This is a genomic window from Agrobacterium sp. lyk4-40-TYG-31, assembly GCF_030209855.1.
GTDB lineage: Bacteria > Pseudomonadota > Alphaproteobacteria > Rhizobiales > Rhizobiaceae > Agrobacterium > Agrobacterium vaccinii.
This window is the reverse complement of sequence record NZ_JARVRE010000001.1, coordinates 1-111682: the sequence shown is the minus strand read 5'-3', so window position 1 is coordinate 111682 and position 111682 is coordinate 1. Positions and strand designations below refer to the sequence as shown.

The window sequence follows — 111682 nt, the reverse complement described above, 5'->3', positions numbered from 1 at the left end:
ACCTGATATTCCCGAAGCAGTTTTTCCGACGCAAGCCACGGTTGGTAAGCGGGTAGCACCAGCTTTTCCGGTCCGCTCGCACTGCCTGAGCCGAACATATCGTGCTGACCGCTGAGACGGCGGCCCTGCGCGAGTTGAGCGTAACCGATGATGCGATCCAGCCCGCCGATCAGTTCGGCGCGGTCCTTACCAAAGCAATCGAAAGCACCGGCATTGACGAGGCTTTCCAGAACGCGGCGATTGATCTGCTTGGGATCGATCCGCAGGCAGAAGTCTTCAAGGCTGGTAAACGGTGTGTCGCCGCGCACGTCCACGATATGGTCGACCGCCCCCTCGCCCACGCCTTTCAGCGCAGCGAGCGAGTAATAGATGCGGTTTTCGCCCGGCTCGAAACGCCGGTGCGATGTCTGCACCGAGGGCGCGACAATCTCGATGCCGAGGCGACCCGCGTCCTGTCTGAAATCATTGACCTTTTCGGTGTTGGCCATATCCAGCGTCATGGAGGCCGCGAGGAACTCCACCGGGAAATGGGCCTTCATGTAGGCCGTCTGATAAGACACGATGGCGTAGGCAGCTGCGTGGGATTTGTTGAAGCCATAGTTCGCGAACTTGGCCAACAGGTCGAAGATGGTATTGGACTGCGCCTTCGAAACGTCGTTGCGCATCGCGCCTTCGACGAAACGCTCGCGCTGCTGGTCCATCTCCTCCTTGATCTTCTTACCCATGGCGCGGCGCAGAAGATCGGCTTCACCCAGCGAATAACCCGAGAGAACCTGGGCAATCTGCATCACCTGTTCCTGATAGACGATAACGCCCTGCGTTTCCTTGAGAAGATAATCGATGGTCGGATGGATCGACTCGATCTCTTCCTCGCCATGCTTGCGGGCATTGTAAACAGGGATGTTTTCCATCGGGCCGGGGCGATACAGCGCCACGAGCGCAATGATGTCCTCGATGCAGTCGGGGCGCATGCCGATGAGCGCCTTGCGCATGCCGGCACTTTCCACCTGGAACACGCCGATGGTTTCGCCGCGCGCCAGCATCTCGTAGGTCTTTTCGTCTTCCAGCGGAATCGCCGCCAGATCGACGGTTACGCCGCGCTTTGCAACGAAATCCACCGCCACCTTCAAAACAGTGAGTGTTTTCAGACCCAAAAAGTCGAATTTGACAAGACCGGCGCTTTCCACCCACTTCATGTTGAACTGGGTGACCGGCATATCGGAACGCGGATCGCGATACATTGGCACGAGCTTGGACAGCGGCCGGTCACCGATCACGATACCGGCGGCGTGGGTCGATGCGTGGCGATAGAGGCCTTCAATCTTCTGGGCGATATCCAGCAGGCGGGCAACGACGGGTTCCTTGTCGGCCTCTTCCTGAAAACGCGGCTCTTCCTCGATCGCCTTGGACAAGGGCGTCGGGTTGGCGGGATTGTTGGGCACCAGCTTGCAGATACGGTCCACCTGGCCATAGGGCATTTCCAGCACGCGGCCAACGTCACGCAGGGCGGCGCGCGCCTGCAAGGAACCGAAGGTGATGATCTGCGCCACCTGTTCGCGCCCGTATTTCTGCTGAACGTAGCGAATGACCTCTTCGCGCCTGTCTTGGCAGAAGTCGATATCGAAGTCGGGCATCGACACGCGTTCGGGGTTGAGGAAGCGCTCGAACAGCAGCGAGAAACGTAGCGGATCGACATCGGTGATGGTTAGCGCATAGGCGACGAGCGAGCCTGCACCCGAACCACGACCGGGACCGACAGGAATATCCTGGTTTTTCGCCCACTTGATGAAGTCGGCAACGATGAGGAAGTAGCCCGGGAATTTCATGCGCTCGATGACGCCGAGCTCGAAATCCAGCCGATCGCGGTATTCCTGCTCTGTATATCCCGGCGCCATGCCGAGTGCGGAAAGACGTTGCTCCAGACCTTCGACCGCCTGACGGCGCAGTTCTGCACCTTCCGCACGGTCCGCTTCTTCGGGGTCTTCGCTGGCACCGGTAAAGCGGGGAAGGATCGGCCCGCGCTTTTTCAGCACATAGGAGCAGCGCTGCGCAATCTCGATGGTGTTGTCCAGCGCCTCGGGAATATCCGCAAAGAGCGCCATCATCTCCTGACGGCTCTTGAGATAATGATCCGGTGTCAGGCGAAAGCGGGTGTCATCGGAAACGATGGCATTGTGGGCAACCGCCATCAGCGCGTCGTGCGCATCGTAGTCGTCACGTGACGGGAAAAACGCCTCGTTGGTGGCGACCAGCGGGATGTCGTGCTCATAGGCAAGCGCAATCATGCGCCGTTCATGCGCCCGGTCGAAATGACCTTGCCGCTGCAATTCGATATAGAGGCGGTCGCCGAACAAGTCCTTCAACGCCAGAAGCCTTCGGGTTGCCTGCGCGGCGTGGCCAGCCTTCAACGCCATGTCCACTGGGCCGCCGGATGCGCCCGTCAGAACGATGAGGCCGGAATTATCGCCCTCGTCCAGCCATGACTTGGGCACGTTGACGGAATGACCCGTGCCTTCGCCGTCCAGATAGGCGCGACTGATCAGATCGACCAGACGCTCATAACCAGCGGCATTGGAGGCGAGCACAACGACGGCAGGAGATTTGGCGAGGTTGTTCTGCCCGCGCTTGTCATCGGTTGCATCCTGCATATCAATGGAAATCTGGCAGCCAATGATAGGCTGCAAACCTTCATCGCGAGCCTTTTCCGAGAACTCGAGCGCGACGAACAGATTGTTGGTATCGGTGATGGCGATGGCTGGCTGGCCGTCCGAGACGGCCTTTGCCATGATCTTCTTCAAGGGCAATGCGCCCTCAAGCAAGGAGTAAGCGGAATGGACCCGCAGATGGACGAAGCCGGGTGTCTGTGCACCACTACCAGCCGTTTCGCTGGTCACTGAAATCTCGCCCATATCGTCAAATCCCGTCATTCTGAGTCATCGGGATTTTCGGCTTTTCCGAAGGCAGAGTCTACCGCCTTTGGTTTGATTTACACGTCATTTCCGGTTGAAACGACGATGCGGCATCACATGGAAGTGAGGATTACCGAGAAGCTGGTGAGGAAGAGTGCGATGGAAGCGAAGGCTGCGATGTCACGGATGATGTCGGTCATTTGTCTCTCCATACTTGTTATGTTCTAATTTTGTTCTCATTTCGTTTCATTGTCAACGGCTTTTTTGTCACTCTCAGCTTGTCAACGCAGGCAGAGTCGTGGCGGTTCCGTCCTCGATTCGGGGCAAGCGCTTGAGTCAAAAACGAAAAACCCCGCGCAACAGGTGTTGCGCGGGGTTTTATGAAACGTATCTCGTCTATGGGCGGTGCGAATTAGAACTCGACGATCTTGCCTTCGCTGAGCGTCACGCGGCGGTCCATGCGGCCCGCGAGTTCGTGGTTGTGGGTAGCGATCAGTGCAGCCAGACCGGACTGGCGGACCAGCGCTTCCAGCGCGCCAAAAACATAGGATGCCGTCTCTGGATCGAGGTTGCCGGTGGGCTCATCCGCCAAAAGCAGAAGCGGCGCGTTGGCAACGGCGCGGGCGATGGCCACACGCTGTTGCTCACCACCGGAGAGTTCCGACGGGCGGTGATCGCCGCGATGCCCAATGCGCATGTAATCGAGAAGCGCACTGGCGCGTTCCTTGGCTTCGGAATGCGGAAGCCCGGAAATGAGCTGCGGCATCATGATGTTTTCAAGCGCGGTGAATTCCGGTAGCAGATGGTGGAACTGGTAGACAAAGCCGATATCGCTGCGGCGGATGGCCGTGCGTTCTTCATCGGAAAGATCGCCACAGGATCGTCCGTTGACGAAAACTTCGCCTGCATCCGGGTGTTCCAGAAGGCCAGCCAGATGCAGAAGTGTCGATTTGCCGGTGCCCGAGGGTGCCACGAGCGCAACGATCTCGCCGCTTTTCAATTCAAGATCGGCATTCTTGAGAATGGAGAGGCTGGTCTCACCCTGCCCATAAGTCCGTTCCACGCCGGAAAGCTTTAACGCTATTTTCTGTGCCATGGTGTGAAGCAGTCCTTATTCGTAACGCAGGGCTTGGACTGGATCGAGCTTGGACGCCCGCCATGCCGGGAAGATCGTCGCCAGGAACGACAATGTCAGCGCCATTATGACGACGGTCATGGTTTCGCTCAGCTGCATTTCCGCCGGAAGCTGGCTGAGGAAATAGAGCTGCGGATCGAACAGAACCGTGCCCGATATCCACGAGAAGAACTGGCGGATGGATTCGACATTGAGACAGACGAGAACGCCAAGCCCGACGCCTGCAAATGTGCCGACGATGCCGATGGCAGCGCCCGTCATGAAGAATATGCGCATGATGGAGCCGGAGCTTGCGCCCATGGTGCGCAGAATGGCGATATCGCTGCCCTTGTCCTTCACCAGCATGATGAGGCCGGAAATGATGTTAAGCGCGGCTACCAGCACGATCAGCGTCAGGATCATGAACATGACGTTGCGCTCCACCTGAAGGGCGGAAAAGAACGTCTGATTTCGTTGTCGCCAGTCGGTGATATAAATCTGCCTCCCGGCTGCCGTCTCTACCAACGGCCTGATGCCATCGACATTGTCAGGGTGGGTGACGAAGAGCTCAATGGACTGAACAATGCCTTCGGCATTGAAATAAAGCTGCGCTTCTGACAGCGGCATATAGATCATCGACGCGTCATATTCCGACATGCCGATCTCGAAGACGCCGGAGATCGTATAGGATTTGACGCGCGGATTGACGCCCATCGGCGTCACGTCCCCCTCCGGTGATATCAGCGTAATCTGGTCGCCAGCGGTCACACCGAGCTGAGACGCAAGGCGCGAACCGACGAGAACGCCCTGCCCCGACATATAGCCGACGAGATCGCCGACCTTGATATTGCCGGAGACTTCCTTGATCTTTTCGATGTCTTCGGAGCGCACGCCGCGCACCAGCGCGCCACTGCCCGCACCACCGCGACCGGAGGCGAGCGTCTGCCCCTCGACCAGTGGCAGCGCCATAGTAACGCCGGGAACGGCGGCAAATTTCTTGGCGAGATCGTCATAGTCCTTCAACGGTGCATCGATGGGCTGGACGATCATGTGGCCGTTGATGCCGAGAATACGGGAAATCAGCTCGGTGCGGAAGCCGTTCATGACCGCCATGACGATGATGAGCGTTGCGACGCCCAGCATGATGCCAACGAAGGAAAACCCCGCGATGACGGAAATGAACGCTTCCTTGCGGCGCGAGCGCAGGTAGCGCCAGGCCACCATGCGTTCGAAGGCCGAAAATGGACGGGCGGCCCCACCCTTCACGGATGAGCCTGCACCGCTATCAGCCTCGGCTTTTGCCATGTCTTCTCCTTGTCGGCTTTTCAGCCAAGCACCCTGTTCATTGCAGCTTCGATGGTCACGGTTTCGCGCGCACCGGTCTTGCGATTCTTGACCTCAACCTCACCGGCAGCAACGCTACGCGGCCCGACGATGATCTGCATCGGCACACCGATAAGGTCCGCCGTCGCGAATTTCTGGCCTGCGCGGTCATCTGTGTCGTCGTAGAGCACATCCTTGCCAGCGTTGGTCAGCGAGTAATACAGCTTTTCACAAGCGGCATCACAGGCAGCATCGCCAGCCTTCATGTTGATGATGACGACATCGAATGGAGCAACCGATTCTGGCCAGATGATTCCGTTCTCGTCATGCGATGCTTCAATGATGGCGGGAACAAGGCGTGTGGGACCAATGCCATAGGAACCCATGTGGACAAGGTGTTCCTTGCCATCGGGACCCTGAACCTTGGCACCCATCGGCTCGGAATATTTCGTACCGAAATAGAAGATGTGACCGACTTCGATACCGCGCGCCGACAGACGTTCGCCTTCGGGGATCGCGTTGAAAGCGGCTTCGTCATGCATTTCGGATGTGGCGGCGTAATCGGTCGTCCATTCGTTGAAGATGCCCTGGAGACCATCAACGTCGTCGAAATTCGTGTCGTCGGATGGAATACCGCGATCGAGGAAGCTCTTGTGGCAGAAGACTTCGGATTCGCCGGTGTCGGCCAGAATGATGAATTCGTGGCTGTGATTGCCACCGATAGGGCCGGTATCGGCGCGCATGGGAATGGCACGCAGACCAAGGCGCGAGAAGGTGCGCAGGTACGCGGTGAACATCTTGTTATAGGAATGGATCGCGTCTTCCTTGGTCAGATCGAAGGAATAGGCATCCTTCATCAGGAATTCGCGCGAGCGCATGGTGCCGAAACGGGGGCGAACCTCGTCACGGAACTTGAGCTGGATATGATACAGGTTCAGCGGCAGGCTCTTGTAGGACTTCACATAGGACCGGAAGATGTCGGTGATCATCTCTTCATTGGTCGGTCCATAGAGCATCGCACGGTCCTGACGGTCCTTGATGCGCAGCATTTCCTTGCCGTAGTCTTCGTAGCGACCGCTTTCCTGCCACAGGTCAGCGCTCTGGAGCGTCGGCATCAGAAGCTCGATGGCACCGGAACGGTCCTGCTCTTCGCGGACGATCTTGTTGACCTTGTCCAAGACGCGCTTGCCCAGCGGCAGCCAGGAGTAAATGCCTTGGCTCTGCTGACGGACCATGCCTGCACGCAGCATAAGGCGGTGCGAGACGATTTCCGCTTCCTTGGGATTTTCCTTGAGGATGGGCAAAAAGTAACGGCTAAGGCGCATAGTCATTTCCATCTTGTGACGACGCCCATGATTTATCTGGGAATCGCCGGAATAACGGGATAATTGCGCCGTACATAGCGGTTTCCTCGACAGAAGGAAACCCGCTGCCCTGTGCGTAACGCGCCATTCGAGCGATTCCATTTCACCGTGTAATCGCGGTAGCTAAAATACGCTTTTACCCCTTAATCTTCGTAGGACCATTTACCTTCATGGCTGTTTTGCGACAATTTTATGAGACGACATTCGCCCCTGAACGGTTACAGGAGGAATAATTTTGCCCGCACAGTGCGACATATCGCATCAAGAGGAATTTTTTGCCGACTGTAACAAAAATGCAAAAAATCTGATGACAATGCTGAACCAATGGGCTAGTTTCAGCTCACAAAACAGGCAGGAAGTTTAAATTCATGCCGATTTCGCGGTCAGTCTTGGGAGGATGAGATCTTAGGCGCGTTCATTCGCTGCCCCGGCAACGGTTACAGATCACGCGAAACTAAAAAACAAGGCTGAAAAGCCTTGTTTTTTTTTGGCTTTTTCAAATGACACTAAAATTATCGAATAGATTACGGCAAAACTGCGTCTGTCAATCAGCGCCGATTAGCCATGCCGCTGTATGCCGCCTCTTCATGACAGTCGGATGACAGAAATCAGTCGTAAACGGGGATAATGCGTGGCAGGTCGTCCATGCTGAAGCCAAAATACCAGGTGCCAGCGTACCAGAGGCCGCAAATGGCAAGGGAAATGACCGTCGTCATCAACACGATCTGACCACCTTTGAAACGGGTCGGTGCGCTGGCCACCGTTCCGAGCGCTACATCGCCATCCTCAGACTGCGTGCGAAGGCCAATCGGCAACACGATGAACAGGACCGTCCACCAGACGATGAAAAAAACGGCGAATGTCGAAAGCCACTGCATGCACTAAACCTCCCGTTACAAATTGCTTCTTCTTAATTCCTGTACTCGTCATAGGAATGAGGGACACCAAATAGCCGAGCAAGCCCGTGTTACATCACGCCTGTTCCAGCTCAATCAAAGTCCCACAGAAATCTTTCGGGTGGAGAAACAGAACCGGTTTGCCATGCGCACCGATCTTCGGTTTCCCCTCGCCCAGCACGCGCGCGCCATCGGCCTTGAGGCGATCCCGCGCGGCGATGATGTCAGTGACCTCATAACAGATGTGGTGCATGCCGCCGGACGGGTTCTTTTCGAGGAACGCCGCAATGGGAGAGTTTTCGCCCAGCGGCGCCAAGAGCTCCACCTTGGTATTCGGTAACTCTACGAAAACGACGGTCACGCCGTGTTCCGGCAAAGCCTGAGGCTGGGAAACAGCGGTACCCAGCGTATCGCGGTATGTGGCGACTGCAGCGGCCAGATCCGGCACGGCAATCGCGATGTGGTTGATGCGACCCAGCATGGCCTCTCCTCCCGAGACAGCTTACACCTTGGTGACGAAAACCGTCACGATCGGCTTCTTGCCCCAGACCTGATTGGCTGTGGCGCGCACGGCGCGGCGGATGGATTCCCGAACGATGTTCAAATCCTTGCGGCGCGCACGCGGAATGCTTTCGACGGCACCCAGCACGGCGTCATAGAGCGTGTCTTCCATGGCTTCGCCTTCGTCATCGAACTCCGGCAGGCCGAAAGCAACGACGTCAGGATCGCCCTGAAAATCGAAGCGGCTGTCGAGCAGAACATTGATCGAGACGTGACCGGCAAAGGATAGCTTGCGGCGGTCGCCGATGCCCATTTCTTCGAAATCGCCCAGCAGACGGCCATCCTTGAAGATGCGGCCATGCGGCGCATCATCGATGACCTCGGCAGGACCGGGTGCCAGACGCAGAATATTGCCGTTGCGGACCTTGGGAACCTGCCCAATGCCAGCCTGTTCGGCCAATTCCTTCTGCGCCACCAGATGCGCGGCTTCACCATGCACCGGCACCAGAATTTGTGGCTTTACCCACTCATACATCTGTAGAAGCTCGTTGCGGCGGGGATGACCCGAGACGTGAACCAGCGCTTCATTATCCGTGACGATGTGAACGCCCTGCTCGATCAGGCCATTCTTGATATCCTGAATGGCTTTTTCATTGCCTGGAATGGCGCGCGACGAGAAGACGACCGTATCGCCCGAAGCAAGGGCCACGTTGCGCATTTCGTCTCGCGACAGTTTGGCGAGTGCTGCCCGCGATTCGCCCTGCGATCCGGTGAGGATGACGACGACCTTGTTGCGGGGAATGTAACCGAATTCATCTTCGGCAAGGAATGGCTTGATGCCTTCCATGATGCCGAGATCCTGCGAGACATTGACCACGCGCTTGAGCGAGGAGCCGAGCAGTAGCACTTCGCGGCCTGCGCGTTCAGCCGCCTGGGCGATGGACCTGATACGCCCGACATTGGAGGAGAAGGTGGTGATCGCTACGCGTCCCTCGGCATTTTCGATGATCTGGCGCAGACCTTCCGACACCTGCTCTTCGGATGGCGAAACGCCGTCGCGCAGCGCATTGGTGCTATCGCACATCATTGCCAGAACACCCTCTTCGCCAACGGCGCGGAAGCGTGCTTCATCGGTGAAGGGTCCGAGCGACGGTGCGTGGTCGATCTTCCAGTCGCCCGTGTGAACGGCGTTGCCGAGCGGGGTGCGGATGACGAGCGACATGGGCTCAGGGATCGAGTGGTTGACGCCGATGGCCTCGATCTCGAACGGGCCGACATTAATGCGGTCACCTGCCTTGAACGGCGTGATCGGGATTTCGGCACGCGTGCCTTCGTAATTGCGCTTGGCTTCCAGCATGCCGGCGGTGAAGCCGGACGCGTAAACCGGAACCTTGAGGCTTGGCCACAGATCGTTCAGCGCGCCGTAATGGTCTTCATGCGCGTGGGTGATGATGATGGCCTTGAGGTTTCCGCGCTGCGCTTCAATGAAGCTGATATCCGGTAGTACGAGATCAATGCCGGGCAGATCGAGACCTGCGAAGGTTACGCCGCAATCGACCATGATCCACTGGCGCTTGGTCGCCGGGCCGTAGCCGTAAAGCGCCAGGTTCATGCCGATTTCACCGACGCCACCAAGCGGCAGGAATACGAATTCGTCTTTTGTTGTCATTACTGTTTTTGTCCAATCATGCCTCGCCTCGCCACGTCTAACGACGCATGCGAGTGAGGCGAAAAGCATCGTTTTCATCAAACGCGGCGGTACGGCCGATGCGGGGCCGAGCGGGCGTCCTGCATTTACCGAGCAGCAGGAATGCTCCAGATCACAATGTCGAACCTCGGCGCTCACGCACCGTGCAGTTCAACCGAAAAATACGTCGCCAGCAGCGATGGCGCGTGTGGGACCACCATCTTCCTCCAGCAGCAGGAAACCCTTATCATCAATTCCGGCGAAACGCCCATGGATAGAACGATCCGGCAAATTGACGGTGATTGGCTCGCCGATGCCGCATGCCGCCGCACGCCACAGGCGCATGACATCCGCCACGCCCTGCCCGCGATTCCACATCTGAAGAATATGCGCGACTTCGCGAAAGAGGTGGGCGAAAAGCTCGTCGGGGCCGCAGGCTGCGCCATGTTCGCCAAGACGTGTCACCGGGTAAGCCGGATTGTCGGGCATATGGGCGATGTTGATGCCGATGCCGATGACGAGCGCCGTGCGCCCATCCGGCAGAGTTTCCGCTTCCATCAAAATGCCGCAGGTCTTCTTGCGTCCGATGAGAATGTCGTTTGGCCACTTGATTTCGAGCGGCGCGCCACCGGCAGGTAGCACAGCCCCCACAGCGCGATAAACCGCAAGCGCAAAGGCCAGCGGCAGCGAGCCGATATGCTCCATGGATGCAGGGTCGATCAGAAGAAGAGAGGCGTAGAGATTGCCGGGTTCAGACACCCAAGGCCTGCCGCGACGGCCACGGCCACCGGTCTGCCTTACGGCTGTCACCCAGAGATTACCGCTATCGCCTGCCCGCGCGCGGGCGAAGCATTCCACATTGGTCGATGTCGTCTCGGCCAAGGCTTCGTGCCGGAAGTCATCGACTGACACCCGGCCCGTTTTCATGCGCGTATCGCTCAAAAGAACGTCTTTGCTGCGACGGTGACCGCATTGCCCAGCACACCGCCGAAGAGGATGAAGCCGAGAACGAAGAGGCCTGACAGCGCGTAAACGATCCGCAATTCACCAGCGGCCTTTTCAAACCCACCCTTGGCTTCATCGAACCACATGACCTTGACGATCCGCAGGTAGTAGTAGGCACCGACAACCGAGGCGATCACGCCGATGACGGCGAGCGGGTAGAGATGTGCTTCGATGGCGGCCAGGAAGACGTAATACTTGCCGAAGAAGCCAGCCAGCGGCGGAATACCCGCCAGCGAGAACATCATGATCGTCATGACGATGGCCATGAACGGATTGGTGGAGGCAAGACCAGCCAGATCGTCCACGTCTTCGACATTGCCGACATCCTTGCGACGCATGGCGAGAATGCAGGCGAAGGTGCCGAGCGTCATGCCCATGTAAACGGCCATGTAAAGCAGCACGCCTGCAACGCCGGACTGGCTACCTGCGGCGAGACCGACAAGTGCATAGCCCATGTGGCTGATGGACGAATAGGCCATCAGGCGCTTGATGTTGCGCTGGCCGATGGCCGCGAAAGCACCGAGCAGCATAGAGGCAATCGAGATGAAGACGACGATCTGCTGCCAATCGGCAAAAACCGGCTGGAACGCATCGACGACGATACGAACGAAGATCGCCATCGCGCCGACCTTCGGAGCTGCGGCCAGGAATGCCGTAACGGTCGTTGGTGCACCTTCGTAAACGTCAGGCGTCCACATGTGGAACGGAACGGCGGAAATTTTGAAGGCCAGACCAGCGAGCACGAAGACCAGACCGAAAACGAGGCCGAGCGAGCGTGTTTCGGACGACAGAACTGCTGCGATTTCGGTAAAGCCGGTGTTGCCGGTGAAGCCGTAAACCAGCGACATGCCGTAAAGCAGCATGCCCGACGACAGAGCGCCCAGAACGAAATATTTCAGACCGGCTTCCGTGGAACGTAGGCTTTCGCGGTTGATTGCGCAGATAACGTAGAGCGCCAGCGACTGGAGTTCCAGCGCCATGTAAAGCGAGATCAGGTTGTTGGCCGAGATCATCAGGAGAATGCCGAGTGTTGCGAGAACCAGCAATACCGGGAATTCAAAACGACCGATTGGCTCCACACGGCTGTGGCCGACTGACATGATCATGGCGACGATGGCACCGATGAGCGCCAGCACCTTCATGAAGTTGCCGAAGGCGTCGGCGACGTAAACGCCACCGAAGGCAACGCCCGTTGCCGGTGCAAAGATGATCCACAGACCGACGACGACCAAGAGCGCTACGGCAAGACCCGTAACCGTATTGGTCGACTTGTCCCCGGAGAAGACCCCAATCATGAGCAGCACCAGAGCGCCGACCGCAAGGATCAGCTCGGGCGTCGCGATGCGCAGACTGGCAAAAAGAATTTCAGCGGTCATGTCCTACGGGTCCTGTCGTCAGTTCAGAGAAAGCGCAACATTCTGCGCTGCCTGCAATGCGGCCGTATAATTATTGATCAAAAGGTCCACCGACGCTGCCGTAGCATCGAAAACCGGTGCCGGATAGACGCCGAAGAAAATCGTCAGTGCTACCAGCGGATAGAGAATGACCTTTTCGCGCGTCGAAAGGTCGAGCATGGATTTCAGGCTTTCCTTTTCCAGCGCACCGAAGATGACGCGGCGATAGAGCCACAGCGCATAGGAGGCGGAAAGGATGACGCCCGTTGCCGCAAACAGCGCAACCCAGGTGTTGGCGCGGAACACACCGATGATCGTCAGGAATTCACCGACGAAACCGGATGTGCCGGGCAGACCGACATTGGCCATGGTGAAGACCATGAAGGCCACGGCATATTTCGGCATGTTGTTGACGAGGCCGCCATAGGCGGAAATCTCGCGGGTGTGCAGACGATCATAAACGACGCCGACGCAAAGGAAGAGCGCGCCGGAGACGATGCCGTGCGACAGCATCTGGAAGATGGCACCCTGCACGCCCTGAACATTGGCGGCGAAGATACCCATCGTCACGTAACCCATATGGGCGACCGACGAGTAAGCGATCAGCTTCTTGATGTCGTCCTGCATCATCGCGACCAGCGAGGTGTAGATAATGGCGATGACGGACAGCGTGAAAACGAAGGGTGCGAAATAGTCGGACGCAATCGGGAACATCGACAGCGAGAAGCGGATGAAACCGTAGCCGCCGAGCTTCAGCATGACACCGGCCAGGATGACCGAACCGGCGGTCGGTGCATGAACGTGGGCGTCCGGCAACCAGGTGTGAACAGGCCACATCGGCATCTTCACTGCAAAGGCTGCAAAGCAAGCGAGCCAGAGCCATGTCTGCATGCCAGCCGGGAAGCCGTGCTTCAGCAACTCTGTCATATCCGTCGTGCCAGCCTGCCAGTACATCGCCATGATGGCGAGCATGGTCAGAACAGAGCCGAGCAGCGTGTAAAGGAAGAACTTGTAGGATGCGTAGACGCGATCCTTGCCGCCCCACACGCCGATGATGATGAACATCGGAATGAGCGTCGCTTCGAAGAAGACGTAGAAGAGAACCGTATCGAGCGCGACGAACACGCCGACCATGACGACTTCGAGCAGCAGGAAGGCGATCATGTATTCCTTGATGCGCTTTTCGATGGCGTTCCAGCTGGCCAGAACGCAGAAAGGCATCAGGAATGTCGTCAGGATGACGAACAGCATGGAGATGCCGTCGACGCCGAGATGGTAGGCGGCGATATCACCGAACCAGGCGTGTTTTTCGACCATCTGGAAGCCGGGGTTCGAATTGTCAAAACCGATCCACACGAAAAGCGAGACGATGAAGGTAAAGACCGTCGTCAGCAGCGATACGTTGAGAACGTTGCGGCGACCGAACGGACCGTTCGCATTTGTCAGAAGCAAGAGCACCACGCCGACGAGCGGCAGGAAGGTGACCGTTGAAAGAATAGGCCAATCGGTCATTACAGGGCACTCCCGAGCATCATCCAGGTGACAAGCCCGGCAATACCGATCAGCATCGCAAAGGCATAATGGTAGAGGTAACCGGATTGCAGACGAACGACGCGGTTGGTCACATCAGCCACGCGCGCAGCAATACCGTTGGGTCCGTAGTGGTCGATGACGGCCACGTCGCCCTTTTTCCACAGGAAGCGGCCAAGCGCCTTTGCGGAGCGAACAAAGAGGAAGTCGTAGAGTTCGTCGAAGTACCACTTGTTGAGCAGGAACTGGTAGAGGCCACGATGGGTCTCGGCCAGACGCTTCGGCGTCTCAGGCGACTTAATGTAGAAGTACCATGCGGTGACGAAACCAAGAGCCATGGCAATGAACGGGCTCCACTTCACCCACAATGGAACGTGGTGGAACTCTTCGAGGATTTCGTTGGATGGAAGCGTAAACAGTGCCCCCTTCCAGAATTCCGCATATTCTTCACCGAAGAAATGGCCTTCGAACACGACACCAGCCAGCACAGCACCGACGGTGAGTACGAACAGCGGGATCAGCATGACCATCGGCGATTCATGGACGTGGTGCATGACATCTGCGGAAGCGCGCGGCTTGCCGAAGAAGGTCATGAAGGCCAGACGCCAGGAATAGAAGCTGGTGAACAGGGCCGCGATGACCAGAAGCGTGAAGGCGAAACCGGCGACCGCATTGTGCGACGCATAGGCGGATTCGATGATCACATCCTTGGAGAAGAAGCCGGCAAAGCCGAACATCGTGCCGGGAATACCAACGCCTGTCAGCGCCAGCGTACCAACCGTCATCGTCCAGAAGGTGATGGGGATGTGCTTGCGCAGGCCGCCCATGTGACGCATGTCCTGCTCGCCATCCACAGCGTGAATGACAGAACCGGCACAAAGGAACAACAGCGCCTTGAAGAAGGCATGCGTGAACAGGTGGAACACGGCCGCACCATAAGCGCCAACGCCGAGCGCCACGAACATATAGCCGAGCTGCGAACAGGTCGAGTAAGCGATGACGCGCTTGATATCGTTCTGCACCAGACCAACGGTCGCGGCGAAGAAGGCGGTGATCGCGCCGATCAGCGTGACGAAAGTCAAGGCGTCCGGCGACAGTTCGAAAATCGGCGACATGCGGGCGACGAGGAACACGCCAGCGGTGACCATGGTCGCGGCGTGGATGAGCGCCGACACAGGTGTCGGGCCTTCCATCGCGTCCGGCAGCCAGGTGTGCAGCAGGAACTGCGCCGATTTACCCATGGAGCCCATGAACAACAGCAGGCAGACGCCGGTCAGCGCATGCGCCTTGTCCAACTGCATGCCGAACAGGTTGATGACGACATCGGTGGATGCTGCGCCATCGGCAGGCAGGTAGGTGCCAGCGGCTGCAAAGATCGTTTCGAAATTGACCGAGCCGAACAACACGAACAGACCGGAAATGCCGAGGATGAAGCCGAAGTCACCAACGCGGTTGACGATGAAGGCCTTCATGGCGGCGGCAGAGGCGGATGGCTTCTTGTACCAGAAGCCGATCAGCAGATAGGACGCCAGACCGACGCCTTCCCAGCCGAAGAACATCTGCAACAGGTTGTCGGATGTGACCAGCATGAGCATGGCGAAAGTGAAGAGCGACAGGTAGGCAAAGAAGCGCGGACGATGCGGATCGTGGTGCATGTACCCGATGGAGTACAGGTGAACCAGCGTGGATACGGTATTGACGACCACGAACATGACTGCTGTCAGCGTATCGATCCGGAAGGCCCATTCGACATCGATGCCGCCGGACTGGATCCAGCGCAGCACGGTGACCTTGATGACTTCGCCGGGCTCGTGGCTGAGAAGCGCAACGTTGATGAAGACGATCCACGACAGGATCGCGACGATGATCATCAGGCCGGTGGTGACATATTCCGAGGCTTTGGCACCGATGGAGCGACCGAAAAGGCCAGCGATCAGGAAGCCGATCAGCGGAAGAAAGACGATAGCTTTGTAGATCATAGCCTTATCAGCCCTTCATCATATTGACGTCTTCCACGGCAATCGATCCGCGGTTGCGATAGAAGACAACGAGTATTGCAAGACCGATGGCAGCTTCCGCAGCCGCGACGGTCAGAATGAACAAAGCGAAGACCTGGCCGACGATATCGTTGAGGAACGACGAAAACGCCACCATGTTGAGGTTGACCGCAAGCAGGATAAGCTCGATCGACATGAGGATGACGATGACGTTCTTGCGGTTGAGAAAGATACCGAAGATGCCGATCGTGAAGAGGACCGCGCTGACCGTGAGGTAATGGGAAAGACCGATTTCCATAATATGATTTTCCTTGGATCCGTTCGCGCCTTAGATGCCCTGACCCGGCTTGACCTTGACCGTCGTGACGGCAGTCTTCGGGTCGCGGCCAACCTGCGTGGCAATGTCCTGTCGCTTGATATCGGTGCGGTGACGCAGCGTCAGCACGATGGCGCCGATCATGGCCACCAGCAGAACCAGACCTGCAAGCTGGAAGAAGTAGACGTAGTTCGTGTAGAGAACGTCACCGAGTGCAGCCGTATTGGCGCGCTCCAGCGGGTTCGGGATCGGCATGGTAATCGATTTGGCCGCCTGCGGGTTGAGCACGCTGCCGCCGACGACGATGATGAGTTCTGCCGCCAGAATGATGCCGATCAGCGCGCCGATAGGCGCATATTGCAGAACGCCCGAACGCAATTCAGCGAAGTCTACATCCAGCATCATGACGACGAAGAGGAACAGCACCGCCACAGCGCCGACATAAACCACCAGCAGGATCATGGCGAGGAACTCAGCGCCCGTCAGCAGGAAGAGAGCGGCTGCGTTGAAAAAGGTCAGGATGAGGAACAACACCGAATGAACGGGGTTCTTCGAAGCGATGACCATGAACGCAGACGCCACGGCGACGAAAGCGAAGATGTAAAAGAATACAGCGTGCAGACCCATGTTGGTGCCTTTTTGTCCTCACCGGACAAACGCGACCCTGAAGCCGCATGCCCGTTTCGTTCCCGCCAGCGATAACCGACGGGCATTGACTGTTTACCCTCTCCGAAGCAGCGCTCCGAAGAAACCATGCTGCCTTAACGGTAAGGCGCATCCAGAGCAAGGTTGCGAGCGATTTCACGTTCCCAACGGTCGCCATTATCGAGAAGACGCTGCTTGTCGAAATACAGCTCCTCGCGGGTTTCCGTCGCAAATTCGAAGTTTGGACCCTCAACGATGGCATCGACAGGGCATGCTTCCTGGCAGAAGCCGCAATAGATGCACTTTACCATGTCGATATCGTAACGAACCGTGCGGCGCGTGCCATCGTTGCGGCGCGGGCCGGCTTCGATGGTGATGGCCTGGGCAGGACAGATCGCCTCGCACAGCTTGCAGGCGATGCAGCGTTCTTCACCGTTTGGATAGCGGCGAAGCGCATGCTCACCACGGAAGCGCGGGCTGACCGGACCCTTTTCGAAGGGATAGTTCACCGTTGCCTTCTGTTTGAAGAAGTGACGCATCGTCAGGAAGAAGGCGCCAACGAATTCCTTGAGGAACAGTGAATTGACGGCTTGTGAAAGACTGGCCATCTCAACCTCCAAATCTGCAAGCGAGGACTGCGAACATCTTATGCCCCCGCCGTCAGCTTGAGTACGAATGCAACAATCACGACCATGGCGAGCGAGAGCGGAAGAAAGACCTTCCAGCCGAGACGCATCAACTGGTCATAGCGGTAACGTGGAACGAATGCCTTCACCAGACCGAACATGAAGAACACCATGCCGCCCTTCAGGATGAACCAGATGATACCCGGTACCCAATTCAGGAACCAGACATCCACGATGGGAAGCCAGCCGCCCAGGAACAGGATGGTCGTCAGGCAGCACATCAAAACGATGGCAGCATATTCGCCCAACATGAACATCATGTACGGGGTGGAGCCATACTCCACCATGTGACCGGCCACAAGTTCCGATTCCGCTTCCGGCAGATCGAAAGGAGGACGATTGGTTTCGGCCAGCGCCGATATGAAGAAGATGATGAACATCGGGAAGAGCGGCAACCAGTGCCAGTCCAGGAACGATGCTGGCAGGCCAAGCGACGTACCGATGCCCGAATGCTGCGCATTGACGATATCCGTCAGGTTCAACGAACCGACGCAGAGCAGAACGGTAACGATGACGAGGCCGATGGAAACTTCGTAAGACACCATCTGCGCGGCGGAACGAAGCGCGCCGAGGAATGGATACTTCGAGTTCGAAGCCCAGCCCCCCATGATGATACCGTAGACTTCAAGCGACGAGATCGCGAAGATGTAGAGAATGCCGACATTGATGTTGGCGATGACCCAGCCCTGATTGAACGGGATCACGGCGTAGGTTGCCAGAGCCAGTGTCACGGCAACCAGAGGAGCCAGCAGGAAGACTGCCTTGTTGGCACCGGATGGGATGACCGGCTCTTTCAGAATGAATTTCAGAAGGTCGGCAAACGACTGGAAGAGGCCGAAGGGACCAACGACGTTGGGACCACGGCGCAGCTGAACGGCTGCCCAGATCTTACGGTCGGCAAGCAGAAGGAAGGCGATCGACACCAGCAACAAAACGAGAAGAAGCAGGGACTGGCCGACAATAATCAGCGCTGGCCAGACATAGCTCCAGAAAAACGATTCCATAGTCCCCTACCCTTACTCTGCCGCAGCCTTGAAGTTGTTGCGGGCCAATGCGGAACATTCGGCCATCACGGCGGACGCTCTCGCAATCGGGTTCGTCAAATAAAAATCCTTAACCGGCGAGGCAAAGCCTGCCTTGTTGAGGGTGCCAGTCTGTGTGGCGAGCGTTTCGATCGCTGCCACGTCAGACACGGCAATCTCGTCAGCATCGGCAAAATGCGGATGCGCGATGTAAAGCTGGGCACGCAGTGCAGAGAGCGAGTCGAACGGCAGCTTGTGGCCGAGAACATCCGACAGCGCACGCAGGATCGCCCAATCTTCACGGGCCTCGCCCGGTGCGAAACCGGCGCGATTGCCCATCTGGACGCGTCCCTCGGTGTTGACCCAGATACCGGACTTTTCGGTATAGGCTGCACCCGGCAGGATGACATCGGCAGCCATTGCACCGGCGTCACCATGCGAACCGATATAGACGGTCAGCTTCGCAGACTTTGCCGACAAATCGATTTCGTCTGCACCGAGCAGGAAGAGAACGTCCGAAGATGCGGCGATGGAAGCGGCAGTGGCCGACTTGTCCGCTGGGACAAAGCCGATATCCAGACCACCGACGCGGGCAGCAGCCGTGTGCAGAACAGAGAAACCGTTCCACTCAGCCGAAACGACGCCAACGGAAACTGCCAGCTTCGCAGCCGCAGCCAACACAGCCGCACCGTCTTCGCGCGACAGAGCGCCCTGCCCGACGATGATCATCGGGTTCTTCGCAGTCTTCAGCTTTTCGATGAAGCTGTGAGAACCGGACGCCAGATCGGACAGCGTGTCCGTGCCGGAACCGAGATATTCGTATTCATAACGCAACTCGCTCGCTTCACCGATAACAGCGATCGGGAAGCCGCCACGGCGCCAGCGCTTGCGAATACGTGCGTTGAGCACGGAAGCTTCGTAGCGCGGGTTGGAGCCAATGATCAGCAGCGCGTCGGCATGTTCGATGCCTTCGATGGTGGCGTTGAACAGGTAGCTCGCGCGACCGAGCGATGGATCAAGCGCTGCGCCATCCTGACGGCAATCGACGTTTGTCGAACCCAGCGATGCGAGCAGTGACTTCAATGCGAACATTTCTTCGACGGAGGCCAGATCGCCAGCGATAGCGCCGACCTTCTCACCCGAGGTCGAGGCAACAGCAGCCTTGATAGCGCCAAAAGCGTCGCCCCAAGTTGCGGGCTGCAAGCGGCCGTCCTTGCGGACGTATGGCTTGTCGAGGCGCTGGGTCTTGAGACCATCCCAGATGAAGCGGCTCTTGTCGGAAATCCACTCTTCGTTGATGGCTTCGTTTACGCGCGGCATGACGCGCATGACTTCGCGGCCACGGGTATCGACGCGGATGGCAGAACCGAGCGCATCCATCACGTCGATGGTTTCGGTCTTGCCGAGTTCCCATGGACGGGCGGTGAAGGCAAAAGGCTTGGAGGTCAGCGCACCAACCGGGCAGAGGTCAACGACGTTGCCCTGAAGCTCCGATGTCATCGCCTGCTCGAGGTAGGTCGTGATTTCGGCATCTTCACCGCGACCGATCAGGCCGAGTTCGGAAATGCCCGCCACTTCCGTGGTGAAGCGAACGCAACGCGTGCAGTGAATGCAGCGGTTCATGACCGTCTTGACGAGCGGTCCAATGTACTTGTCTTCCACGGCGCGCTTGTTTTCAGAATAGCGCGAGCCCGGAATACCGAAGGCCATCGCCTGGTCCTGAAGGTCGCATTCGCCACCCTGGTCACAGATGGGACAATCGAGCGGGTGGTTGATGAGCAGGAATTCCATCACGCCTTCGCGGGCCTTCTTGACCATTGGCGTGTTGGTGAAAACTTCCGGCAATTCGCCATTGGGGCCACCGCGAATATCGCGAACGCCCATGGCGCAGGATGCGGCAGGCTTAGGCGGTCCACCCTTTACCTCGATGAGACACATGCGGCAGTTACCCGCAACCGACAAACGCTCATGGAAACAAAAGCGCGGAACTTCGGCACCGGCTTCCTCGCACGCCTGCAACAGCGTGAAATGATCCGGAACTTCGATCTCTTTACCGTCAACCTTGAGCTTTGTCATGGTCCTACTTACGTCCTGTTGCCTGTCCATCGCGCATGATCATGCGGTCAAGGACAAATCCTGATGGCATCCGGCTTAGACTCAAAAAGTGCCGAATGCTTTAACGATGTAAGGGACCGGTACACCCGATCCCCGCCCCTCGCAACACCCTTCGGGCGTTACTTTGGCCGGTGTTACTCGGCAGCCTCAAGCACAGCGCCATCATCCATGGCTCTGTAGGTATATTCATCGATCCGCTTTTCGATTTCCGGGCGGAAATTGCGGATCAGCGCCTGAACCGGCCATGCCGCAGCGTCACCCAGCGCACAGATGGTGTGGCCTTCGATCTGCTTGGTCACCTCGAACAGCATATCGATTTCGCGCTTCTGCGCGTTGCCCTTGACCATGCGCTCCAGCACGCGCCACATCCAGCCCGTGCCTTCACGGCATGGCGTGCACTGGCCGCAGCTCTCGTGCTTGAAGAAGGCCGCGATGCGGGCGATGGCCTTGATGACGTCGGTGGACTTGTCCATGACGATCATGCCGCCGGTGCCGAAGGAAGACTTCACTTCGCGCATGCCGTCGAAATCCATGATGGCGTCCTTCATGTCCTCACCGCGAACGATGGGGCAGGATGCGCCGCCTGGGATAACGCCGAGAAGATTGTCCCAGCCGCCACGAATGCCGCCACAGTGACGCTCGATCAGTTCCTTGAACGACAGACCCAGCGCGTCTTCGAATGTGCAGGGGCGCTCGACATGGCCCGAGACCATGAACAGCTTGGTGCCGACATTGTTCGGACGACCGATGGAGGAGAACCACGATGCGCCGCGACGCAGGATGGTCGGTGCAACGGCGATGGATTCGACGTTGTTGACCGTCGTCGGGCAACCATAGAGACCCATATTGGCCGGGAATGGAGGCTTGAGGCGCGGCTGGCCCTTCTTGCCTTCCAGGCTTTCGAGAAGCGCCGTCTCCTCGCCGCAGATGTAGGCACCTGCGCCGTGGTGAACGTAAACGTCGAAATCCCAGCCGTTCTTGTTGTTCGTACCCAGCAGACCGGCGTCATAGCATTCGTCGATTGCCGCCTGAAGCGCTTCACGTTCGCGCATATATTCGCCGCGAACATAGATGTAGGCCGTGTGTGCACCCATGGCGAAACCGGCGATCACGCAGCCTTCTATCAGCGTATGCGGATCGTGGCGCAGGATTTCGCGGTCCTTGCAGGTGCCGGGCTCGGATTCATCGGCGTTGACGACGAGGTAATGTGGACGGCCATCGCTTTCCTTCGGCATGAAGGACCATTTGAGGCCAGTCGGGAAGCCAGCACCACCACGACCACGAAGGCCGGATGCCTTCATTTCGTTGATGATCCAGTCACGACCCTTTTCGATGATCTGCTTTGTGCCATCCCAATGACCGCGCGCAAGCACACCCTTCAACGAGGTGTCCTTGAGGCCGTAGAGATTGGTAAAGATGCGATCCTGATCTTTTAACATGCTTGACCTCTTTACCGCGGCTTCTTGCCGAAGACCTTGATGTATTCGGCTTCGCCACCCTTGGCGAGAGCCTCGGCCTGACGTACCCAATCATCGCGATCGATACGACCCTTGAAATTCAGATAACCGTCTACCCACTCACGCTCTTCTGCGGACCAACCGGCAATCTGCATATAGGTGAAGATGCCGAGTTCGTTCAGCGTCGCTTCATTCTTCGGGCCGACGCCGGAAATAAGCTTGAGATCATCGGCCTTTGCGGGCCGTTCAATCTTGGCGGGACGGTTCTTGTCTTCCAGCGATGGCTTGGCAGACGTTTTCGTCTCTCCCGACCCTTCTTTGGCAGCGTCCTTGGCGTTGCTTTCGGACGCCTTGGGATCGGTGACCGGTGTCTTCAACTTCGCATCCGACTCCGCTGCCGTCGTCTTCGGCTTTGCAGCTTCAGACGGTGCAGCCGCGGCTTCCGGCGCTGCGGGCGCCTCTGCTGGCTTGTCGAGATTGGAACGGTCAGGCTTCGTCTCTTCCGTCAACGTCGTCAGCGGACCGATCGGAGCCGACAAATGACGGTCGATCTGCGGGCCTGGCTTGACGGTGTCGCCCTTGCCGGCTTCGAATGTGTCGATGATCTCTTCCAGACGCTCGGGCGTCAGGTCTTCATAGGCATCCTTGAAGATGATGACCATCGGCGCGTTGACGCAGGCGCCCTGACATTCCACCTCTTCCCACGACAGCGTACCGCTCTCATTGGGGGTCAGCGGGTCATGATGGATTTTGTGGCGGCAGACGTCCATCAGCGCTTCTGAACCGCGCAACATGCAGGGCGTGGTGCCGCAGACCTGAATATGCGCTCTGGTGCCGACAGGCTTGAGCTGGAACTGCGTATAGAACGTCGCAACTTCAAGCACGCGGATATAGGCCATATCCAGCATGTCGGCGATCTTTTCGATACAGGCGCGGGTGACCCAGCCGTCCTGCTCCTGGGCGCGCATCAACAGCGGAATGACCGCAGATTGCTGGCGTCCTGCAGGATACTTCTGGATCGTTTTTTCCGCCCATGCGGTATTGTCCGCGTTAAACGCGAAACCCGTGGGCTGGAACTGATCTTCGGCTAGTCGACGAACGGACATACTTCCTCACGCCTCATCAATTGAGCGACTCGCACCGCGATTTCGTCACCGTGACGAATTCGCAGGCATAGGCCGCTTTGTCTTTTTGCATGAACACAATGAATTTTCCGCCATTGGGAAGCGAGGACTTGATCTCGTATCCCTGTGACAGAAGTTGCTTGACAGATGATGAACCGCCGCCTGCCTGCGAAGACACGCCGTTATCCGCCGTCTGGGCGAAAACGGGTGCAGTCGCGGCAACAAGAGCCGATATGGCCAGCGGCAAACGCATCAGCGGTCGACCTCCCCGAACACGATGTCCAGAGAGCCGAGAACAGCCGTCACGTCGGCAAGCTGGTGTCCCTTGCAAAGGAAGTCCATGGCTTGCAGATGTGCGTAACCCGGCGCGCGGATCTTGCAGCGGTAAGGCTTGTTCGAACCATCTGCGACCACATAGACCCCGAACTCGCCCTTCGGCGCTTCGACGGCTGCGTACACTTCGCCAGCCGGTACGTGATAACCTTCAGTGTAGAGCTTGAAGTGGTGGATCAGCGCTTCCATCGAACGCTTCATCTCGCCACGCTTTGGCGGAACGACCTTGCCATCGAGCGACGACACGGCACCGACGCGGTGCTTGCCCTGCAAGAGCTCGACGCACTGCTTCATGATCTTGATCGATTCGCGCATTTCCTGCATGCGGATCAGATAGCGATCATAGCAGTCGCCGTTCTTGCCGACGGGAATGTCGAATTCGAGATCGGAATAGCACTCGTAAGGCTGCGCGCGGCGCAAATCCCAGGCAGCACCCGAACCGCGAACCATGACGCCGGTAAAGCCCCATGCGAACGCATCTTCCAGCGAGACAACGCCAATATCGACGTTACGCTGCTTATAGATACGGTTGTCGGTCAACAGACCTTCAACGTTGTCGAGGAAGGTGATGAATGGATCGCACCACTTGCCGATATCATCGACCAGCTCAGGCGGCAGGTCCTGATGGACCCCACCCGGGCGGAAATAGGCAGCATGCAAACGGGCGCCCGAAGCACGCTCGTAGAACACCATGAGCTTTTCACGCTCTTCGAAGCCCCAGACCGGTGGCGTCATTGCGCCCACGTCCATAGCCTGCGTGGTCACGTTCATGATGTGCGAGAGAATGCGACCGACTTCCGAGAACAGAACGCGTATCAACTGACCACGCATCGGAATCTCGAGGCCGAGAAGCTTCTCAACGGCAAGCGAGAAAGCATGCTCCTGGTTCATCGGCGCAACGTAATCGAGGCGGTCGAAATAGGGAAGCGCCTGAAGATAGGTCTTGGTCTCGATCAGCTTTTCGGTGCCGCGGTGCAACAGGCCGATATGCGGATCGACGCGCTCGACGATTTCACCGTCGAGTTCGAGCACGAGACGCAACACGCCGTGCGCGGACGGGTGTTCCGGGCCGAAGTTGATCGTAAAATTGCGAACGTTATGTTCAGTCATCAGTGTTGCTCCGCCGACGTAATCATGGCGATGAATTCGGGGCCAGTCATGTTCTTCGTGACCTCGGCGAACGAATAGTTTGTCGGCTTTTCGTCTATGAAGATTTGCGATGCGAAACGGAAGCTCGACGGGTCTTCGAAGGACTGCACGGAAACGGCATGGTGCGCGCCATCTTTCGAGCGCCACATAACCGTACTGCCGCACGTGGTGCAAAAGCAACGCTCACCCCATTCGGAAGACGAATAAACGCCCAGTTTTGCGTCATTTTCGAGCGTCACCGCCGCGCACTCGACGGCAAGGAACACCCCGCCCGTCCAGCGACGGCACATGGAGCAATGGCATGCGCCGACTTCGCGGGCACCGATCGTCGCTGAAAAGCGCACGGCGCCGCAAAGACATTGCCCCTGCTCTATGGCGGCAGCTTCGCTCATGGCTTGGCCTTTTCGTCACCGGGAAGAACGTAATCCGTTCCTTCCCAAGGGGAGAGAAAGTCGAAATTACGGAATTCCTGCTTCAGCTCGACCGGCTCGTAGAGAACGCGCTTCAGCACGTCATCGTAACGCACTTCCACAAAGCCCGTGACCGGGAAATCCTTGCGCAGCGGATGGCCTTCAAAACCGTAGTCGGTCAGAATGCGGCGCAGGTCAGAATGGCCTTCGAATGGAATGCCATACATATCCCATGCTTCGCGCTCGAACCATTCCGCACCGAGGAAAACGGAGGTAGCTGAAGGTACCGCTTCGTCTTCCGCCACCTGAAGCTTGATGCGAACACGCAGGTTCTGGCGGGGCGACAGCAGATGATAAACCACGTCGAAACGCTTTTCACGGCTCGGCCAGTCCACACCGCAGATATCGATGATGTTGACGAGACCGCACTGCACGTCGTCACGCAGGAACGTCAACAGCGCGATGACGTTCTCAGGTGTGGTGTTCAGCGTCAGCTCGTCATAGGCAATGACCGCAGATTCCAGCAGGGAACCGCGCACTTCCTGCACGTAGGCCGAGAGATCGTTGAGAGCTTCGCTCATTTGTTAGTCCTCTGCCCTTAACGCTCGATCGTACCGGTACGGCGGATTTTCTTCTGCAGCAGAAGCACGCCATAAAGCAGCGCTTCTGCCGTGGGGGGACAGCCCGGCACGTAGATATCGACAGGAACCACACGGTCGCAACCGCGCACGACGGCGTAAGAATAATGGTAGTAACCGCCGCCATTGGCGCACGAACCCATCGAGATGACGTAGCGTGGCTCCGGCATCTGGTCATAGACCTTGCGAAGCGCTGGCGCCATCTTGTTGGTCAGCGTACCGGCAACGATCATCACGTCCGACTGGCGCGGCGACGCGCGCGGAGCAACGCCGAAGCGCTCCATATCGTAACGCGGGCCGGAGGCCTGCATCAGACCTTCAACGGCGCAGCAGGCCAAGCCGAACTGCATCCACATCAAGGAGCCTGTGCGAGCCCAGGTGATCAGCTCGTCCGTGGACGTGACCAGAAAACCCTTGTCGGCAAGCTCATCGTTGATTTCAGTGAAATAGCCATCGTCGCTACCGACTGGCTTGCCAGTCGATGGATCGATAATGCCCTTGGGCTGCGGTGCGACAAGCGTGTCGTTTTGAACTACGCCCATTCCAGTGCCCCCTTCTTCCATTCATAGATAAAGCCGATGGTGAGAACACCGAGGAACACCATCATGGACCAGAAACCGAACCAGCCAATCTCACCGAAGGACACAGCCCACGGAAACAGGAATGCGACTTCGAGGTCAAAGATGATGAACAGAATCGACACCAGATAAAAGCGAATGTCGAACTTCATGCGCGCGTCATCAAAAGCATTGAAGCCGCACTCGAAAGCCGAGAGCTTTTCCGGGTCGGGGTTCTTGTAGGCAACGGCGAACGGCGCAATCAACAGCGCCAGACCGATGACAAGCGCGATACCAATGAAGATTGCGATCGGAATGTAGGAACTGAGGAGTTCAGTCATTGTCTCTTCCTTACCCGACCGAACGTCGAGCATATCCCTTTTGGATGAGAATCCATAGGGTCGAAATTATGTTGCAACGCCGCAGTGGTTATCCCAGCCACGCTCTCTCTGCAAGAGATTAAGTGCCAATTCGAGTCAATCGTGACTTCGGGACGCTACCATTATATGCGAGCACCTCGTCGAACGCCGAGACTTTTGGTGCTAAGATATTCAAATATATGGATAATCAAACACGATGTCGCACGACCAAATTGTCGCAGATTTTTGAGCTTCAAAATGATCGCAGCTTGGCAAAAACGATGTAAAAAATATGAGTTGAAAACACAAGAAATCACTCGAACTGAAACGATACCGAAGATGGCTTAGGGGGTATGTTTTGCAGCGAAGATGAAGCCCGAGAACACAATCTGTGGACTTGTTAAAAACGATGTCTTGGAGATTTTTACGCAACAAATGCGATTTAAAAGAAGGACATTCACTTCTGCTATCAGAAGAAAATGGCGCGAGTGACGGGGCTCGAACCCGCGACCTCCGGCGTGACAGGCCGGCACTCTAACCAACTGAGCTACACCCGCGCATTATGTCGGACTGTTGGAAGTCCGTAGATCTCGAGGAAGGAATGGCGCGAGTGACGGGGCTCGAACCCGCGACCTCCGGCGTGACAGGCCGGCACTCTAACCAACTGAGCTACACCCGCACATTCCCAAAAAGACTGGCCGAAACCCGCCTCACGAACTCGCCTCGGCTGTTCGTTGAGCGGCTAACTAAGGCGTTCGCGGTGGGGTGTCAAGCAGCTTTCACGACAAAAGAATAAGCTTTGTCATTTTGATTTCACAAACCGCCAGGAAGGCCCGGTTTCCCGGCAGTTTTGATGTTTCCATTTTTTCGCCCACCGACAAAACGATTTATCCACAGCCATTGGGGAGTGGAAACGGAGCTGTTGGTGGGCTCGTAGGTACACATGAATCGACTCGTAAGTCGCATTTGGATTCGTGCTCATGAAGCGATCGAAGCTTTAACGAAAGGAGGCCCCTGGAGTGAAGCAAAAGTTCGGTCCCGGCGCGGCGTTAGCATCCACGCTGCCAGTAAGGCTGTGGACAACACAGAGAGAACCATACGCCCCTAAGCGCTCAAGCCCCTTCCCTTCAAGGCTTCTGGTGTCTTAGCGATGAGGAAAGACCAATAGCTGCGGTCACAAAAATCGAAAAAAACAAAAAAACTTCACAAAAGCTCTTGCGGTTTTTTTCCGATACCAATACATCACGGCCACCGACGCGGCAGACACGATCTGCAAGACGCGAAGGGCGATTAGCTCAGTTGGTAGAGCGCCTCGTTTACACCGAGGATGTCGGGAGTTCGAGTCTCTCATCGCCCACCATTTCACCTTTAGTCAAAGACATTGAGTGTAACGCGAAGCAGCAATCGAGCTTGCGCTAGCCGTACTTCCCTCTTCCCTTAAAAATAACGCGGCATCTCCTCCTCCATCATCACGCCGTCACCCATTGTAATACGCAATGTATCGAGTGCTTCTGGCGCGGCTTCTATGCGTGCATGGCGACCGGTCGTGGCCAGCACGGTTAGGCCGGGCGTGTTGGATAGGATGGTCCGCCAGTTTGCTGGTGGCGTCGCATCGTGGCGGAACGTTATGCGGTAGATTTTTCGCGATTCGCTCATATCGTCCTCCCAGAGAAGGTGAAGTATCGCACGAAGTGGCTCCATTCGACATCATTGGAGATCGAATGGAGCAGTCTTAGTCCCGTTTCTGCCTTTGTTGCCGTTATTGCGCGCGGCTGAGGCCGTTGCCCTGGTATTGCGGCGGGAGGCCGATGGTCAGCGCGCTTTGTTCAAGAATAGCGCGTGCATATTTGGCGCGGGCGGAGGTTCGTTGCAGGCTGGTGTATATCGCGTCTCGCGAGAGCATGACCGCGAGAGCGCCCGTGGTCACAGGTGTAGCCATGGATGTACCCGACATGTCGGCGTAAGGTGCGGCATCCTCGTCTGTGGCCGGGACGGTGGAGATGACGGCTGAGCCACCGGCGGTGATGGCGATCTGTGGCCCGAAATTGGAATAGGTGGGCAAAAACAAGCCATTTCTTGCGTAATGATCTGCCTGAGGCGGTGTGGTGAGATTGGCGAGATTATAGACGGGGTATGTCCCCGGTCTCGTTACCGCCGACACCGCCACCGATAGTGGATAGCTAGCAGGCGCCAGAACCGGCTGACCGAAATTATTCCCGGCTGCGCAAATACAGAGCGCGCCGCGCCCGTAGGCTGCGAGAACGGCATCATATTCGATGGCGGATGGAGTGCCGCCCAGGCTAAGATTGATCAGATCCACCTCATGGGCATTGACCATTGCATCGATGGCGGCGGCAATGTCGCCCTGGTTCGCCCCCCTGCCCGGCGCGAAAACCCTTGCGGTAAAAACATCCGCACCCGGCGCGAGCCCCGCATATTCGCGGCTGTCTGCGGGAGGACGCGCACCGATGAGGCCCGACACATGCGTTCCATGCCAGATGACATCGGTGGTAGCGTCAGCCCCCGGCTGAAAACCGCCGTCGATGAACGCACCGGCAGCAACGATGTGATCGAGATATGGATGGGGACCCAGGCCGGAATCGATGACGCCGACGCGAATGCCCGCGCCCGCCTGCGGATCGAATGCAGTGATTCCCGCAAGCTGATGCCACCAGCCCAGCGGGCCTGCCGTCGGCAGCGGATCGAGATTGACGGTGCTTCCCGAAACGGGGCGGACAACCATGCCCGACCAAACCGCCCCATGTGGCGAAATCTGCGCGGAAACTGGAAACCATTGGGTCGCGTCGAACTGACAGGATGCCAGACCGTGCGAGTCCGTCGTGACCATGATGCTACTGCTGGAGGGGTGAGCGCCCGGCGTGAGAGCTGTCAGGCCTAATTCCACCTGCGCATTAAAGAGCGGCGCACCTGATGATGTCACGTTGAGCGTAAAAGGAAGCGGGCCTGCCGCTGTGTTGCTCGCCGACTGGACAGAGGGCGGTGCAGATGTGGGTAAAGGCGTGCCCCAAGGGGCAAGTCGCAATGATGCTGGCCAGCGCGGCGCTTCGCGCTCTACAATCGTATCGGGTGAAAGGTCGCGCGTCTTTGCCAGCAACTCGTTCTCATCCGCGTTTACGACAAGAACGCGTCGTACATCGTCCCTCTCCACACCATTGTCGCTGACGATATCCATTCCGCCACCGAGAGAGCGCGTCAAACGGTCGCTGAAATTGGCCCTGGCAGAGCGGCGGGCGCGTCCATCGCGGTACTGTGCCATGCGGTGCGAAATGATGAAGCGACCGGATGGACGCTCCGGCTCGGCTGGGCTCTCATCGTTGATATCAGTTGTATCGGATGTCATGGCTCTCTTCTCCTAAAGCGGGAGGTCAATACTTCGGAAAGGCCGGATTTGCTGGGAAGTGATCGTATCGCTTACACACGCAATCCGACTGTAAATTTCCAATTACTCGTTATAAATGTATTTTTTAATTGCACAACTTTAAAAAGTGCAATAGAAATTTTCTCGTCAAAGGCGAGTAAGGAGTACGCCAAGCAATTACCGGTGGTTGCTCTCGGCAGGCTGCGCTCTCCAGACATGTCACAGAGCTCCCTTCAACAAAAAATCGGGATTTGATCGATGACCTACACCTCTTTCGGCTGCCAGCCAGCAGCCGCGCAGACTATCGTCGGCCCCACGGCCTATTGGCATTGCCCGCCAACAAGCCTTCTTGGTTGCCAGACCGCGGTGCAGTATTGCCAACCGCCAGCTGATCAGAACCAACAGGGACCGTACGGCCCGACGGCTTACCTGCATTGCCCACAGACAAGCATGCCTGGTTGCCAGACTGCGGTCCAACATTGCCAGCCTCCAGCTGGTCAGGGACAGCAGACGCCGATTGGGCAGACAGCATACCTGCATTGCCCGCAGACAAGAATGCCTGGTTGCCAGACTGCGGTTCAGCATTGCCAGCCTCCTGCTCATCAAGGGCAGCAGACGCCTGTCGGTCCAACGGCATACTTTCATTGCCAGCCGACCAATATTCCGGGCTGCCACACGTCTACGAATCCGTTCCCGCAACTCACCGTCATGCCACCGCAGCCAGCTGGCGATATGCAGCAGCAACAGCAGAGCATAACGCTGACGCCAGTGTGCCAGATTACGCTCACGCCGATTTGCTCCACCGGTATCCCGTTTGTTTGCTATGGTGGCGCGGCTAATCAGCAGGCGCCAGCCCCGCAGCAGCAGCAGAGCATTACTCTGACGCCAGTGTGCCAGATTACGCTCACACCGATTTGCTCCACCGGCATCCCGATTGTTTGCAGTGGTGGTGCGGCTAATCAGCAGGCGGCAGCGCCTCAAAAGCAGCAGGAACAGGGCATCACGCTCACACCAGTGTGCCAGATCACCAACATCACGCCGATTTGCCCGACGACAGGTGTTCCCATCATCTGCAATGGTGCAGCTGCGTATCAGCAGGCGCCAGCCCCGCAGCAGCAGCAGAGTATTACTCTGACGCCAGTGTGCCAGATTACGCTCACACCGATTTGCTCCACAGGCATCCCGATTGTTTGCAGTGGTGGTGCGGCAATTCAGCAGGCGGCAGCGCCTCAGCAACAACAACAGCAGAGCATCACACTGACGCCGGTGTGCCAGATCACCAACATCACGCCGATTTGCCCGCAGACGGGTGTTCCCATCATCTGCAATGGCGCAGCGGCGGCTGCACAGGCAACGGTGACACCGCCGACATCCATCGGCTGCGGTACTCTGGCCACTGTTTGCAACCCGACGCACATTCATTGCACGGGCCAGTAAGAGGAATGTCTGACGTATGTCATCAACAGGTGACATGAGTTCAACCCATCGGCCGCTCGCGGCCGATGGGACTATTTCGAGCCAGCACTGCGGCTCGGTTTCAGCGGCTTCCTTGGAAGCACATCAATCCGGCCTTGGGGAAAACGATGTATCTGACCAGCGGCACACTCGTGCCTTATCTCATGGATCGACGCGTACTTTCGGCAGCTGAGCTTCTCGATGACGACATTACCATTGTCGAGGCTGGGCGTCGCAATAGAAACTTCAAGGTTTTGCGCCGGGATGGAACCGGCTTTTTCGTCAAGCAAATTCCCCTTGCTGCAGCCGAAACGATGCAGTCGGTACAGCGCGAGGCAACGCTCTACGCACTGGCAGACAGCGGTGTTTCGACTGCGGACCTTAAAGCGCTCATGCCGCAGATTCGCCATTACGATAAGACCCGGCATTTGCTGGCGGTCGATCTTGTGCCGAATTCGCAAAGCCTTACTTTTTATCAAATGCGGGTTTCAGCGGTTGCTGGCGCGATGGAGGACATTGCGACACAACTGGGCACCGTGCTGTCGACCTGCCACGGCCACGCGACCGACATTCTGAGCACTGCTGCGAAACAGGGTGTGTTCCCAGTGCAGCCACCATGGATACTGAGCTTTTCCGATTTTGGCGAAACGATGATGCCGAACATGAGCGGCGGTGCAAAGGGTGTTCTGGCGGCGGTTCGCCAGGAGCCGGGATTAAAAGAGCATATGGCGCTGCTGAAAGCCGAATGGCAGCGCGGCTGTCTCATTCATGGCGATCTGAAATGGGAAAACTTCCTCGTTTCTCAGCCGGATGAAAACGCCAAGGCGAGTGTTCAACTGATCGACTGGGAACTGGCGGACCTTGGCGATGCCGCGTGGGACGTGGCGTGCGTGCTCGCAAGTTTCGTGCAACCCGTCATCGTCGGGCGTTTTTCCGCGCAGGGACAATTCCTTGGCCCAGCACCGGCGGAAGACATCGCCCGTGCACAGGCATGCTGCAAAGCGTTCTGGACCGCCTACACCGCAGCATTTTCACTGACAGCGCAACAGCAGGCGCAAGCGAAAGACCGATGCGCCCGTTTCGCAGCGGCGCGGCTCGTTCTCACGGCTTATGAAATCGCGCAGGCGACACCAGAGATTTCGGCCTCGGCGGCTCTCGCCATCCGCACGGCAACCAGCATTTTCAACGATCCGCGCAGTGCCGTGCAGCAACTGTTCGGCCTCGCAGACCCCGGAGCATGATGATGAACGCCATTGATCGAACATTCGTCGCAACCCGCACACAGCCTGTCACCCTGCCAACGCAATTGCAGTCATCGCTGGCTGACATTCTCGGCGCGGTCAAAATCATCAATCTGGGGCAGTTCAGGATCGGCAACCGACCTGTGGTGACGCTCCCGCCCGCCGCACCGTCGGAACCACCAAAGCCTGTGACGACCCGGCTTTCGGAGGCCCTGTGGCCAGCGCTTTACGATGCGGCCTATGCGCGGCCCTTTACTCCAGACCCGCCCGCTCCGCAGAACACGGCAACAGATATTGACCTTCTATCGCAGCTTCGCGCTGCGTTCCCGGAGGGCTCGCGATGGTCCCAGCAGTGGCAGGTCTACAAGACGGATGCGAGTGGTGCTGTCCATGTGCGCAAGGGCGATTGCTGTCGCCACGTTCTTCCTGGTGCCTTCACTCTTGCTTCGCCTGGCCCCGTGCAGGTCAACACCAATGTCTCGATCCTGCTGCCGCTGGCGTCATCACAGGTTCAGTCGGCCTTTTACCACATCACCGGGCACGCGCCGCATTGCGATCATGACGATGCCGCGCTGGCGCGGCTTTATCTCAACACCAGACCAGAAACGGTCGTGTCTTTGATGGCGCTGTTGGCGGGGCTTTTGAATGGTTACGTTGTGCCGTTTCGCGCGAAAACACTGCTGGCCCCCTCCACTTACGACCGCACGGACAGCACCGTGTTTTACCTTGCGCGCAGGCACCTGCCGTTTGTGCTGGCGCTGCTGCGCGACGCGTTTGCAGAGACGGCACCGGATCTTGGAACAGACGTCCCCCTGTTTTCGAAATCACTGACCGGTGGCGTGGGTGGGGCGGATGATCCCGGCTATGGCATGAGCTTCGGACAGGTCCGCACCATGCTGATGGCCGACGCGATCGTGCGCGCCTGGGCAGCAGGCAGTCAATCGGTGGAAACGCGTTTGGACTATCTCGAAAAGCGCTGTGCAGAAGCAGGACTTTCGCTGACCGCACCGCATCTGAGCGCCGGAAACACCGACCTTTACACCTATCCCGCCTGAAAGGAATTCTGGAGATGAGCGTGATGACAGTTCCGGATACCAGCAACGCACGGAGCCAGCATGGTTTTCTCGACGCTGCGAACCGCATTGGCACGCAACTGTGCCGTGACGCTTTGTGGAATGAGGACCGCTGCACGTGGATGGGCTGGGCCATGACCATTGCTGACGGCAGCGCCACGACCGCCTATCGCACGGCAACGACGTCGCTTTATGACGGGGTTGCCGGTATTGCCCTTTTTCTGGCACGCTTGGCGGTTCACGCACCGTCGCGGCGCCTTAACGCAACAATCGAAGGTGCAATTCGCCAAGTACAGGCGCGATTGCCAGATTTCGCCGAACCATCGCAACGCAGCTTCTACGCCGGCAGTCTGGGTACGGCCTATATGTTGTGTGAAGCAGGTAGCGCCCTAGACAGGCTTGAATGGGTCGAACAGGGGCTGGCGCTGGCCGAACATGACGCGGACCTGCCCTTTGCGGACGACGCGCTGGATGTGATTGCGGGTTGCGCCAGCGCAGTGCCTGCTTTGCTGCATCTGGGCAAACGGTATTCGCGCCCCGAATTGACAGCGGCGGCAGTGAGCCACGCCGAGCGATTGCTGACCGCGGGGGTGTTGGATGCACAGGGCCTGTCATGGCCATCGCTCATGCCAAAACATCACAACCTCCTCGGTTACGCCCATGGTGTTTCCGGCATGGCGATGGCGCTTTTGGAGGCGCATTCGGTGGAAGGTAACGAAGCGTTGCTGCACGGTGCGCAGGAAGCATTGCGATACGAAAGAAGCTGGTTCGATGCCGCGAGCCAGGGGTGGCCCGATTTTCGCGTGGATACGATCACGGCTGGCGCTGCAACCCTCGCACCCCGCTGCAATTGCACGTGGTGCGCAGGCTCTGTCGGCATCGGGCTGACCCGATTGCGCCTCATGGAACTGATGCCGGATGACGAAGTCGCAGCGGGCGAGGTGAATGTGGCGCTTCAGGACGCGTCGCGCTTGCTGACATCTGGGGTTTCACTGCAAGCCATGGATCTGTGCCTGTGCCATGGACTGACTGGAATCGCGGACTTCGTGTTGTCTGCTGGCGTTCAACTGAATCGTGACGATGTCGCGGTTCATGCCGATCAGGTCGGTCACTTCATCATCGAGAATTTTCTGGACGCGGAGTTACCGCTGCCCTGCGGGGTGCAGCAAAGGGGCGAAGCGCCGGGGCTGCTGCTGGGCAAGGCAGGCATCGGCTACTTCTTTCTGCGGCTGATGGAGCGGCAAACATTGTCGTCGATGCTGCTTTTGAAGCCCTGACGCGGATGCGTGCTGGATGCGGAAAGGTCGAGCAAGCGGAGTAACGTCTTATTAACGATCTTTCCGACTTGTTGTGCAAATGTACTATGTCGGGACATGGGGTGCGCGGCCGCCCCATGATTTTACCCGTTAGATTCAATATTTCTCAATAATTGGTCACTCATAATCATCCCGTCGACTTCATGATGAAGCCGCTTTGCTATGGGATGAACCATGTTTGCGAACTCAATCGTCACGCTGGCGCTGATTGCGCTGCCGATCTACTTCTTTTTCCGCTGGGTACAATACGACTCAGAGAACCAGGATAAGCCGAAGTAGCATCGTACCCCGGCAATTCCCTCCCCCTTGAAGCCCGCTATCAACCATCCGCCGGATGTCCAAGCTTGGTGAAAGCACCACCTTGATAGATATGGGCTGGATCTTTCGGGTCCTCTTTTCCGGCTTCGCTCAGCACCTCGGCGCGCCACTTCGCCGAGTTGTCCTGCGGCTTCCAACCCAGGAAGGCCGCGCCGCCATTGTCCCACCAGCTATCGTCGTTGTTCGATGCGCCGTAAACCACGGCATTGCCGAGCCTTGGCGCCTCGAAACCACGCACGCATAGCGACACGAAGTCACCAGCGCTCAGCCACGTCGCCAGCATGCGCGTGGTCTGCGGCTTTGGGGTCAGCGAACCGATGCGCACCGACAGTGTTTCCTGCCCGAATTTGTCGAAATAGAAGCTGGCCAGATTTTCACCGAAGCATTTTGACACGCCATAGAGCGAATCGGGACGCATGAGCGAGTTGCCGTCCAGCCTCTCGTCGCGGCGGTGATAACCAATCGTATGATTAGAGCTGGCAAAGATGATACGCGGCTGGCCATTGTGCCGCGCCGCTTCATAGAGGTTATAGACACCCTCGATGTTGCCCTTGAGGATCAGTTCGAACGGCTTCTCCACCGAAATGCCGCCGAGATGGATGATGCCATCCACACCGGACACGGCCTTGTCCACCTCGGCCCGGTTGGAAAGATCGCATTGTACGAAACTTTCATGTGCCGCCAGATCGGTGATCTCGACCATGTCGGATAGCACGACCGTTTCGGTAATGTCCTTCAGCAGCGGACGGATCGCGTTGCCTACGCCACCTGCGGCACCCGTCAATAACAGTGTCTTCAGCATGTTTCCTCCTCGATTCTCCCGGATCTCCCCGGCGCTATTCGGCCTGTGGTCATACGTAAATTCCTCTGTTATCTTATGTCTACGCTAGGCGGCGGGCGATATTCAAGACCCTCATGTTGCGGTCAGCTTGGATGTGTCTCTAAAGGCGCATCATGCCGGTCTGTACCAGGTATCTTTGGGACCAAAACCATCAATCAAATTTTCCAACTTGTATTATAAGTTATTGACACAGGTCATATCTCGAATATTATCAGCCTCAACAAACAATCGGAGACTCGAATTTCATGGCTATGGACCCACAGGAACTTAAAGTCGCACTTGGTGCGGGCCTGCTCTCTTTCCCTGTCACGCCTTTCACCCAAGACGGCGAATTCAACGAAAAGCCTTATCTCGACCACGTCAGCTGGCTGTCCGGCTTTGATGCGACGGTGCTTTTCGCCGCCGGTGGCACGGGTGAGTTTTTCTCGCTGGCGCCCGAAGAAGTAGGCACTGTGGTTAAGGCTGCGAAGTCCGCTGCGGGTTCCGTGCCCATCGTTTCTGGCTGCGGTTACGGCACTAAGATCGCCATCCAGATCGCGCAGAGTGCGGAAAAAGCCGGTGCCGATGGCATTCTGTTGCTGCCGCATTACCTGATGGATGCATCGCAGGCAGGCCTCTACGCCCACATCAAGGCTGTCTGTGATTCCGTTTCCATCGGTGTCATGGTCTATAACCGCGACAATTCCATTCTGACCGCTGAAACGCTGCAGAAACTTTGCGATAGCTGCCCCAACCTCGTTGGCTTCAAGGATGGATCCGGGGATATCGGCCTCGTGCGCAAGATCACCGCGACGCTTGGCGAGCGCCTGACCTATCTCGGCGGCATGCCGACGGCTGAGCTTTTTGCCGATGCCTATCTTGGAGCGGGCGTGACAACCTATTCTTCCGCCGTCTTCAACTTCGTGCCAGCGCTGGCGCAGGAGTTCTACAAGGCTCTGCGCGCAGGCGACAGAGCAACGACGGACCGCATTCTCATCGACTTTTTCTACCCCTTCATGGACATCCGTAACCGCCAGAAGGGCTACGCCGTTTCTGCCATCAAGGCCGGTGTCCGTCTCATGGGCTTCGATGCAGGCCCGGTTCGGGCGCCACTGACAGACCTCACGGCGGAAGAAGTGGGAATGCTTGAAGCGTTGATCGGACCTTACAAGCCATGAAAATAGAATCGGTTCGCACTCATCTGCTGGATTACAAGCTGGGCCATGCCTTCGAAAGCGCTTCCATGCGCTTCGAGCGGCGTATTCACTGCCTTGTGGAAATTATTTGCGATGATGGCACCGTGGGCTGGGGCGAATGCCTCGGCCCGGCCAAGCCGAATGCTGCTGTCGTTGCCGCTTACACGCCGCACCTGATTGGCAAAGACCCGCTGGATATCGAAATCATCTGGCATCAGCTTTACAATTTGCTGCGCGATCAGGGCCAACGCGGTCTAACCGTGACGGCACTGAGCGGCATCGACATTGCGCTTTGGGATATCAAGGGTAAGCGATTCGGCACCTCCGTCTCACGTCTGCTGGGCGGTCGCTTCCGTGAAAGCGTCAAGGCCTATGCAACGGGCTCCTTCCGTAAGGATGGTGTGGATGCCGTTTCCGATGTGGCAGCAGAGGTTGCGGGCTACGCAAAACAGGGCTTCCATGCCGTCAAGATCAAGATCGGCTTCGATGTGGCGGAAGACATCGCCGTCATCCGTGCTGCACGCGAAGCAGTCGGTCCCGATGTCCGCATCATGATCGACGCCAATCACGGTTACGACGCATTGGAGGCCATCGAGGTCGGCAAGGCGCTGGCCCCTCTCGGCATAGATTGGTTTGAGGAACCGGTGGTGCCGGAACAACTGGAGGCCTATCAGGCGGTGCGAACCGGTCAACCCATCCCTGTTGCCGGTGGTGAAACCTGGCACGGCCGTTACGGCATGCGCGCGCCGCTGGAGAACAGAGTAGTCGATATTCTCCAGCCGGACCTTGCCGGTGCTGGTGGATTTTCGGAAACGAAACGCATCGTCGATCTCGCAAGCCTCTATGGCGTGCGCGTCGTTCCGCATGTCTGGGGCACGGGTGTTGCCATCGCAGCCGCGTTGCAATTGATGGCATCACTGACACCGGACCCTGCCCGCCGCAACCCGCGTCCGCCGATTCTGGAATTCGACCGCACGGAGAACCCGTACCGCCAGGCCGTTCTCACCAGCCCGCTGGATCACGTGGAAGGCGTCGTGCAGATACCGGATGGCCCGGGTCTCGGGATCGAGATCAACCGGGATGCGCTGGAAAAGTATGCTTTGAAGGACTAACGAGAGGCCGGGTGTTGCCGCACCCGGCACCTGACACGACCCTTCCAAGGGGCCTTACGCGTTTTCTGGCTGGTTAAAAGTCTTTTTGAGCCAAATGCAGGCGTGGCCGACCGGAAAGTCCTCGATTCGTCCAAAATCCTCATAGCCGATCCGACGATAAAATTCCGGTGCCTGGAAACTGAACGTAGACACGTAAGCGCCAAGGCATTTACGTTGCTGCGCGGCGTCCTCTGCCTTCTTCATGAGTTTCGCGCCGACGCCCTGCCCCCGCACCTCGGATGAAACCCACAGCCAGTCGATAAAAAGCCAGGCATAGGTTGAACGCCCTTTCAGGCCGCCGATCAGGCTTCCATTGGGGTCCCGTGCCATAACCCATAAATCCTGCGGATTGTCCGGCCCGGCTTTTGCAAAATTGAATATGTCCAGCCCTTCATCGATGAGGCGCTGGTCTTGCTCATGGGGCTGGCTTTCTATCTCAATTCGTATTGGCAAATATTCTGTCCCTCAAGTTTCTTCCGGTTCAGGTCAGCTCTCGCAATCCACTGGGTGCGTCGATGAGGGCCCGGTAGCGGATTGACGGACGTTGAACAATCATCGGTGGATGATAGACGCCCAGTTCGCGGTAAAGGGTCCCGATGCCGGCGGGGTCAGGATGCTCAAGTGTGAAAGAGCTAAGTCGCGCGCCTAGATCGGGAATTAAGGCCACATAGGCGGTGTCTCCTCGATGGTCGATCACTGAGGGAGCGACGCCGTCCAAAGGGAGTGCACCATCCCTGGGAATGGCGAAGTCGAAAGTCGGATCGTCATCCGGCAGCGAGACCTTTTCTCCCAGAATTGCGCCATGCCGTGCTACGACAGGATCGATCGCATTCGTATTGGCAACCCATCCTCGCAAACGGCGCCCTTCATTCCAGTCTGCTCTGACTTTCTCCTGACTGTCGAGACCGAACCAGCGCGCACGACCAGGCGTTTTGCCAACCGGATCAAGAGCCACGATCTCGAGATAGACGGAATTTCCCAGCTGAAGGCGATGATTGTGGGTGCCCATATATTCATGGTTCGTCCCGAACGGCACCCGGATGCCGAGACAATTTTCGACATGCGAAACCCCTTCGCTCAAGGTCGGGGCGATGACTGTAAGGTGGTCAAGCTTCAGCATGCGTGAATTCCAATACATCTGTTGCAAATATAGACGGCGCGGCAGTGGCTGCCAAAATGTGTGGTGACAATATGTCCCTCAATAAAAACGCCCGCAACCTGTCGATTGCGAGCGCTTCAATATCAATGCTAACTTCTCATGTCGTCCTGACGCCGAGATATCAATATCCCGGCCATCCACCTCGCGCTTAATGCGTACCCTTGATATCGACCGGGAAGAACAAAGTCTCACCGGACGAATCGTCAACGCCATCATTGTCGGTCACAGCGAACGCCTTGCCGGATTTGTCGAAGGCGAAGCCTTCCAGCTTGTCGACGATGTAACCGTTTGTTTGGGATTTCAGGTCCGGCAGGAAATCGTGCACTTCGGTCTTTTTGACGAGCGGCAGTTCACCACCGATCTTGCCGGGTTTAAGGTCGGCAATGGCAACGCTGTAGAGCTTCTTGAACTTGGCTTTGTCGCCGATCTGGTTGTCCCGCTCGACGATATAGACGTTGTCGCCGTGCGCGGTTATTTCGGACAGGCCGACCCAGCCGTCATCGGTCTTATCAAGCGGATAGTGCACGGCACCCCACTCCTTGGACTTCAGATTGTAGGAGACGAGCTTGACCTTGCCCTTTTCAGCCTTGCCCCATTCGCGCTGAACGGCCATCCAAAGCGTCGCATCATCGCCCTTGCCGATCATCGTCACGCCTTCGAAACCGAAGCGGGTTTCGCCTTCCAGCAATTCTTTTGGGAGAGCAATCTCGGCTTTGATCTCGCCTTTGGCATTGATGTTGTAAAGCGCGTGCGGAACGAGCTTTTCGCTGTTGCCTTCGGATGCGACCCAGAAGCCCCCCTTACCGTCCAACGTGATGCCTTCCATGTCGAGCTTCTGCGCTGCCAGACCGTCACGCTTCACCAGCAAAACGCTGGTGATCACAGCGGGCTTCTTCGTGGCGTCGATGGTGTAGATCGACGGCTGGTTACCGTAGACCGAGTCGGAGATCCCATAGAGAATACCGTCCTTTTCCGCATCCGCCGTCAGGCCGGATAGAGCGCCCCAGCCAATCGGCGCGCCATCGACGGTGGCAGAGATGAGCTGCGGATAAGCCGCCTGCCCTTCCGCACGCTCATAAATCATCACATGCGAGCGGGCGCCGCCATCCTCGACCAGATCAGCCTCGTTGGCTGTCACCAGCAGGTTGCGCGAGGGAATGGCGACCGCACCTTCCGGCGAAATGCCAGATGGCAGGATTTGCGTCAGCTGCGGCTCGCCGCCGGTATCTTTGTAGACGCCAACGACGGATGCGCGCTCGGCCAGAACGAAGAAATATTTGTCATTGCCGAACGTCGCGGTCTCAAGACCTTCAGGCTCGATGCCCTTCGCTTTTGAGCGCTTTTCCGGGTAGTGACCGAGGGCTGCGACGGCATGTTCGAAGGACGAATTGGCTTCATAGAGAAGCTTGCCGGTCTTGTCGAAAATGGTGAAGCCCCGCGAACCGCCCTGCCAGTCACCCTCGTTGGCGATGACGATGCGGTCATTGTCCAGCCATTTCAACGCGTCCGGCTCGCGCTTGCGCGCATCCTGGCTGTCTGTGAATTTCAACTGGCCATCGGTCTTGGTGTCGATGCCCTTCAGATCAACCGTACCGGCGGAAAAGTGGCTGGTCACTTTTCCGCTTTTGCCGTCGATGATGACGATATGGTTGTTTTCCTGAAGCGTCAGCGCAATCTCGCCATTGGCATTGATGGAAACGAATTCCGGCTCTGGATCTTCAGGGGAGATTTCGGCAAGGCCGGTGACATCGATTTTCTTCAGCGTCGAGCAATCCGGTGCACCATTTTTCAGGCCGATCGTAACGAGGAAACCGGCAGGCATTTGCGGAAGCGCGCCGTCATTGACCTCTTCGTCGCGCTCGTTTTCGATGGCAATCGCTACGAAGCTCTTATCAGGAGAAATAGCAACCGAGTCCGGCTGACCGCCAAGGTCGCAACTGGCTTCGATCGTGCGGGTGGCGATATCGACCGTCACCAGCTTGCCGGATGGCTTGACGTAGCTCTCGGAAGTGTTGACGCCAGCAAGAACCTTGGAGCCCGACACGGCAACCGATGTCGGTTCGCCATCCATCATCAGCGCGCCAAGCGCCTTCGGTGCCTTGGCATCCTTTATGTCGATGAACCCGATGCCACCAAGCGGGCTGTCGGAGTAGACAAGCGTGTTGCCATCTTCACTGGCCGTGACGATTTCCGCCGAGGTTATCGTTTTCTGGTCCTTGTCAGCGGGCAGATTGAGAGCGACCGGAAAGGATGCGATGCGGTTAAAGACCTGCTCGGCAGCTGCTGGAAAGGCGGCGGAGGCAAACAGGGCAGCGGTAAGCGCGGCACTGGAAAAGCGAAATGTCATGGTGTCCCCTTCATGGCATTGAAAAATGCATGAGGGCTTTTGCGACATGGACGTGACAGGCGCATGACAATCAGAAAGCGCTAAAGCATATGAGCCGTATTGTAACCGATGTTCGATAGCAGGAACTCACCTGAAAACAAAAAGCCCGGCAGAGCCGGGCTTTTAGCATTTCAGTGGCGTCATTTCGCTCAATTGAGCAAAGAGCCAAAATCGTTCCTGGTATACCTGAACACCGTTGCCACGCCGTAGGCGCAGACAGCTCCCGAAAACTTAGGAGTTAACAGCGTCCTTCAGGCCCTTGCCTGCAGAGAACTTTGGAACGTTGCGAGCCGGAATATCGACTTCTGCACCCGTGGATGGGTTACGGCCCTTGGAGGCTTCGCGGCGGCTTACGGTGAAGCTGCCGAAGCCAGCGAGACGAATGTCGCCACCGGCCTTCAGTTCGCCCTGGACGGTTTCGAATACTGCGTCGACGGCAGAAGCGGCATCAGCCTTAGTAAGACCAGCCTTTTCGGCAACTGCAGAAACGAGCTCGTTCTTGTTCATGTTTCCACCCCTTTCAATGGTTTGAAACGACTCAAATTGGATTGGCGCAGAATACTTATCTATTCGCGTACCGCCACCCAAAAGCGCTGGAATGGCCTGAAAAACAAGGGGTCTAGCAATCTTTTCACAAAAAAGGCTGGCATTTCTGCCAGCCTTTCAACGTTTTTGTGCTAAATTAGCACCAGACCTGTCAGTCACATCTCAATGTGCGATTGTCTGGCCGCCATCGTCCACACCTTCAACGGTCGCAATCAACGGCGTCTCGATGCTACCATCCCATTCGATTGGGTCAGGCATGCGGACCAGCGCATGTTTCAGCACCTCTCCCATGAGCGAAACCGGGATGATTTCCATCTCGTTTTTCACGTTATCGGGAATGTCGGCGAGGTCTTTCGCGTTCTCTTCGGGGATCAGCACCTTCTTGATGCCGCCACGAAGCGCCGCAAGCAACTTCTCCTTCAAACCGCCAATCGGCAGAACGCGACCACGAAGGGTGATTTCACCCGTCATCGCAACATTCTTATCGACAGCAATACCGGTCATGATCGACACGATTGCTGTTGCCATGGCAACACCGGCAGATGGACCATCCTTCGGTGTCGCGCCTTCTGGCACGTGAACATGGATATCAGACTTGTCGAAACGTGGAGGCTCGATGCCGAAATCAACTGCACGCGAGCGGACATAGGATGCCGCCGCCGAAATCGATTCCTTCATCACTTCCTTCAGGTTACCGGTCACGGTCATACGACCCTTGCCCGGCATCATGACGCCTTCGATGGTGAGCAACTCGCCGCCCACCTCGGTCCATGCAAGACCGGTGACGACGCCGACCTGATCTTCACGCTCGGCTTCGCCGTGGCGGAAGCGCGGCACACCCAGATAGTCCTGAATGTTGGCGGCGGTGACAGCAACGGATGTCGACTTGCCTTTGATGATCTCGGTCACAGCCTTACGCGCCAGTTTCATCAATTCGCGCTCAAAGTTACGAACGCCTGCTTCACGGGTGTATTGCTGGCTGATGGCCATCAGGGCATCGTCGCTGACGGAGAACTCCTCCGGGCGCAACGCATGCTCCTTGATGGCTTTCGGCAGCAGGTGACGCTTGGCGATTTCCCGCTTTTCGTCTTCCGTGTAACCGGCGATACGGATGACTTCCATACGGTCCATCAACGGGCCAGGAATGTTCAGCGTATTGGCCGTGGTCACGAACATGACGTCCGACAGGTCATATTCCACTTCGAGATAGTGGTCCATGAATGTGGAGTTCTGTTCTGGATCCAGCACCTCGAGCAGAGCGGACGATGGATCACCACGGAAATCCTGGCCCATCTTGTCGATTTCATCGAGCAGGAAGAGCGGGTTGGACTTCTTGGCTTTCTTCATCGACTGAACGATTTTGCCAGGCATGGAGCCGATGTAAGTCCGGCGGTGACCGCGGATTTCCGCCTCATCGCGAACGCCACCCAGCGCCATGCGGACATATTCGCGACCGGTAGCCTTTGCGATGGACTTGGCAAGCGACGTCTTACCAACGCCTGGAGGACCTACGAGGCACAGGATCGGGCCGCGAATCTTCGTCGCGCGGGCCTGAACGGCCAGATACTCGACGATGCGTTCCTTGACCTTGTCGAGACCGAAGTGGTCAAGCTCAAGAACGGATTCGGCAGCGTTCAGATCGGTCTTGATCTTGGACTTCTTGCCCCATGGCAGACCAATCAGCCAGTCAAGATAGTTGCGAACAACCGTCGATTCGGCAGACATCGGGCTCATCTGACGCAGCTTCTTCATTTCGGCATCCGCCTTCTCGCGGGCCTCCTTGGAAAGCTTCGTTTTGGAGATGCGCTCTTCTAGTTCAGCCATCTCGTCGCGGCCATCCTCGCCGTCGCCGAGCTCCTTCTGGATCGCCTTCATCTGCTCGTTCAGGTAATATTCGCGCTGGGTCTTCTCCATCTGGCGCTTGACGCGCGAGCGGATACGCTTCTCGACCTGAAGAACGGAAATCTCGCCTTCCATGAAGCCGAGTGCCTTTTCAAGGCGCTGCTTCACGCTCACGGTCTCAAGCATTTCCTGCTTTTCAACGATCTTAATGGACAGATGCGATGCGACCGTATCGGCGAGCTTGGAATAGTCGTCGATCTGACCGGCAGCGCCGACGACCTCAGGCGAAATCTTCTTGTTGAGCTTTACATAGCTCTCGAATTCGGAAACGACCGAGCGCGACAGCGCCTCGATTTCGACGGGGTCTTCGTCTGGTTCACCCAGCGATACGGCAGTCGCTTCGTAGAAATCTTCACGATCGGTGTATTCTTCGATCTTGGCGCGGCCCTTGCCTTCGACCAGGACCTTCACGGTGCCATCCGGCAGCTTCAGCAATTGCAGGACGTTTGCAATGGTGCCGACGCGGTGGATGGCAGAGGTATCCGGGTCGTCATCACTAGCATTGATCTGAGTCACAAGCATGATCTGCTTGTCGGAGCCCATGACCTCTTCCAGAGCACGGATGGATTTTTCCCGGCCGACGAACAGCGGAACGATCATATGCGGGAAAACGACAATGTCGCGCAGAGGAAGTACGGGATATGTACCACCAGATGCAGCAGACGTAATGTTCGTCATATCATTTCCTTTCAATGGTCCCCTTGGGAGGGACGCCTGCCGGACTTTCTTGGGAGTTTCCGGCATATTCTTTGTCGTGACTGAAAGTGGAGTTCGCCACTGTCATTTTCAAGTCACAAGAGCATATACCCTGCCCCACCGGGCCGGATAAAATCCTGAAACGCAATACATCACTCTGCGCTCCCGCCTTCCCGATCATCCTTCCGCCAGTACGATCAGGGAAAACAGCCGACGTTCAAAAAAACGTCATACAGCGCTGCAAATCACTTCTAAAACTTTAGCAGCAAAGCGCAATGCGCTCCAAACGCAAAATGGAACCACAACGGGATAATGCGTCCTTTCCCGTGCATAATACGCAAAAAGGCCCACCAGAGGCAGGCCTTTCGCTATTTCTGTTATCGATGATGGATCAGGCCGAAACGTTGGCCTTCTCGTCCTGACGATCAGCATATATGTAGAGCGGACGCGCAGCACCGCTGACTACGTCGTCGGAAATGACGACTTCACGCACACCTTCCAGGGTCGGCAATTCGAACATGGTATCGAGCAGGATTTTCTCCATGATCGAACGCAGTCCGCGTGCGCCTGTCTTGCGGGTGATCGCCTTGCGAGCGATCTCACGCAGCGCGTCGCCCTGGAATGTCAATTCCACGTCTTCCATCTCGAACAGGCGTTGATACTGCTTGATCAGCGCGTTCTTCGGCTCCGACAGAATCTGGATCAGTGCGTCTTCGTCCAAATCTTCGAGCGTTGCCAGAACCGGCAGACGACCGATGAATTCGGGGATGAGGCCGAACTTGACGAGATCTTCCGGCTCCAGTTCACGCAGCACTTCGCCAACGCGACGATCGTCTTCCGCCTTCACCGTTGCGCCAAAACCGATCGAGGTCTTTTCGCCACGGGCAGAAATGATCTTGTCGAGACCGGCAAATGCGCCGCCGCAGATGAACAGGATGTTGGTCGTATCCACCTGCAGGAATTCCTGCTGCGGATGCTTGCGGCCACCCTGTGGAGGAACGGAAGCGACCGTGCCTTCCATGATCTTCAACAGCGCCTGCTGAACGCCCTCGCCCGACACGTCGCGTGTGATCGAAGGATTGTCCGACTTGCGGGAAATCTTGTCCACTTCGTCGATATAGACGATGCCACGCTGGGCGCGTTCAACGTTGTAATCGGCGGACTGGAGCAGCTTGAGAATGATGTTTTCAACATCCTCACCCACGTAACCGGCTTCGGTCAGCGTCGTTGCGTCAGCCATTGTGAAGGGCACATCGATGATACGGGCCAAGGTCTGGGCAAGATAGGTCTTGCCGCAACCGGTCGGGCCGACCAGCATGATGTTGGATTTCGCCAGTTCGATATCACCGTTCTTCGACGAATTCGCGAGGCGCTTGTAATGGTTGTGAACAGCCACGGACAGGATTTTCTTCGCCTGCTTCTGGCCGATGACATATTCATCGAGAATCTTGATGATGTCCTGCGGAGTGGGCACACCCTCGCGCGACTTTACCATCGAGGTCTTGTTCTCCTCGCGGATGATGTCCATGCACAATTCGACGCATTCATCACAAATGAATACTGTCGGCCCGGCAATGAGTTTCCGGACTTCGTGCTGGCTCTTGCCGCAGAATGAACAATAGAGTGTATTCTTAGAGTCGCCGCCGTTGCTGCCGCTGACTTTGCTCATATCTCTTTCCTTCCAGCACGCCGCAATTTCGCAATGCGAAACGCGGTCAACTTACCGTCTGCGGACCGGTCGCTTCCTATAAGCATCCATGTCCGCTTCGTTCCCGGGGTACTAACCGCATCAGGCTTTTGACCTGATAGACGGCGGCAACGAATTCCCCTTCAAATTCCAGGGCCTTCGCCCGGTTATTCGGTCTGACACCCTTCTCAACCCCAAATCTGGCTAAGTCAGGTTTATCTCAAGCTATGTCATAAAAATTCAACACAGCCTTAATAACTACTATTACCGCTTTATTTTTCCGTTGAAACCCCGAATTTCACTTCGGAGCTTCAAAGCCTGCGCGGAACAACAGCAATTTAGCTTGCGGTCGCGCCTTCGATTTCCTGACGCGATGTCAGAATCTTGTCGACGACACCCCAGTCCTTCGCCTCATCCGCATCCATGAAATGGTCACGGTCGAGCGTATTTTCAACTTCTTCGAGCGTCCGGCCCGTATGCTTCACATAGACGTCATTGAGGCGGCGCTTCATCTTGATGATGTCGCGGGCGTGGCGCTCGATGTCGGAAGCCTGGCCCTGGAAACCGCCGGATGGCTGGTGAACCATGATGCGCGCGTTGGGCGTGCAGAAGCGCATGCCCTTTTCACCGGCCGCCAGAAGCAGCGAACCCATGGACGCGGCCTGACCAACGCACAGCGTGGACACGGCAGGACGGATGAACTGCATCGTATCGTAAATCGCCATACCGGCGGTCACGACACCACCCGGTGAATTGATGTAAAGCGCGATTTCCTTCTTCGGGTTTTCCGATTCCAGGAACAGCAGCTGTGCGCAAACGAGCGATGCCATGTGGTCTTCGACCGGACCGGTCAGGAAGATGATCCGCTCTTTGAGAAGACGCGAATAGATATCGTAGGACCGCTCGCCGCGATTGGTCTGTTCCACGACCATCGGCACCAGAGCCATGGCGGTATCAACTGGATTTGTCATGTCCGTCCTTTGTAAACTCTTAACCGGCGAGCATTCGCAGCCGGAATCAATTCTATTCGTCTACTCTCTACATAGAGTGTGATTGCCCGGTTCTTCAAGACTGAGGTGACGGATATCCTTAATGTCGCACCGGCAAATGATGATGTCGCCATACAGGTCCGCAGGAAATGACACCACCGACATTCCTACGCGCAATGACGTCATCAACGATGAAACGCAAAGTTGGTCAACCAAAGGTTAAACACGTTGAAATAATTCATTCGTCACCTCTCGTAACGTCAAGTAGAAACGACTTGTTAGGTATTGAGGCAGATAGTGCTGCCGAGGCGATTTTACACCACCCCAGCGTGGCTGAAGGTATTTACCTGGAATTCATTTAAGATGCGGAATGGGCGCGTACTTTCTGAGTACGCAGCGCACCGATCCGCGCAACACTGAGACGGATGGGGTTTGGTCTGTGTTAGACGCCAAGACGGGTATGCTACTTTGGTCCATGGAGACCTTAACGCTTTCGGCGGTTCTGGCCGTTCTGTGGCTGCATCAACCGGCCAAGAAGCACCACCTTTGCTTCGGCATAGGTTTCGCCCTTGTGGGCATCGGTGCCATTCTTGTGGCCCTGCGTGGCGTGATACCTGACTTTATATCCATCCAGTTCGGCAACATATCTGCGCTGGCGGGCTTCAGCTTCTGGCTGGCGGGTCTCTTGTTGCTTGAAGGCCGCAAGATCGAAGGCTGGGTGGCCATTCCGCCTCTGGTCTGGATTGCCTTCATGTTCGTTCCGCCTGTTCGTGACACCACGAGCGCGCGGATCATTCTTTACCACGTCTGCGCCGGAATCGGATACTTCATGCTGGCGGGCGTGTTGCTGACATCGAAAGAGTTCATTTCGAAAACCCGAAAAGTTCTGGCGACGGCACTTATCGTCCAATCCTTCGCAGGCGCCGTGGCCGCTTCGCTTGTTATTCCCTACAATCTGGCGACGGGTCAGATCATACCCCTGACGGGCCCGATAGCCGTCGTCGGCGCATTCGGCTTCACGGTGCTGATGATGCTCAGCGTCAAGATGTTCACGGAAGATGCAGAGCGCCGCCTCCAATACCTGGCGATGACCGATCACCTGACGGGAACACTCAACCGCCGTGGGCTAGTGCAAGCTTTCGATGCCATGAAGGCGCGTTTCTCCAGCACGTCGCGGCATATCGGCTTCATTCTTTTCGATATCGACCACTTCAAAAAGATCAATGACGAATATGGTCATCAGTGCGGTGACGATGTTCTGGTGAAGTTCTGCTCCCAGGCCGGGATGATTGCCGATGGGCAAGGCGTGGTGATCCGCATGGGCGGCGAGGAGTTCGGCTGTCTGATCGAAACGGATGACCCTGCCAAGGTTGCCATTCTCGCCGAAGCCATCCGTATCCACTTCAGCCGGCTGGAAATGTTTGCCGATGCACAACGCTTCTCCGCCACCGTCAGTGCTGGCGTTTTCTGCCAGAGAGTGCCGGACGCTGATCTCAACGCCATGTTGACGATGTCGGACCGCGCGCTTTACGGCGCAAAGAAAGAGGGGCGTAATCGCACTGTCGTTCGCGAGGGCTCGATCAACATCGTCATTCCCGCCAACGACCGTGACGAAGACCCCTGCGACAACAATGCAGACAGGCAGGTTGCCGCCCTCACCCGCATCGCAAACATCGCCAATCGCTAATGGCGACTTGACCTTCGGGCGCTTGCTCTCCCATCATGGGCGCAAGCAACGGAGGGTTCGCCATGCATCTCGGCTTCGTCACCAGCCTATTGATATCTGCCACACTGGTCACCGGCACCGCGCATGCCCAACAGGCGTCCGACACACTCGCGCCGGAACGCGCGACGGGAACGACCACCGCAAAGCGCGTCGAAACCAAAGACTTCATGGTGGCCGCCGCCAACCCGCTGGCAGCGGAGGCGGGCCGCAAGGTGATCGCCGATGGTGGCAACGCGATCGACGCCATGGTGGCGGTTCAGACCGTTCTAGGGCTGGTCGAGCCGCAAAGCTCTGGTCTGGGTGGCGGCAGCTTTCTCGTCTACTACGACGCCGCACAAAAGAAGCTGACCACCTTCGATGGGCGCGAGACCGCGCCGATGGAAGCAACGCCGAAACTCTTTCTAGATGAGAGCGGTCAGCCGCTGAAATTCATGGACGCGGTGGTGGGCGGTCGCTCTGTCGGCACGCCGGGCACGGTGCGATTGCTATCGGATGTTCACAAGAAATACGGCAAGCTGTCCTGGGCGGATCTGCTCAAACCCGCGGAAACGCTCGCCTCCGACGGCTTTACCGTATCGCCACGCCTTGCTTCTCTCATTGCGTCAGAGGGAGACCGGCTGAAAAGGTTCGAGGGCGCGCGCAACTATTTCTACAATGCATCCGGCGCGCCGCTCAAGGCAGGCGCCGTTCTCAAAAATCCAGCCTATGCGGAAACTCTAAAGACCATCGCCACCAAGGGTGCGGATGCGTTTTACAGCGGCCCCATTGCCGAGGCCATCGTCAAGACGGTCCGCGAGGCCACCGGCAATCCCGGCGTTCTGTCGCTGGCCGATCTCTCCAATTATCGCACGAAGGAGCGTGACCCGGTCTGTGCCAGCTACCGGGCGCTGGATATTTGCGGCATGGGACCACCCTCCTCCGGTGCTGTCGCTGTCGGCCAAATCCTCGGCACCATCGAGAACTTCGATATCAAGGCGCTCGGGGCCGACAATGTCGAGAGCTGGCGTCTGATCGGCGATGCGCAGCGCCTCGCTTTTGCGGACCGCGAACGCTATCTGGCAGACCCGGATTTCATGCCACTCCCCATCAAGGGACTGTTGCGCAAGGATTATCTGGCCACCCGCGCCGCCCTTCTGGACGGCGACAAGGCTCTAGCAGCCGACGCCGTGAAGGCAGGCGAGCCGGAGTGGGATCACGCCCTATTGTTCGGTCGCGGCGCGGCGTTGGAAATGCCATCGACCAGCCACTTCGTGATCGTCGACAAACAGGGCAACGTGCTTTCCATGACGACGACAATCGAGAGCGGCTTCGGCTCGCGGCTCATGACCAACGGCTTCCTGCTCAACAACGAACTCACGGACTTCTCATTCAAGACGCATGATGGCAGCCTGCCCGTCGCCAACCGTGTGGAGCCGGGCAAAAGACCGCGCTCCTCCATGGCACCGACCATCGTCATGAAGGACGGAAAGCCGCTGCTGGCCATCGGCTCGCCCGGCGGCAGTCAGATAATCGGCTATGTTGCGCAGGCTCTGGTGGCCTATATCGATTGGGGTATGCCGGTGGAGCAGATCGTGGCGCAGCCGCACCTCATCAATCGCTTCGGAACCTACGACATCGAAGCCGGAACAACTGCGGAAAAATTCGCCGAACCGCTGAAGGCAATGGGCTACGAGGTGAAACCCGGCGAGATGAATTCCGGCCTGCATGCGATAGAAATCACCGGCAGCGGACTGGTCGGCAGTGCCGACCCGAGGCGCGAAGGTGTGGCCTTGGGGGAATAGAACCGCTTTCGCACCGCACCGCCTTGGGCTAAAGATCGGGCATGACAACATTGCCCGATTTCCTCCGCATCTCGCCCGGCACCCGCTCGGTTTCGCTCGACGCCCGTCACCCCGCTTTCTACAGCGCGCCAAACGCTGCCTACGCGGCGCTGCACGCACATTGTCCCACCTTCTTCTGGGAGGAGCAGAAGCAATGGTTCTTTACCGGTTATGACCACGTGAACGCCCTGCTGCGCGACAGGCGCTTCGGACGGCAAATTCTCCACATTGCCAGCCGCGATGAATTGGGACTGCCGGAGCCCGCGGAACACACCAGACACTTCGATGCGGCAGAGCGCCACTCCCTGCTGGAAATCGAGCCACCTGAGCACACGCGGCTGCGCACGCTGGTGAACCGCGCCTTCGTGTCGCGCCACGTCGAAAAGATGAAGCCGGAAATCGAGGAGCTCGCCAACAGGCTGATCGACCGCTTCGAGAAGGACGGCAAGACGGAGCTGCTATCGTCATTCGCCGACATCATTCCCGTGACGATGATCGCGCGGATGATCGGCATTCCCGAGGAGATGGGCCCGCAACTGCTGAAGTGGTCTCATGCCTATGTCGGCATGTACATGTTCAAGCGCACCCGCGACGATGAGCTGGCCGCAGATATAGCCGCCCGGGAGTTCGCTGATTATATCCGCACTGTCATTGCGCAACGTCGCGCCGAGCCGAAGGACGATCTACTGAGCCACATGATCCACACGGAGCATAAGGGCCAGCTTCTTACAGACGATGAGTTGATCTCAACCACGATCGTGCTTCTCAACGCCGGGCACGAAGCAACCGTGCACCAGATCGGCAATTCCGTTAATGTCATCCTCAAGAGCGGTCTTGACCCCGCCACGCTCTTTACGGATGAAAAGACGACCGAAAGAACCATCGAGGAAACGCTGCGCATCGGCGCGCCGGTCCACATCTTTCAACGCTGGGCACTGGAGCCGGTCGAGGTCGATGGCGTCCAGTTCCAACGCGGCGACAAGCTCAGCCTGATCCTGGCCGCAGCCAATCTGGACCCGCAGAAATTCACCGATCCCCTCACCTTCAAACCGGATCGCGCCGAAGCCACCAACCTCTCTTTCGGCGCAGGCATCCACTTCTGCATCGGCGCACCGCTCGCAAGGCTGGAACTGAACATCGTGTTGCCCCTGCTGTTCAAGCGACTGCCCAACCTACGCCTAGCGAGCCCGCCGAAGGTGAAGGATGTCTATCATTTCCATGGGTTGGAGAGGCTGGATTTGGTGTGGTGACACGGGCTTTTTTCCAAGCGCCTGATGCTGTATGGTAAGCACAGTCAACCGGAGCAAACACTTGGCAACGAAGGCGAAAGACAATCGACATAGCGAGACTGAGCAATCGCTTGGCCTGTTGCGTGACGAGTTGTCTCAGCTCGGCCAGGACCTACAAGCGCTCTTTGAGCGTGAAGTCAAAACCGCCGCCAAGCCAGCGTTCAAGCAGAACCGAACGCCCGGGCGCTTCAAGGGTCGTCTTGTGGTTGGAAAACAGTTCTTCGAACCTCTTACCGACGATGAGCTCAAGGCATTCTCGGCTGAATGAAATATTTGCTCGATACCCACGCGTTACTTTGGTGGTTGAGTGACGACCCGCAATTGTCGCAAGAGGCACGGGCCATCATCGCTAATCCGCAAAATGAGATTTACGTTAGTGCTGCGTCGGCATGGGAGATAGCGACCAAATTCTCGAAAGGCCACCTGCCCCACGGCGTCTCTCCTGTTACCTGACTTCTCAGGCGTGCTACACCAAGAAGGCTTTTCTGAACTTATGATCAACAGTGCGCACATGGTGCGCAGTGCCATCCTACCTGGCGAGCACCGCGACCCTTTCGACCGCATTCTTGCCGCTCAAGCAATCATCGAAAACATGGCACTCATTTCACTAGATGGGAAAATACCGTCGCTTGGCGTGATGACGCGCTGGTGACGCGGACTACAGCCTGACCACATAATCCTTGCGAGTCGTTTCAACCACTTCCCAGCTTCCCTTAAAGCCGGGTCTGAGAATAAGGCGATCACCGGGTCTCAGGTGGATTGGGTCTGCACCGTCTTCGGTAAGGACGGAATAGCCTTCGAGAATATTGAAATATTCCCACTCGTCATATTCGACACGCCACTTTCCGGGCGTCGATTGCCAGATGCCCGCATAGAGACCGCCTGATGCTTCTTCGAGGTTCCAAGTCGTGAACTCGGGATTGCCCGAGATGAGACGGTCAGGTGCAGGCGCCCCCTTTTCCGGCTGGATGGTGGCGAGGTCGCCCTCTGACTTGAAGTTGAGACTATGCGTCATGAGCGACCTTCCTTTTTTGATCAGACCTTTGCGAGCGCCTGCTCGAGGTCTGCGATGATGTCCTTTACGTCTTCGATGCCGACGGACAGACGCACGACGTCCGGTCCGGCACCTGCCGCCGTCTGCTGCTCTGGCGTCAGCTGGGCATGGGTGGTGGAGGCCGGATGGATGACGAGCGAGCGTGTGTCACCAATGTTGGCGACGTGCGAGAACAGTTGCAGACCTTCGACGATGGCCTTGCCTGCCGCATAACCGCCCTTCACACCGAAAGTAAAGACAGACCCTGCCCCCTTTGGCGAATAACGCTGTTGCAGCGTGTGATTGTCGCTGTCCTCAAGACCGGCATAATTGACCCAGCCGACTTTTGGATGTGCGTTCAACCATTTGGCCACGGCAAGAGCGTTGTCCGAATGGCGTTGAACACGCAAGGCCAGCGTCTCGATGCCAGTGAGAATCAGAAACGCGTTGAACGGCGCGATGGATGGGCCAAGGTCTCGCAAGCCAAGGACACGGGTTGCAATGGCAAAAGCGAAGTTGCCGAATGTCTGGTGCAGAACGACGCCGGAATATTCTGGTCGCGGCTTGGACAATGCCGGGAATTTGTCGCTGGCCGACCAGTCGAAGGTGCCGCCATCGATGATGATTCCACCCATGGAGTTGCCATGGCCGCCGAGGAACTTGGTGAGCGAATGCACGACGATATCGGCACCATGTTCGATTGGGCGCAGCAGATAAGGGCTAGCCATGGTGTTATCCACGATCAGCGGCAGGCCGTGCTTGTGGGCAACCTGCGCAATCGCTGCGATATCGACGAAAGTGCCACCAGGGTTGGCCAGGCTCTCGATGAAGATCGCCTTGGTGCGCTCATCGATCTGAGTTTCGAAACTGCCGGGATTTGCCGCATCCGCCCACCGCACCTGCCAGCCGAAATTCTGGAAAGAATGGCCGAACTGGTTGATGGAGCCGCCGTAAAGCTGGCGGGCCGCCACGAAATTATCGCCAGATTGCAGGAGCGTGTGGAACACGAGCAACTGCGCTGCGTGGCCAGACGCAACGGCCAAAGCCGCCGTGCCGCCTTCGAGGGCTGCGACACGCTCTTCCAGCACCGCTTGCGTCGGGTTCATGATGCGGGTGTAGATGTTGCCGAATTCCTTCAGCCCGAATAGCGCAGCAGCGTGATCGGAATCACGGAATTCATAGGCCGTCGTCTGGTAGATCGGCGTGGCGCGTGCGCCTGTCGTTGGGTCTGGCTCGGCGCCGGCGTGAATTGCCAGTGTCGAAAAGCCCGGATTATTCTCTGACATGTGTCCCTCCGATTTATGTTTTTCCTGCCTTGAGAGCAGAGGGATAATAACGCCCTCAAGGCGAATGATAAGTGCGACTTATGCTAACTATGATGCGATATTGAGACGCGGATACTCAATTGCGGGGCATCGGTCCATCACCACTTCTATGCCATAGGCCTCGGCCTTTGCCGCCGCATCATCGTGGCGAACGGAAAGTTGCCCCCAGATAAACTTGGGTCGGGGCGACAGCAAGATGACCTCCTCCACGATGGCTGGCAAAAACTCCGCTGCTCTGAACACATCGACCATGTCGATCGGCTCCGGAATGTCTGCCAGCTTGGCATAGACCTGCCTGCCTAGAATATCCTTGCCCTCTTGCCCCGGATTGACGGGAAACACCGAGTAGCCCTTCGACAACAGGAAATTCATCACGCCGTTGCTGGGCCGCGCCGGATTGGGTGACGCGCCCACCAACGCGATGGTTTTGACATCCTTCAGAACGCGGCGGATGTAGTCGTCATCATAGACATCGTGGTTCATCGTTTCCTCCAAATATCTGCATTCTCAGTTTTTTGCCGCCCACCATAGTGGTTGAGAAAAGTGTTTTCACAAAGCCCTGTAACTTTACGAAAATCGGCACAACCATAATGTTTGCGCTAACCTTTTTCCCAATCACCAATCGTACTTTTTTTGTACCGTATCTGTTCACTGGCATTTTAGAAACTACTCATAGTTACATTAGAAAAATATGTTGCACGACTGAACTGTTTAATCCTCAATCGTTATTTGATGAAAATACGCCACTTCAAACCAAAATATGGCCTCAGAACGCCGGATTTTTTCATTGACCGGCGGTTCAATCGTTTCATTTTTCGCCCACATCATCAAAACTCTTAATTTTGATCTTCCAGGCCAAAACCCAGAAAACATTCTAGAGTTGCATCGCGACACTTATCGCCTGGGCTTTGAGCCGGTGGCTGGCTGACATTATCTTTCATACCCCGGTGCAACTCGCCGCATGAAAGCATAGGGTTCGATCAAACGAGAAACATTGCGAGTCGCCCGTGTCGATTGATGTATTGCTGTTGGTTTTGCTGGGGGCATTGTTGCATGCTGGCTGGAATGCGCTGGTCAAATCCGGCGTGGACAAAGCACTGGACGCGAGCCTGATTGCCGCCGGCGCCGCGGCCTGTTGCATTCCGCTTCTGCCCTTTCTTCCCCTTCCCGGCACCGTAGCCCTGCCGTTTCTCGTTATCTCCGCCCTATTGCAGTTCGCCTATTTCCGGCTGGTTGCTGCGGCCTATACGGTGGGTGATATTGGTCTGGTCTATCCCATCATGCGCGGTGTCGCTCCGCTGATCGTCGCTGCCAGCAGCAATCTCTTTCTGGGCGAAACGCTGAGCCTTGCTGCTCTCGCGGGCATCGCAATCATCTCCGCTGGCATTCTCACCCTCGCCTTCGAGGCGCGGCATGGCGGTCGCCACCCGATTTTGCTGGCGCTGATCAACGCGGTCGTTATCGCTGGCTACACATTTGTCGATGGGGTCGGCGCGCGGCTTTCATCAAGCCCGATTTCCTACACATTGTGGATGTCCCTTTTGCCACCGATCCTGTTGTTTGGTTGGGCATTCCATCAGCGGGGCTGGGCACCTGTCGTCAATCATGTGCGCGGCAACTGGTGGCGGGGACTGGCCGGTGGTGCGGGATCGATCCTCTCCTATGGCTTAGCGCTCTGGGCGATGACGAAAGCACCCGTCGCAGTGGTCGCAGCCCTGCGGGAAACGTCTATTCTTTTCGCCATCCTCATCTCCGTCGTCATCCTGAAAGAAAGGGCTAGTGTCTGGCGCTATATCGCAGGCGCAATCATCGCGTTGGGTGTTTTGACCATGAGACTGGGCTGAGTCAGACGTTTTTATTGTGGTATCATAGAACCACATTACCAAACCATTGATTTTAAAAGCCAATTTTTGCGGCGCTAGAAAACAGTAACATTGACGGAATTTTCCACACCGCCTATAAGCGCCGCAGACAGAATTTCCCTGGAAATACGGTCATTACGGCTGCGCCTATGTGCTCAGCCTCAAGCAACAAAAAACGCCCGCATGCTCAGCTTGAGTGTGACGGGTCCTAGAGAAAGTTAAAAGAATGTCTACTTTCGTTCAGAAGCCTGCTGAGGTGGAGAAGAAGTGGGTCATCATCGACGCCGAAGGCCTCGTTGTTGGTCGCCTCGCCACTGTTGTTGCAACCCGCCTGCGCGGCAAGCACAAGGCAACGTACACACCGCACGTTGACGATGGCGACAACGTCATCATCATCAACGCTGAAAAGTGCGTTTTCACCGGCAAGAAGTATTCCGACAAGAAGTACTACTGGCACACTGGTTACCCAGGTGGCATCAAGGAACGTACCGTTCGCCAGATCATCGAAGGCCGCTTCCCGGAGCGCGTTCTCGAAAAGGCAATCGAGCGTATGATTCCCCGTGGTCCTCTTGGCCGTCGCCAGATGAAGAACCTCCGCGTTTACGCCGGTTCCAACCATCCGCATGAAGCACAGCAGCCAGTCGTTCTCGACGTGGCACAGCTGAACAGCAAGAACGTAAGGAGCGCCTGATAATGGCCGATCTTTCCTCCCTGAAAGACCTCGCCCCTGCATCGGAAGCTTCTGCTCCCGTGCATGTCCGCAAGGTTGACACCCTCGGCCGTTCCTACGCGACCGGCAAGCGCAAGAACGCCGTAGCCCGCGTATGGGTCAAGGCTGGTTCCGGCAAGATCATCATCAACGGTCGCGACTTCTCGGCATACTTCGCCCGTCCCGTCCTGCAGATGATCCTTCAGCAGCCGCTCGTTGCAGCAGCTCGCGCTGGCCAGTTCGACATCATCGCAACTGTTGCAGGCGGCGGTCTTTCCGGCCAGGCCGGTGCAGTTCGCCACGGTCTCTCCAAGGCCCTCACCTACTTCGAACCGGGCCTGCGCCCAGCTCTGAAGAAGGGTGGCTTCCTGACCCGCGACAGCCGTGTTGTTGAACGTAAGAAGTACGGTAAGGCCAAGGCTCGCCGTTCCTTCCAGTTCTCCAAGCGTTAATTCGCAACGGAATCCGAATACGAAAAGGCGGGGCTTCGGCTCCGCCTTTTTTGTTGTCCATTCATCGAAAGTCAGTCTCAGCTTAGCTAGGTGATGTCTCCGTGATCATCCGGCAGATGCACACCACCGCCATTGCAGGGGCAACAGTTGCATTGTATATGCATGGCCTGCGTGCTGGGCGGCCTACGAAAGCGGGCTGACAGATTGATTCAAGCGCTTTGCAAACTGATTCCGCATATTCCCTCAACCCATTGAAAGTTCAGGACAAGGACATGACAGCAAAAATCTTCATCGACGGCGAACACGGTACCACAGGCTTGCAGATCCGCACCCGCCTTGCCGACCGCCGCGATATCGAACTGCTGTCCATTCCCGAGGCAGAACGTCGCAATGCGGCCATGCGGGAAGATATGCTCAACAATGCGGACATCTCGATCCTATGCCTGCCGGATGATGCCTCCAAGGAGGCCGTGACCATGGTGTACGGCAACAATAAGGTCCGCATCATCGATACCTCGACGGCATATCGGGTTCATCAGGACTGGGCCTATGGCTTTGCCGAGATGGACAAGGCGCAGGCTGAGAAAGTGCGTTCCGCCCGGTTCGTTGCCAATCCCGGCTGCTATCCCACCGGTGCCATCGGCCTCATTCGCCCTTTGCGCGTAGCTGGCATTCTGCCGGATGGCTATCCGGTCAGCGTCAACGCTGTGTCCGGTTATACCGGCGGAGGCAAGCAGATGATTGCGCAGATGGAAGACCAGAGCCGCGACGACGCCATCAGTGCCAATAATTTTCTCTACGGCCTGACACTGAAGCACAAGCATGTGCCGGAAATGAAAATCCACGGCCAGCTCGACCGCTCGCCCCTGTTCTCGCCTTCCGTTGGACGGTTCCCGCAGGGCATGATCGTTCAGGTGCCGCTGTTCTTGGCTGATTTGAAGGAAGGCACGAGCGTCGAGACCATCCACGCCGCTCTGGTCGCACATTACGCCGGCCAGGACATCGTGCAGGTCGTGTCCCTTGAGGAAAGCCGCTCGCTGAGCCGTATCGACGCCGAAGAACTGGTCAACCAGGACATAATGAAGCTCTTCTTGTTCGGCAGCGACGAACAGATCAATCTCGTTGCCGTGCTCGACAATCTCGGCAAGGGTGCATCGGGCGCTGCGGTCCAGAACATGGAACTCATGCTTTCGGCATGATTGAAAATCTGCCCGAAAGCATTCCAGTTGAACTTGCAAGGCGGTGGAGCATATCCTCCGCCTTTCTCATTGCTGACACCGCCAGCAGCGTCGTCTTTCGCGTAACGCTGGAGAGTGGCGCGACGGCGATCCTGAAGTCACTGAAGCCGCGTGGCATGGGTGAACTGCCCGGCATGGCATTTCTGGATTGGCGAAACGGCGTAGGCGCCGTGCGCATGCTGAAACGAGAGGGAACCGTTTGTCTGCTCGAAGACGCGGGCCACGTTACTCTTCGAGACTATCGCCTCATGAACGGCGAAGCAGCATCGAATGCCGTCATCGCCGATGTCATACAGAGGCTACACTCACAGCAGCAGCGAGACATCCCGCAAGGCCTCACCCGACTCGACCAGCATTTCCAAGCACTCTTTGCACGGGTGAAGGTCGAGCAAGACATTCGTCTTGAAGAACCGCTACGCTTTTGTGCAGAGGTGGCTCGCGTGCTGCTGGACAAACAACAGAATGTCCGGCCTCTACACGGAGACCTTCACCACGAAAACATCATGTCCGGCAGCGCACGCGAATGGCTCGCTATAGACCCGCAAGGACTGCTCGGTGATCCAGCCTATGATGTTGCGAATGTCTTTGGAAATCCGATAGGCGCTTTCCATGACATCGTTGATCCCCAGAGGATCAACGACTTGAGAGAGCAGTTCGCCAGGGCACTGGACTGTTCGGTGGAAAAAATCCTGAACTACGCCATTGCGCATGCAGGCCTGTCGATTTGCTGGTCGCTGGAGGATGGAATACCATTTGAAGACAGCGAGAACGCTTGCGAGCGCCTCGCTTTCATCAACGTCGCGAGATCGTTACATTAGGTTTCAGTTGGAGGCGATCTCATCTCGCCTCACGATTTTCAGTTGTTTGCGCTTGCCTTCACGTCCACAGGATACTCCCCCACAAATCCGCGCCAGTGGGCAATCGCGAATGCCAGGACCAGTAGCGCCATGCCTTGGTGTGCCAACGCCACGTGGATATCGACATGCATCAGCAGCGTGGTGATGCCGAGCCCGGCCTGAATGCAGACCAGCACGAAGAACAGCACGGAGCGGCGAGCATGTGGGCTGTTAGGCAATTTGCGGCAGAGGTAGACCATGTTCCACAGCGTTGCAGCAAACAGCACGTAGGCACCGAGGCGGTGGATGAATTGGACGGTCTTCGGGTTTTCGAAGACGTTGATCCACCAGGGGCTTTGAATGAAAAGGTCGCCGGGCACAAGAGATCCATCCATCAACGGCCATGTATTGTAGGAAAGCCCGGCATTCAGGCCTGCGACCAGTGCGCCAAGATAAATCTGGAAAAGACAGAGACAGGCCAACAAGGCGGCGAAACCCCTGCCCTGCCGTTCGTTCGACGCCTGCGGGGAATGAAGCGAAAGGCCGCGCAAAATCCACATGCATCCCGCAAAGATCAGGCAGGCGATGGTTAGATGGGTGGCGAGGCGATATTGCGAAACATCTGTGCGGTTGACGAGACCGGAAGAAACCATCCACCAGCCGACGAACCCCTGAAAACCACCCAGCGCCAGCAGGCCCACCAGCGGTAGCTTCAGGCGCTTTTCGACCCGGCCCGTCAGCCAGAAGTAGGCCAGCGGCAGCGCGAAGATCAGGCCGATTGCGCGGGCCAGCAGCCGATGCGCCCATTCCCACCAGAAGATGGTCTTGAACTCGCCCAGCGACATGCCCTTGTTGATTTCCTGATATTGCGGAATGCGCTTGTATAGCTGAAATTCCTCTTCCCACTCGGCCACGGAAAGCGGCGGAATGGCGCCGTGGATGGGCTTCCATTCGGTTATGGAAAGTCCTGATTCCGTCAGGCGCGTGGCGCCGCCGACGAGAACGAGACAGAACAGCGTGAACAGAACGACCCGCAACCAGATACGCAGAAGACGACGGTCTTTTTCTCGGCTCTTCAGCGCTCGCTGTTCGACAGAGGTTTCAGCGTTGGCCACCGTGTTCGCCTGCATTCTTGACACTCCACAAGTCTTTTCGATGGTTTGCAACAACGCACCGTGCAAAACAAGCCCTCATACCCGTCCGCGCCGCCAATAAGCTTTGCGGCATTGGGTCGCGGCTGTATAAGCGTCGAGAGTTTCAAGGGAGCGAAAACGGCATGCCACAGCGCCTCAGATCATTTATCGGCACCATCGTCATCATAGCGCTGGTGCTCGCCTATGCGGTGATCGCGACGAGCTTTGCATCGGCGATGCTGGCGAAACAACCGTGGTGGGTGCATCTCGGCTATTTCGTGGTTTCGGGCGTGCTTTGGATCTTACCGGCCATGCTCATCATCAAATGGATGGCTGGCCCCAAACAGCAGAAGTGATTCTTAATCCGTCGCGTGTTCGGCAGTATCCGGCGACCCCATGATGACGACTTCGGCATATCCGAGAGCTTTAAGCTGATCGAGTGTCGTCTCGACCAATGGACTGTCCGCACCCGGTCGTGAAACCACGATTTCGGCGTCGACATATTTCAGCAGTTTCGTAACGCCATCGACATCCGCAGCACCGAACTCGAGAAGCACGGTGTCATAGGTATCGGCCAGAGCGTGCAGAACCATCGTCAACCGCTCGATGACACGGACGGTGTGCTGTGGCTGAGCATTGCCGTGGGGCACGATGTGTGCATTGGACAACCGGTCGTGGTGAATCGTTTCCCCAAAAGCGGTTTCACCAAAAAGAAGATCGGAAACGCCTGGAAGCCCCGGCTCCTGCGACATCAGCCGGGTTGGACAGCCGGATGCGGTCATATCCACCAGAACGACGGAACGGCCGAGTTCGGCGATGGATCTCGCCAGCATGACGCTTGCCGTCGAGCCATCATCACCGCTTGGCGAAAACAAGCCGACAGTCGGCTTTGCGCCGCGCATGGAGAGAAAATCCGCGGCACCGTTGACCGAAACAGTGAAGCGCTCCTGCGTGGCTTCGTCGAAATCATCGGCGTGGTTGGCATTTTTGGTCACGAGATTTCTCTTTTTCGAAGGGCAGCGTCATCAGAGGCATTGGCCCAGACAATAGGAGTTTCCGGTAACACAAGCGTTAAAGCTTCTCGCCCTGCCCTGCTAAATCCTATTAAAGCAACAGGGAAAATTCTTTTCTTTACCCGGCATTAACCATACGCAACCGATAACTGCGTGAAGAAATTCTCTGGAGCATGATTGCGGATGACATTCGCTGCCCCACGCCTGATACCCGCACTTGTCGTAGCTTTGGCCGCGATGCTCGCAGGCTGTTCAGCGTACAAACCGGCACCACGCGCTTTTAACGAAGCAGCCCTCGCGCCCTATCGGCTGGATAGCGGCGATCGATTGCGGGTGAATGTATTCGACCAGACCAATCTGACAAACACTTATACAGTGGATCAGGCAGGCTATGTCGCCTTCCCGCTCGTCGGTCAGATTTCAGCGCGCGGCAAGACCGTCTCTCAGCTCGAATCGGGAATCGCACAAAAGCTTCGGCAGGGCTTCCTCAAGAACCCTGACGTGACTATCGAGATCGATCGCTATCGTCCCGTCTTCGTCATGGGCGAAGTCGGCAGGCCTGGCCAGTATTCCTATGTTCCGGGCATGACCGCGCAGAATGCGATTGCCGTTGCAGGTGGCTTCACCTCCCGCGCCAATCAGAGCGATGTGGATATCACCCGCAAGATCAACGCCAATGTCATGACTGGCAGAATCATCATATCCGGCCCCGTCATTGCCGGTGACACGATCTATGTTCGTGAACGCTTCTTCTAGGTCGTCTTCACCCTGCTCATCGGCACCGGCCCTTCAATCCAAAAGGATTTGACATCTCAGTTTGCGGCCCTGGAAACGACGTTGCCACCGAAGCGACCGTTTCCAACAGGCTCACAGTTGCGGGTAAACAGGTATTGCGTATCCCGCGCCCCATTTTCGCGAATGACCCCAAAAACGGCCATAGCGCGCCAAAACAACGATTGTTAGTTTTAGAAAACGCATATATACACCGAATGATGGTACAAAAAACCGGCACTAAAAGCCCTATACTCTAAGCGTTTCTTAGTGAGTTTTTTGTACTCTCCCGCCATTCGAGACTGCGGAAAGACGGTATGAGCAAGGCTGGAGGAGACAGCACCCCGATCGACCTGGATGCCTTGCGCAAGAAACTTGCCCGCAATGCAGACGGCGGCAGCGCAAAACAGCGCGAACCGGTTACGCTCAACCCGCTGGCGCTACAGGTGGCGAACCAGCTGCGCGCCACAAGCCATTCACCCAACATCGTCATAGGCCAGCTTAGGCTGTTCGATTTCGTTATCCTCACGGTTATCGGTATTCTCATCAACGCGCTGGAGGCCCCGGAAGCGTTCGGCTCTCGCGTTGCGCTGATTGCAATCTGTGTCTGGAACGGCGTGTTCTGCTCCATTTTGCTGCAAACGGCGGATGCCTATCAGCTTCCACTGCTGCGGCGCGCCATGCAGACCATGCCACGCATTCAGGCTTCGCTGCTTGCGTCGTTTGCGCTAACCATCTTGCTAACTGCCGCTCTTCTGCCTGCCGAACACTACTCGTGGCAGATGCTGGGGCTGTGGTATGGCGCAAGTGCGGTGTTTCTGCTGGTGGAGCGTATCATTGTCGGCCTGATGATTCGCCACTGGGGCAGAAACGGGGTGATGGAACGCCGTGCCGTTATCGTCGGCGGCGGTCAGGCGGCGAAGGATCTCATCCGTTCGCTGGAAAACCATGACAACGACATCCGCATCTGCGGCATATTCGATGATCGCAAGAGCGCACGCTCGCCTGATGTTGTGGCTGGCTACCCCAAACTCGGTACTTTCGCGGAACTGGTGGAGTTTGCCCGCCTGACGAAGCTCGACATGCTCATCATTTCCATTCCCATGAGCGCGGAAGCGCGGATATTGGAGCTCATTCGCCAGCTCTGGGTGCTGCCAGTCGATATTCGGATTGCTGCCCACGCCAACAAGCTGCGCTTTCGTCCGCGCTCCTATTCGCACATCGGCACCGTGCCGATGCTTGATGTCATGGACAAACCTCTGCGCGACTGGGACTCGGTTGCCAAGCGCGCATTCGACGTCATATTCAGCATCGTGTGCATCGCCATCCTGTGGCCTCTCATGCTGGGCGCCGCTATTGCGGTAAAGTCCACCTCGAAGGGACCGATCCTTTTCAAGCAGAAACGGCATGGCTTCAACAACGAGACGATCAACGTGTGGAAGTTCCGCTCCATGTTTACGGAGATGAGCGATCCCACCGCAAAGAAAGCCGTGACCAAGAACGACCCACGCGTGACACCGGTCGGCAGGTTCCTTCGCAAATCATCCATCGATGAGCTGCCGCAATTGTTCAACGTGCTCGCTGGCGACCTTTCGCTTGTCGGCCCTCGCCCGCATGCGGTGCACGCGCAGACCGGCGATCTCAAATACACCGAGGTCGTGGAGCATTATTTTGCACGTCATAAGGTTAAACCTGGCGTGACCGGCTGGGCGCAAATCAACGGCTGGCGCGGCGAAATCGACCATGGCGACAAGATAAAGAACCGCACCGCCCACGATCTATACTACATCGAGAACTGGTCCCTCTGGCTCGATCTTAAAATTCTTGTCCTGACGCCCATTCGACTTCTGAAATCCGAGAACGCTTATTGAGCCGTTACGGAACCTCTTTTAATTTCATGCGTTTGCGCCCTGCAAAATTGTTGCACAGGGGTATTACATGACGCGGACAAACAATCTTTATCTCATCATCGGCGCGCTGATTATTGCAGTGGCTGGCCTTGGCATTTACGTCTGGCACGAAGAGAGCAAGCCCAAGGGCATTGAGATGAACATTGGGCCCAACGGCGTTTCCGTCCAGGAAAATTGATCGCCACCAGCTTCGCGCAGGTTGAAGAACCTAGACCGGTTTGTGTCAGTTTTTTAACACGACAAAAACCGGTCTTTTCATGAGAAGAGGCTTTGAGAATGCTCACTTCAAGGAAGTGATGGCTGTGTCGCAGATGCATGCGGCAGGCTGAAAATCAGGAAATAGTCAGTGATGGCTTCGGGACTCGTATCGTATGTACAGCTTCTGTCCACCGAACTCGCACTCAAGGCCATAGAGCAGCAACAGGAGCGCTCCGTCGCTCTGCTGCCCACAGAGATCGATCAGCAATGCGACTCCACCATTGCAAGCGCTGTCGATGTGCCTGCGCCAATGTCTTCGGCGCCCCTCATCTCGCTTGTTCCCGAGACACCGGAATCTGACGACGATATCACAGGCGCACCATTCATGCGCAGCCTCAAAGCGTGGATCGGCGAGCTATCGGCAGATCATGCAAGCGTCAACCAAGGCAATGCCATGGCACAGTCTCTGACATCAGGAACCTTGAAAATCCACGACCCAGTAGAAGGCGTCGCCATCACGGCCTGGGATGTGTCTGGCGAGCGCCCGCACACCATTCAGCGCGACGAAATCAATGCAGTGGGCTGGAGCCAGTTCCTGAAACAACGCGTGAAGCGCGGCGAAGCTGGTTACGCCAAAGATGCAGACGGCAACTACATGGATGTGATTTCGGGACAGAGCGCTTACTTCGGCGCGGTGGGCAGCAAGTTCTATTATCTCACTTGGCCAAAGATGAACGCCGAGGTGTGACATCAAGAAATGGGAGACCCGCCGCTGTCCCACCCAGCATATGGCGGGTCTCTACCGTTTACCCCTCCAGTCAGGGCAACTGAAGAAAACCACGAGAACCGTAATATGGCAAGATCGTGGCAGCGATTTTGCATAATAATTATTCACGCCGCCTCATAAGGTGCAAATAGTCGTCGACACACGCAAAACGGCGCAGCTACTGGGACCTATCAACACCCTTCGCCGGTGTTTTTGAAGCAATCTCGATTTTCCACTTGCGCATGATCGGCCATCTATATAAACGCCTGTCCTGTGTCGGAGCGTAGCGCAGCCCGGTAGCGCACTTGACTGGGGGTCAAGGGGTCGTGGGTTCGAATCCCGCCGCTCCGACCATTAATTCAAAGACTTGAGGCCTCCCCACCCTCAAGCAGTTTACAGAATTTCATTCAGTTTACAGTTGATGTTCCTGACACGGGTCTCCAGCCGGTTTCGAATGACCTCGACCGAATACCAATCCAGATATACCAGAAGCGGGAGCTGCTTCGCTCATCAGATCACATGTTCGTTCGTATCGACCATGCTCGTGATGGCACGCGCATCTTCGATTTTTTCCCAGCTTTTATCCATGGCGTAGGCCGCAGACAGGTAGGGAATGCCGAGGTGGCCGAAGCGGATGGAGAGTTGATGTTCAGCGGTGTCTTCGTCCAGTCCCGCAACGCGGTTCACGTAGATTGCGGAAGCGAGGCCTGTGCGGTCTGAGCCGGACTTGCAGTGGATGAGGATAGGCTTGGGCGCATCGCGCATGATCTGGATGAGCTGCGCCACTCGCCCCAAGCCGAGCTCTTTATAAGCAGACATCCCGAAATCAACGTGCTGGACGCCGAGTTGCTCAGCCACTGCCACTTCTTCCCGGTACCAGGATGAGCCGTTATTTGCACCGCGCAGGTTGATGATGGTCTTTATGCCATTTGCCTTGACGTAGTCTGCCAGACGCGTGTCCGAAAGCTGGCTGGAGCGATAGAGTTGGCCGGCAATGACCTCATGGGAGTTGCCTGAAAGCTGAAGCACCCCGATATACGCCAGGAACACCAACGGCGTGAGTGCGATTGGTAGAACACCCCGAAACAAAATCCTGCGCATCATCATTTTTCCTGTTTGTCTGGCAGGAGAGATGATCGCGAATACTGACACTAAGCTGAATGATGCCCTTAGCGATGAGGACGCCTAGATCAAGCCTTGTCACCGCACGAGGACATAGGTGGCGTAGACGGCAATCAGCGAGCCCGCCGTAACGGCTGCGATCACACCAAGGCGTTTTTCGATGAAGTCACGGATGGGTTCGCCATAGCGCTGGAGCAACCCGGCGAGGATGAAAAAGCGGGCGGCCCGGGTGACGACAGCAGATAGAATAAAGAGGCCGAGACTGATGTTTGCGGCACCGGAGAGAATGGTGACAACTTTGATGGGCGGAAGATGCGCGAGGCCCGAGGTGACGAGAAGCAGCAAAATCGTCTCGTAGTCCACGGAAGCTTTCATCTGCTCGAAACTATCCAGCTTTCCATAGAACTCCAGCACAGGTCGCGCGACGCTTTCGAAGGCGTAATGCCCGAGATACCAGCCGCCTATGCCGCCCAGCACAGACGCAATCGTTGCGACCAAAGCATAGAACATCGCACGCTTCGGCCTTGCCAGAACCATGGGTATGAACAGCACGTCAGCGGGAACGACGAACACCGAGCTTTCCACGAACGCGACGATTGCCAGCCACCACACCGCAGTTTTCCGCGCCGCCAGCGCCATTGTCCATGCGTATAGCCTCTTGAGCATACCTTACCCCTTCAAACGCCGTTGCGACTGTGCTGACGGCTTATGACAAATCTTGCAAGGCATTATTGAGGCGATGACGGTGACCATGTTTCGCAGCGCAGCATGATCTATGCGCAACATTCCCAGTGGACGAAGAAACAATATGTTGCAGCGCAACTACAAAATACATTTATACTGGTAAATTATTGAAATCGGAGTAAAATCATCAGCGGGACGAATGGAGGAGGAAATAACCATGGACTATGTAGGCTTCGTTACTTCACTGAACCCTTTTATCATTGGCATTCTCGTACTCGTGCTCCTTGCTGGCGCATACAGCTCGTGGGTATCTCACTAGCAGCCAACTAACTGCACATACCAATAGCTGCGCCAAAGAGTTGCGTTTGCCATAGGCACGCCATTTCTTGAATGTTATCTATCCCGCATCGAAATCGTTCCGGGATAGAGCATGACGCAGAAATATACGTTTACAGATACATCCGAGAGCCTCAGCACAGTTTTGGAAAGGCTGATCGGTAATCTGACTGGCAAAACGATCACTCTGCGTGAGTTGATGGAAGCGATTGGTGAGCAGGGTCTCCTGCTGATGTGCGCCATCGCTTGCCTGCCTTTCCTGATACCCGTGTCGATACCGGGTGTGAGCACGATTTTTGGCGCGGCTATCGTGATGATCAGTCTTGCGATCACTCTCAACCGCCTGCCATGGCTACCAAGACGTATCCTCGACAAGGAAATGGAAACAGCGCGCCTCACACCTGCCTTGCAGAAGGGTGTGAACATCGTGTCGAAGCTGGACCGCTTCATGCGCCCTCGCCTGCCCGCGCTGACCGCAGGTGCCGTTATGGCGCGCATCAATGGTCTTGCCATCATGGCCTCTGGAATACTGCTGATGATGCCGCTGGGTTTCGTGCCTTTTTCCAACACACTACCCGGCGTGGCTATCCTGCTGTTTTCAGCGGGCATGATCCAGCGCGACGGCGCGACCGTGCTGGGAGGCTACGCTTTCCTCATCCTGACCACCATTTACTTCGCAGCCCTCGGTTATGGTGCTTTCTGGGCAGGACAAGGCATCAGCAACTCGCTTACGGGCGCGTAATGCCTCCGCGGCGCGCCTGACGGGCGCGCTGCCGCCTCGCCCACCAGATTGCCAAGCGCCTGCGCTTGCGCCGCACATAGGGCAGATCCTGCGACAGGATGAGAAGCCCCAGCGGCACCATCCAGAATCCAAGGATGGGCAAGAAGCCAAGTATGCCACCGACGATGAGCAAAACGCCGATAATGATACGCCCGACTCGCGATTGCGGCATCGGCATGCTCCATTTTCCCAAATGAAGGCGCCCCGTTTGGGGGTGAAGACCGAACGTCATTTGGAAACTTCCCTCTGAGGAACAGTTGCTGAAAACTTTTTTAGAGCCAACATTCCCGGAAAAGTGGGGACTTCGGTGGATAAAACAAGAGGATTTCATTTTTTTTGAAAAAAGCGCTTGGCAAATCGGAAAAGCATTTGTATTACCCCGCTCACACCGCGCCAAGCAGCGCACGTTCCCTGGTAGCTCAGCGGTAGAGCATTCGACTGTTAATCGACAGGTCGCCGGTTCGAATCCGGCCCGGGGAGCCATTTTTACCAATATGGTTGAGTGGTACGCTGCAAATAAAGCACAATAAAATTAGTTAGTTATTTGGTGGCGCGACGGTAGATTTCAGTGCCAACATACTCCGCATATCGTGTTTCTTGCTACATTTTGGCCAAATTCCGGCCTACAGCAAGCGGGGTATCATGGGATCAGAAGACCTATCTAGGTACGTGGTGAAAGATCCCGCAACCGGCATCTATTGGTACTATCGACGCGTGCCGACCGAAGTCGCGCACCTCGACAAGCGGGTGCATGTCAAGAAGAGCCTGAAGACCAAGAATCACAAAGATGCGCTCGACAGAGCAGAAACTCTGCATAGGGCATCTGAGGATTATTGGCGGGCGCTACTCGATGGAAGGAACGCAGTCGAAGCGATCGAGGAGTACCAGGCTGCGGTGAAAGCTGCACAGAGCATTGGCTTCACATACCGGCCAGCACCACAAGCGGCACTGCTTGACTTGGTCGAGTTGGAGCGGCGACTGAGTGTGGCAGAGCAACACTTCGATACGTCGGCGACAATCGTGGATGCGGCACTCGGAACAGCGAGTGAACCCAAACCCCGAGTGAGTGACATCTGGAAGCTCTACCTTCAGCACAATGAAGCCAGCCTTACCGGCATGTCACCCAACCAGATGCGAAAGCACAAGATTTCGCACGAGCGTGCCATCCGATATTTCAACGATCTCATCGGCGATCGCGAGCTGCACAGCATCGATCGTGCCGACACGATTAGGTTTCACGATTGGTGGATGCGCAAGATTAAAGATGAAAAGCTGAAGGCCTACAGCGCCAACCGCAGCTTTACGGATATCGCCGGCATGCTTGCTGTCATGGATGACGGACTTCACACGCAGTTTCATAAGGAGTGGGAGAATATCTGGATCAAAGAGACGAATGCGACCAAACTCGACAAGCGACTGCCCTTCCCTCCTGCATGGATACAAGAAAAGATCCTCGCACAAAGCGCGCTGGACGGTCTCAACGATGAAGAAAAGGCGATCATCCATACTATGATTGAGACGGGGATGCGGCTGGGTGAACTGCCCCCATTTCGACCGGACAGTCGGCATAAGCAGAAAGGCTCAAGCACAGGCTTGGGTATTCGTCTCGCCTTCATTATCGACGCCTTCGACCGCGAGATCATCGCTTGGACGGCGGTTGCCAATGCAGGCATCTCCGGCTCAGACGTACGCGACATGATGTTGGAGGCGGTCGAGAAACGCTTCCATGCAATCCGAGCCCCGCATGCTATCGAGCATCTCTTTGACAATGGCTCGGCTTATACCACGCGGGACACGAGGCTGTTTGCGCAAGCACTCAATCTGACGCCCTGCTTCACGCCGGTCGCCAGCCCGCAGTCGAACGGCATGTCGGAAGCCTTCGTCAAAACGTTGAAGCGGGACTATATTCGGATATCAGCTCTACCGGACGCCCAAACAGCGCTCCGGCTCATCGACGGATGGATCGAGGACTACAACGAAATCCATCCCCATTCCGCGCTCAAGATGGCTTCCCCTCGGCAGTTCATCAGGGCGAAATCAATCTAGCCGACTTGTCCGGTTAAATGGGGTGCACTCCACTGGGCGAGGTTTGTAACCTACGGCCTCAGGATATTCACCTGTACGACGAGATCCCGCACGTCGAGGTCGAGGAGCGCGACGATCGCAGAAACAAGACGGATTCTTCGATTAGACGCATTCCCATCGTCGGCATTGCGCTCGAGGCGATGAAGCGACATCCGTAGGGCTTTCCGCTCTACCAGGACAAGGCCGATACAGCGTCGGTAAACATAAACTTGGCACTTTCAGCGTCACTCTATGTGGCACATAGGGATGTCGAAAAATCCTGTCGCCGGGGCCATTCAAAACCTTAGTTTTGGATCCAACATGTTATTAGAGTGCCTAAGCAAATATGTCCAATTGACAACTTGAGCCGCTCTAAGCCATTAACGCCTGATTGAATCCGAGCAAGTGCTTTTGAGGGCAGACGAAGATGAAAGCGGTTATTCTGGCAGGGGGACTGGGGACCCGAATTTCGGAAGAAACGCATCTTCGACCAAAACCAATGATTGAGATTGGTGGTCAGCCGATCCTTTGGCATATTATGAAGCTTTACTCCGCACATGGGGTAAACGACTTCATCATCTGTTGTGGCTACAAAGGCTACGTAATTAAAGAATATTTTGCGAATTACTTTCTACACATGTCGGATGTAACATTTGACATGTCGCACAACGAGATGCAGGTCCATCGTCGCAATGCAGAACCTTGGAAGGTAACATTGATAGACACCGGCGAAGCCACGATGACCGGCGGTCGCCTGAGACGGGTTCGCGAATATCTGCAAGGCGAGGATAGCTTCTGCTTCACATATGGCGATGGACTGAGCGACGTCAATATTAGCGAAGTCATCAAATTCCACACCGAGCATGGCAAAATGGCCACGGTTACCGCGGTACATCCACCCGGCCGATATGGCGCGCTGGAGCGATCTGGAAATCAGGTCATTGGGTTCGTAGAAAAGCCGCGTGGCGATGGCGGCCTCATCAATGGTGGTTTTTTTGTACTTTCTCCAAAATGCCTCGACTTCATCGAAGGCGACAGCATGCCTTGGGAGGGCAAGCCGATGATGAGCCTCGCATCGCAGGGCGAAATGATGGCGTACGAACATGATGGCTTTTGGCAACCCATGGACACGCTACGTGAGAAAAACCTTTTAGAAGATCTTTGGGCGACCGATAAAGCTCCCTGGAAGATTTGGTGATGGCAGGCGGTGCAAAACCCAATCATAACTTCTGGCGCGACAAAAATGTCTTCCTGACCGGACATACTGGGTTTAAAGGTGCCTGGTTAAGCCTTTGGCTTGCACGGATGGGCGCAAAAGTGACGGGAGTGTCTCTGGCCCCAACCGGCGAGCCTAGCCTTTTCTCGCTCGCAAACTCCCCCATCGAAGCAAATTATTTCGAGGACATCAGGAACGGCGAAAAGCTTTCCGAGATCACTCGAAGCGCATCTCCAGACATCATTCTCCACCTTGCCGCGCAGGCGCTGGTACGCCCTGGCTATGAAGACCCGATAAAAACGTTTGCCACAAATGTGCTTGGCACAGCCAACCTGCTCGAAGCAAGTCGCTCAGTCCCGACTACCCGCGTCATTGTCGCGGTGACCACAGATAAGGTCTACCAAAACCTCGAACATTCCTTCCCCTACCGGGAAACGGACCAGCTAGGGGGGCACGATCCGTACAGTGCCAGCAAGGCGGCTTGCGAGATCGTGGTTTCCAGCTATCGTGACAGTTTTCTGCGCAGCAACGGAGTTGCGGTGGCAACGGCCCGCGCCGGGAATGTGATTGGCGGCGGCGACTGGTCTGCCGATCGGCTTTTACCGGATGCGGTTCGGGCTTGGCAGTCCGATATCCCACTCCACGTGCGACGGCCTGAGGCGAATCGGCCTTGGCAGCACGTTCTTGAACCACTTTCCGCATATTTGGTTCTCGCGGAACGTCTCTGGGACAATTCAAATCTTGCTGACAGCTACAATTTCGGGCCCGTGAGCCATGAAGCCGCCCCCGTGCGACAAGTGATTGAGATTGCCCAGACCGCATATGGCCGAGGCGAAGTGATTTACGGTGATGGGACTGAAGGACCGCATGAGGCGGGGTGGTTGGCGCTCGAAACAGCCAAGGCCCGCCATACTCTTGATATTGTGCCAAGATGGCATCTTTCCGAGGCTGTTACGCGTACCATGCGATGGTATAAGGCACACCATGATGGCGCGAATGCCCGCACTCTTTGTGAAGCCGAAATTGCTGAATATGAGGATCCAGCGTGAGCCGCTTTACCGACAGCGAACTGTCACTGGCTGGCCTGAAGCTTGTTGAGCGCCAGAACTTTGGCGATCACCGCGGCTTCCTTTCACGCATTTTTTGCGCCGAGGAACTGGCAAATGCTGGTTGGACGAAGCCAGTTGCGCAGATCAACCTTACAAGGACGACGCAGCAAGGGACCGTGCGCGGTATGCATTTCCAGCATCCACCTTATTCGGAAATGAAGCTTGTAAACTGTGTGCGCGGCGCAGTCCTTGATGTGGCGGTTGACCTTCGAGCCAACTCGCCGACATTCTTGAAATGGCACGCGGAAGAGCTATCAGCCGATAACCGCCGTTCGCTTCTTATCCCCGAAGGTTTCGCCCACGGGTTCCAAACTCTGACAGATGATTGTGAAATTCTCTATTTTCATTCAGCACCCTATGTGCCGAACTCAGAAGGTGCCCTCAACGCGCTGGATCCAGCACTGAAGGTCCGCTGGCCGCTGGCTATTACGGAAATGTCCGAGCGGGATCGCCTCCACCCACACCTGACCGAAAAATTTACGGGACTGACATTATGAAATGCCGCCATTGCGACAGCACGCTTCGCTGCGATTTTCTGGACTTGGGCTTTGCGCCGCCATCCAATGCCTATCTCTCGGCAGAAGCACTTTCGGCCCCAGAGCTTTATTTTCCTTTGAGACTGAAAGTTTGTGAAGAGTGCTGGCTGGTGCAAACGGAGGATTACGCCTCAGCGAAATCACTCTTCAGCTCCGACTACGCCTATTTTTCCAGCGCCTCCAAGGGTTGGCTTGCTCACGCAAAACGCTATGTCGAGATGATAACGGAACGGCTAGACCTCAACAAAGACAGCATGGTCATCGAGATTGCCTCGAATGATGGCTACCTCCTGAAAAATTTCCTTGCCGCTGGTATTCCCTGCCTCGGCGTCGAGCCCACCCATAGCACGGCAGATGCAGCCGAAGCGCTCGGTATTCCGGTCGCACGAGAATTCTTTGGCGAATTTTTCGCCAGCTCGCTCGTTGACCAAGGTAAGAGCGCCGATCTCATTCTCGGCAATAATGTCTATGCACACGTCCCCGATATCAACGATTTCACCCGCGGCATGAAGCTGGCGCTCAACGCAGGGGGAACGATTACGTTGGAGTTCCCGCACGTGATGCGACTGATTGAGCAAAACCAGTTCGACACGGTCTATCACGAGCATTTCTCTTATCTCTCGCTGTTTACCGTTACGAAGATTTTCGAAGGCGCGGGTCTGAGGGTTTTTGACGTTGAAGAACTGCCTACCCACGGCGGCAGCCTGCGCGTCTATGGCTGCCACGATGGAGACGAGCGAGATACATCTACCGCCGTTCACGCGGTGCTGACAGAGGAAGCACGCCAAGGCTTGCGCGGCGTAGAGGTCTATAGAACGTTTCAGAAAAAAGCTGAAAAAGTTAAAGACGACGTACTAGCTTTTCTTTTGAAGGCGAAAGAAGACGGAAAAACGGTTGCCGCTTATGGAGCCGCAGCAAAGGGCAATACACTTTTGAATTTCGCTGGCGTCAAACCAGATTTATTGCCTTTCGTCTGTGATGCGGTAGTCTCGAAGCAAAACAAATTCATGCCAGGAAGCCACATTCCGATACACCATCCAGATGAATTGATGAAAAATCGACCGGATTACGTGATGATCTTGCCTTGGAATATTGCAGCTGAAGTAAGAGAGCAGTTGGCAGTGCTGGCAGAGAACGGGACGAAGTTTGTCACTGCGGTGCCAGTACTCTCAGTTCAATAAACGAGGAAATACATTATGTATCGGTTTGTTTGCGACACATACAAAAACCGCCAAATGACTGCGAAAATATCAGTTTTCCGTTTAGCGGCCCGTCAACGGCAAAATTATTATTTTCTAGAAGAAACGTTCGCAGGGCTGTCAGCGGATCGTTCCCTTTATAATAAGTGCTAGATCGACTTATCCTGTCGTCGTCATCAAGTCTACCGAGAATGGTATTGGTGACGACGAGGTAACACCCTTCTGAGACGAGCGATGAATAGAGGCGGCATTCTTCAAGTACGTGCTCATATGAGTGATTGCTATCTAAAACCACCATCACACGTGAGTCAGAAGGGATTGAGGATGCTACAATATTGTAGATATCTGAATCGAGTGAATGCCCCTCCACCAGTTGGATTTTCGTCGAAAGCGGATGATCCTCAATAGTTTTCCTGTTGTGCGCGCGTATATCAATATCTACACCAATGACCTTGGATTGGGCGTCTCCCAAGGCAGCGAGTATTGATGCCATAAAGATAACTGAGCCACCGCGCGCCACTCCGACATCAACAATCACATCTGGTCGAGTTGCCCAAATTGCTTCCTGTGTCACAATTATATCCGGCGGAAGCTGGATAATCGGCACTCCCATCCAAGTCCATAAATAAGAGTAATCGTACTTATTCAACTGCTTAAACAGACGCACCGACTCTGCTTCAATTTTTTTGTCTTCGCCTAGACGCGAAGATAACTCCAGCATCCTGTCCCGGAATTGTTGACGATCATCTTTGGCCATCGTAATTCAACCCTCAAATTCAAGGAATAGTTCTATGTCGGTGAATAGCAGATCAGTTGTGGCATGCGCAGATGGCGTGGTTGGAAAAATTCTAATTGAATGGATTTCCATCAATTTTCCGAACGCTCTTTCTCTGGTTGTCACGATCTCCGAGAACGAGATATTTCAATATTGTAAAGCGAAAGAAATAAACGTCGAAGCCTTGGCTGGACGCCCTCTTGGATCATCTATTCAAGAAAAATTACGAACTCAAATAGACATCGGCTTGTTGCTTTGGTGGCCTTCTATAATAACCGCATCTGACATTAATGTTGCAAAAGAGGGTTTCATCAACACGCATCCAAGTCTCCTCCCTTTTCACCGAGGAAAGAACCCAAACTTCTGGGCTCTCAAGGCTGGAGAACCATTTGGAGTGTCGCTTCACTTTCTTGGCCAAGGAATTGACGATGGAGATGTGGTCGCTCAGAAAGAAATTCTCTATGATTGGACTGATAATGCCGAAACGCTATATCGTAAGAGCCAAGAGGAAATCGTGAATCTTTTTCAAAAGATTTTCCCTTTTATTACAGAGGGATCTGTGACGCGGCATCATCAAAACCTTGAAGAGGGCAACTTTCACTACGCCAAAGAGATGGTTGAGGCTAGCCATCTCGATTTGGACAATATTCAATCAATCAGAGACACTCTAAATATCCTGAGAGCGAGAACCTTCTCAGGATATCCTTCTTGCTGGTTTCATGACGAAAAAGGTAATGAATACGAGGTTCGCGTATCCATAAATAGACGTCCTCATCGATAGAAAACGACTGCCGTCCCACTGGCAAGGGGACGGCACTGACAACAGATATTATATCGCTTTACGAACGCAATAGCCGCCAGGCGAGGAAGAAAGAACCAGTTTGCCATTCAGAACTGGGTCAACTTCAAACAAATCGCTTTCAGCCATGAAATCCTTAAGCGCCTGCAACGGCTCGTTGCCTTGGAGCCAGACTTTAGAGCGCTTTCTAAAGGCTTGTTCCGGGGTTAGATGACCAATGACGGTGTCAGCAACTACTAGATAGCAACCTTCAGTGACCAGTTCGCCATAGGCACGGCATTCCGCGAGCACATGGTCGCGGGAATGATCACTATCGAGGACAACCATCACTCTCGCACCGACTGGAATTTCGGCTTTTACAGCGGCAAGAGTCTCGGCATCCACAGAGCCGCCTTGGATCATAGTGATATGGCGAGACAGAGGGTGAGTCTCGATAGACTCCCGATTGTGAGGGCGGATATCGATGTCAACACCAATCACCTTGCCATCGGTCTTGCCCATTGCAGCAAAGAGCGACGCCATGAAGATAAGAGAGCCGCCACGAGCAACACCGGTTTCAATGATAACGTCTGGCTTGGTGTTCCAAATGACTTCCTGAGTAGCCATGATATCGGCAGGCGCTTGAATGATCGGCAACCCCATCCAAGACCACTGATAGAAGTAATCATATTTGTCGAGAGTGATCAAAGTATCGAGTGATTGCCGAAACGCGGCTTCGTCTTTTCCTAAGGCAAGAGACATTTGCCGTCTGTGCTCTTCGAATTCGAGGCGATCATCCTTTATGGTCATGTGATATCAAAGTCCTATCTTATGAAAAGTTGAGAGTTCATTTAGTTTTTTGCGGAAAGCGACCGGGATGGACGATCAACGCTGGAGATGAGTTCAAGTAGCGTACTCGCTACGCGGTCAATATCGTCGGCGGTCATATCATGATAGCTAGGAAGATTAATAGCGCGCTTGGGAATGCTCCACGCGTTCACATTACCAGCACGGCCTAATTCGCCTTGTTCTTCGAACATCGGCAGACCCGAAAGTGGGTGGAAGAAAACCCTCGCATCAATGTCTGCATCATGAAAGACCTTTTGCAGATGTTCAGAGGTAACGCCCCACTCTTCGGAAAATACCACCGTCGGCATCCAAGCGCCGTTGATGGTGTTATCGTACTCGGGATTCAATGTTACGCCGCCAATACCAGCAAGTTTCGACTTGTAGGCGTTTAGTATCTGACGCTTTCGCTCCACCAGTTCATCGATCCGCTCGATTTGGCCACAACCGATCGCGGCCTGTACGTTTGACATCTTGTATTTGAAACCTAGCAAGTCTGGCCAAAATTGCTTGGTCTGACCGCGCGCCCTTCCATGATTGCTCAGCGTCAAAACTTTTTCATAGAGATCGGCATCGTTGGTTACAAACATACCGCCCTCTCCTGTCGTCAAGGTCTTAGTGCCGTGAAAAGAAAAAGTTCCAAATTTGCCCATTGATCCGGCGCGCCGACCGCTGATAGCTGAGCCTATTGCCTCCGCCGCATCCTCAATGACGGGGATGTTATGATTTTCGCCAATCGCGAGCAGAGCATCCATATTGCAGACATTGCCATATATGTGAGTGGCGATGATGGCCTTGGTACGCGGTGTTATTTGCTTTTCGACGTGTGCGGGGTCTATGCACCAAGTGTCGGGCAGTATATCGACGAAAATCGGCTTTGCGCCCAGATGAACGATTGGTGCAACCGTCGCAATCCAGTTTGTGTCTGCAAGTATTACCTCATCACCCTCACCGATACCGAGTGCCGCCAGGCCCATATGCATAGCGCCAGTGCAGCTCGATGTCGCAATTAAATATTCTGCGTTGAGATACTCTCCGAACTTCCGTTCGAAGCGATGGATATAGTCATAGCATTTGGGGCCCCACCCAGTATCAACTGCATCCGCAGCATAAAGCTTTTCGAGCTCTGTAATCGAGGGTTTGGTGTAGAAAATCCTGGTCATAGTGGGCGAGTTTCTGGTCTTTGAGATAAGTGGGGATACGAGTGACAAAGTTTGCAGATCTTACAGTGATTTCGACTGGATATTGATAGTCTTCGTTAACTTCAAGTCAAAGCGTCTGCTTGTAAGGCAGACACTAGTTTGGCGATTGACCTTGCATGCGCGCAATAAGCCTACGGACCTTACGTCCATATTTCATACGTAAGGCAGCGAGTGGATAAAGCAAAAAATAGCCAGCACGAAATGAGAACGAGCCAAGAGTTAGGAACTGACGTACCATCGTGCGTTCGGACATAGGAGCCCGCTTTTCTTTCGCTGCACCTGCAGGACGCGGTGGTGCCGCTCTTTTGAAGAGACGTGTGGGACCGCCAAAAATAATGGGTGTACGCTCTAAGCAATCAGTCAGCATCATCACGTCGCCTGGAACGCCATAGTCTGAAAAAACCCTAAGGCTTTCCGTCGTAATCGCATCTCTCGGAAATATACCATAGATGATATTTGCCTTTCCAAGGTTTGCGGGTTCAACAGCATAGGCGAGTTTTCTCCACCAAGCTGGACCGTCGTACTGCATTTCCCGCCTGTTGGCTTGATGCCCCATATCCTGCCCCTCATGGGTCACCATCTGCAAGTGTCCGAAAACGATTGCGTGCCGAGTGCTCGCTACAGGCACGAGAACAGACAGAAAGTCTGGATCAATCCAGTCGTCATGAGCCATCCACTTAAAGAGGGGAGCGTTCGCCTGTTCATAAACAAAACGAAAATTATTCGGCGCTCCGATATTTTCTGTCTGCCTAAAGTACTTTATTCTGCTGTCTCGGCTTACAAACTCGTGACATATCTGTTGTGTCTCATCTGTTGATGCATTGTCAGAAATAATGATTTCATAATCGCTGAAAGTCTGGTTCAAAATGGAATCCAAAGCAGACTTAATATTACGCGCACCATTATAAACAGGCAGACCAATACTTATTTGTGGCATCGCGAACTCCATGATCGCCTCTACGCTTGTAAGGTCTTTATGACAGAGACCGTTTTCGAATCAAACAAAGATTTCAAAGACCAGAAGTTATACCATCAGGGACAGCCGAACCCGAGTTCAGCACGGGCTAAGAACCTAAGAAAAGCATAAAGTTACGTTTGGATGAGATAGAGAGCATGCAACACCGCGCCACATTTTGCGCCGAGCATCCGTCTCTTGCGCAGACACGGCTGATCAGCCGTCAGCACCGGTGCCTGGCAACATGATCGTTCGCGATGGCACGATGCTGAACTTGATCGCCGGCGATGTCACCCGAATAGGACCGATAAAATTTTGCAACGGGTTGCAGATGTAGTCCAAGGTGACGCTGTATTCCGCAGGGCCAAATGCAACGGCTGGCGGTACAGTGATGGTGCGGCGATAGGTTTCCCGTCCAGCCATAAGCCGCAGACCCGTCATGAACTGCGGAATAGAGTGACACTCATTGGCCGGGTCCTGAAGCCAACCTTTCGTCACAAGGGGGCAGATGCGGGGCGGAATACGGAGAATTCTATTTTGAGCGCACCACCCTAGGATTGTGTCATGGATTTTGACTGGACCTATATTCAGCAGAATTGGGACTGGGCGGGCCATATGCTGGAAGCCGTGATCATGGCTGGCGTAGTAACGGTTCTCGCGCACTTCATGTTGAATTGGCGGGATGCTGGCCTTGTTGGCCTTGCCTTCGCTGCGGGCCATTTCCATGGGCGGGAAAAACGGGACTATGAGGTCTCCGTCCATATGCCGCCGCCTCACATCGAGGGCTATTATTTCTGGAATTGGTCGTGGGATCAGGCGACGGATTTTTGGCCGACGGCACTTTTGTGCGTCGGCCTCATTATTTGGTGTACTAGAAAGCGTTAGAGCGTTGCGCCTGATGTCAGCGAGACTGGCCTGAGCCTTTTTTCTTGGCTGCGCCACCCGTCACCGTGGATGATGTGGCAGATACCGGGTCGCTGGCAGGGAAGCTATCTTCCAGCCCTTCTTCCAAATCCGTCTTGGCACCGTCTTGAGCCGCTTCTGCTTGTTCGTCACTGAAGGACTGAGCTGCGGGCGACTTCTCGCTGCTGCCGGTAGCTGAGCCATCCTCTATGTCGGTATTCAGCTCATGCTCGGCTTCCGCCCAATGGCGGTCGTGCTGGCCTTCCTGACGACCTTCACTTTCCCACTTTTCGTAGGCCTTTTTGCGGATTTCAGCTTCGCGGTCAGTTGTCATGTGGATTCTCCCATCAGGTTTGTCGGGGAGAAAACAACAGGCAACTTATTTTGTTCCTGCAAAAGGCAAGAATGCAAAAGGGAACTTCGCGGCAACGCCGCTCGTTAACTTGGTCAACGAAGGAGTTGCACCATGGAAGAGAAACACTCGAAGCCGCTGGATATCGATGACAAGGATGTCGCGGATTTTCACACCGAACGGGAGTTGAAAGGTACGCCCGACGAAATCGATCCCGATGAGGCCATTAACCTCAGAGCGCGTAGACAGGCAGCACGCCAGCACGAAGACGCGTTCATCGTAGCCACGGATTTGGAAGATGATGATCAGCGTGATGCCGCTCCCGGTACACGAGAGCAGCCATAAGCTTCTAAGGCTACTTAGCGGCGAACCGAGACGATCGATTTGCGGCTGAAGTTCGAGACCTGGACGCGACCGGACTGATTACCGCCCAGGATTTGGGCGGTATTTTTATTGAGGCTCTTCAGAATACCGGCGTGGTAGCTCTTACCAGCTCTTACCACCACTACGTCACCTGGCTTTGCATTGCCCGTGGGAACGGCATATCCGAACGAGCTCCACGATTTGGCAAAGCCCGAGGACTTGGGTGGCTGACGACCGGACTTTTCGGCGACGACGCTGAGGAAGTGCCCGCACCATGGGGTTTTACGTGGATTGACACCAAGGATGGCCTTGAGGGTTTTGTTGTTCTTACCCTCGTGAAGGCCGGAATATCTCTCAGCTTGATTGAGCATGCCAGCAGACACAGGTGCAGTGAAAGCCGCACAGATCGCAGCGGCCAGAACGTACGCAGTTACTTTCAAAATCTCGCCCTTTGGAAGCACACGTGACTTCGCTCCTGCCCCGTCAGAAGTCCCGTGCGCATATTCAGAGTAAAGCAGCGGAAGCCGACAAGATATGTCTGGCTCACCGCTGGCGAGGTTTGATCTATTCCTGCAATTTAGCGACAATTTGACGAGATATAGGCGAAAATTGGAACGTTATTTCGCAACCTGCCTCACAATGGCTTCAAGGATTAAGATTTATCCGCATCCATCGAAATTCATGCTCAGAACATAGAAAAAGCCATCCACCCCTATCAGGCGGATGGCTTTCATATTCGCGGTTTAAAAAAATCAGGAGGCGAGCTTGTGGGTTTCCACGAGGCAATGCGCGTCTCTGCTTGCCTCGATGAATGCGATGCGAGCGATCTCTCCGCCGACGCTGCCCATCAAGGAGGCGCGGCATAGCCGCAACGCCTGCTCGTAAACCTTGCCATGACGGCTGGGCCATTCATGTTGAAGAAAATCGAAAGCCTCGTAAGCGCCGGTGAATGTTCGGGGTGCGCCATTTTCCAGGGAAATAACCACCGGGCTTTCCCATTTGACGTCGTTCAGCATCATTGATTGGACTTCCATACTCAATTAACCCGCCTCTAACGTTGGACCCGCCATATGGTTCCGCGCTAAATGGTTTCCAAGAGACAAAAATTCACCGGTTGAAAACCATGTTATGACGAGGCGCTATCATACGCCGGTTCAGGGAACAAAGCTCTTCAACAATCATTCAATCCCCAGTGAACCGGGTGCCCTATGACAGCAAAAAAAGAACCAGTAATTTTGTGGTTTCGCAAAGACTTACGTCTCGCCGACAACCGCGCCCTGCTCGCCGCAAAAGACCGTGGCGGCCCTGTCATCCCGGTCTATATTGCTCACGAAAACCCTTTGCTGACAGGGGCTTTGGGCGCTGCTCAAGAGTGGTGGCTGCACCACTCGCTGGAGGCACTTGCGCGTACTTTGGAACAGGCAGAAAGCAAGCTGATCTTGCGGCGTGGGAACGCTGAATCCGTGCTAAAATCGCTGCTGAAAGAGACCGGCGCGACGGCTATTTTCTGGAATCGACGCTACGAACCGCATGGCGTTGCAGTCGACAGCGAGATCAAGAAACGGTTTCGCGATGATGGGTTCGAAGTCGAAAGCTTTGCCGGATATCTTTTACATGAACCCTCCAAACTGAAAACGAAAAGCGGTGGCCCCTACCGCGTCTACACGCCGTTCTGGCGCGCCTTCGAAGGCGGTGACGAGCCAACGGAACCGGCAGCGGCACCTAAGACATTGCCGTCTCCGTCCAGCTGGCCAAAATCCGACACGCTCGACAATTGGAAGCTGCTACCCTCCAAACCGGACTGGGCAAAGGATTTCTCAGACGTCTGGACGCCGGGTGAAGCTGGTGCTGCCGAGAACCTGAAAACCTTCATAGAAGACGCGCTGAAAGGTTATGAAGAGGGTCGAGACTTCCCCGCAAAGCCTGCCACCTCCATGTTGTCGCCACATTTGACCATGGGTGAAATTTCGCCTGCACAGGTGTGGGACGCGACCCGTGGTCTGCCGCGTAACATCGCCTCCAATGATCTCAGTCGCTTTCGCAAGGAAATCGTCTGGCGTGAATTCTGCTACCACCTGCTTTTTCATTTCCCCGAACTGGACGAGAAGAACTGGAACAGCAGTTTCGATGCCTTCGAATGGCATGCCGACAGCGCCAAATTCACGGCCTGGACAAAGGGCATGACGGGTTATCCTATTGTCGATGCGGGCATGCGCCAGCTTTGGAAGCATGGCGTGATGCATAACCGCGTGCGCATGATCACGGCGTCGTTCCTCATCAAGCACCTGCTGATCGACTGGCGAATGGGCGAGAAGTGGTTTCGTGACACCCTCGTTGATGCCGATCCAGCCTCCAACCCCGCCAACTGGCAATGGGTGGCGGGATCAGGTGCGGACGCCTCTCCGTTTTTCCGTATCTTCAACCCGATCCTGCAGGGCGAGAAATTCGATCCCGATGGCGGCTATGTTAAAACCTTCGTGCCGGAACTCGAAAATCTCGACAAAAAATTCATCCACAAGCCGTTCGACGCGCCGAAGGAAGTTTTGAAAAAAGCCGGGATCGAGCTGGGCAAGACATACCCAAAGCCACTCGTTGATCACAACGAGGCAAGACAAAGAGCGCTGGCGGCTTATTCTGACATGAAGAAAGGCGACTAAAATCGGCTAACGGCAAGATTTTGCGCCTGAACGCTATTCACCAGAACATATTTTCTTGTCACAAGGCTCTTTGGCAGGGAGATAACTGCATCTCAATCGCTGACTGGACGAGAAGGCCCCGACATGACCATTCATACCTCTGTGCTTACTGCTATCGGCAACACGCCGCTCATTCGCCTGAACGCAGCGTCACAGGCGACAGGATGCGAGATTCTCGGTAAAGCCGAATTCATGAACCCCGGCCAGTCGGTCAAGGACCGCGCCGCGCTCTACATCATTCGCGACGCGGAACGCCGTGGGCAGTTGCGGCCCGGCGGCACGATCGTAGAGGGCACTGCTGGCAACACAGGCATCGGCCTTTCGCTTGTCGCCAACGCGCTGGGTTACAAGACAGTCATCGTCATTCCCGAAACGCAGAGCCAGGAAAAGAAGGACGCGCTGAAGCTTCTCGGTGCGCAACTGATTGAAGTGCCAGCGGCCCCCTACTCCAACCCGAACAATTACGTGAAGGTCTCCGGTCGCTTGGCCAAGCAGCTTGCCGCAACAGACCCCAACGGTGCGGTCTGGGCAAACCAGTTCGACAACATCGCCAACCGTCAAGCTCACATCGAAACCACCGCGCCGGAAATCTGGGACCAGACGGATGGCCGCGTAGATGGATTCGTCTGCGCTGTTGGTTCGGGCGGCACATTGGCGGGCGTTGCGGATGGCCTTCGCGACTTCAATCCCGATATCAAGATCGGACTGGCGGACCCGGATGGCGCCGCCTTGTTCGAGTTTTACAAGAACGGTGCCCTGAAATCCGAAGGCAGCTCCATTACCGAGGGCATTGGACAGGGGCGTATCACGGCCAATCTGGAGGGTTTCGAACCGGATTTCGCCTACCGCATTTCGGATGCGGAAGCCCTGCCGGTGCTGTACGATCTGGTGACGACAGAAGGACTTTGCCTCGGCGGCTCCTCGGGAATCAATGTTGCCGGTGCAATTCGACTTGCCCGCGACCTCGGTCCGGGGCATACAATCGTTACCATTCTTTGTGACTACGGTAACCGTTACCAGTCGAAGCTTTTCAACCCGGACTTCCTGCGGTCCAAGGGACTTCCCCTGCCCCTGTGGCTGACTGAAAAGCGCGAGATACCGGTGCCGTACGAAACCGTCTGAGGTCTGCGCCCATATGTCTGTGAATGCCCTGTTTCGTGATGATTTTTATCTTTCCACATGCGAAGCGGTGGTAACAGCAGTCCATGAAGATGGCGGCATAGAGCTGGATCAGACCTGCTTTTATGCCACATCCGGCGGCCAGCCCGGCGATACCGGGCATATGCTGCGCGCCGATGGCTCGCGGATCGATCTCGGCCTGACACGGCACGGCATCGAGAAAAGCGTGATCATCCATAGTCCCATCGAAGGTCAGCCATCTCCAGACATCGGGGAAAAGGTGACGCTCCATGTCGATTGGCCGCGCCGCTACAAGCTTATGCGCATGCACACCGCCTGCCATCTGCTTTCCGTTGTCTGCTCTTGGCCGATCACCGGTGCTGCCGTGGGTGAGGAGGAATCCCGCGTCGATTTCGACATGTCCGAGACAATCGACAAGGACGAGGTCACTGCAAAGCTGATGGCTTTGGTCGAGGAGGATCACCCGGTATTTCTGAAATGGATTACCGACGAGGAACTTGCTGCCAATCCCGACATCGTCAAATCCAAGAACGTGCGCCCTCCAGTGGGGCTAGGCCGCGTCAGCCTCGTTTGCATCGGAGACAACTCTTCCGTTGACAGCCAGCCCTGCGGCGGCACTCATGTGGCCAAGACGCAGGAAGTGGGCGATATTCACATCGCCAAGATCGAAAAGAAGGGCAAGGAGAATCGCCGCTTCCGAATCCGTTTCGGCAAGCCCGGCCTTTCCGCCTGATTTTTTAGGAGACACATCGTGACCACGGATAAAAGCCGTTTCGTCGTTTCGGCGGATTGGGTCGAGCAACAGCTTGGCACCCCAGACTTCAAACTCGTCGATGCCTCCTGGTATCTGCCTGCGCATAAGCGCAATGGCAAAGAGGAATTTCTGGCAGGCCACCTGCCCGGCGCCGTGTTTTTCGATCAGGATGTGATCGCAGACCACAGCACGGGCCTGCCGCACTCCCTGCCCTCGCCGCAGGTCTTCGCTCAGGAAGTCGGCAATCTTGGCATCGATGCTGGTGCCACGATCGTTGTGTATGATGGTCCCGGCTTTTTCTCCGCACCGCGCGTCTGGTGGATGCTGCGCATCATGGGTGCCGAAAAGGTCTACGTACTGGACGGTGGTCTGGATGGATGGAAGGCGGCAGACAAACCGCTGGAAACCGGCGTTCCGAACATCGAACCAGAAACCTTCGAAGTTCATTTCAATCCCAAACGCATCACCTCATTTGCGGCCATGCGCGCCGTCGTTGACGATGGTGAGGAGCAGATTGCCGATGCACGCGGCGCAGGACGCTTCACCGGTGACGAAGCCGAGCCCCGCGCCGGTATGCGTTCCGGCCATATGCCCGGTGCTCGCAACCTGCCCGCCACGGCATTTGCCGAAAACGGGCACTTCAAGGACCTCCCGACCATCCGCCGCATGTTTACCGAAGCTGGAATAGACCTGACACAGCCGGTCATCACCAGCTGTGGTTCGGGCGTCACCGCGGCGGTCATCACTCTGGCACTGGAATCACTCGGCCATTTCGATAATTCGCTTTACGATGGCTCGTGGTCGGAATGGGGCTCCAAAGAGGACACTCCGATCGTGACCGGACCAGCCGAGCCAATCGTCGTAAAAGACGTCGGCCCGCTCAAAGCCCATGTCACGCAGTTGGAGATGACAGCGCCACCGAAGGTCAGCCTGCCGGTGCCGGTCAACATCCAGACGGCGATCATGCGCACGACGGACATTCCGCTGCATTTCTACCGCTATCTCTATTGGCGCGTTGGCAAACGCTGGCACTGGCAAAAGCGCATGCGCATGAGCGACGCCGAGCTTTCCGTAACGCTGCGGGATCCGGCCAATTCGGTCACGGTGCTCTATCTCAACGGCGCGCCCGCCGGTTTCTTCGAACTCAATCGCATCAATACGGATGTGACCGAGTTGTCCTATTTCGGGCTGATGGAAGAAGCGATCGGTGCAGGCGTCGGCAAATGGTTTCTGTTGCAGGCGCTTTACGCGGCTTGGCAGGACAACCCTAAAAAGATCACCGTTTCCACCAACACGCTGGATCACCCGCGTGCGCTACAACTCTACCAGATGATGGGCTTTTCCCCCGTCAGCACGTCCGAGGCCTGGGTCGAGCCGCTGACGGATAGCGAGTATCTGGAGATTTCGCGGCGGGGGTAAGCGCGTCTCGCACGCCCCTCATGCTGAGGTACTTTGCCCATCGGGCAAAGCCTCGAAGCACCCATCTGAGCTGTGACCCGCAGTCCTCGCCCTTCCAGGCTCCTGCAGAGCACCTCAGGATGAGGACTGCTACCGCCGCTACGCACAATCACGCGTTGGGCGGAGATGCATCCGAGCCTAAAGCTCCTGCCCCAAATTCACAGCGGTCGGAATTTCCTGGGCAGGATCACTTTCCTTCTCGCTGCCACCGCTGGCCAGATGCGCGGCGATCAGTTCACCGTGAAATCTGGCCATTTCGTAGCAATAGGTGATTTCGCGCTTTTCCGCTGACCAGTAGACGTCAGGGCGACCGCAGGTGCGGGCCGTCAGCTTTACATCACCCTTGAGTTTGTAACCGTTGAAGCTGCGGGCAATCAGGTCCAGAATTTTTGATTCCTTGACGATGGTGGCGTAGATATCCAGAAACGGATCGCGAACAGGTTCGTACCGGGCCGTGAATTTGGTGGCACCAGCCTTCGCCACGAACGGCTTCAACGCATCATTCCACCGCTCAACAGTCTGTGGATAGGCTGCTTCGCAAGCCTTCCAATCGTTCTTTGGCAGGCCCATCATATCAGCCAGATCACCGTATCCGCCTGCATCTTTGCCTACCATCAGGCAAGCCATCTGGCGGTCGCGCGTAGTATTGGGAACGAGCGTGGAGTATACCGGGGCTGCATGGTCTGGCAGGGCCTGTGAAGAGCGTGCCAGATACCAGCTGTCGGTCGCATTGACGATTGCCGTATCGAGCCATTCCTCATTGGCTTCCAGCATCATGGTGCCTGCCAGTTGGTCTGCGGAGTTTGCACCCGCATCGGCCTCGGGCAGCGCCAGATCGGAGATCAGCATTTTTGCTGCTTCGTGATAGAGGCCGAAAATCGCATTACCGATGACGAAATTCACCGTCTGCTGCAACTGGTCATCCGAAAGACCGTCTAGCGCGGGCGCGTTTTGCGCATGGGCAGCAGGTGAAAGAAACGAAAACACGGTGACCAGAGAAGCGGTCATCAACCTGCGCAGCATGGACATGAACTTTCCAAAAAGAGGACGTTCGATTGATTGCCACACTCAACGGCACAAGCAATGGGGTGGTCGCCTCCAGACGCAAGAAACGGGTGGATACACGCATGTTTGAAGAGCATAGCGACAAACAAGCAACGCTCAAGGAGACGCTATGACCAAGATCATTTTCACCGCCATGAATGCCGATGAGGCAGACGAACTTCGCCGCGGCAAATTGGACGCTAACGGCCAGAAACCGGAGCTTTCCATCGCTGCGGGAAGCTTTCCCTGCCGGGTCTGCCTCGGGCAGATCAAGGACGGCGAAGCCATGCTGTTGCTGGCCTATCGACCATTTCCAAGCCTGCAACCCTTCGCTGAGACTGGCCCGATTTTCATCCACGCCGAATCATGCAGTGCCTATGAAGCGCAGGAAATCCTGCCGCCCATGCTCGAAAGCCCTGACTATATCGTGCGCGGCTACAGCCATGCCGACCGCATCGTCTATGGCACCGGCGCCGTGACGCCGACCGAAGGAATCACCGAGCGAGCCAGGGAATTGCTGGCGAATGACGATATCGCCTATGTGCATGTCCGGTCCGCGCGCAACAATTGCTACCAGTGCCGGATCGACCGGGCGTGAAACGTCATTCCACCCAATTTTATCGAATATTCTAAACGGCCATCAAACCTTCTGTGCGATTTTGACACAAAGACAAAACAGGGGGCTGACACGATGACCGGCAGTATGAGCATGCAAAATCGCGGTGCGGGCCGCAGCAAGACCCGCATCTACGGTACGGTTCAATATTTCAACCAGACAGTCAAAGGCCGCGTAGTCGATCTCTCGGCCACCGGCATGGCGTTGGAACTCGAAGGGGCCTTCGCAGCCGCAAAAGGCAGCCGCGTGAAGGTACAAAGCGAGGATCTGGGTTTCATCGAAGGTACGGTTCAATGGCAGCATGCCAACCGGCTGGGTCTGCAATTACAGCTTTCCACCAACACGCTGGCACAGCTTTCCTCTTACTTTCGTTTCTTCCATGAAGAGGTGAAGCCGACGCTGGCGGGATGAGGCGATTTTACCGGATGGTTCAAAAATCCGGGGTAAGTCATATGCCTGTCATTTTGATGATGGACTCCTTGGGAATTCGTCTTAGGCTGCACCTTTTCCATGCAGCCTGAATTCCATCGAGGAGTTTCCATGTCTTCGCTTATCGGCCTTCATCCCATCACGCGCCGCTCGCTGCTGAGCGGCATTGCGGCATCTTCCGCCTTCGTCATGCTGCACCCGTTTGCGGCGCGCGCACAGGGCAATCAGGCGCATCTGCGCATCATGGAAACGACCGACATCCACGTCCACGTTTTCCCTTATGATTATTACGCCGATAAGCCGAACGACACGCTGGGCCTCGCCCGCACCGCCTCCATCATCGACAGCATTCGCGCAGAAGCCGGCAACTCCATGCTGGTGGATAACGGCGACTTCCTTCAGGGCAACCCGCTGGGCGACTACATCGCCTATGAGCGTGGCATGAAGGCCGGTGACAAGCACCCGGTCATCAACGCCATGAACGTGCTGGGCTATGATTGCGGCACGCTTGGCAACCACGAGTTCAATTACGGCCTCGACTTCATGTTCAACACGCTGGGCGGTGCTGGCTTTCCTTACGTCTGCGCCAATTTGACCAAGGGACAGCTGGCGTCCAATCCAAAGCAGGACGACCTCTTCTTCAAGCCTTTCGTCATCCTCGACAAGCAGATCAAGGACGGTTCTGGCGCAACCAGCACCGTCAAGGTCGGCATCATCGGCTTCGTGCCGCCGCAGATCATGATGTGGGATGCGAAGAACCTCGAAGGCAAAGCGCAGACGCGCGACATCGTGGATGCTGCCAAGGCTTGGGTGCCCGTCATGAAAGAACAGGGCGCCGATATCATCATCGCGCTTTCGCACTCCGGTATCGAAGGCAAAGGCCAGAGCGACCGCATGGAAAACGCCTCGCTGTATCTGGCTGGCGTCAAGGATATCGATGCTATCTTTACCGGCCACCAGCATCTCGTCTTCCCCGGCCCCAAGACCTGGGAAGGCATTGAGGGCGCCGATCCGGTCAAGGGCACGCTGATGGGCAAGCCTGCCGTCATGGCCGGTTTCTGGGGCTCGCATATGGGCCTCATTGATCTGCTGCTGGAAAAGGATGGCAAGAGCTGGAAGATCGTGGACTTCACCAGTGAAGCACGCCCGATCTATCACCGCGACGACAATCGCAAGATCGTGGCCGACGTCAAGGACAAGCCGGAGGTCATCGCCGCCGTCAAAACCGACCACGAAGCCACCCTCGCCTACGTCCGTCGCCCAGTCGGCAAGACATCCGCGCCGCTCTACTCCTACTTCGCGCTGGTGGCCGACGATCCATCCGTGCAGATCGTGTCCAATGCGCAGACCTGGTACATCAAGGACATGTTGAAGGAAGGCCAGTACAAGGACCTCCCCGTGCTTTCAGCGGCAGCTCCCTTCAAGGCTGGTGGCCGTGGCGGCTCGGATTACTACACCGATGTCCCCGCCGGTGACATTGCCATCAAGAACGTCGCCGACCTCTACCTCTATCCTAACACCGTGCAGGCCGTGCTGATCACCGGCGCGCAGGTCAAGGACTGGCTGGAAATGTCGGCGGGCATGTTCAAGACGGTGGAAGCAGGCGCAAAAGACGCACCGCTGCTGAACAATGAATTCCCGTCCTACAATTACGATGTCATCGATGGCGTGACCTACCAGATCGACATTTCCAAACCGGCGAAGTTCGACAAGGACGGCAAGGCGGTCAACCCGGATGTCAGCCGCATCGTCAATCTCCAGTTCGAAGGCAAGCTGATCGACCCGGAACAGAAATTCGTGGTGGCAACGAACAATTACCGCGCCAGCGGTGGCGGCAAGTTCCCCGGCATTTCATCCGACAAGATCATCTTCGTCGCGCCTGATACCAACCGCGACGTGATCGTGCGCTACATCATCGCGCAGGGCACCATCAACCCGTCTGCGGATGATAACTGGTCCTTCGCGCCCGTGGCCAACACGACCGCCGTGTTCGAAACCGGACCGAAGGCACGCCAATACGCCAAGGACGTGAAGGGCGCAAAGATCGAGGAAGCCGGTGACGGCGCCGAAGGCTTTGCGAAGTTCCGCCTGACCCTCTAAGACAAAAATACCGTGAGGCGCGCGTTCAACCGTGCGCCTCACGGCTTTTCGGCATCTTCCGTTTCAGTGGCTGTGCATCGTTCTCGTAAAATTGTTTTCCGCACATGCTCCAAATCCATTTTTTTCTCGTAATGTGAAACATATCTTACGAAGCCAACGTACTGGGTATTGGATAGCAATATCGCCGATTGGTTTCTCAGGAGGTTTCCATGCCCGCCTATCGCCCACCCCGTATCTCTTCTGCCGAAATCACCCCGCGTGACGTCTACCTGTCCCGACGCAATTTTCTGGGAACCGCAGCCGGTCTCGCTGCCATGGGTCTGACAGCTGAGAGCGCTCTCGCCGCACCGCTGACCGCCAAGCCCGGCCCTTACAAGCTGGATGACAAGCTGACGCCGCTCGATGCCGTGACCAGATACAACAACTTCTACGAATTCGGCACGGGAAAATCAGATCCGAAAGAGAATGCTGGAAACTTCAAGCCGACACCATGGACGGTGAAAGTCGATGGGCTGGTCGGCAAGCCGCAGGAATTCGGGATCGAAGACCTGCTGAAATCCCCGCTGGAAGAGCGTACCTATCGCATGCGCTGCGTCGAGGGCTGGTCCATGGTCATCCCGTGGATCGGGTTCTCGCTGTCTACCCTGCTGGACAAGGTAGAGCCGCTTGGCAGCGCGAAATATGTCAAATTTGAAACCGTTGTCCGCCCGGAAGAGATGCCTGGCCAGAGCGGTTTGTTCCAGCCCCTGGACTGGCCTTACGTTGAAGGACTACGTCTTGATGAGGCTCGCCACCCCCTGACGATTCTCGCTGTCGGTCTTTACGGTGAAACGCTGCCGAACCAGAACGGCGCGCCAATCCGCCTTGTCGTGCCGTGGAAATACGGTTTCAAGGGCATCAAATCCATCGTGCGGATTTCTTTGGTCGAAAAGCAGCCGGAAACGACGTGGAAGAACTCAAACGCGCGCGAATATGGCTTCTACTCCAACGTCAATCCGAAGGTGGATCATCCACGCTGGAGCCAGGCGACCGAGCAACGCATCGGAGACGGTGGCTTTTTCAGCACGCAGAGAAGACCCACGTTGATGTTCAACGGCTATGATGAAGTTGCAAGCCTTTATACCGGGCTGGATCTGAAGGCGAATTACTGATTATGGCGTTCGCCCTCTCGCTCCCATCTTTGCCGAAACGATATCAGCCGACGGCCATCTGGGCGCTTTATGTCGTCGGTCTGGCGCCCGGTGTCTGGTATTTCTATCTCGCTGCTACCGGCGGGCTGGGTTTCAATCCGGTCAAGGATTTCGAACATCTTCTCGGCATATGGGCATTGCGTTTCCTATGCCTGGGTCTCGTCGTCACGCCACTACGCGATCTCTTCAACATCAATCTTATCGCCTACCGACGGGCACTGGGGCTGATCGCGTTCTATTACGTGCTGGCGCATTTTGCGGTCTATCTGGTGCTAGATCGCGGTTTGGTCTTCAGCTCCATCCTCTCGGACATTCTCAAGCGGCCCTACATCATGTTCGGCGCGGCAGGTCTTGTTATGCTGATTCCGCTGGCGCTAACGTCCAACCGCTGGTCGATCCGTACTCTGGGCTCACGCTGGAACACGCTGCACCGCTTGACCTACTTCGTCCTGATTGCTGGCATTTTGCATTTCGTGCTGGCACGCAAGTCGCTGACGCTAGAGCCGGTCTTCTACATCGCGGTGATGCTCGTTCTGCTCGGTTATCGAACCGTCAGACCCGCCATTATGGCTCGGAAACGGGCTCGCAAAGCCGCTCTTTCGCCAAGAAGCGCTCCGCGATGAGCGCGGCCATCGCTATGCCCATCCCGTAAGACACGATATTCCACAGCGAAAAGACGCGACCGAGGAGTAAGGCTCCCGATGTCGTCGCGCGAAATGCATCCAGCGCTGGAAAATGCACAAGCCGGATCGCTTCGACAACGATTGCCACCACGCATGCAACCGCGACGGCCAAACGCCGTTTGCGCCGCGGTAAGATGGTCGCCACGAGCAGATAGACCATCGATCCCCACAGCACCGACCCACCATATTTCACGACGATGAATGGCAACCCGATCGTGTAACCGTATCGCCGCAGCGCCAGTCCGGCGACGATCACCACACACGCCGCGATAAAAAGCGCGGAACGGCTGTCGTAAAATCGGTGAGCATCCTTGATCATCATGTCGCTTTATTTCCGGTTTGTTGTAGAGATACAATCCTGCCGCGCAAAAGGACCGATGGCTTTGACAAGCGAAACCACCTACCCCGCCAGCCGTCTGTCCACGCTCGACGCCTTCCTTTGCGATCGACAGCCGTGGGGCGAGTTGAAAGGCCTAAAGCGTTTCATCGTCGAGTTTCTCTATTTCGGTATCAAGGAAGCGCGAGCCTGCATGTTTGCCGGGCTTTTTTTTATCTCGATCTTTCTGGTACCGCGAGACGGCCTGCTTGGCCTGCCCCGCTATGATGTTCTGCTGGTGATCGCTCTTGGCATTCAGTTCTTCATGATCTGGAGCAAACTGGAAACACTGGACGAAGCCAAGGCGATTTTGCTCTTTCACGTCGTCGGCTTCGCACTCGAAGTCTTCAAGACATCCAGCGCCATCCAGTCATGGTCCTATCAGGATTTCGCCTATACCAAGGTTCTCGGTGTGCCCCTGTTTTCCGGTTTCATGTATGCCGCCGTCGGCAGCTACATCATTCAGGCATGGCGCCTGCTCGATGTCCGCATCCGCCACCATCCGCCCTATTGGATGGCCTCGCTGATGGGCATCGCGATCTACGCCAACTTCTTCACCCACCACTTCATCGGCGATTACCGCTGGTACATCGCCGCCTGCGCCATAGGCCTCTATGCCCGCGCCACTGTCATCTACCGTCCCTATGATCGCGACCGCAAAATGCCGCTTCTGCTCTCCTTCATCCTAATCGGCTTTTTCGTCTGGCTCGCAGAAAACATTTCTACCTTCTTCGGCATCTGGAGCTACCCTAACCAACTCGGCGCATGGTCGGCAGTGCATATCGGCAAATGGAGCTCATGGTCCCTGTTGGTTATCATGACGTTCTCGATCGTTTCTCATCTGAAGCACATCAAAGGCCGGATCTCAGTGCCGGAGTGAGCTGGAACGTCCCATGAAAATTGCCGCAGCACAGAGCATCTTAACAAAAGACGTCGCCGAAAACGGCCGGACTATACGCTCGCTCATTCACCAGGCAGCAGATCAAGGTGCCCGCCTCGTCAATTTCTGCGAGGGTGCGCTATCGGGCTATACGAAGGCACAAATTAATTCTCCCGACGACTGGCAAAACTTCGATTGGAATACACATGCCACCGAGCTCGAAGCCATAGCTGAGACATGCAGGGAAAAAAGCATATTTGCAGTGATCGGGTCAGCATCTCCGCTGCCCCCGCCTCACCCGCCGCGCAACAGCCAATACATCATCAATGATCACGGCGAGATGATTGCGCGATACGACAAGCGATATCTCTCAAATTCCGAACTTGATGGCTGGTTCACACCGGGAAAACATCCGACCACCTTCGAAGTCGATGGCTACCGCTTTGGTTGCCTAACGTGCATCGAAGTGCAGTTTCCAGAATTGTTCATGGAATACGAACGTCTCGACGTCGATGCGATTCTGTTTTCGTCCTATGGAATAGGAAACTTTTTTCAGATCGCGCTACGCGCCCATGCCGGTTTCAATTGGGTCTGGATCAGTGGCGCAACACCCGCGCAAAAAGCGCCTCAAGGCCCTGCGGGCATTTTAGGGCCGGATGGAAAAGTCATCGCAGCCTGCACAGTGGAGCCAAGCAATCAATTGGTCTTTGCAAAACTTGATAGAGAAGACGCCCATTATGACGGGCCCCTTAACAAAGCTCGCCCATGGCGAAGAGCCGCAAGGCAGGGAACGATTTACGCGGAAAAGCAGATCGATGCAGATTGATCAGGGCCAGCGCTGATGAGAGAGGCCAGAGAGGTAGGACGCAGGATCAATAGCTGGTGCGTCCTTCTCTCCGTTCTGTTTCATGGCCTTCTCTGTATTTTCCTTTTTCTCACGCCTTCTCCTCCACCGAATTCTGTCCCACAAGATGGGAGCATCAGCGTCCAAATCATCCCGTCAGCCCCTGCCGCGCTCCAGCCAGTTATGCCGTCTCCCTCTGCAAATGACGTGTCAGCTAAGCCTGCCCCATCCGCGACTTCTTCGTCACCCGGCAAAGAACCCGTTACCGAGCCAGCGGCAAGCTTGAGGACACCGCCGCAGAAAGTCTTGGATGAAGACAACAAAACCAGTTTTGTGAAGCCAACACGAATGCTCTCGGAAGATGTTCTCGCGGACCGCAGAAGCACACAGGCACGAGAGGCGCTGAAACAGCTTGCGCCGGCAGATCAGATTGAGCAGCTTTGTAATCTGGAGGCCATGGCGCAAGTCGGCGCGTGGAGCAAGGAACTGAAGCCAGACCGGGTCGTGGCCTATGCCATGGCCGATCCTAAAGTGTCAGGTAGCGCATTCGTCGCCGAGGGCGCGGCCATCCACAGCGAGCGTGACTGGTATCGTCTTCAATTCAAATGCCAACTGGCCACGGATAAAACGAAAGTCGCTGCGTTTGAATTTCTGCTGGGAGATTCGATCCCAAGAGAAATCTGGGGCGAACATAATCTGCCGGATGAAGATGGAGCGTCTGATTGATCCACCCATCAGCACGCCGATAACAAGCTGAACCACTCTTCAAGATAGTCCGCAAAAAGAACAAAAAGCCGGGTGATCTCTCACCCGGCTTTTCATTACTTGACGCTTTTCAGCGCCTGATATTATGCAGCTTCGGCTTCAGCAGCTTCTGCAGCAACGCGAGCCTTGTCGGCCTTGCCCTTGGCGTCTACGTCGCGTTCTACGAACTCGACAACAGCCATGGCAGCGTTGTCGCCCTGACGGTAGCCAGCCTTCATGATGCGCAGGTAGCCGCCGTTACGGGTGGCGTAACGTTCAGCGATAGCATCGAACAGCTTGCGAACTGCGTCCTGATCCTTGATCTGGGACACGGCCTGACGACGAGCGTGCAGGTCGCCGCGCTTGCCGAGCGTTACGAGACGTTCGACGATCGGGCGAATTTCCTTCGCCTTTGGAAGCGTCGTTACGATCTGCTCATGCGTGATGAGCGAAGCAGCCATGTTGGCAAACATTGCCTTGCGGTGGCTGGCGGTTCTATTGAGCTTGCGGCCTGAATTTCCGTGGCGCATTGCTATTCTCCTTTATGCAGGTTCCTATCCGGGCCTGCCGTTTCCTGGCACATGCAGGCGATGTGCCTGCTGTTTGACGGGGAAAGGCAGTCTTTAAAGGGCCTGCCTTTTTATTGGTTAATACTGATCTTCGTAACGCTTAGCGAGATCTTCGATGTTCTCTGGCGGCCATGCTGGCACTTCCATGCCGAGGTGCAGACCCATGGAAGCGAGAACTTCCTTGATTTCGTTGAGCGACTTGCGACCAAAGTTCGGTGTGCGAAGCATTTCGGCTTCTGTCTTCTGAATGAGATCGCCAATGTAGACGATGTTGTCGTTCTTCAGGCAGTTTGCCGAACGAACGGACAGTTCCAACTCGTCGACCTTCTTGAGAAGCGCCGGGTTGAATGCCAGTTCGGTCACAGATTCTTCTTCTGCTTCCTTCTGCGGCTCGTCGAAGTTGACGAAGACGCCGAGCTGGTCCTGAAGAATACGAGCGGCGAAGGCAACGGCGTCTTCGCCGGAAACCGAACCGTTGGTCTCGATCGTCATGATCAGCTTGTCGTAGTCCAGAACCTGACCTTCACGGGTGTTTTCCACCTTGTAGGACACTTTCTTGACCGGAGAATAAAGGCTGTCCACCGGAATAAGACCGATCGGTGCATCTTCCGCGCGGTTACGCTCTGCAGGCACATAGCCCTTGCCGTTGTTGACGGTGAATTCCATGCGGATTTCAGCGCCATCATCCAGAGTGCAGATGACGTGGTCAGGGTTGAGGATTTCGATGTCGCCGACCGTCTGGATATCGCCAGCGGTTACGGCACCTGGACCCTGCTTGCGCACGACCATGCGCTTGGAATCGTCACCATCCATCTTGATGGCGATTTCCTTGATGTTCAGCACGATGTCCGTCACGTCTTCCCGAACGCCGGGAATGGAGGAGAACTCGTGCAGAACGCCGTCGATCTGAACCGCTGTTACAGCGGCGCCACGCAGAGACGACAAGAGAACGCGACGAAGCGCGTTACCGAGCGTCAGACCGAAACCGCGTTCCAGCGGCTCGGCAACCAGCGTTGCCTTGGTGCGGCTGGAAGACGTGAACTCGACCTTGTTCGGCTTGATCAGTTCCTGCCAATTCTTTTGAATCATCTTTAAACCTTCCGTTCGCCGCCACCATCCAATCGTGGCGGACCGAGCATGATCACCGAGAGGAACCATAGGGTTCATCGGAGGGTTTGAAAGCGTTGGAAAACCGGACAAGCCGGCCACCCCACGCCGATTACGCGAAAATTCCGCCAGACCGAAGGTAAGGCGGAATTCCCTGACAGAAACGCGTTAGACGCGGCGCTTCTTGCGCGGGCGGCAACCGTTGTGCGGGATCGGCGTTACGTCGCGGATCGAAGTGATCATGAAACCTGCAGCCTGGAGAGCGCGAAGTGCGGACTCACGGCCAGAACCTGGACCGCAAACCTCTACCTCAAGCGACTTCATGCCGTGTTCCTGAGCCTTCTTGGCGCAATCTTCAGCAGCGATCTGGGCAGCGAACGGGGTCGACTTACGCGAACCCTTGAAGCCCTTTGCACCAGCAGACGACCAGGCAATAGCATTGCCCTGCGCGTCGGTAATGGTGATCATCGTGTTGTTGAAGGTCGAGTTGACGTGCGCTACGCCCGACGTGATATTTTTACGTTCGCGACGTTTAACGCGAGTGGCTTCCTTGGCCATGGTCTACCTTTCATTGATCTCTTCACCGCCGTAACACCAGCGGCTACACCGGCGAAAAGCCTTACGGACTTTTCGCCAAACTCAGAAAGGCTGGCGCGGCTTGCACCAGCCTTCCCATTCCGGAAAACCGGAAAATTACTTCTTCTTACCAGCAATCGCCTTCGCTGGACCCTTGCGGGTACGAGCGTTGGTGTGCGTGCGCTGACCGCGGACCGGAAGGCCACGACGGTGACGAAGGCCACGGTAGCAACCAAGGTCCATGAGACGCTTGATGTTCATCGATGTTTCGCGACGAAGATCACCTTCGACGCGATAATCGCGGTCGATGGTTTCGCGAATCTGAAGGACTTCTGCATCCGTCAGTTGATGAACGCGCTTTTCAGCCGGAATACCGACCTTTTCCATGATTTCCTGCGCGAATTTCGAACCAATCCCGTGAATATAGGTCAACGCGATAACAACGCGCTTTGCAGTCGGGATGTTGACGCCAGCGATACGTGCCACGTCTATACTCCTTGCGTTCCAGTTGCCATCCGGCAAGTGGTGCTTTCATTTGAGCGACATGATGCTGCCGCCAGTTCAAATTGATGTTCGTCACAAGTCAAAACGACTGAACCCGGACTTTCCTTCCCTAAAGGAAAATCCGCGCCAGTCGCTTGGGTTGTCGCGAGTTGGCGCGGTGTTTAACGGAATCGGTTCAAAAAAGCAACCGGCCCCGCCAAGATTCTTTAGATACGCGCGGCAGATGCCCCGGCAGTGTTGTCTTTTTCAAGCGCGGCTTCGATAGCAGCCGTCACGACATCCATATCGGCCATGCCATCCAGCACCACGAGTTCGCCCTGCTCCTGATAGTATTGAGACAGAGGCGCCGTTTTTTCGCGGTACTCGGACAGACGCTTGCGGAACGATTCGGGATTGTCATCCGAACGAACAGTTCCACCGGCAGCCACCGTTTCAGCAACGCGATTTTCGATTCGGCGCACCAGCGCTTCTTCGTCTACCCGCAGCTCTATCACGCCATCGAGAGTGAGATTCTTCTGCCGCATATTATCCGCAAGCGCTTTGGCCTGCGGAACCGTGCGTGGGTAACCATCGAGAATGAAACCATTGGCACAGTCAGGCTGCTCAATGCGTTCGGACACGATCTGGTTGACGATATCATCCGATACGAGACCACCGGCATCCATCACTTCCTTGGCGCGTTTCCCGATTTCCGATCCGTCGTTGACGGCAGCACGAAGCATGTCGCCGGTCGATAGCTGCGGAATGGCATATTTGTCCGTCAGGCGCTTGGCCTGGGTTCCCTTGCCAGCACCCGGCGGTCCCAAAAATATCAGTCTCATCGTCCCCTCTTTCCTCCACGCAGTTTCGATTTCTTGATCAGCCCCTCATATTGCTGAGCGATCAGGTGACCCTGAATCTGTGCCACAGTATCAAGAGTTACACTGACAACGATCAAAAGCGAAGTACCACCAAGGGCTAATGGGATGCCCGTGCGCGCAATCAACGTTTCCGGGAGAATACACACGAAGACGAGGTAGATCGCGCCCACGACGGTGATACGGGTCAAAACATAGTCGATGTACTCGGCTGTTCGCTCGCCTGGACGAATACCAGGGATAAAGCCGCCATGCTTCTTCAGATTGTCAGCCGTGTCCTTCGGATTGAAGACGATTGCCGTGTAGAAGAATGCAAAGAACGCAATCAGCATACCGTAGAACAACATGAACAGTGGCTGGCCATGCTGCAACGACGCAATGATGGTCGTGGCCCAAGGTGGCAGGTTCGTGCTGTTCGTGAAGCCGGCTGCCGTTGCAGGCAGAAGCAGCAGCGATGACGCGAAGATCGCAGGAATGACGCCAGCGGTGTTCAGCTTCAGCGGCAGGTGCGACGTGTCGCCCTGGAACATGCGGTTGCCCACCTGTCGCTTCGGATACTGGATCAGAAGGCGACGCTGCGCGCGCTCGACGAACACGATCAGTGCAATCACGCCAATGGCGACCACAATGACCATGAGAATGAGACCGGTGGACAAAGCGCCCGTACGACCCAGTTCCAACGTACCAGCCAGAGCCTTTGGCAAACCAGCGGCAATACCAGCAAAGATGATCAACGAGATACCGTTACCGATACCACGCGACGTGATCTGCTCGCCAAGCCACATCAGGAACATCGTGCCGCCGAGCAGAGTGATGACCGTGGAAATGCGGAAGAAGACGCCGGGATCGACGACGAGCCCTGCCCCGCCTTCAAGACCAACGGCAATGCCATAGGCCTGGAGCGTACCGAGCAGCACCGTGCCGTAACGCGTGTACTGGTTGATGATCTTGCGACCCGCCTCACCTTCCTTTTTCAAGGCTTCGAGGGACGGAACGACCGATGTCATCAGCTGCACGATGATCGATGCGGAAATGTAAGGCATGATGCCGAGCGCGAAAATCGCCATGCGCTCTACAGCGCCGCCCGCAAACATGTTGAAGAGACCGAGAATACCGTTCGCCTGCCCCTGAAAGGCGCGTGCATAGGCTTCCGGGTTCAGACCAGGAAGCGGAATATGCGTGCCAAGGCGATAAACGAGAAGTGCGGCAAGGGTGAACCATAGGCGCTTTTTCAGATCTTCAGCTTTCGCGAAGGTCGAAAAATTCAGGTTCGAGGCCAGTTGTTCCGCTGCTGAAGCCATAAATTTCTCCGCATGACCCTTGTCCAGCGGCACGGAAACCGGCAATTCCGGAAAAGGTCTAAAAGATACTGGTTCAAAAACCGGGCTTCGGACGGATCATGGCTTTCTAGCCAAATCATGCCTCACCCTGTTTTCTTGCGTCCGCTCCACGTTCAATTGAACGCTTCGGAACTGTGAGGCTCCCCCCGCGACGTTTGCACGTCACTTGAGAGTATCCGCACAAGCCAACTTAATCGATTAGGATTCAAAGGCTTGTGCGACTTCGAGCACAAACGCCCGGAGTGAAACACACCGGGCGTTCAAGACGTTATATTACTCTGCGGCTTCCGCTGCAACAACCAGAAGCTTGATGGAACCACCAGCCTTCTCGATTTTTTCAACAGCAGACTTGGAAGCGCCGGCAACTTCGAAGGAAACCTTCGTTGTCAGCTCGCCGTCAGCCAGAATGCGCACGCCGTCCTTGACGCGACGGATAACGCCAGCAGCCTTGAGGGCAGCAGCATCAACAGTCGTCTTGGCATCGAGCTTGCCCGCATCGATAGCAGTCTGAACGCGACCGATCGATACTTCTGCATACTCGGATGCGAAGATGTTGGTGAAGCCACGCTTTGGCAGACGGCGGTAGATTGGCATCTGGCCGCCTTCGAAGCCGTTGACAGCAACGCCGGAACGAGCCTTCTGACCCTTGACGCCGCGACCACCGGTCTTGCCCTTGCCAGAACCGATACCGCGACCTACGCGGATACGATCCTTGGTGGAACCTTCGTTGTCTTTAATTTCATTGAGTTTCATGATGACTTCCTCCGTCTCACTTCTCGTCTACGACGCGAACGAGATGCTGGACAGCACGGATCATGCCGCGAACAGCCGGAGTATCCTCCAGAGTGCGCTGACGGTGCATCTTGTTGAGGCCCAGGCCGATCAGCGTCTGGCGCTGAACCGCAGGGCGGCGAATTGGGCTGCCGATCTGTTCGACCGTAACAGTCGTCTTGGCTTCAGTGGTCTTCTTGGCCATGATACTGCTCCTTATTCTTCAGCAGCGTTGCCGGAAGCGGCGCGGCGAGTCTGAAGGGTAGCATACTTAAGACCGCGCTGTGCAGCGATGTCCTTAGGATGAACCTGGTGCTTCAGGGCGTCGAACGTTGCACGAACCATGTTGTATGGGTTCGAGGAACCGGTCGACTTGGCAACGACGTCATGAACGCCGAGCGTTTCGAAAACTGCGCGCATTGGACCACCGGCGATGATACCAGTACCGGCCTTTGCAGAGCGAAGCAGAACCTTGCCAGCGCCGTGACGTCCGTTGACGTCGTGGTGCAGCGTACGGCCATCGCGAAGCGGAACGAAAATCAGATCGCGCTTTGCAGATTCGGTTGCCTTGCGGATCGCTTCTGGAACTTCACGAGCCTTGCCGTGACCGAAACCAACGCGACCCTTCTGGTCACCAACGACGACGAGAGCAGCAAAACCGAAACGACGGCCGCCCTTGACGACTTTTGCAACGCGGTTGATCGCAACCAGCTTGTCAACGAATTCGCTATCGCGCTCTTCGCGGTTCTGGCGATCGTCGCGAGAACCTCTTTTTTCCTGTGCCATTGTCCTTTTCCTTTTTCTTTTGCGGGTGGAACGGCATACGAAAAGACCATCGGCTTCATTGCTGAAACCCGCATGGTCCGGTGAAAATCCGCCCGGTCATTGCCGGGCGGAAAAGTCTTAGAAGTTCAGACCGCCTTCGCGGGCAGCTTCAGCCAAAGCCTTGATACGGCCGTGGTAAATGAAGGCGCCGCGGTCGAATACGACATCCTTGACACCAGCCTTGCCAGCGCGTTCAGCAACAAGCTTGCCAACTGCGGCAGCTGCTGCAACGTCTGCACCCGTCTTCAAAGACGAGCGCATGTCAGCCTCGAGCGTGGAGGCAGACGCAAGCGTCTTTCCAGCCACATCATCGATGACCTGAACGTAGATGTTCTTCGACGAGCGATGAACCGACAGGCGCGGACGACCGTTGGCAACCGCTTTAATCTGACGGCGCACGCGGTTCGCGCGACGTGCAAGTGCTTCTTTCCTGCTAGCCATTTCGCGTGATCCTTACTTCTTCTTGCCTTCTTTGCGGATGATCCGTTCTTCAGCGTACTTGACGCCTTTGCCCTTGTAGGGCTCGGGACCACGGTATTCGCGGATTTCCGCGGCAACCTGACCGACCTGCTGCTTGTTGATACCCGAAACGATGATTTCCGTTGGCTTCGGAACGGCAATGGTGATGCCTTCCGGAGTCTGGTAAACTACATCGTGGCTGAAACCGAGTGCCAGCTGCAGGTTCTTGCCCTGCATGGCAGCACGATAACCAACGCCGTTGATTTCGAGCTTGCGTTCGTAACCGTCCTTGACACCCTTGAAGATGTTCTCGACCATCGTGCGGGACATGCCCCACTTGGAACGAGCTTCCTTGGAGTCGTTGGCAGGCGTTACGGAAACCGCGCCATCTTCCAGTTTAACCTGAACTTCGTCATTGGCGACGAAGAACAGTTCGCCCTTAGGACCCTTGGCAGTAATCTTCTGGCCGTCGACATTGGCCGTCACACCTGCAGGAACCTGAACGGGCTTTTTACCGATACGAGACATATTTCTATCCTGTCTGTCCGTTAAGGAGATCCTTGCCCAGTCTTAGAAGACGGAGCAAAGAACCTCACCACCAACGTTCTGTTCGCGAGCCTGGTGATCAGCCATCACACCCTTCGGAGTCGAAAGGATCGTGATGCCGAGGCCATTCGCAACCTGCGGGATGGACTTGACCGAGACATAAACCCGGCGGCCCGGCTTGGACACGCGGCCGATCTCACGGATCACCGACGCGCCTTCGTAGTACTTCAGTTCGATGGTGAGCTCGGACTTGCCGTTCTCGAAATCGACCTTGGAATAACCGCGAATGTAGCCTTCCGCCTGAAGCACGTCGAGTACGCGTGCACGCAGGCTGGATGCTGGGGTGTTGACCGAAGACTTGCGACGGGCTGCACCATTGCGGATTCGGGTGAGCATATCACCCAAAGGATCAGTCATTGTCATGTGCCCGTCTCCTTACCAGCTCGACTTGACAATACCCGGCACCTTGCCGGAATTGCCCAACTCGCGAAGCGCGATACGCGACATCTTGAGTTTACGATAGAACGCGCGCGGACGGCCCGTTACTTCGCAGCGGTTGCGGATACGCGTCTTCGAGCCGTCACGCGGCAGCGAAGCGAGCTTCAGAGTTGCCTGGAACCGCTCTTCGATCGGAAGGGACTGGTTCATGACAATAGCCTTGAGGGAGGCACGCTTGCCAGCCTGCGAGGCAACTGTCTTGCGGCGGCGCTTGTTCTTTTCAACTGCGCTTGTTTTCGCCATATCGGAGTTCCTTTTCTACGCTCGTCGTTACGGTTACTGACGGAACGGGAAGTTGAACTCTGTCAGAAGAGCCCGTGCTTCGTCGTCCGATGTCGCCGTCGTGCAAACGATGATGTCCATGCCCCACATCTGATCAACCTTATCGTAGTTGATCTCTGGGAACACAATGTGCTCCTTGATGCCCATGGCGAAGTTGCCACGGCCGTCAAAGCTCTTGGGGTTCAGACCCCGGAAGTCGCGAACGCGCGGAAGCGCGATGTTGACCAGACGATCAAGGAATTCGTACATGCGGGCGCCACGAAGAGTAACCTTCGCGCCGATTGGCATGTGTTCGCGAACCTTGAAGCCCGCGATGGAATTGCGAGCCTTGGTGATGACAGGCTTCTGACCGGCAATAGCCGCCAAATCGCCAGCAGCAACTGTTGGCTTCTTAGAATCAGCCGTTGCTTCGCCAACACCCATGTTGATGACGATCTTGTCCAGCTTGGGGATCATCATAACGTTCGCGTAAGAGAACTTCTCTTGCATCGCGCCGCGAATACGGGAAACGTATTCAGCCTTGAGACGCGGCTCGTACTTGGACTCAGCCATCGATCACTTCTCCCGAACGCTTGGCCACACGGACCTTCTTGCCATCGATAACCTGGAAACCAACGCGAGTTGGCTTGCCATCCTTATCGGCGATGGCGAGGTTGGAAATGTGCAAGGAAGCTTCCTTGTTGATGATGCCGCCTTCCTGGCCCTGGGTCTGGCGCTGGTGACGTTTCACCATGTTTACGCCACTCACAAAAGCCCGGTCTTCTTTCGGCAAGACCTGTGTTACTTCGCCGGTACGGCCCTTGTCCTTACCGGTCAATACGACAACTTTGTCGCCTTTACGAATTTTCTGCATCGCTATCGCTCCTTACAGTACTTCTGGAGCCAGCGAGATGATCTTCATATGGTTCTTAGCGCGAAGTTCGCGTGGAACCGGTCCGAAGATACGGGTGCCGATCGGCTCTTTCTTGTTATCGATAAGAACGGCTGCGTTATTATCGAAACGGATGACGCTGCCGTCAGCGCGGCGGATGTCCTTGGCGGTACGAACAACAACCGCCTTCATCACGTCGCCCTTTTTGACGCGGCCGCGCGGAATTGCTTCCTTGATCGAAACGACAATAATGTCGCCAACGGAAGCATACTTACGCTTCGAGCCGCCCAGCACCTTGATGCACATGACACGACGTGCGCCGGAATTATCCGCCACGTCGAGGTTTGTTTGCATCTGAATCATGTCAGGTCGCCTTCTTGTTGTTACCGGACCGGTTGGGCACACCTAAACGGATGGCCCCCTGTTCCAGCTTATGAACTGTCTCTGTTTTCGCGCGGAATAATCGTGACAGGGTGGTTTCCTAAAGGACCTTCCGTGCGCATCAAAGCAAAAGAACGCCCGTGAACGAGCGTTCTTGTGCTGCTTCATACAGACTTTCGCGCATATAGCAAGGCCCGCGCGAAAATCTGTTGAAATTATGCCTGGGCGGAAACCACCGTCCAGCGCTTATCCTTGGAAATCGGTGCGCATTCCTCGATGGAAACGGTATCACCGATCTTGTACTGGTTGTTTTCGTCGTGCGCCTTGTACTTCTTCGAACGGCGAACGGTCTTCTGAAGCAGCGGGTGAGCGAATCGGCGCTCGACGCGAACCACGACAGTCTTCTCGTTCTTGTCGGACACAACGACGCCCTGCAGAATGCGTTTAGGCATATTATTCTTCCTTTAGGCCTTGGCTTCTGCCGCCTTCTGGCGGGCAATGGTTTTCACGCGGGCGATGTCCTTGCGGACTTCGTCAATGCGCGAGGACTTTTCCAACTGGCCGGTTGCCTTCTGGAAGCGCAGGTTGAACTGCTCTTTCTTCAGGTCGGCGAGTTTGTCCTTGAGCTGATCGGCGCTGAGGCCGCGAACGTCTTCGGCTTTCATGGTGCCTGCTCCTTACTCTGCGATGCGCTGAACGAAGCGCGTCTTAACCGAGAGCTTGGCCGCGCCGAGACGGAGCGCCTCGCGGGCGATCTCCTCGGAAACACCGTCGATCTCGAACATCATACGACCGGGCTTGACCTTGCATGCCCAGTATTCAACAGAACCCTTGCCCTTACCCATACGAACTTCGGTCGGCTTCGCCGTAACCGGAGTGTCTGGGAATACGCGGATCCACACACGACCAGCGCGCTTCATGTAACGCGTGATCGCGCGGCGGGCCGCCTCGATCTCGCGCGCGTTCACGCGGTTCGGTTCCTGCGACTTCAAGCCGAATTCACCGAATGCCAGGTCAAAGCCGCCCTTGGCCACGCCTTTAATGCGACCCTTAAACTGCTTACGGTACTTAGTACGCTTTGGCTGCAACATTTTCTAACTTCTCCGAGCTTATCTTTCGCCAGCGTCAATCAAGCGTTTTCGCGGCGACGGTCGCCACGATCGCCGCGCTCACGGCTTGCCGGACCCTGTGCATCGCCTTCGAGCCCACGACGCTCGGAAGCCATTGGATCGTGCTCAAGGATTTCGCCCTTGAAAATCCAAACCTTGATGCCGCAGATGCCGAATGCGGTCGTGGCTTCTGCCACACCGTAGTCGATGTCCGCACGCAGCGTGTGCAATGGAACGCGACCTTCGCGGTACCATTCGGTACGAGCGATTTCAGCGCCACCGAGACGTCCACCGCAGGTGATCTTGATGCCTTCGGCGCCAAGACGCAGTGCGGACTGAACAGCGCGCTTCATGGCGCGGCGGAAGGCCACGCGACGTTCGAGCTGCTGAGCGATCGACTGAGCAACGAGCGTTGCGTCGATTTCCGGCTTGCGCACTTCAACGATGTTGAGGTGCGTTTCAGAAGCAGTCATCTCGGAAATCTTCTTGCGAAGCTTCTCGATGTCTGCACCCTTCTTGCCGATGATCAGACCCGGACGAGCCGAATGAATGGTCACGCGGCACTTCTTGTGCGGACGCTCGATGATGACCTTGGCGATGCCAGCCTGCTTCAATTCCTTGATCAGGTAAGCACGGATAGCGAGGTCTTCATGCAGCAGCTTGCCGTATTCGGCAGTGTCTGCGTACCAGCGGCTGTCCCACGTACGGTTAATGCCGAGGCGGAAGCCGATTGGATTGATTTTCTGACCCATTATGCGGCCTCCCCTTTTTCTTCCACTTCACGAACAACGATCGTCAAGTGTGCGAAAGGCTTCTCGATACGCGATGCACGGCCACGGCCACGAGCGTGGAAACGCTTCATGGTGATGGACTTGCCGACATAGGCCTCGGCGACGACGAGAGCGTCGACGTCGAGATCATGGTTGTTTTCTGCGTTCGCGATTGCCGATTCCAGCGTCTTCTTGACGGTGGAAGCGATGCGCTTGCGGGAGAATTCGAGCTCGGCGAGAGCGCGATCTACCTTCTTGCCACGGATAAGAGCGGCAACCAGGTTAAGTTTCTGGGGGCTGACGCGGAGCGTGCGGGCAATGGCCTGAGCCTCATTGTCCTTCAGCCGGCGTTCGGTCTTAGCCTTCGCCATGATTACTTCCTCTTTGCCTTCTTGTCCGCACCATGACCGTAATAGGTCCGGGTCGGAGAGAATTCACCGAACTTGTGTCCGACCATGTCTTCGTTGACCGAGACGGGCACATGCTTGCTGCCGTTGTAGACGCCGAATGTCAGACCAACGAACTGCGGCAGGATCGTGGAGCGACGGCTCCAGATCTTGATCACTTCATTGCGTCCGCCTTCACGTACCTTCTCAGCTTTCGTGAGAAGATAGCCGTCAACAAACGGACCTTTCCATACTGAACGAGCCATTTGAGAGTTCCTCTCTTACTTCTTGCGCTGATGGCGCGAACGCATGATGAACTTGTCGGTCGACTTGTTCGAGCGGGTGCGCTTGCCCTTGGTAGGCTTACCCCAAGGGGTAACCGGGTGACGACCACCCGACGTGCGACCTTCACCACCACCGTGTGGGTGGTCAACCGGGTTCATCACGACACCGCGAACGTGAGGCTTCTTGCCGCGCCAGCGTGAACGACCTGCTTTGCCGTCGTTGATGTTGCCGTGATCGGCATTCGAGACAGCGCCGATGGATGCAAGGCAAGAGCCGTGCACGAGACGCTGTTCGCCGGAGTTCAAGCGAAGGATCGCCATCCCCGCATCGCGGCCAACGAGCTGAACATAGGTACCGGCAGAGCGGGCAATCTGACCACCCTTTGCAGGCTTCATCTCGACGTTGTGGATGATCGATCCGACAGGAATGTACTGAAGAGGCATAGTGTTGCCTGGCTTCACGTCCACTGCCTTTTCGGAGGCGATCACCTTGTCACCGGCAGCGAGACGCTGTGGCGCGAGAATGTAAGCCTGTTCGCCGTCCGTGTATGTCACGAGCGCGATGAATGCGGTGCGGTTAGGGTCATATTCCAGACGCTCGACCGTACCTTCAACGTCGAATTTACGACGCTTAAAGTCTACCAGACGGTAGGTCCGCTTGTGACCGCCGCCCTGAAAACGAACGGTGATCCGGCCCTGGTTGTTACGGCCACCCTTCGAGCTGAGGCCCTCTGTGAGAGCCTTTACCGGCTTGCCCTTGTAGAGCGAAGAACGGTCCACGATAACCAGCTGACGCTGGCTTGGCGTGGTCGGATTGAAACTTTTCAATGCCATTGTATTTGTTCCCTTTTGGGTCTTTGCCCGCTTGGGCCTAACCTTTAGAGTCCGGTGGACACGTCGATGGATTGACCTTCGGCCAGCGTAACGATGGCTTTCTTGACATCCTTACGCTTACCAGCGAATCCACGGAAACGACGGGTCTTACCCTTGCGGATAAGCGTGTTCACAGCCGTGACCTTGACGCCGAAGAGTGCTTCGATAGCTGCCTTGATTTCAGGCTTCGAAGCGTCTTTGGCGACGTTGAATACGACCTGGTTCTGTTCGGAGACCAGCGTCGACTTTTCCGTGATCGATGGAGACACGATCACATCGTAGTGGCGAAGATCCGTCATTTGAACCGCTCCTCAAGGGCTTCAACTGCAGCCTTGGAAAGCACGAGCTTGCCACGACGCAGGATGTCGTAAACATTGATGCCCTGGATCGGCAGAACGTCCACATTCGGGATGTTCTGTGCTGCGAGCTTGAAGTTGCCGTCAAGTTCTGCGCCACCGATGACGAGAGCGTTGGTCAGGCCAAGCGATGCGAAGCTACCCAGCAGAGACTTCGTCTTTGCTTCGGTTGCCACGAGCTGATCGATGATGATCAGGTCTTCGGCCTTCAGCTTGGCAGAGAGTGCGTGACGCAGAGCGAGTGCACGAACCTTCTTAGGAAGGTCATGTGCATGGCTGCGAACGACTGGGCCGTGGGCCTTGCCGCCGCCGCGGAACTGCGGTGCGCGTGCCGAATGGTGACGAGCGCGGCCCGTACCCTTCTGCTTGTACATCTTTGCGCCCGTGCGGGAAACTTCCGAACGGTTCTTGGATTTATGCGTTCCCTGCTGCTTCTTGGCGAGCTGGTAACGAACCATGCGGGCCAGGATGTCCTGGCGTGGGTCGAGGCCGAAAATTTCGTCCGACAGGGATACCTTGCCGGCGTCTTTTCCCTCGAGGGTTGTGACGTTCAATTCCATGATGAGGCTCCCTTACTTCGCTGCCGACTTAACGGCGTCGCGGACGATGATCCAGGAACCCTTGGAACCGGGAACGGCGCCCTTCACGAGGATCAAACCGCGACCCTCATCAGTCGAAACCACTTCCAGATTCTGGGTGGTAACGCGTGTGCTGCCCATATGACCAGCCATGCGCTTGCCCTTCCAGACCTTGCCCGGATCCTGGTTCGAACCAGTCGAACCATGGGCACGGTGCGAGACGGAGTTACCGTGAGAAGCGCGACCACCACCGAAGTTATGACGCTTCATGGAACCCGCGAAGCCCTTACCGATCGTGGTGCCGGTAACGTCTACCAGCTGGCCTGCCTGGAAATGATCTGCGGTCAGTGTTGCACCGACGTCGATGAGGTTTTCGGGGGATACCCGGAATTCAACGAGCTTTGCTTTCGGCTCGACGCTGGCAGCGGCGAAATGACCGCGGAGTGCCTTTGTCGTATTCTTGACCTTGGACTGGCCTGCACCGAGCTGAACTGCGGTGTAGCCATTCTTGTCTTCTGTGCGCTGGGAAACAACTTGTACGTTGTCCAAACGCAGTACCGTTACTGGGATATGCTCACCGGCGTCGTTATAGACCCGGGTCATACCCACTTTCTGTGCAATCACACCTGAACGCATTGGTTCAATCCTCTTGCGAGCCTTGAAGGGAAAACCCTCTGTGGCCTTTGTTAAGGAGTTCCCTTCGACATCTCACGACGTTTCCGGTCTCCGGATTGGAAGTCGTTGGATTGCTCCACGTACCTTCCTTGTTATATCGGCCCTTACTTTCGCAAGGTCAGGCCGAGGTCTTAGAGCTTGATTTCCACGTCAACGCCAGCAGCCAGATCGAGCTTCATCAAAGCATCGACGGTTTGCGGTGTAGGGTCAACGATATCGAGAAGACGCTTGTGCGTCCGCATTTCGAACTGCTCACGGCTCTTCTTGTCAACGTGAGGAGAGCGGTTGACGGTAAACTTTTCGATGCGGGTAGGAAGTGGAACCGGGCCGCGAACGCTGGCGCCGGTGCGCTTGGCGGTCGACACGATCTCACGGGTAGAGGCATCGAGGATCCGGTGATCAAACGCCTTGAGGCGGATACGGATATTCTGGCCGTTCATTCGTCTTGTCCTTGTTCTTTGTTTTAGAATTTCCGCACGCGGAAATACATGAACCTAGTTGATCGTGGCGCCGCAGATTTTCAAAAATCAAGAGGCATGCACGACGCACACCAATCATTTCAGTAGTCTGTATTTGCAAATCACCGGGCCTCGCAGAAGATGCGAATCCAATCTGGTGAGTGTGAGTGCGCGTTTACGCGCTTTCACTGTCATTTTCAAGCACAAAAAGTGCAACGCCATGACGCTTTTTATCAAACGTACAATGGCGGTGCTTATGACACCGCCATTGTCCAGAATTATCCCGCCGGGGAGAAGCCCGACGTTAAGGCCGCGGTGCCATTGACACCGCCTGCCCTATTACTCGACGATCGAAGCGACGATGCCGGCGCCGACGGTACGGCCGCCTTCGCGGATCGCGAAGCGCAGCTTTTCTTCCATCGCGATCGGAACGATCAGTTCGACTTCAACGGTGACGTTGTCGCCTGGCATAACCATTTCCGTGCCTTCTGGAAGCGAAACGATAC

General features: G+C 56.1%; 123 protein-coding genes, 5 tRNA genes and 2 pseudogenes (1 of these 130 cut by a window edge). 48 read left to right on the top strand and 82 right to left on the bottom strand.

Features of this window, described 5'->3' with window-relative positions; genetic code table 11:
* The 26 genes from dnaE to QRN55_RS00520 all read right to left on the bottom strand — a co-directional run.
* A protein-coding gene (gene dnaE / locus QRN55_RS00645) for a DNA polymerase III subunit alpha (RefSeq protein ID WP_284773999.1) crosses the window boundary here: on the bottom strand, positions 1-2909 show its 5' portion. The gene continues 586 nt to the left of window position 1, outside the view; 2909 of the gene's 3495 nt are visible here — the first part of the coding sequence; its start codon is at positions 2907-2909; its stop codon lies beyond the left edge, outside the window.
* Positions 2910-3321: 412 nt separating this feature from the next.
* On the bottom strand, positions 3322-4005 hold the full coding sequence (locus QRN55_RS00640) for an ABC transporter ATP-binding protein (protein ID WP_284773952.1): 684 nt from the start codon (positions 4003-4005) through the stop codon (positions 3322-3324).
* A gap of 15 nt (positions 4006-4020) precedes the next feature.
* Positions 4021-5328, bottom strand: coding sequence for a lipoprotein-releasing ABC transporter permease subunit (locus QRN55_RS00635; protein ID WP_284773950.1), 1308 nt, complete (start codon positions 5326-5328; stop codon positions 4021-4023).
* A gap of 20 nt (positions 5329-5348) precedes the next feature.
* Entirely contained in the window at positions 5349-6671 is a 1323-nt protein-coding gene (proS, locus tag QRN55_RS00630; protein WP_284773997.1) for a proline--tRNA ligase, read from the bottom strand.
* Between the two features lie 647 nt (positions 6672-7318).
* Positions 7319-7588, bottom strand: a complete 270-nt coding sequence (locus QRN55_RS00625) for a DUF1467 family protein (protein WP_173996867.1) — start codon at positions 7586-7588, stop codon at positions 7319-7321.
* A gap of 94 nt (positions 7589-7682) precedes the next feature.
* Positions 7683-8087: a methylmalonyl-CoA epimerase gene (mce, locus tag QRN55_RS00620; protein ID WP_284773945.1), complete on the bottom strand. Its 405-nt coding sequence runs from the start codon at positions 8085-8087 to the stop codon at positions 7683-7685.
* A 21-nt stretch (positions 8088-8108) separates the two neighbouring features.
* A complete protein-coding gene (locus QRN55_RS00615; RefSeq protein WP_065701178.1) occupies positions 8109-9776 on the bottom strand; it encodes a ribonuclease J in 1668 nt (555 codons plus the stop codon).
* 189 nt (positions 9777-9965) lie between these two features.
* The gene (locus QRN55_RS00610; RefSeq protein WP_284773940.1) at positions 9966-10721 is read right to left on the bottom strand and encodes a biotin--[acetyl-CoA-carboxylase] ligase; all 756 of its coding nucleotides are present in this window, start codon (positions 10719-10721) and stop codon (positions 9966-9968) included.
* A gap of 11 nt (positions 10722-10732) precedes the next feature.
* Positions 10733-12175 (bottom strand): NADH-quinone oxidoreductase subunit NuoN, encoded by a 1443-nt coding sequence (gene nuoN, locus QRN55_RS00605; RefSeq protein ID WP_045230682.1) that lies wholly within the window; start codon positions 12173-12175, stop codon positions 10733-10735.
* Between the two features lie 18 nt (positions 12176-12193).
* Positions 12194-13705: an NADH-quinone oxidoreductase subunit M gene (locus QRN55_RS00600; RefSeq protein ID WP_284773937.1), complete on the bottom strand. Its 1512-nt coding sequence runs from the start codon at positions 13703-13705 to the stop codon at positions 12194-12196.
* A complete protein-coding gene (gene nuoL, locus QRN55_RS00595; RefSeq protein ID WP_284773935.1) occupies positions 13705-15702 on the bottom strand; it encodes an NADH-quinone oxidoreductase subunit L in 1998 nt (665 codons plus the stop codon). Before nuoL ends, QRN55_RS00600 begins: the two co-directional genes overlap by 1 nt.
* 7 nt (positions 15703-15709) lie before the next feature.
* Positions 15710-16018 carry an NADH-quinone oxidoreductase subunit NuoK gene (gene nuoK, locus QRN55_RS00590; protein ID WP_042619655.1) on the bottom strand — a complete coding sequence of 103 codons (309 nt, stop codon included), beginning with the start codon at positions 16016-16018 and terminating at the stop codon, positions 15710-15712.
* A 30-nt stretch (positions 16019-16048) separates the two neighbouring features.
* Complete coding sequence (locus tag QRN55_RS00585; protein WP_045230685.1) at positions 16049-16663, bottom strand: NADH-quinone oxidoreductase subunit J; 615 nt, start codon at positions 16661-16663, stop codon at positions 16049-16051.
* A gap of 134 nt (positions 16664-16797) precedes the next feature.
* Positions 16798-17289, bottom strand: a complete 492-nt coding sequence (nuoI, locus tag QRN55_RS00580; protein ID WP_042619657.1) for an NADH-quinone oxidoreductase subunit NuoI — start codon at positions 17287-17289, stop codon at positions 16798-16800.
* 38 nt (positions 17290-17327) lie between these two features.
* Positions 17328-18371 (bottom strand): NADH-quinone oxidoreductase subunit NuoH, encoded by a 1044-nt coding sequence (gene nuoH, locus QRN55_RS00575; RefSeq protein WP_045230686.1) that lies wholly within the window; start codon positions 18369-18371, stop codon positions 17328-17330.
* Between the two features lie 12 nt (positions 18372-18383).
* Positions 18384-20465, bottom strand: a complete 2082-nt coding sequence (gene nuoG, locus QRN55_RS00570; RefSeq protein WP_284773931.1) for an NADH-quinone oxidoreductase subunit NuoG — start codon at positions 20463-20465, stop codon at positions 18384-18386.
* Between the two features lie 173 nt (positions 20466-20638).
* Positions 20639-21943 (bottom strand): NADH-quinone oxidoreductase subunit NuoF, encoded by a 1305-nt coding sequence (nuoF, locus tag QRN55_RS00565; RefSeq protein ID WP_045230688.1) that lies wholly within the window; start codon positions 21941-21943, stop codon positions 20639-20641.
* A gap of 11 nt (positions 21944-21954) precedes the next feature.
* Positions 21955-23067, bottom strand: a complete 1113-nt coding sequence (locus QRN55_RS00560) for an NADH-quinone oxidoreductase subunit E (protein WP_233123135.1) — start codon at positions 23065-23067, stop codon at positions 21955-21957.
* 16 nt (positions 23068-23083) lie between these two features.
* On the bottom strand, positions 23084-23338 hold the full coding sequence (locus QRN55_RS00555; RefSeq protein ID WP_111838990.1) for a hypothetical protein: 255 nt from the start codon (positions 23336-23338) through the stop codon (positions 23084-23086).
* The gene (locus QRN55_RS00550; RefSeq protein ID WP_284773927.1) at positions 23338-24528 is read right to left on the bottom strand and encodes an NADH-quinone oxidoreductase subunit D; all 1191 of its coding nucleotides are present in this window, start codon (positions 24526-24528) and stop codon (positions 23338-23340) included. Before QRN55_RS00550 ends, QRN55_RS00555 begins: the two co-directional genes overlap by 1 nt.
* Positions 24528-24959, bottom strand: a complete 432-nt coding sequence (locus QRN55_RS00545; RefSeq protein ID WP_284773925.1) for a GFA family protein — start codon at positions 24957-24959, stop codon at positions 24528-24530. Before QRN55_RS00545 ends, QRN55_RS00550 begins: the two co-directional genes overlap by 1 nt.
* Positions 24956-25558 (bottom strand): NADH-quinone oxidoreductase subunit C, encoded by a 603-nt coding sequence (locus QRN55_RS00540; RefSeq protein ID WP_284773923.1) that lies wholly within the window; start codon positions 25556-25558, stop codon positions 24956-24958. The genes QRN55_RS00545 and QRN55_RS00540 overlap by 4 nt, the downstream gene beginning before the upstream one ends.
* A gap of 17 nt (positions 25559-25575) precedes the next feature.
* Positions 25576-26157 (bottom strand): NuoB/complex I 20 kDa subunit family protein, encoded by a 582-nt coding sequence (locus QRN55_RS00535; RefSeq protein WP_284773922.1) that lies wholly within the window; start codon positions 26155-26157, stop codon positions 25576-25578.
* Positions 26148-26513, bottom strand: a complete 366-nt coding sequence (locus QRN55_RS00530) for an NADH-quinone oxidoreductase subunit A (RefSeq protein ID WP_042619792.1) — start codon at positions 26511-26513, stop codon at positions 26148-26150. The genes QRN55_RS00535 and QRN55_RS00530 overlap by 10 nt, the downstream gene beginning before the upstream one ends.
* Before the next feature lie 498 nt (positions 26514-27011).
* Positions 27012-27088 (bottom strand) — tRNA-Asp (locus tag QRN55_RS00525).
* A 45-nt stretch (positions 27089-27133) separates the two neighbouring features.
* Positions 27134-27210 (bottom strand) — tRNA-Asp (locus QRN55_RS00520).
* A gap of 605 nt (positions 27211-27815) precedes the next feature.
* Between QRN55_RS00520 and QRN55_RS00515 the strand changes: the two genes are divergently transcribed.
* Positions 27816-27891, top strand: a tRNA-Val gene (locus QRN55_RS00515).
* Between the two features lie 77 nt (positions 27892-27968).
* Here the strand turns inward: QRN55_RS00515 and QRN55_RS00510 are convergent.
* The gene (locus tag QRN55_RS00510; RefSeq protein WP_284773920.1) at positions 27969-28187 is read right to left on the bottom strand and encodes a hypothetical protein; all 219 of its coding nucleotides are present in this window, start codon (positions 28185-28187) and stop codon (positions 27969-27971) included.
* Between the two features lie 103 nt (positions 28188-28290).
* A complete protein-coding gene (locus tag QRN55_RS00505) occupies positions 28291-29892 on the bottom strand; it encodes a S8 family serine peptidase (protein ID WP_284773918.1) in 1602 nt (533 codons plus the stop codon).
* A 726-nt stretch (positions 29893-30618) separates the two neighbouring features.
* Here QRN55_RS00505 and QRN55_RS00500 point away from each other — a divergent pair.
* The 4 genes from QRN55_RS00500 to QRN55_RS00485 all read left to right on the top strand — a co-directional run bounded on the left by QRN55_RS00500 (position 30619) and on the right by QRN55_RS00485 (position 34956).
* Positions 30619-31347 carry a hypothetical protein gene (locus QRN55_RS00500; protein ID WP_284773916.1) on the top strand — a complete coding sequence of 243 codons (729 nt, stop codon included), beginning with the start codon at positions 30619-30621 and terminating at the stop codon, positions 31345-31347.
* A gap of 146 nt (positions 31348-31493) precedes the next feature.
* On the top strand, positions 31494-32606 hold the full coding sequence (locus QRN55_RS00495; protein WP_284773914.1) for an aminoglycoside phosphotransferase family protein: 1113 nt from the start codon (positions 31494-31496) through the stop codon (positions 32604-32606).
* Between the two features lie 2 nt (positions 32607-32608).
* Positions 32609-33661 (top strand): T3SS effector HopA1 family protein, encoded by a 1053-nt coding sequence (locus tag QRN55_RS00490; RefSeq protein ID WP_284773912.1) that lies wholly within the window; start codon positions 32609-32611, stop codon positions 33659-33661.
* A gap of 23 nt (positions 33662-33684) precedes the next feature.
* A complete protein-coding gene (locus QRN55_RS00485; protein ID WP_284773910.1) occupies positions 33685-34956 on the top strand; it encodes a lanthionine synthetase LanC family protein in 1272 nt (423 codons plus the stop codon).
* Between the two features lie 358 nt (positions 34957-35314).
* Here QRN55_RS00485 and QRN55_RS00480 read toward each other — a convergent pair whose 3' ends face one another.
* Positions 35315-36115: an NAD-dependent epimerase/dehydratase family protein gene (locus QRN55_RS00480; protein ID WP_284773908.1), complete on the bottom strand. Its 801-nt coding sequence runs from the start codon at positions 36113-36115 to the stop codon at positions 35315-35317.
* Between the two features lie 290 nt (positions 36116-36405).
* On the opposite strand from QRN55_RS00480, the gene kdgD reads away from it, so the two are divergent.
* Positions 36406-37311, top strand: coding sequence for a 5-dehydro-4-deoxyglucarate dehydratase (gene kdgD / locus QRN55_RS00475; protein WP_111839095.1), 906 nt, complete (start codon positions 36406-36408; stop codon positions 37309-37311).
* On the top strand, positions 37308-38441 hold the full coding sequence (locus QRN55_RS00470) for a mandelate racemase/muconate lactonizing enzyme family protein (RefSeq protein WP_284773906.1): 1134 nt from the start codon (positions 37308-37310) through the stop codon (positions 38439-38441). Before kdgD ends, QRN55_RS00470 begins: the two co-directional genes overlap by 4 nt.
* A gap of 54 nt (positions 38442-38495) precedes the next feature.
* Here QRN55_RS00470 and QRN55_RS00465 read toward each other — a convergent pair whose 3' ends face one another.
* The 7 genes from QRN55_RS00465 to clpP form a co-directional block, all read right to left on the bottom strand.
* Positions 38496-38933, bottom strand: coding sequence for a GNAT family N-acetyltransferase (locus QRN55_RS00465; RefSeq protein WP_284773905.1), 438 nt, complete (start codon positions 38931-38933; stop codon positions 38496-38498).
* A gap of 28 nt (positions 38934-38961) precedes the next feature.
* Complete coding sequence (locus tag QRN55_RS00460; RefSeq protein WP_284773902.1) at positions 38962-39600, bottom strand: VOC family protein; 639 nt, start codon at positions 39598-39600, stop codon at positions 38962-38964.
* Positions 39601-39787: 187 nt separating this feature from the next.
* Positions 39788-41986, bottom strand: a complete 2199-nt coding sequence (locus QRN55_RS00455; RefSeq protein WP_284773901.1) for an esterase-like activity of phytase family protein — start codon at positions 41984-41986, stop codon at positions 39788-39790.
* Between the two features lie 270 nt (positions 41987-42256).
* Positions 42257-42550, bottom strand: a complete 294-nt coding sequence (hupB, locus tag QRN55_RS00450) for a DNA-binding protein HupB (protein WP_446737711.1) — start codon at positions 42548-42550, stop codon at positions 42257-42259.
* 183 nt (positions 42551-42733) lie between these two features.
* Positions 42734-45151 (bottom strand): endopeptidase La, encoded by a 2418-nt coding sequence (gene lon, locus QRN55_RS00445; RefSeq protein WP_111838974.1) that lies wholly within the window; start codon positions 45149-45151, stop codon positions 42734-42736.
* A gap of 409 nt (positions 45152-45560) precedes the next feature.
* Positions 45561-46838 (bottom strand): ATP-dependent Clp protease ATP-binding subunit ClpX, encoded by a 1278-nt coding sequence (clpX, locus tag QRN55_RS00440; protein WP_111838973.1) that lies wholly within the window; start codon positions 46836-46838, stop codon positions 45561-45563.
* A 356-nt stretch (positions 46839-47194) separates the two neighbouring features.
* Entirely contained in the window at positions 47195-47827 is a 633-nt protein-coding gene (gene clpP / locus QRN55_RS00435) for an ATP-dependent Clp endopeptidase proteolytic subunit ClpP (RefSeq protein ID WP_284773897.1), read from the bottom strand.
* A gap of 493 nt (positions 47828-48320) precedes the next feature.
* On the opposite strand from clpP, the gene QRN55_RS00430 reads away from it, so the two are divergent.
* From QRN55_RS00430 to QRN55_RS00405, 6 genes are all read left to right on the top strand, one after another.
* Positions 48321-49532 carry a GGDEF domain-containing protein gene (locus tag QRN55_RS00430; protein WP_284773895.1) on the top strand — a complete coding sequence of 404 codons (1212 nt, stop codon included), beginning with the start codon at positions 48321-48323 and terminating at the stop codon, positions 49530-49532.
* A gap of 62 nt (positions 49533-49594) precedes the next feature.
* Positions 49595-51352 carry a gamma-glutamyltransferase gene (gene ggt / locus QRN55_RS00425; protein ID WP_284773894.1) on the top strand — a complete coding sequence of 586 codons (1758 nt, stop codon included), beginning with the start codon at positions 49595-49597 and terminating at the stop codon, positions 51350-51352.
* A 41-nt stretch (positions 51353-51393) separates the two neighbouring features.
* Positions 51394-52641, top strand: a complete 1248-nt coding sequence (locus QRN55_RS00420; RefSeq protein WP_284773892.1) for a cytochrome P450 — start codon at positions 51394-51396, stop codon at positions 52639-52641.
* A gap of 61 nt (positions 52642-52702) precedes the next feature.
* Positions 52703-52948, top strand: coding sequence for a hypothetical protein (locus tag QRN55_RS00415; protein WP_284773889.1), 246 nt, complete (start codon positions 52703-52705; stop codon positions 52946-52948).
* Positions 52945-53133 (top strand): type II toxin-antitoxin system VapC family toxin, encoded by a 189-nt coding sequence (locus QRN55_RS00410; RefSeq protein ID WP_284773888.1) that lies wholly within the window; start codon positions 52945-52947, stop codon positions 53131-53133. Before QRN55_RS00415 ends, QRN55_RS00410 begins: the two co-directional genes overlap by 4 nt.
* A 40-nt stretch (positions 53134-53173) precedes the next feature.
* Complete coding sequence (locus QRN55_RS00405) at positions 53174-53332, top strand: PIN domain-containing protein (RefSeq protein WP_284773886.1); 159 nt, start codon at positions 53174-53176, stop codon at positions 53330-53332.
* Positions 53333-53338: 6 nt separating this feature from the next.
* Here QRN55_RS00405 and QRN55_RS00400 read toward each other — a convergent pair whose 3' ends face one another.
* The 3 genes from QRN55_RS00400 to QRN55_RS00390 all read right to left on the bottom strand — a co-directional run bounded on the left by QRN55_RS00400 (position 53339) and on the right by QRN55_RS00390 (position 55521).
* Complete coding sequence (locus QRN55_RS00400) at positions 53339-53695, bottom strand: cupin domain-containing protein (RefSeq protein WP_284773884.1); 357 nt, start codon at positions 53693-53695, stop codon at positions 53339-53341.
* Between the two features lie 20 nt (positions 53696-53715).
* A complete protein-coding gene (locus QRN55_RS00395; RefSeq protein ID WP_284773882.1) occupies positions 53716-54999 on the bottom strand; it encodes an O-acetylhomoserine aminocarboxypropyltransferase in 1284 nt (427 codons plus the stop codon).
* Positions 55000-55086: 87 nt separating this feature from the next.
* Positions 55087-55521, bottom strand: coding sequence for a CoA-binding protein (locus QRN55_RS00390; RefSeq protein WP_112499440.1), 435 nt, complete (start codon positions 55519-55521; stop codon positions 55087-55089).
* Between the two features lie 304 nt (positions 55522-55825).
* On the opposite strand from QRN55_RS00390, the gene QRN55_RS00385 reads away from it, so the two are divergent.
* The 6 genes from QRN55_RS00385 (at position 55826) to QRN55_RS00360 (ending at position 60117) form a co-directional block, all read left to right on the top strand.
* Complete coding sequence (locus tag QRN55_RS00385) at positions 55826-55966, top strand: hypothetical protein (RefSeq protein ID WP_162698186.1); 141 nt, start codon at positions 55826-55828, stop codon at positions 55964-55966.
* Positions 55967-56045: 79 nt separating this feature from the next.
* The gene (locus tag QRN55_RS00380) at positions 56046-56882 is read left to right on the top strand and encodes an EamA family transporter (RefSeq protein ID WP_111838965.1); all 837 of its coding nucleotides are present in this window, start codon (positions 56046-56048) and stop codon (positions 56880-56882) included.
* A gap of 244 nt (positions 56883-57126) precedes the next feature.
* Positions 57127-57591, top strand: a complete 465-nt coding sequence (gene rplM / locus QRN55_RS00375) for a 50S ribosomal protein L13 (RefSeq protein WP_111838964.1) — start codon at positions 57127-57129, stop codon at positions 57589-57591.
* A gap of 2 nt (positions 57592-57593) precedes the next feature.
* Positions 57594-58061: a 30S ribosomal protein S9 gene (rpsI, locus tag QRN55_RS00370; protein ID WP_111838963.1), complete on the top strand. Its 468-nt coding sequence runs from the start codon at positions 57594-57596 to the stop codon at positions 58059-58061.
* 272 nt (positions 58062-58333) lie between these two features.
* Positions 58334-59260, top strand: a complete 927-nt coding sequence (argC, locus tag QRN55_RS00365) for an N-acetyl-gamma-glutamyl-phosphate reductase (protein WP_111838962.1) — start codon at positions 58334-58336, stop codon at positions 59258-59260.
* Entirely contained in the window at positions 59257-60117 is an 861-nt protein-coding gene (locus tag QRN55_RS00360; protein WP_284773876.1) for an aminoglycoside phosphotransferase family protein, read from the top strand. Before argC ends, QRN55_RS00360 begins: the two co-directional genes overlap by 4 nt.
* A gap of 38 nt (positions 60118-60155) precedes the next feature.
* On the opposite strand, the gene QRN55_RS00355 is transcribed toward QRN55_RS00360, so the two are convergent.
* Complete coding sequence (locus QRN55_RS00355; protein ID WP_502871264.1) at positions 60156-61250, bottom strand: COX15/CtaA family protein; 1095 nt, start codon at positions 61248-61250, stop codon at positions 60156-60158.
* Positions 61251-61411: 161 nt separating this feature from the next.
* Between QRN55_RS00355 and QRN55_RS00350 the strand changes: the two genes are divergently transcribed.
* Entirely contained in the window at positions 61412-61624 is a 213-nt protein-coding gene (locus QRN55_RS00350; protein ID WP_284773872.1) for a DUF2842 domain-containing protein, read from the top strand.
* 3 nt (positions 61625-61627) lie between these two features.
* On the opposite strand, the gene QRN55_RS00345 is transcribed toward QRN55_RS00350, so the two are convergent.
* Positions 61628-62263, bottom strand: a complete 636-nt coding sequence (locus QRN55_RS00345; RefSeq protein WP_284773870.1) for a tyrosine-protein kinase family protein — start codon at positions 62261-62263, stop codon at positions 61628-61630.
* Positions 62264-62464: 201 nt separating this feature from the next.
* Between QRN55_RS00345 and QRN55_RS00340 the strand changes: the two genes are divergently transcribed.
* The 5 genes from QRN55_RS00340 (at position 62465) to QRN55_RS00320 (ending at position 66280) form a co-directional block, all read left to right on the top strand.
* The gene (locus QRN55_RS00340; RefSeq protein WP_111838957.1) at positions 62465-63037 is read left to right on the top strand and encodes a polysaccharide biosynthesis/export family protein; all 573 of its coding nucleotides are present in this window, start codon (positions 62465-62467) and stop codon (positions 63035-63037) included.
* A gap of 332 nt (positions 63038-63369) precedes the next feature.
* Positions 63370-64923: an undecaprenyl-phosphate glucose phosphotransferase gene (locus tag QRN55_RS00335; protein ID WP_233123107.1), complete on the top strand. Its 1554-nt coding sequence runs from the start codon at positions 63370-63372 to the stop codon at positions 64921-64923.
* A 67-nt stretch (positions 64924-64990) separates the two neighbouring features.
* Positions 64991-65140, top strand: a complete 150-nt coding sequence (locus QRN55_RS00330; protein WP_111838955.1) for a hypothetical protein — start codon at positions 64991-64993, stop codon at positions 65138-65140.
* A 171-nt stretch (positions 65141-65311) separates the two neighbouring features.
* Positions 65312-65908, top strand: coding sequence for a hypothetical protein (locus tag QRN55_RS00325; RefSeq protein WP_233136347.1), 597 nt, complete (start codon positions 65312-65314; stop codon positions 65906-65908).
* A gap of 295 nt (positions 65909-66203) precedes the next feature.
* A tRNA-Pro gene (locus QRN55_RS00320) sits at positions 66204-66280 on the top strand.
* Between the two features lie 156 nt (positions 66281-66436).
* On the opposite strand, the gene QRN55_RS00315 is transcribed toward QRN55_RS00320, so the two are convergent.
* Both QRN55_RS00315 and QRN55_RS00310 read right to left on the bottom strand, forming a co-directional pair.
* Positions 66437-67030 (bottom strand): tyrosine-protein phosphatase, encoded by a 594-nt coding sequence (locus tag QRN55_RS00315; RefSeq protein ID WP_284773864.1) that lies wholly within the window; start codon positions 67028-67030, stop codon positions 66437-66439.
* Between the two features lie 96 nt (positions 67031-67126).
* Entirely contained in the window at positions 67127-67714 is a 588-nt protein-coding gene (locus tag QRN55_RS00310; RefSeq protein WP_284773862.1) for a YqaA family protein, read from the bottom strand.
* A gap of 448 nt (positions 67715-68162) precedes the next feature.
* Here QRN55_RS00310 and QRN55_RS00305 point away from each other — a divergent pair, with 448 nt between their 5' ends.
* The gene (locus tag QRN55_RS00305) at positions 68163-68810 is read left to right on the top strand and encodes an exopolysaccharide biosynthesis protein (RefSeq protein WP_111838952.1); all 648 of its coding nucleotides are present in this window, start codon (positions 68163-68165) and stop codon (positions 68808-68810) included.
* Here QRN55_RS00305 and QRN55_RS00300 read toward each other — a convergent pair.
* On the bottom strand, positions 68797-69081 hold the full coding sequence (locus QRN55_RS00300; protein WP_284773859.1) for a hypothetical protein: 285 nt from the start codon (positions 69079-69081) through the stop codon (positions 68797-68799). The two genes, QRN55_RS00305 and QRN55_RS00300, sit on opposite strands and share 14 nt — an antisense overlap.
* A 176-nt stretch (positions 69082-69257) precedes the next feature.
* On the opposite strand from QRN55_RS00300, the gene QRN55_RS00295 reads away from it, so the two are divergent.
* The 7 genes and pseudogenes from QRN55_RS00295 to QRN55_RS00270 all read left to right on the top strand — a co-directional run bounded on the left by QRN55_RS00295 (position 69258) and on the right by QRN55_RS00270 (position 74955).
* Positions 69258-69332 (top strand) — tRNA-Asn (locus QRN55_RS00295).
* 159 nt (positions 69333-69491) lie between these two features.
* Positions 69492-69683, top strand: a pseudogene (locus QRN55_RS24405) (DUF6538 domain-containing protein); the annotation flags it as partial.
* A gap of 765 nt (positions 69684-70448) precedes the next feature.
* A pseudogene (locus QRN55_RS00290) lies at positions 70449-70895 on the top strand (integrase core domain-containing protein); the annotation flags it as partial.
* 445 nt (positions 70896-71340) lie between these two features.
* Positions 71341-72111, top strand: a complete 771-nt coding sequence (gene rfbF, locus QRN55_RS00285) for a glucose-1-phosphate cytidylyltransferase (RefSeq protein ID WP_112499471.1) — start codon at positions 71341-71343, stop codon at positions 72109-72111.
* Positions 72111-73178: a CDP-glucose 4,6-dehydratase gene (gene rfbG, locus QRN55_RS00280; protein ID WP_284773857.1), complete on the top strand. Its 1068-nt coding sequence runs from the start codon at positions 72111-72113 to the stop codon at positions 73176-73178. The genes rfbF and rfbG overlap by 1 nt, the downstream gene beginning before the upstream one ends.
* The gene (locus QRN55_RS00275; RefSeq protein ID WP_284773855.1) at positions 73175-73735 is read left to right on the top strand and encodes a dTDP-4-dehydrorhamnose 3,5-epimerase family protein; all 561 of its coding nucleotides are present in this window, start codon (positions 73175-73177) and stop codon (positions 73733-73735) included. The genes rfbG and QRN55_RS00275 overlap by 4 nt, the downstream gene beginning before the upstream one ends.
* On the top strand, positions 73732-74955 hold the full coding sequence (locus QRN55_RS00270; RefSeq protein ID WP_284773853.1) for a class I SAM-dependent methyltransferase: 1224 nt from the start codon (positions 73732-73734) through the stop codon (positions 74953-74955). Before QRN55_RS00275 ends, QRN55_RS00270 begins: the two co-directional genes overlap by 4 nt.
* A 13-nt stretch (positions 74956-74968) precedes the next feature.
* Here the strand turns inward: QRN55_RS00270 and QRN55_RS00265 are convergent, their stop codons facing one another.
* Complete coding sequence (locus tag QRN55_RS00265; RefSeq protein WP_284773851.1) at positions 74969-75730, bottom strand: cephalosporin hydroxylase family protein; 762 nt, start codon at positions 75728-75730, stop codon at positions 74969-74971.
* Between the two features lie 34 nt (positions 75731-75764).
* Between QRN55_RS00265 and QRN55_RS00260 the strand changes: the two genes are divergently transcribed.
* A complete protein-coding gene (locus QRN55_RS00260; RefSeq protein WP_284773849.1) occupies positions 75765-76529 on the top strand; it encodes a formyltransferase family protein in 765 nt (254 codons plus the stop codon).
* 48 nt (positions 76530-76577) lie between these two features.
* Here the strand turns inward: QRN55_RS00260 and QRN55_RS00255 are convergent, their stop codons facing one another.
* The 4 genes from QRN55_RS00255 to QRN55_RS00240 form a co-directional block, all read right to left on the bottom strand.
* Positions 76578-77336 (bottom strand): cephalosporin hydroxylase family protein, encoded by a 759-nt coding sequence (locus QRN55_RS00255; RefSeq protein ID WP_284773847.1) that lies wholly within the window; start codon positions 77334-77336, stop codon positions 76578-76580.
* Between the two features lie 41 nt (positions 77337-77377).
* Positions 77378-78535 carry a DegT/DnrJ/EryC1/StrS family aminotransferase gene (locus QRN55_RS00250; protein ID WP_284773846.1) on the bottom strand — a complete coding sequence of 386 codons (1158 nt, stop codon included), beginning with the start codon at positions 78533-78535 and terminating at the stop codon, positions 77378-77380.
* Positions 78536-78668: 133 nt separating this feature from the next.
* Positions 78669-79523: a glycosyltransferase family 2 protein gene (locus tag QRN55_RS00245; RefSeq protein ID WP_284773845.1), complete on the bottom strand. Its 855-nt coding sequence runs from the start codon at positions 79521-79523 to the stop codon at positions 78669-78671.
* A gap of 222 nt (positions 79524-79745) precedes the next feature.
* Positions 79746-80027 carry a hypothetical protein gene (locus QRN55_RS00240; protein ID WP_162698195.1) on the bottom strand — a complete coding sequence of 94 codons (282 nt, stop codon included), beginning with the start codon at positions 80025-80027 and terminating at the stop codon, positions 79746-79748.
* Positions 80028-80093: 66 nt separating this feature from the next.
* On the opposite strand from QRN55_RS00240, the gene QRN55_RS00235 reads away from it, so the two are divergent.
* Positions 80094-80414: a hypothetical protein gene (locus QRN55_RS00235; RefSeq protein WP_112499480.1), complete on the top strand. Its 321-nt coding sequence runs from the start codon at positions 80094-80096 to the stop codon at positions 80412-80414.
* A 16-nt stretch (positions 80415-80430) separates the two neighbouring features.
* On the opposite strand, the gene QRN55_RS00230 is transcribed toward QRN55_RS00235, so the two are convergent.
* Entirely contained in the window at positions 80431-80766 is a 336-nt protein-coding gene (locus QRN55_RS00230; protein WP_111838935.1) for a DUF2934 domain-containing protein, read from the bottom strand.
* Between the two features lie 132 nt (positions 80767-80898).
* Between QRN55_RS00230 and QRN55_RS00225 the strand changes: the two genes are divergently transcribed.
* Positions 80899-81129 carry a hypothetical protein gene (locus QRN55_RS00225; protein ID WP_111838934.1) on the top strand — a complete coding sequence of 77 codons (231 nt, stop codon included), beginning with the start codon at positions 80899-80901 and terminating at the stop codon, positions 81127-81129.
* Positions 81130-81143: 14 nt separating this feature from the next.
* Here QRN55_RS00225 and QRN55_RS00220 read toward each other — a convergent pair whose 3' ends face one another.
* Positions 81144-81518, bottom strand: coding sequence for a TIGR02594 family protein (locus QRN55_RS00220; protein ID WP_111839091.1), 375 nt, complete (start codon positions 81516-81518; stop codon positions 81144-81146).
* Between the two features lie 381 nt (positions 81519-81899).
* Complete coding sequence (locus tag QRN55_RS00215) at positions 81900-82166, bottom strand: DUF982 domain-containing protein (protein WP_162698197.1); 267 nt, start codon at positions 82164-82166, stop codon at positions 81900-81902.
* 189 nt (positions 82167-82355) lie between these two features.
* Between QRN55_RS00215 and QRN55_RS00210 the strand changes: the two genes are divergently transcribed.
* The 4 genes from QRN55_RS00210 to sseA all read left to right on the top strand — a co-directional run bounded on the left by QRN55_RS00210 (position 82356) and on the right by sseA (position 87156).
* Entirely contained in the window at positions 82356-83804 is a 1449-nt protein-coding gene (locus tag QRN55_RS00210) for a cryptochrome/photolyase family protein (protein WP_284773838.1), read from the top strand.
* 123 nt (positions 83805-83927) lie between these two features.
* Positions 83928-84965, top strand: coding sequence for a cysteine synthase A (locus QRN55_RS00205; RefSeq protein ID WP_284773836.1), 1038 nt, complete (start codon positions 83928-83930; stop codon positions 84963-84965).
* Between the two features lie 13 nt (positions 84966-84978).
* The gene (locus QRN55_RS00200; RefSeq protein ID WP_284773834.1) at positions 84979-85716 is read left to right on the top strand and encodes an alanyl-tRNA editing protein; all 738 of its coding nucleotides are present in this window, start codon (positions 84979-84981) and stop codon (positions 85714-85716) included.
* A gap of 18 nt (positions 85717-85734) precedes the next feature.
* Entirely contained in the window at positions 85735-87156 is a 1422-nt protein-coding gene (gene sseA, locus QRN55_RS24400; protein ID WP_350225175.1) for a 3-mercaptopyruvate sulfurtransferase, read from the top strand.
* Between the two features lie 177 nt (positions 87157-87333).
* Here the strand turns inward: sseA and QRN55_RS00190 are convergent, their stop codons facing one another.
* The gene (locus QRN55_RS00190; protein WP_284773832.1) at positions 87334-88224 is read right to left on the bottom strand and encodes a DUF4344 domain-containing metallopeptidase; all 891 of its coding nucleotides are present in this window, start codon (positions 88222-88224) and stop codon (positions 87334-87336) included.
* A 145-nt stretch (positions 88225-88369) separates the two neighbouring features.
* Between QRN55_RS00190 and QRN55_RS00185 the strand changes: the two genes are divergently transcribed.
* The 5 genes from QRN55_RS00185 (at position 88370) to msrQ (ending at position 93197) form a co-directional block, all read left to right on the top strand.
* Complete coding sequence (locus QRN55_RS00185; protein ID WP_284773831.1) at positions 88370-88837, top strand: DUF1203 domain-containing protein; 468 nt, start codon at positions 88370-88372, stop codon at positions 88835-88837.
* Between the two features lie 93 nt (positions 88838-88930).
* Complete coding sequence (locus QRN55_RS00180; protein WP_233123051.1) at positions 88931-89266, top strand: PilZ domain-containing protein; 336 nt, start codon at positions 88931-88933, stop codon at positions 89264-89266.
* 129 nt (positions 89267-89395) lie between these two features.
* Entirely contained in the window at positions 89396-91384 is a 1989-nt protein-coding gene (locus QRN55_RS00175; protein ID WP_284773828.1) for a bifunctional 2',3'-cyclic-nucleotide 2'-phosphodiesterase/3'-nucleotidase, read from the top strand.
* A gap of 209 nt (positions 91385-91593) precedes the next feature.
* Entirely contained in the window at positions 91594-92535 is a 942-nt protein-coding gene (gene msrP, locus QRN55_RS00170) for a protein-methionine-sulfoxide reductase catalytic subunit MsrP (RefSeq protein WP_284773826.1), read from the top strand.
* A gap of 2 nt (positions 92536-92537) precedes the next feature.
* Positions 92538-93197: a protein-methionine-sulfoxide reductase heme-binding subunit MsrQ gene (msrQ, locus tag QRN55_RS00165; RefSeq protein ID WP_284773823.1), complete on the top strand. Its 660-nt coding sequence runs from the start codon at positions 92538-92540 to the stop codon at positions 93195-93197.
* Here the strand turns inward: msrQ and QRN55_RS00160 are convergent.
* On the bottom strand, positions 93139-93579 hold the full coding sequence (locus QRN55_RS00160) for a ribosomal maturation YjgA family protein (protein WP_502871262.1): 441 nt from the start codon (positions 93577-93579) through the stop codon (positions 93139-93141). The genes msrQ and QRN55_RS00160 overlap by 59 nt on opposite strands.
* 55 nt (positions 93580-93634) lie before the next feature.
* On the opposite strand from QRN55_RS00160, the gene QRN55_RS00155 reads away from it, so the two are divergent.
* The 3 genes from QRN55_RS00155 to QRN55_RS00145 all read left to right on the top strand — a co-directional run bounded on the left by QRN55_RS00155 (position 93635) and on the right by QRN55_RS00145 (position 96083).
* The gene (locus QRN55_RS00155) at positions 93635-94513 is read left to right on the top strand and encodes a DUF817 domain-containing protein (protein WP_502871261.1); all 879 of its coding nucleotides are present in this window, start codon (positions 93635-93637) and stop codon (positions 94511-94513) included.
* A 13-nt stretch (positions 94514-94526) separates the two neighbouring features.
* Positions 94527-95339, top strand: coding sequence for a carbon-nitrogen hydrolase family protein (locus tag QRN55_RS00150; RefSeq protein ID WP_284773821.1), 813 nt, complete (start codon positions 94527-94529; stop codon positions 95337-95339).
* A gap of 324 nt (positions 95340-95663) precedes the next feature.
* A complete protein-coding gene (locus QRN55_RS00145) occupies positions 95664-96083 on the top strand; it encodes a DUF930 domain-containing protein (RefSeq protein ID WP_284773820.1) in 420 nt (139 codons plus the stop codon).
* Between the two features lie 122 nt (positions 96084-96205).
* Here the strand turns inward: QRN55_RS00145 and rplQ are convergent, their stop codons facing one another.
* The 28 genes from rplQ to QRN55_RS00005 all read right to left on the bottom strand — a co-directional run.
* Positions 96206-96631 (bottom strand): 50S ribosomal protein L17, encoded by a 426-nt coding sequence (gene rplQ, locus QRN55_RS00140; RefSeq protein ID WP_111838920.1) that lies wholly within the window; start codon positions 96629-96631, stop codon positions 96206-96208.
* A gap of 117 nt (positions 96632-96748) precedes the next feature.
* On the bottom strand, positions 96749-97759 hold the full coding sequence (locus QRN55_RS00135) for a DNA-directed RNA polymerase subunit alpha (protein WP_003495228.1): 1011 nt from the start codon (positions 97757-97759) through the stop codon (positions 96749-96751).
* Between the two features lie 186 nt (positions 97760-97945).
* Positions 97946-98335 (bottom strand): 30S ribosomal protein S11, encoded by a 390-nt coding sequence (gene rpsK, locus QRN55_RS00130; protein WP_045230761.1) that lies wholly within the window; start codon positions 98333-98335, stop codon positions 97946-97948.
* A gap of 135 nt (positions 98336-98470) precedes the next feature.
* Complete coding sequence (rpsM, locus tag QRN55_RS00125; protein ID WP_111838919.1) at positions 98471-98839, bottom strand: 30S ribosomal protein S13; 369 nt, start codon at positions 98837-98839, stop codon at positions 98471-98473.
* Positions 98840-99063: 224 nt separating this feature from the next.
* Positions 99064-99678, bottom strand: a complete 615-nt coding sequence (locus tag QRN55_RS00120) for an adenylate kinase (protein WP_111838918.1) — start codon at positions 99676-99678, stop codon at positions 99064-99066.
* Positions 99675-101015, bottom strand: a complete 1341-nt coding sequence (secY, locus tag QRN55_RS00115) for a preprotein translocase subunit SecY (RefSeq protein ID WP_111838917.1) — start codon at positions 101013-101015, stop codon at positions 99675-99677. Before secY ends, QRN55_RS00120 begins: the two co-directional genes overlap by 4 nt.
* A gap of 312 nt (positions 101016-101327) precedes the next feature.
* The gene (gene rplO / locus QRN55_RS00110; RefSeq protein WP_111838916.1) at positions 101328-101807 is read right to left on the bottom strand and encodes a 50S ribosomal protein L15; all 480 of its coding nucleotides are present in this window, start codon (positions 101805-101807) and stop codon (positions 101328-101330) included.
* A gap of 16 nt (positions 101808-101823) precedes the next feature.
* Positions 101824-102030, bottom strand: coding sequence for a 50S ribosomal protein L30 (gene rpmD / locus QRN55_RS00105; protein WP_045230765.1), 207 nt, complete (start codon positions 102028-102030; stop codon positions 101824-101826).
* A gap of 11 nt (positions 102031-102041) precedes the next feature.
* On the bottom strand, positions 102042-102611 hold the full coding sequence (gene rpsE, locus QRN55_RS00100; protein ID WP_111838915.1) for a 30S ribosomal protein S5: 570 nt from the start codon (positions 102609-102611) through the stop codon (positions 102042-102044).
* A 117-nt stretch (positions 102612-102728) separates the two neighbouring features.
* A complete protein-coding gene (rplR, locus tag QRN55_RS00095; RefSeq protein WP_111838914.1) occupies positions 102729-103091 on the bottom strand; it encodes a 50S ribosomal protein L18 in 363 nt (120 codons plus the stop codon).
* A gap of 12 nt (positions 103092-103103) precedes the next feature.
* Entirely contained in the window at positions 103104-103637 is a 534-nt protein-coding gene (rplF, locus tag QRN55_RS00090) for a 50S ribosomal protein L6 (RefSeq protein WP_111838913.1), read from the bottom strand.
* Between the two features lie 42 nt (positions 103638-103679).
* Complete coding sequence (gene rpsH, locus QRN55_RS00085) at positions 103680-104078, bottom strand: 30S ribosomal protein S8 (RefSeq protein WP_042618522.1); 399 nt, start codon at positions 104076-104078, stop codon at positions 103680-103682.
* Between the two features lie 12 nt (positions 104079-104090).
* Complete coding sequence (gene rpsN, locus QRN55_RS00080; protein ID WP_062451328.1) at positions 104091-104396, bottom strand: 30S ribosomal protein S14; 306 nt, start codon at positions 104394-104396, stop codon at positions 104091-104093.
* A 33-nt stretch (positions 104397-104429) separates the two neighbouring features.
* Entirely contained in the window at positions 104430-104987 is a 558-nt protein-coding gene (rplE, locus tag QRN55_RS00075) for a 50S ribosomal protein L5 (protein ID WP_111838912.1), read from the bottom strand.
* Positions 104980-105288, bottom strand: a complete 309-nt coding sequence (rplX, locus tag QRN55_RS00070) for a 50S ribosomal protein L24 (protein WP_111838911.1) — start codon at positions 105286-105288, stop codon at positions 104980-104982. The genes rplE and rplX overlap by 8 nt, the downstream gene beginning before the upstream one ends.
* A gap of 12 nt (positions 105289-105300) precedes the next feature.
* Positions 105301-105669: a 50S ribosomal protein L14 gene (gene rplN, locus QRN55_RS00065; RefSeq protein WP_003495199.1), complete on the bottom strand. Its 369-nt coding sequence runs from the start codon at positions 105667-105669 to the stop codon at positions 105301-105303.
* Between the two features lie 233 nt (positions 105670-105902).
* Positions 105903-106139, bottom strand: a complete 237-nt coding sequence (gene rpsQ / locus QRN55_RS00060; RefSeq protein ID WP_111838910.1) for a 30S ribosomal protein S17 — start codon at positions 106137-106139, stop codon at positions 105903-105905.
* A gap of 12 nt (positions 106140-106151) precedes the next feature.
* Entirely contained in the window at positions 106152-106352 is a 201-nt protein-coding gene (gene rpmC, locus QRN55_RS00055) for a 50S ribosomal protein L29 (protein ID WP_042618527.1), read from the bottom strand.
* 12 nt (positions 106353-106364) lie between these two features.
* The gene (rplP, locus tag QRN55_RS00050) at positions 106365-106778 is read right to left on the bottom strand and encodes a 50S ribosomal protein L16 (RefSeq protein ID WP_042618528.1); all 414 of its coding nucleotides are present in this window, start codon (positions 106776-106778) and stop codon (positions 106365-106367) included.
* Positions 106779-106816: 38 nt separating this feature from the next.
* A complete protein-coding gene (gene rpsC / locus QRN55_RS00045; RefSeq protein WP_111838909.1) occupies positions 106817-107548 on the bottom strand; it encodes a 30S ribosomal protein S3 in 732 nt (243 codons plus the stop codon).
* On the bottom strand, positions 107548-107937 hold the full coding sequence (gene rplV, locus QRN55_RS00040) for a 50S ribosomal protein L22 (protein WP_045230773.1): 390 nt from the start codon (positions 107935-107937) through the stop codon (positions 107548-107550). Before rplV ends, rpsC begins: the two co-directional genes overlap by 1 nt.
* Before the next feature lie 2 nt (positions 107938-107939).
* Positions 107940-108218, bottom strand: a complete 279-nt coding sequence (gene rpsS, locus QRN55_RS00035) for a 30S ribosomal protein S19 (RefSeq protein WP_045230774.1) — start codon at positions 108216-108218, stop codon at positions 107940-107942.
* Between the two features lie 15 nt (positions 108219-108233).
* Positions 108234-109070 (bottom strand): 50S ribosomal protein L2, encoded by an 837-nt coding sequence (rplB, locus tag QRN55_RS00030; RefSeq protein WP_111838908.1) that lies wholly within the window; start codon positions 109068-109070, stop codon positions 108234-108236.
* Positions 109071-109114: 44 nt separating this feature from the next.
* The gene (locus tag QRN55_RS00025; RefSeq protein WP_062451321.1) at positions 109115-109408 is read right to left on the bottom strand and encodes a 50S ribosomal protein L23; all 294 of its coding nucleotides are present in this window, start codon (positions 109406-109408) and stop codon (positions 109115-109117) included.
* Positions 109405-110025, bottom strand: coding sequence for a 50S ribosomal protein L4 (gene rplD, locus QRN55_RS00020; RefSeq protein ID WP_111838907.1), 621 nt, complete (start codon positions 110023-110025; stop codon positions 109405-109407). Before rplD ends, QRN55_RS00025 begins: the two co-directional genes overlap by 4 nt.
* A 12-nt stretch (positions 110026-110037) precedes the next feature.
* A complete protein-coding gene (rplC, locus tag QRN55_RS00015) occupies positions 110038-110679 on the bottom strand; it encodes a 50S ribosomal protein L3 (RefSeq protein ID WP_045230777.1) in 642 nt (213 codons plus the stop codon).
* Between the two features lie 170 nt (positions 110680-110849).
* A complete protein-coding gene (gene rpsJ / locus QRN55_RS00010; RefSeq protein ID WP_003507767.1) occupies positions 110850-111158 on the bottom strand; it encodes a 30S ribosomal protein S10 in 309 nt (102 codons plus the stop codon).
* Positions 111159-111515: 357 nt separating this feature from the next.
* A partial coding sequence (locus tag QRN55_RS00005) for an EF-Tu C-terminal domain-related protein (protein ID WP_484765254.1) occupies positions 111516-111682 on the bottom strand: 167 nt, incomplete at its 5' end.

What these genes read in the sequence shown, in the direction of transcription:
- rpsN (WP_062451328.1), bottom strand. Translation starts at nt 104,396, where the DNA reads ATGGCGAAAACAAGCGCAGTTGAAAAGAACAAGCGCCGCCGCAAGACA.
- rpmC (WP_042618527.1), bottom strand. Translation starts at nt 106,352, where the DNA reads ATGAAAGCCGAAGACGTTCGCGGCCTCAGCGCCGATCAGCTCAAGGAC.
- rplE (WP_111838912.1), bottom strand. Translation starts at nt 104,987, where the DNA reads ATGGCTGAGTCCAAGTACGAGCCGCGTCTCAAGGCTGAATACGTTTCC.
- QRN55_RS00455 (WP_284773901.1), bottom strand. Translation starts at nt 41,986, where the DNA reads ATGACATTTCGCTTTTCCAGTGCCGCGCTTACCGCTGCCCTGTTTGCC.
- rplQ (WP_111838920.1), bottom strand. Translation starts at nt 96,631, where the DNA reads ATGCGCCACGGAAATTCAGGCCGCAAGCTCAATAGAACCGCCAGCCAC.
- QRN55_RS00205 (WP_284773836.1), top strand. Translation starts at nt 83,928, where the DNA reads ATGACCATTCATACCTCTGTGCTTACTGCTATCGGCAACACGCCGCTC.
- QRN55_RS00180 (WP_233123051.1), top strand. Translation starts at nt 88,931, where the DNA reads ATGACCGGCAGTATGAGCATGCAAAATCGCGGTGCGGGCCGCAGCAAG.
- rfbF (WP_112499471.1), top strand. Translation starts at nt 71,341, where the DNA reads ATGAAAGCGGTTATTCTGGCAGGGGGACTGGGGACCCGAATTTCGGAA.
- rplC (WP_045230777.1), bottom strand. Translation starts at nt 110,679, where the DNA reads ATGCGTTCAGGTGTGATTGCACAGAAAGTGGGTATGACCCGGGTCTAT.
- clpX (WP_111838973.1), bottom strand. Translation starts at nt 46,838, where the DNA reads ATGAGCAAAGTCAGCGGCAGCAACGGCGGCGACTCTAAGAATACACTC.
- QRN55_RS00510 (WP_284773920.1), bottom strand. Translation starts at nt 28,187, where the DNA reads ATGAGCGAATCGCGAAAAATCTACCGCATAACGTTCCGCCACGATGCG.
- QRN55_RS00430 (WP_284773895.1), top strand. Translation starts at nt 48,321, where the DNA reads ATGGAGACCTTAACGCTTTCGGCGGTTCTGGCCGTTCTGTGGCTGCAT.
- QRN55_RS00245 (WP_284773845.1), bottom strand. Translation starts at nt 79,523, where the DNA reads ATGGAGTTCGCGATGCCACAAATAAGTATTGGTCTGCCTGTTTATAAT.
- rpmD (WP_045230765.1), bottom strand. Translation starts at nt 102,030, where the DNA reads ATGGCCAAGAAGACCACTGAAGCCAAGACGACTGTTACGGTCGAACAG.
- QRN55_RS00025 (WP_062451321.1), bottom strand. Translation starts at nt 109,408, where the DNA reads ATGACGGATCTTCGCCACTACGATGTGATCGTGTCTCCATCGATCACG.
- QRN55_RS00270 (WP_284773853.1), top strand. Translation starts at nt 73,732, where the DNA reads ATGAAATGCCGCCATTGCGACAGCACGCTTCGCTGCGATTTTCTGGAC.
- rpsQ (WP_111838910.1), bottom strand. Translation starts at nt 106,139, where the DNA reads ATGCCTAAACGCATTCTGCAGGGCGTCGTTGTGTCCGACAAGAACGAG.
- QRN55_RS00400 (WP_284773884.1), bottom strand. Translation starts at nt 53,695, where the DNA reads ATGACGCATAGTCTCAACTTCAAGTCAGAGGGCGACCTCGCCACCATC.
- QRN55_RS00260 (WP_284773849.1), top strand. Translation starts at nt 75,765, where the DNA reads ATGTCGGTGAATAGCAGATCAGTTGTGGCATGCGCAGATGGCGTGGTT.
- QRN55_RS00250 (WP_284773846.1), bottom strand. Translation starts at nt 78,535, where the DNA reads ATGACCAGGATTTTCTACACCAAACCCTCGATTACAGAGCTCGAAAAG.
- lon (WP_111838974.1), bottom strand. Translation starts at nt 45,151, where the DNA reads ATGACGAACATTACGTCTGCTGCATCTGGTGGTACATATCCCGTACTT.
- rfbG (WP_284773857.1), top strand. Translation starts at nt 72,111, where the DNA reads ATGGCAGGCGGTGCAAAACCCAATCATAACTTCTGGCGCGACAAAAAT.
- QRN55_RS00185 (WP_284773831.1), top strand. Translation starts at nt 88,370, where the DNA reads ATGACCAAGATCATTTTCACCGCCATGAATGCCGATGAGGCAGACGAA.
- QRN55_RS00360 (WP_284773876.1), top strand. Translation starts at nt 59,257, where the DNA reads ATGATTGAAAATCTGCCCGAAAGCATTCCAGTTGAACTTGCAAGGCGG.
- QRN55_RS00310 (WP_284773862.1), bottom strand. Translation starts at nt 67,714, where the DNA reads ATGCTCAAGAGGCTATACGCATGGACAATGGCGCTGGCGGCGCGGAAA.
- QRN55_RS00220 (WP_111839091.1), bottom strand. Translation starts at nt 81,518, where the DNA reads ATGCTCAATCAAGCTGAGAGATATTCCGGCCTTCACGAGGGTAAGAAC.
- rplD (WP_111838907.1), bottom strand. Translation starts at nt 110,025, where the DNA reads ATGGAATTGAACGTCACAACCCTCGAGGGAAAAGACGCCGGCAAGGTA.
- QRN55_RS00350 (WP_284773872.1), top strand. Translation starts at nt 61,412, where the DNA reads ATGCCACAGCGCCTCAGATCATTTATCGGCACCATCGTCATCATAGCG.
- QRN55_RS00480 (WP_284773908.1), bottom strand. Translation starts at nt 36,115, where the DNA reads ATGCTGAAGACACTGTTATTGACGGGTGCCGCAGGTGGCGTAGGCAAC.
- QRN55_RS00530 (WP_042619792.1), bottom strand. Translation starts at nt 26,513, where the DNA reads ATGACTGAACTCCTCAGTTCCTACATTCCGATCGCAATCTTCATTGGT.
- QRN55_RS00190 (WP_284773832.1), bottom strand. Translation starts at nt 88,224, where the DNA reads ATGTCCATGCTGCGCAGGTTGATGACCGCTTCTCTGGTCACCGTGTTT.
- QRN55_RS00460 (WP_284773902.1), bottom strand. Translation starts at nt 39,600, where the DNA reads ATGCTGAAGCTTGACCACCTTACAGTCATCGCCCCGACCTTGAGCGAA.
- QRN55_RS00485 (WP_284773910.1), top strand. Translation starts at nt 33,685, where the DNA reads ATGACAGTTCCGGATACCAGCAACGCACGGAGCCAGCATGGTTTTCTC.
- rplX (WP_111838911.1), bottom strand. Translation starts at nt 105,288, where the DNA reads ATGCAGAAAATTCGTAAAGGCGACAAAGTTGTCGTATTGACCGGTAAG.
- rpsJ (WP_003507767.1), bottom strand. Translation starts at nt 111,158, where the DNA reads ATGAACGGCCAGAATATCCGTATCCGCCTCAAGGCGTTTGATCACCGG.
- rplM (WP_111838964.1), top strand. Translation starts at nt 57,127, where the DNA reads ATGTCTACTTTCGTTCAGAAGCCTGCTGAGGTGGAGAAGAAGTGGGTC.
- QRN55_RS00340 (WP_111838957.1), top strand. Translation starts at nt 62,465, where the DNA reads ATGACATTCGCTGCCCCACGCCTGATACCCGCACTTGTCGTAGCTTTG.
- nuoH (WP_045230686.1), bottom strand. Translation starts at nt 18,371, where the DNA reads ATGGAATCGTTTTTCTGGAGCTATGTCTGGCCAGCGCTGATTATTGTC.
- QRN55_RS00635 (WP_284773950.1), bottom strand. Translation starts at nt 5,328, where the DNA reads ATGGCAAAAGCCGAGGCTGATAGCGGTGCAGGCTCATCCGTGAAGGGT.
- secY (WP_111838917.1), bottom strand. Translation starts at nt 101,015, where the DNA reads ATGGCTTCAGCAGCGGAACAACTGGCCTCGAACCTGAATTTTTCGACC.
- rplF (WP_111838913.1), bottom strand. Translation starts at nt 103,637, where the DNA reads ATGTCTCGTATCGGTAAAAAGCCCGTTCAGGTTCCTGCAGGTGTGACG.
- kdgD (WP_111839095.1), top strand. Translation starts at nt 36,406, where the DNA reads ATGGACCCACAGGAACTTAAAGTCGCACTTGGTGCGGGCCTGCTCTCT.
- QRN55_RS00120 (WP_111838918.1), bottom strand. Translation starts at nt 99,678, where the DNA reads ATGAGACTGATATTTTTGGGACCGCCGGGTGCTGGCAAGGGAACCCAG.
- QRN55_RS00175 (WP_284773828.1), top strand. Translation starts at nt 89,396, where the DNA reads ATGTCTTCGCTTATCGGCCTTCATCCCATCACGCGCCGCTCGCTGCTG.
- rpsS (WP_045230774.1), bottom strand. Translation starts at nt 108,218, where the DNA reads ATGGCTCGTTCAGTATGGAAAGGTCCGTTTGTTGACGGCTATCTTCTC.
- rpsC (WP_111838909.1), bottom strand. Translation starts at nt 107,548, where the DNA reads ATGGGTCAGAAAATCAATCCAATCGGCTTCCGCCTCGGCATTAACCGT.
- rpsE (WP_111838915.1), bottom strand. Translation starts at nt 102,611, where the DNA reads ATGGCACAGGAAAAAAGAGGTTCTCGCGACGATCGCCAGAACCGCGAA.
- nuoF (WP_045230688.1), bottom strand. Translation starts at nt 21,943, where the DNA reads ATGTTAAAAGATCAGGATCGCATCTTTACCAATCTCTACGGCCTCAAG.
- QRN55_RS00625 (WP_173996867.1), bottom strand. Translation starts at nt 7,588, where the DNA reads ATGCAGTGGCTTTCGACATTCGCCGTTTTTTTCATCGTCTGGTGGACG.
- QRN55_RS00550 (WP_284773927.1), bottom strand. Translation starts at nt 24,528, where the DNA reads ATGACTGAACATAACGTTCGCAATTTTACGATCAACTTCGGCCCGGAA.
- argC (WP_111838962.1), top strand. Translation starts at nt 58,334, where the DNA reads ATGACAGCAAAAATCTTCATCGACGGCGAACACGGTACCACAGGCTTG.
- QRN55_RS00405 (WP_284773886.1), top strand. Translation starts at nt 53,174, where the DNA reads ATGATCAACAGTGCGCACATGGTGCGCAGTGCCATCCTACCTGGCGAG.
- QRN55_RS00265 (WP_284773851.1), bottom strand. Translation starts at nt 75,730, where the DNA reads ATGGCCAAAGATGATCGTCAACAATTCCGGGACAGGATGCTGGAGTTA.
- nuoK (WP_042619655.1), bottom strand. Translation starts at nt 16,018, where the DNA reads ATGGAAATCGGTCTTTCCCATTACCTCACGGTCAGCGCGGTCCTCTTC.
- rplP (WP_042618528.1), bottom strand. Translation starts at nt 106,778, where the DNA reads ATGTTGCAGCCAAAGCGTACTAAGTACCGTAAGCAGTTTAAGGGTCGC.
- nuoL (WP_284773935.1), bottom strand. Translation starts at nt 15,702, where the DNA reads ATGATCTACAAAGCTATCGTCTTTCTTCCGCTGATCGGCTTCCTGATC.
- QRN55_RS00390 (WP_112499440.1), bottom strand. Translation starts at nt 55,521, where the DNA reads ATGAACCACGATGTCTATGATGACGACTACATCCGCCGCGTTCTGAAG.
- QRN55_RS00335 (WP_233123107.1), top strand. Translation starts at nt 63,370, where the DNA reads ATGAGCAAGGCTGGAGGAGACAGCACCCCGATCGACCTGGATGCCTTG.
- rplB (WP_111838908.1), bottom strand. Translation starts at nt 109,070, where the DNA reads ATGGCATTGAAAAGTTTCAATCCGACCACGCCAAGCCAGCGTCAGCTG.
- QRN55_RS00420 (WP_284773892.1), top strand. Translation starts at nt 51,394, where the DNA reads ATGACAACATTGCCCGATTTCCTCCGCATCTCGCCCGGCACCCGCTCG.
- QRN55_RS00535 (WP_284773922.1), bottom strand. Translation starts at nt 26,157, where the DNA reads ATGGGCGTAGTTCAAAACGACACGCTTGTCGCACCGCAGCCCAAGGGC.
- QRN55_RS00200 (WP_284773834.1), top strand. Translation starts at nt 84,979, where the DNA reads ATGTCTGTGAATGCCCTGTTTCGTGATGATTTTTATCTTTCCACATGC.
- nuoN (WP_045230682.1), bottom strand. Translation starts at nt 12,175, where the DNA reads ATGACCGCTGAAATTCTTTTTGCCAGTCTGCGCATCGCGACGCCCGAG.
- QRN55_RS00210 (WP_284773838.1), top strand. Translation starts at nt 82,356, where the DNA reads ATGACAGCAAAAAAAGAACCAGTAATTTTGTGGTTTCGCAAAGACTTA.
- QRN55_RS00325 (WP_233136347.1), top strand. Translation starts at nt 65,312, where the DNA reads ATGGCTTCGGGACTCGTATCGTATGTACAGCTTCTGTCCACCGAACTC.
- rplO (WP_111838916.1), bottom strand. Translation starts at nt 101,807, where the DNA reads ATGAAACTCAATGAAATTAAAGACAACGAAGGTTCCACCAAGGATCGT.
- QRN55_RS00305 (WP_111838952.1), top strand. Translation starts at nt 68,163, where the DNA reads ATGACGCAGAAATATACGTTTACAGATACATCCGAGAGCCTCAGCACA.
- rpsK (WP_045230761.1), bottom strand. Translation starts at nt 98,335, where the DNA reads ATGGCCAAGGAAGCCACTCGCGTTAAACGTCGCGAACGTAAAAATATC.
- nuoG (WP_284773931.1), bottom strand. Translation starts at nt 20,465, where the DNA reads ATGACAAAGCTCAAGGTTGACGGTAAAGAGATCGAAGTTCCGGATCAT.
- rplN (WP_003495199.1), bottom strand. Translation starts at nt 105,669, where the DNA reads ATGATTCAGATGCAAACAAACCTCGACGTGGCGGATAATTCCGGCGCA.
- QRN55_RS00215 (WP_162698197.1), bottom strand. Translation starts at nt 82,166, where the DNA reads ATGATGCTGAACGACGTCAAATGGGAAAGCCCGGTGGTTATTTCCCTG.
- QRN55_RS00600 (WP_284773937.1), bottom strand. Translation starts at nt 13,705, where the DNA reads ATGACCGATTGGCCTATTCTTTCAACGGTCACCTTCCTGCCGCTCGTC.
- QRN55_RS00235 (WP_112499480.1), top strand. Translation starts at nt 80,094, where the DNA reads ATGGATTTTGACTGGACCTATATTCAGCAGAATTGGGACTGGGCGGGC.
- QRN55_RS00470 (WP_284773906.1), top strand. Translation starts at nt 37,308, where the DNA reads ATGAAAATAGAATCGGTTCGCACTCATCTGCTGGATTACAAGCTGGGC.
- rplV (WP_045230773.1), bottom strand. Translation starts at nt 107,937, where the DNA reads ATGGCGAAGGCTAAGACCGAACGCCGGCTGAAGGACAATGAGGCTCAG.
- QRN55_RS00615 (WP_065701178.1), bottom strand. Translation starts at nt 9,776, where the DNA reads ATGACAACAAAAGACGAATTCGTATTCCTGCCGCTTGGTGGCGTCGGT.
- QRN55_RS00610 (WP_284773940.1), bottom strand. Translation starts at nt 10,721, where the DNA reads ATGAAAACGGGCCGGGTGTCAGTCGATGACTTCCGGCACGAAGCCTTG.
- QRN55_RS00255 (WP_284773847.1), bottom strand. Translation starts at nt 77,336, where the DNA reads ATGACCATAAAGGATGATCGCCTCGAATTCGAAGAGCACAGACGGCAA.
- QRN55_RS00410 (WP_284773888.1), top strand. Translation starts at nt 52,945, where the DNA reads ATGAAATATTTGCTCGATACCCACGCGTTACTTTGGTGGTTGAGTGAC.
- QRN55_RS00395 (WP_284773882.1), bottom strand. Translation starts at nt 54,999, where the DNA reads ATGTCAGAGAATAATCCGGGCTTTTCGACACTGGCAATTCACGCCGGC.
- mce (WP_284773945.1), bottom strand. Translation starts at nt 8,087, where the DNA reads ATGCTGGGTCGCATCAACCACATCGCGATTGCCGTGCCGGATCTGGCC.
- QRN55_RS00330 (WP_111838955.1), top strand. Translation starts at nt 64,991, where the DNA reads ATGACGCGGACAAACAATCTTTATCTCATCATCGGCGCGCTGATTATT.
- QRN55_RS00160 (WP_502871262.1), bottom strand. Translation starts at nt 93,579, where the DNA reads ATGATGATCAAGGATGCTCACCGATTTTACGACAGCCGTTCCGCGCTT.
- ggt (WP_284773894.1), top strand. Translation starts at nt 49,595, where the DNA reads ATGCATCTCGGCTTCGTCACCAGCCTATTGATATCTGCCACACTGGTC.
- QRN55_RS00585 (WP_045230685.1), bottom strand. Translation starts at nt 16,663, where the DNA reads ATGGGTCTGCACGCTGTATTCTTTTACATCTTCGCTTTCGTCGCCGTG.
- rplR (WP_111838914.1), bottom strand. Translation starts at nt 103,091, where the DNA reads ATGGCTAGCAGGAAAGAAGCACTTGCACGTCGCGCGAACCGCGTGCGC.
- QRN55_RS00155 (WP_502871261.1), top strand. Translation starts at nt 93,635, where the DNA reads ATGGCTTTGACAAGCGAAACCACCTACCCCGCCAGCCGTCTGTCCACG.
- QRN55_RS00300 (WP_284773859.1), bottom strand. Translation starts at nt 69,081, where the DNA reads ATGACGTTCGGTCTTCACCCCCAAACGGGGCGCCTTCATTTGGGAAAA.
- rpsH (WP_042618522.1), bottom strand. Translation starts at nt 104,078, where the DNA reads ATGACAATGACTGATCCTTTGGGTGATATGCTCACCCGAATCCGCAAT.
- QRN55_RS00225 (WP_111838934.1), top strand. Translation starts at nt 80,899, where the DNA reads ATGGAAGAGAAACACTCGAAGCCGCTGGATATCGATGACAAGGATGTC.
- clpP (WP_284773897.1), bottom strand. Translation starts at nt 47,827, where the DNA reads ATGACAAATCCAGTTGATACCGCCATGGCTCTGGTGCCGATGGTCGTG.
- QRN55_RS00135 (WP_003495228.1), bottom strand. Translation starts at nt 97,759, where the DNA reads ATGATTCAAAAGAATTGGCAGGAACTGATCAAGCCGAACAAGGTCGAG.
- rpsI (WP_111838963.1), top strand. Translation starts at nt 57,594, where the DNA reads ATGGCCGATCTTTCCTCCCTGAAAGACCTCGCCCCTGCATCGGAAGCT.
- QRN55_RS00230 (WP_111838935.1), bottom strand. Translation starts at nt 80,766, where the DNA reads ATGACAACTGACCGCGAAGCTGAAATCCGCAAAAAGGCCTACGAAAAG.
- msrQ (WP_284773823.1), top strand. Translation starts at nt 92,538, where the DNA reads ATGGCGTTCGCCCTCTCGCTCCCATCTTTGCCGAAACGATATCAGCCG.
- proS (WP_284773997.1), bottom strand. Translation starts at nt 6,671, where the DNA reads ATGCGCCTTAGCCGTTACTTTTTGCCCATCCTCAAGGAAAATCCCAAG.
- QRN55_RS00500 (WP_284773916.1), top strand. Translation starts at nt 30,619, where the DNA reads ATGCCACCGCAGCCAGCTGGCGATATGCAGCAGCAACAGCAGAGCATA.
- QRN55_RS00555 (WP_111838990.1), bottom strand. Translation starts at nt 23,338, where the DNA reads ATGCGTTTGCCGCTGGCCATATCGGCTCTTGTTGCCGCGACTGCACCC.
- QRN55_RS00560 (WP_233123135.1), bottom strand. Translation starts at nt 23,067, where the DNA reads ATGTCCGTTCGTCGACTAGCCGAAGATCAGTTCCAGCCCACGGGTTTC.
- QRN55_RS00490 (WP_284773912.1), top strand. Translation starts at nt 32,609, where the DNA reads ATGAACGCCATTGATCGAACATTCGTCGCAACCCGCACACAGCCTGTC.
- QRN55_RS00545 (WP_284773925.1), bottom strand. Translation starts at nt 24,959, where the DNA reads ATGAGCGAAGCTGCCGCCATAGAGCAGGGGCAATGTCTTTGCGGCGCC.
- msrP (WP_284773826.1), top strand. Translation starts at nt 91,594, where the DNA reads ATGCCCGCCTATCGCCCACCCCGTATCTCTTCTGCCGAAATCACCCCG.
- QRN55_RS00640 (WP_284773952.1), bottom strand. Translation starts at nt 4,005, where the DNA reads ATGGCACAGAAAATAGCGTTAAAGCTTTCCGGCGTGGAACGGACTTAT.
- QRN55_RS00150 (WP_284773821.1), top strand. Translation starts at nt 94,527, where the DNA reads ATGAAAATTGCCGCAGCACAGAGCATCTTAACAAAAGACGTCGCCGAA.
- QRN55_RS00495 (WP_284773914.1), top strand. Translation starts at nt 31,494, where the DNA reads ATGTATCTGACCAGCGGCACACTCGTGCCTTATCTCATGGATCGACGC.
- QRN55_RS00315 (WP_284773864.1), bottom strand. Translation starts at nt 67,030, where the DNA reads ATGATGCGCAGGATTTTGTTTCGGGGTGTTCTACCAATCGCACTCACG.
- QRN55_RS00505 (WP_284773918.1), bottom strand. Translation starts at nt 29,892, where the DNA reads ATGACATCCGATACAACTGATATCAACGATGAGAGCCCAGCCGAGCCG.
- QRN55_RS00540 (WP_284773923.1), bottom strand. Translation starts at nt 25,558, where the DNA reads ATGAGCGAAGCTCTCAACGATCTCTCGGCCTACGTGCAGGAAGTGCGC.
- nuoI (WP_042619657.1), bottom strand. Translation starts at nt 17,289, where the DNA reads ATGGCCAGTCTTTCACAAGCCGTCAATTCACTGTTCCTCAAGGAATTC.